Source organism: Streptomyces sp. Y2F8-2, assembly GCF_014905555.1.
Taxonomy (GTDB): Bacteria; Actinomycetota; Actinomycetes; order Streptomycetales; family Streptomycetaceae; genus Streptomyces; species Streptomyces cynarae.
In genome coordinates, this window is the sequence record NZ_BNGS01000001.1 from 227,695 (window position 1) to 342,124 (window position 114,430).

At 70.8% G+C, this 114,430-nt stretch carries 96 protein-coding genes and 2 pseudogenes (2 of these 98 running past the window's edge); 58 read left to right on the plus strand and 40 right to left on the minus strand.

Translation table 11 applies throughout. The annotated features are described in order from the left end of the window. A protein-coding gene (nadA, locus tag SY2F82_RS01060) for a quinolinate synthase NadA (protein WP_200417001.1) crosses the window boundary here: on the plus strand, window positions 1-1,108 show its 3' portion. The gene continues 77 nt to the left of window position 1, outside the view; 1,108 of the gene's 1,185 nt are visible here — the last part of the coding sequence; its start codon lies beyond the left edge, outside the window; it ends in the stop codon at window positions 1,106-1,108. A gap of 64 nt (window positions 1,109-1,172) precedes the next feature. Here the strand turns inward: nadA and SY2F82_RS01065 are convergent, their stop codons facing one another. The 5 genes and pseudogenes from SY2F82_RS01065 to SY2F82_RS01085 form a co-directional block, all read right to left on the minus strand. Then, complete coding sequence (locus tag SY2F82_RS01065) at window positions 1,173-1,598, minus strand: hypothetical protein (protein WP_200417002.1); 426 nt, start codon at window positions 1,596-1,598, stop codon at window positions 1,173-1,175. A gap of 213 nt (window positions 1,599-1,811) precedes the next feature. Then, complete coding sequence (locus tag SY2F82_RS01070) at window positions 1,812-2,336, minus strand: hypothetical protein (RefSeq protein ID WP_200417003.1); 525 nt, start codon at window positions 2,334-2,336, stop codon at window positions 1,812-1,814. Between the two features lie 23 nt (window positions 2,337-2,359). Further along, the gene (locus SY2F82_RS01075; protein ID WP_308437737.1) at window positions 2,360-4,849 is read right to left on the minus strand and encodes a DNA/RNA non-specific endonuclease; all 2,490 of its coding nucleotides are present in this window, start codon (window positions 4,847-4,849) and stop codon (window positions 2,360-2,362) included. 338 nt (window positions 4,850-5,187) lie between these two features. Beyond that, window positions 5,188-5,996 (minus strand): annotated as a pseudogene (locus tag SY2F82_RS01080) (IS5 family transposase). A gap of 229 nt (window positions 5,997-6,225) precedes the next feature. Then, window positions 6,226-6,693, minus strand: a complete 468-nt coding sequence (locus tag SY2F82_RS01085; protein ID WP_200417004.1) for a hypothetical protein — start codon at window positions 6,691-6,693, stop codon at window positions 6,226-6,228. A gap of 247 nt (window positions 6,694-6,940) precedes the next feature. Here SY2F82_RS01085 and SY2F82_RS01090 point away from each other — a divergent pair, with 247 nt between their 5' ends. Beyond that, the gene (locus SY2F82_RS01090; RefSeq protein ID WP_200417005.1) at window positions 6,941-7,387 is read left to right on the plus strand and encodes a hypothetical protein; all 447 of its coding nucleotides are present in this window, start codon (window positions 6,941-6,943) and stop codon (window positions 7,385-7,387) included. Window positions 7,388-7,821: 434 nt separating this feature from the next. Here SY2F82_RS01090 and SY2F82_RS01095 read toward each other — a convergent pair whose 3' ends face one another. Then, on the minus strand, window positions 7,822-8,121 hold the full coding sequence (locus SY2F82_RS01095; RefSeq protein WP_200417006.1) for a hypothetical protein: 300 nt from the start codon (window positions 8,119-8,121) through the stop codon (window positions 7,822-7,824). A gap of 157 nt (window positions 8,122-8,278) precedes the next feature. Between SY2F82_RS01095 and SY2F82_RS01100 the strand changes: the two genes are divergently transcribed. Further along, complete coding sequence (locus tag SY2F82_RS01100) at window positions 8,279-9,124, plus strand: helix-turn-helix transcriptional regulator (protein WP_200417007.1); 846 nt, start codon at window positions 8,279-8,281, stop codon at window positions 9,122-9,124. Then, window positions 9,103-9,300, plus strand: coding sequence for a DUF397 domain-containing protein (locus tag SY2F82_RS01105; protein WP_200417008.1), 198 nt, complete (start codon window positions 9,103-9,105; stop codon window positions 9,298-9,300). Before SY2F82_RS01100 ends, SY2F82_RS01105 begins: the two co-directional genes overlap by 22 nt. A 123-nt stretch (window positions 9,301-9,423) precedes the next feature. On the opposite strand, the gene SY2F82_RS01110 is transcribed toward SY2F82_RS01105, so the two are convergent. The 4 genes from SY2F82_RS01110 to SY2F82_RS01125 all read right to left on the minus strand — a co-directional run bounded on the left by SY2F82_RS01110 (window position 9,424) and on the right by SY2F82_RS01125 (window position 12,578). After that, window positions 9,424-10,101: a response regulator transcription factor gene (locus SY2F82_RS01110; protein ID WP_200417009.1), complete on the minus strand. Its 678-nt coding sequence runs from the start codon at window positions 10,099-10,101 to the stop codon at window positions 9,424-9,426. A 22-nt stretch (window positions 10,102-10,123) separates the two neighbouring features. Then, window positions 10,124-11,353: a sensor histidine kinase gene (locus tag SY2F82_RS01115; RefSeq protein WP_200417010.1), complete on the minus strand. Its 1,230-nt coding sequence runs from the start codon at window positions 11,351-11,353 to the stop codon at window positions 10,124-10,126. A 123-nt stretch (window positions 11,354-11,476) separates the two neighbouring features. Continuing rightward, window positions 11,477-11,755, minus strand: coding sequence for a hypothetical protein (locus tag SY2F82_RS01120; RefSeq protein WP_200417011.1), 279 nt, complete (start codon window positions 11,753-11,755; stop codon window positions 11,477-11,479). A 25-nt stretch (window positions 11,756-11,780) separates the two neighbouring features. Further along, window positions 11,781-12,578 (minus strand): PspA/IM30 family protein, encoded by a 798-nt coding sequence (locus tag SY2F82_RS01125; protein WP_200417012.1) that lies wholly within the window; start codon window positions 12,576-12,578, stop codon window positions 11,781-11,783. Window positions 12,579-12,877: 299 nt separating this feature from the next. Between SY2F82_RS01125 and SY2F82_RS01130 the strand changes: the two genes are divergently transcribed. From SY2F82_RS01130 to SY2F82_RS01140, 3 genes are all read left to right on the plus strand, one after another. After that, a complete protein-coding gene (locus tag SY2F82_RS01130) occupies window positions 12,878-13,507 on the plus strand; it encodes a DUF3043 domain-containing protein (RefSeq protein ID WP_200417013.1) in 630 nt (209 codons plus the stop codon). A gap of 83 nt (window positions 13,508-13,590) precedes the next feature. After that, window positions 13,591-14,328, plus strand: a complete 738-nt coding sequence (locus tag SY2F82_RS01135; RefSeq protein ID WP_200417014.1) for a bifunctional 2-polyprenyl-6-hydroxyphenol methylase/3-demethylubiquinol 3-O-methyltransferase UbiG — start codon at window positions 13,591-13,593, stop codon at window positions 14,326-14,328. A gap of 71 nt (window positions 14,329-14,399) precedes the next feature. After that, window positions 14,400-15,470: a S1C family serine protease gene (locus tag SY2F82_RS01140; RefSeq protein WP_200417015.1), complete on the plus strand. Its 1,071-nt coding sequence runs from the start codon at window positions 14,400-14,402 to the stop codon at window positions 15,468-15,470. A 41-nt stretch (window positions 15,471-15,511) separates the two neighbouring features. On the opposite strand, the gene SY2F82_RS01145 is transcribed toward SY2F82_RS01140, so the two are convergent. After that, window positions 15,512-15,721, minus strand: a complete 210-nt coding sequence (locus SY2F82_RS01145) for a hypothetical protein (RefSeq protein ID WP_200417016.1) — start codon at window positions 15,719-15,721, stop codon at window positions 15,512-15,514. 113 nt (window positions 15,722-15,834) lie between these two features. Here SY2F82_RS01145 and SY2F82_RS01150 point away from each other — a divergent pair, with 113 nt between their 5' ends. The 12 genes from SY2F82_RS01150 to SY2F82_RS01205 all read left to right on the plus strand — a co-directional run bounded on the left by SY2F82_RS01150 (window position 15,835) and on the right by SY2F82_RS01205 (window position 32,499). After that, window positions 15,835-17,034: a bifunctional adenosylcobinamide kinase/adenosylcobinamide-phosphate guanylyltransferase gene (locus SY2F82_RS01150; RefSeq protein WP_200417017.1), complete on the plus strand. Its 1,200-nt coding sequence runs from the start codon at window positions 15,835-15,837 to the stop codon at window positions 17,032-17,034. Window positions 17,035-17,116: 82 nt separating this feature from the next. Next, complete coding sequence (cobT, locus tag SY2F82_RS01155) at window positions 17,117-18,184, plus strand: nicotinate-nucleotide--dimethylbenzimidazole phosphoribosyltransferase (RefSeq protein WP_200417018.1); 1,068 nt, start codon at window positions 17,117-17,119, stop codon at window positions 18,182-18,184. Between the two features lie 66 nt (window positions 18,185-18,250). Beyond that, window positions 18,251-20,032 (plus strand): phosphatidylglycerol lysyltransferase domain-containing protein, encoded by a 1,782-nt coding sequence (locus SY2F82_RS01160; protein ID WP_200417019.1) that lies wholly within the window; start codon window positions 18,251-18,253, stop codon window positions 20,030-20,032. An 82-nt stretch (window positions 20,033-20,114) separates the two neighbouring features. Beyond that, complete coding sequence (locus SY2F82_RS01165; protein ID WP_200417020.1) at window positions 20,115-20,798, plus strand: hypothetical protein; 684 nt, start codon at window positions 20,115-20,117, stop codon at window positions 20,796-20,798. A gap of 40 nt (window positions 20,799-20,838) precedes the next feature. Beyond that, the gene (locus SY2F82_RS01170) at window positions 20,839-21,621 is read left to right on the plus strand and encodes an adenosylcobinamide-GDP ribazoletransferase (RefSeq protein ID WP_200417021.1); all 783 of its coding nucleotides are present in this window, start codon (window positions 20,839-20,841) and stop codon (window positions 21,619-21,621) included. A 253-nt stretch (window positions 21,622-21,874) separates the two neighbouring features. Then, window positions 21,875-23,404, plus strand: coding sequence for a leucyl aminopeptidase (locus SY2F82_RS01175; protein WP_200417022.1), 1,530 nt, complete (start codon window positions 21,875-21,877; stop codon window positions 23,402-23,404). A gap of 302 nt (window positions 23,405-23,706) precedes the next feature. Continuing rightward, window positions 23,707-25,095 carry a dihydrolipoyl dehydrogenase gene (gene lpdA, locus SY2F82_RS01180; RefSeq protein ID WP_200417023.1) on the plus strand — a complete coding sequence of 463 codons (1,389 nt, stop codon included), beginning with the start codon at window positions 23,707-23,709 and terminating at the stop codon, window positions 25,093-25,095. 61 nt (window positions 25,096-25,156) lie between these two features. Then, window positions 25,157-26,986: a 2-oxoglutarate dehydrogenase, E2 component, dihydrolipoamide succinyltransferase gene (sucB, locus tag SY2F82_RS01185; protein ID WP_200417024.1), complete on the plus strand. Its 1,830-nt coding sequence runs from the start codon at window positions 25,157-25,159 to the stop codon at window positions 26,984-26,986. Between the two features lie 193 nt (window positions 26,987-27,179). Next, window positions 27,180-27,803, plus strand: coding sequence for a GntR family transcriptional regulator (locus SY2F82_RS01190; protein WP_200417025.1), 624 nt, complete (start codon window positions 27,180-27,182; stop codon window positions 27,801-27,803). A 297-nt stretch (window positions 27,804-28,100) separates the two neighbouring features. After that, complete coding sequence (aceE, locus tag SY2F82_RS01195; RefSeq protein WP_200417026.1) at window positions 28,101-30,803, plus strand: pyruvate dehydrogenase (acetyl-transferring), homodimeric type; 2,703 nt, start codon at window positions 28,101-28,103, stop codon at window positions 30,801-30,803. Window positions 30,804-30,919: 116 nt separating this feature from the next. Continuing rightward, entirely contained in the window at window positions 30,920-31,924 is a 1,005-nt protein-coding gene (locus SY2F82_RS01200) for a YafY family protein (protein WP_200417027.1), read from the plus strand. Window positions 31,925-31,980: 56 nt separating this feature from the next. Then, a complete protein-coding gene (locus SY2F82_RS01205; protein ID WP_200417755.1) occupies window positions 31,981-32,499 on the plus strand; it encodes a DUF4240 domain-containing protein in 519 nt (172 codons plus the stop codon). A gap of 255 nt (window positions 32,500-32,754) precedes the next feature. Here SY2F82_RS01205 and SY2F82_RS01210 read toward each other — a convergent pair whose 3' ends face one another. Beyond that, entirely contained in the window at window positions 32,755-33,522 is a 768-nt protein-coding gene (locus tag SY2F82_RS01210) for a peptidoglycan recognition protein (protein ID WP_374707108.1), read from the minus strand. A 328-nt stretch (window positions 33,523-33,850) separates the two neighbouring features. On the opposite strand from SY2F82_RS01210, the gene SY2F82_RS01215 reads away from it, so the two are divergent. Further along, entirely contained in the window at window positions 33,851-35,035 is a 1,185-nt protein-coding gene (locus tag SY2F82_RS01215; protein WP_200417029.1) for a MarP family serine protease, read from the plus strand. A gap of 10 nt (window positions 35,036-35,045) precedes the next feature. Here SY2F82_RS01215 and SY2F82_RS01220 read toward each other — a convergent pair whose 3' ends face one another. Continuing rightward, on the minus strand, window positions 35,046-35,534 hold the full coding sequence (locus SY2F82_RS01220; RefSeq protein WP_200417030.1) for a GNAT family N-acetyltransferase: 489 nt from the start codon (window positions 35,532-35,534) through the stop codon (window positions 35,046-35,048). Window positions 35,535-35,605: 71 nt separating this feature from the next. Between SY2F82_RS01220 and SY2F82_RS01225 the strand changes: the two genes are divergently transcribed. Together SY2F82_RS01225 and SY2F82_RS01230 are read left to right on the plus strand one after the other, a co-directional pair. Further along, window positions 35,606-36,508, plus strand: a complete 903-nt coding sequence (locus tag SY2F82_RS01225; RefSeq protein ID WP_200417031.1) for a TIGR01777 family oxidoreductase — start codon at window positions 35,606-35,608, stop codon at window positions 36,506-36,508. A gap of 188 nt (window positions 36,509-36,696) precedes the next feature. Further along, window positions 36,697-38,067: an NAD(P)/FAD-dependent oxidoreductase gene (locus tag SY2F82_RS01230; RefSeq protein WP_200417032.1), complete on the plus strand. Its 1,371-nt coding sequence runs from the start codon at window positions 36,697-36,699 to the stop codon at window positions 38,065-38,067. Between the two features lie 13 nt (window positions 38,068-38,080). Here SY2F82_RS01230 and SY2F82_RS01235 read toward each other — a convergent pair whose 3' ends face one another. Continuing rightward, window positions 38,081-39,556 carry a regulator gene (locus SY2F82_RS01235; RefSeq protein ID WP_200417033.1) on the minus strand — a complete coding sequence of 492 codons (1,476 nt, stop codon included), beginning with the start codon at window positions 39,554-39,556 and terminating at the stop codon, window positions 38,081-38,083. A gap of 231 nt (window positions 39,557-39,787) precedes the next feature. Between SY2F82_RS01235 and lipB the strand changes: the two genes are divergently transcribed. The 4 genes from lipB to SY2F82_RS01255 all read left to right on the plus strand — a co-directional run bounded on the left by lipB (window position 39,788) and on the right by SY2F82_RS01255 (window position 43,248). After that, window positions 39,788-40,585: a lipoyl(octanoyl) transferase LipB gene (gene lipB / locus SY2F82_RS01240; RefSeq protein ID WP_200417034.1), complete on the plus strand. Its 798-nt coding sequence runs from the start codon at window positions 39,788-39,790 to the stop codon at window positions 40,583-40,585. A 296-nt stretch (window positions 40,586-40,881) separates the two neighbouring features. Next, window positions 40,882-41,871 (plus strand): lipoyl synthase, encoded by a 990-nt coding sequence (gene lipA / locus SY2F82_RS01245; protein ID WP_200417035.1) that lies wholly within the window; start codon window positions 40,882-40,884, stop codon window positions 41,869-41,871. Window positions 41,872-42,149: 278 nt separating this feature from the next. Beyond that, window positions 42,150-42,347, plus strand: a complete 198-nt coding sequence (locus SY2F82_RS01250) for a hypothetical protein (protein WP_200417036.1) — start codon at window positions 42,150-42,152, stop codon at window positions 42,345-42,347. Window positions 42,348-42,546: 199 nt separating this feature from the next. Then, the gene (locus tag SY2F82_RS01255; protein ID WP_200417037.1) at window positions 42,547-43,248 is read left to right on the plus strand and encodes a DUF4191 domain-containing protein; all 702 of its coding nucleotides are present in this window, start codon (window positions 42,547-42,549) and stop codon (window positions 43,246-43,248) included. Between the two features lie 104 nt (window positions 43,249-43,352). Here the strand turns inward: SY2F82_RS01255 and SY2F82_RS01260 are convergent, their stop codons facing one another. Next, entirely contained in the window at window positions 43,353-43,820 is a 468-nt protein-coding gene (locus tag SY2F82_RS01260; RefSeq protein WP_200417038.1) for an RDD family protein, read from the minus strand. A gap of 198 nt (window positions 43,821-44,018) precedes the next feature. On the opposite strand from SY2F82_RS01260, the gene glnA (SY2F82_RS01265) reads away from it, so the two are divergent. The 3 genes from glnA (SY2F82_RS01265) (at window position 44,019) to SY2F82_RS01275 (ending at window position 47,153) form a co-directional block, all read left to right on the plus strand. Next, window positions 44,019-45,428: a type I glutamate--ammonia ligase gene (glnA, locus tag SY2F82_RS01265; protein ID WP_103843613.1), complete on the plus strand. Its 1,410-nt coding sequence runs from the start codon at window positions 44,019-44,021 to the stop codon at window positions 45,426-45,428. A 210-nt stretch (window positions 45,429-45,638) separates the two neighbouring features. Beyond that, complete coding sequence (htpX, locus tag SY2F82_RS01270) at window positions 45,639-46,562, plus strand: zinc metalloprotease HtpX (RefSeq protein ID WP_200417756.1); 924 nt, start codon at window positions 45,639-45,641, stop codon at window positions 46,560-46,562. 6 nt (window positions 46,563-46,568) lie between these two features. After that, the gene (locus SY2F82_RS01275) at window positions 46,569-47,153 is read left to right on the plus strand and encodes a hypothetical protein (RefSeq protein ID WP_200417039.1); all 585 of its coding nucleotides are present in this window, start codon (window positions 46,569-46,571) and stop codon (window positions 47,151-47,153) included. Between the two features lie 22 nt (window positions 47,154-47,175). Here the strand turns inward: SY2F82_RS01275 and SY2F82_RS01280 are convergent, their stop codons facing one another. Next, complete coding sequence (locus SY2F82_RS01280; RefSeq protein ID WP_200417040.1) at window positions 47,176-47,439, minus strand: hypothetical protein; 264 nt, start codon at window positions 47,437-47,439, stop codon at window positions 47,176-47,178. A gap of 142 nt (window positions 47,440-47,581) precedes the next feature. Between SY2F82_RS01280 and SY2F82_RS01285 the strand changes: the two genes are divergently transcribed. After that, complete coding sequence (locus SY2F82_RS01285; protein WP_200417041.1) at window positions 47,582-48,793, plus strand: winged helix DNA-binding domain-containing protein; 1,212 nt, start codon at window positions 47,582-47,584, stop codon at window positions 48,791-48,793. Between the two features lie 103 nt (window positions 48,794-48,896). Here the strand turns inward: SY2F82_RS01285 and SY2F82_RS01290 are convergent, their stop codons facing one another. Beyond that, window positions 48,897-49,205, minus strand: a complete 309-nt coding sequence (locus SY2F82_RS01290; RefSeq protein WP_200417042.1) for a hypothetical protein — start codon at window positions 49,203-49,205, stop codon at window positions 48,897-48,899. A gap of 164 nt (window positions 49,206-49,369) precedes the next feature. Here SY2F82_RS01290 and SY2F82_RS01295 point away from each other — a divergent pair, with 164 nt between their 5' ends. From SY2F82_RS01295 to SY2F82_RS01330, 8 genes are all read left to right on the plus strand, one after another. Further along, entirely contained in the window at window positions 49,370-49,729 is a 360-nt protein-coding gene (locus SY2F82_RS01295; protein WP_200417043.1) for an arsenate reductase family protein, read from the plus strand. 136 nt (window positions 49,730-49,865) lie between these two features. After that, window positions 49,866-50,570 (plus strand): hypothetical protein, encoded by a 705-nt coding sequence (locus SY2F82_RS01300; protein WP_200417044.1) that lies wholly within the window; start codon window positions 49,866-49,868, stop codon window positions 50,568-50,570. Between the two features lie 669 nt (window positions 50,571-51,239). Further along, window positions 51,240-52,268, plus strand: coding sequence for a glutamine synthetase (gene glnII / locus SY2F82_RS01305; protein ID WP_103843623.1), 1,029 nt, complete (start codon window positions 51,240-51,242; stop codon window positions 52,266-52,268). 382 nt (window positions 52,269-52,650) lie between these two features. Continuing rightward, window positions 52,651-53,232: a winged helix-turn-helix domain-containing protein gene (locus SY2F82_RS01310; protein ID WP_200417045.1), complete on the plus strand. Its 582-nt coding sequence runs from the start codon at window positions 52,651-52,653 to the stop codon at window positions 53,230-53,232. A gap of 60 nt (window positions 53,233-53,292) precedes the next feature. Beyond that, window positions 53,293-54,315, plus strand: a complete 1,023-nt coding sequence (locus tag SY2F82_RS01315; RefSeq protein ID WP_200417046.1) for an SDR family oxidoreductase — start codon at window positions 53,293-53,295, stop codon at window positions 54,313-54,315. 51 nt (window positions 54,316-54,366) lie between these two features. Then, a complete protein-coding gene (locus SY2F82_RS01320; protein ID WP_200417047.1) occupies window positions 54,367-55,635 on the plus strand; it encodes a sensor histidine kinase in 1,269 nt (422 codons plus the stop codon). Further along, the gene (locus SY2F82_RS01325) at window positions 55,620-56,273 is read left to right on the plus strand and encodes a response regulator transcription factor (protein ID WP_200417048.1); all 654 of its coding nucleotides are present in this window, start codon (window positions 55,620-55,622) and stop codon (window positions 56,271-56,273) included. The genes SY2F82_RS01320 and SY2F82_RS01325 overlap by 16 nt, the downstream gene beginning before the upstream one ends. A gap of 210 nt (window positions 56,274-56,483) precedes the next feature. After that, window positions 56,484-58,010, plus strand: coding sequence for a DUF1996 domain-containing protein (locus SY2F82_RS01330; RefSeq protein WP_200417049.1), 1,527 nt, complete (start codon window positions 56,484-56,486; stop codon window positions 58,008-58,010). Between the two features lie 101 nt (window positions 58,011-58,111). Here SY2F82_RS01330 and SY2F82_RS01335 read toward each other — a convergent pair whose 3' ends face one another. Then, window positions 58,112-58,537: a hypothetical protein gene (locus SY2F82_RS01335; RefSeq protein WP_200417050.1), complete on the minus strand. Its 426-nt coding sequence runs from the start codon at window positions 58,535-58,537 to the stop codon at window positions 58,112-58,114. 143 nt (window positions 58,538-58,680) lie between these two features. On the opposite strand from SY2F82_RS01335, the gene SY2F82_RS01340 reads away from it, so the two are divergent. From SY2F82_RS01340 to SY2F82_RS01350, 3 genes are all read left to right on the plus strand, one after another. Further along, on the plus strand, window positions 58,681-59,184 hold the full coding sequence (locus SY2F82_RS01340; RefSeq protein ID WP_236041034.1) for a tetratricopeptide repeat protein: 504 nt from the start codon (window positions 58,681-58,683) through the stop codon (window positions 59,182-59,184). Window positions 59,185-59,412: 228 nt separating this feature from the next. Further along, window positions 59,413-61,329 carry a hypothetical protein gene (locus tag SY2F82_RS01345; RefSeq protein WP_200417052.1) on the plus strand — a complete coding sequence of 639 codons (1,917 nt, stop codon included), beginning with the start codon at window positions 59,413-59,415 and terminating at the stop codon, window positions 61,327-61,329. 115 nt (window positions 61,330-61,444) lie between these two features. After that, window positions 61,445-62,161, plus strand: coding sequence for a TetR/AcrR family transcriptional regulator (locus SY2F82_RS01350; protein WP_200417053.1), 717 nt, complete (start codon window positions 61,445-61,447; stop codon window positions 62,159-62,161). Window positions 62,162-62,168: 7 nt separating this feature from the next. On the opposite strand, the gene SY2F82_RS01355 is transcribed toward SY2F82_RS01350, so the two are convergent. The 9 genes from SY2F82_RS01355 to SY2F82_RS01395 form a co-directional block, all read right to left on the minus strand. Continuing rightward, entirely contained in the window at window positions 62,169-62,525 is a 357-nt protein-coding gene (locus tag SY2F82_RS01355; protein ID WP_200417054.1) for a 5-carboxymethyl-2-hydroxymuconate Delta-isomerase, read from the minus strand. A gap of 33 nt (window positions 62,526-62,558) precedes the next feature. Then, a complete protein-coding gene (locus SY2F82_RS01360; protein WP_200417055.1) occupies window positions 62,559-64,172 on the minus strand; it encodes a SpoIIE family protein phosphatase in 1,614 nt (537 codons plus the stop codon). A 77-nt stretch (window positions 64,173-64,249) separates the two neighbouring features. Next, window positions 64,250-69,658 (minus strand): pullulanase-type alpha-1,6-glucosidase, encoded by a 5,409-nt coding sequence (gene pulA / locus SY2F82_RS01365; protein ID WP_200417056.1) that lies wholly within the window; start codon window positions 69,656-69,658, stop codon window positions 64,250-64,252. 199 nt (window positions 69,659-69,857) lie between these two features. Continuing rightward, entirely contained in the window at window positions 69,858-71,240 is a 1,383-nt protein-coding gene (locus tag SY2F82_RS01370; protein WP_200417057.1) for an alpha-amylase family protein, read from the minus strand. Window positions 71,241-71,482: 242 nt separating this feature from the next. After that, on the minus strand, window positions 71,483-72,136 hold the full coding sequence (locus SY2F82_RS01375; protein ID WP_200417058.1) for a maleylpyruvate isomerase N-terminal domain-containing protein: 654 nt from the start codon (window positions 72,134-72,136) through the stop codon (window positions 71,483-71,485). Window positions 72,137-72,281: 145 nt separating this feature from the next. Further along, a complete protein-coding gene (locus SY2F82_RS01380) occupies window positions 72,282-73,946 on the minus strand; it encodes a glycoside hydrolase family 13 protein (RefSeq protein WP_200417059.1) in 1,665 nt (554 codons plus the stop codon). Window positions 73,947-74,130: 184 nt separating this feature from the next. After that, complete coding sequence (locus SY2F82_RS01385; RefSeq protein WP_200417060.1) at window positions 74,131-75,039, minus strand: sugar ABC transporter permease; 909 nt, start codon at window positions 75,037-75,039, stop codon at window positions 74,131-74,133. A 13-nt stretch (window positions 75,040-75,052) separates the two neighbouring features. Continuing rightward, window positions 75,053-76,057 carry a carbohydrate ABC transporter permease gene (locus SY2F82_RS01390; protein ID WP_200417061.1) on the minus strand — a complete coding sequence of 335 codons (1,005 nt, stop codon included), beginning with the start codon at window positions 76,055-76,057 and terminating at the stop codon, window positions 75,053-75,055. A 172-nt stretch (window positions 76,058-76,229) separates the two neighbouring features. Beyond that, entirely contained in the window at window positions 76,230-77,504 is a 1,275-nt protein-coding gene (locus SY2F82_RS01395; protein WP_200417062.1) for an extracellular solute-binding protein, read from the minus strand. Between the two features lie 426 nt (window positions 77,505-77,930). Here SY2F82_RS01395 and SY2F82_RS01400 point away from each other — a divergent pair, with 426 nt between their 5' ends. Continuing rightward, a complete protein-coding gene (locus SY2F82_RS01400) occupies window positions 77,931-78,965 on the plus strand; it encodes a LacI family DNA-binding transcriptional regulator (RefSeq protein ID WP_103843642.1) in 1,035 nt (344 codons plus the stop codon). 108 nt (window positions 78,966-79,073) lie between these two features. Next, the gene (locus tag SY2F82_RS01405; protein WP_200417063.1) at window positions 79,074-79,943 is read left to right on the plus strand and encodes a phosphatase PAP2 family protein; all 870 of its coding nucleotides are present in this window, start codon (window positions 79,074-79,076) and stop codon (window positions 79,941-79,943) included. A 22-nt stretch (window positions 79,944-79,965) separates the two neighbouring features. On the opposite strand, the gene SY2F82_RS01410 is transcribed toward SY2F82_RS01405, so the two are convergent. Together SY2F82_RS01410 and SY2F82_RS01415 are read right to left on the minus strand one after the other, a co-directional pair. Then, the gene (locus SY2F82_RS01410; RefSeq protein ID WP_200417064.1) at window positions 79,966-82,965 is read right to left on the minus strand and encodes a bifunctional [glutamine synthetase] adenylyltransferase/[glutamine synthetase]-adenylyl-L-tyrosine phosphorylase; all 3,000 of its coding nucleotides are present in this window, start codon (window positions 82,963-82,965) and stop codon (window positions 79,966-79,968) included. Between the two features lie 460 nt (window positions 82,966-83,425). Beyond that, window positions 83,426-84,361, minus strand: coding sequence for a DUF72 domain-containing protein (locus SY2F82_RS01415; RefSeq protein WP_200417065.1), 936 nt, complete (start codon window positions 84,359-84,361; stop codon window positions 83,426-83,428). Between the two features lie 170 nt (window positions 84,362-84,531). Here SY2F82_RS01415 and SY2F82_RS01420 point away from each other — a divergent pair, with 170 nt between their 5' ends. From SY2F82_RS01420 to SY2F82_RS01430, 3 genes are read left to right on the plus strand one after another with little or no spacing between them, the layout of a single operon-like run. Continuing rightward, window positions 84,532-85,419 (plus strand): alkaline phosphatase family protein, encoded by an 888-nt coding sequence (locus SY2F82_RS01420; protein ID WP_200417066.1) that lies wholly within the window; start codon window positions 84,532-84,534, stop codon window positions 85,417-85,419. Window position 85,420: 1 nt separating this feature from the next. Further along, complete coding sequence (locus SY2F82_RS01425; RefSeq protein ID WP_200417067.1) at window positions 85,421-86,692, plus strand: MFS transporter; 1,272 nt, start codon at window positions 85,421-85,423, stop codon at window positions 86,690-86,692. Next, window positions 86,689-87,726 carry a PD40 domain-containing protein gene (locus tag SY2F82_RS01430; protein WP_200417068.1) on the plus strand — a complete coding sequence of 346 codons (1,038 nt, stop codon included), beginning with the start codon at window positions 86,689-86,691 and terminating at the stop codon, window positions 87,724-87,726. Before SY2F82_RS01425 ends, SY2F82_RS01430 begins: the two co-directional genes overlap by 4 nt. Before the next feature lie 3 nt (window positions 87,727-87,729). Here the strand turns inward: SY2F82_RS01430 and SY2F82_RS01435 are convergent, their stop codons facing one another. Next, a complete protein-coding gene (locus tag SY2F82_RS01435) occupies window positions 87,730-88,413 on the minus strand; it encodes a DUF899 family protein (protein ID WP_200417069.1) in 684 nt (227 codons plus the stop codon). 132 nt (window positions 88,414-88,545) lie between these two features. Continuing rightward, a complete protein-coding gene (glnA, locus tag SY2F82_RS01440; RefSeq protein WP_200417070.1) occupies window positions 88,546-89,907 on the minus strand; it encodes a type I glutamate--ammonia ligase in 1,362 nt (453 codons plus the stop codon). A 318-nt stretch (window positions 89,908-90,225) separates the two neighbouring features. Between glnA (SY2F82_RS01440) and SY2F82_RS01445 the strand changes: the two genes are divergently transcribed. Together SY2F82_RS01445 and SY2F82_RS01450 are read left to right on the plus strand one after the other, a co-directional pair. Continuing rightward, window positions 90,226-91,407, plus strand: coding sequence for a globin domain-containing protein (locus SY2F82_RS01445; RefSeq protein ID WP_200417071.1), 1,182 nt, complete (start codon window positions 90,226-90,228; stop codon window positions 91,405-91,407). A gap of 133 nt (window positions 91,408-91,540) precedes the next feature. Next, the gene (locus SY2F82_RS01450; RefSeq protein ID WP_200417072.1) at window positions 91,541-92,125 is read left to right on the plus strand and encodes a DUF4232 domain-containing protein; all 585 of its coding nucleotides are present in this window, start codon (window positions 91,541-91,543) and stop codon (window positions 92,123-92,125) included. Window positions 92,126-92,474: 349 nt separating this feature from the next. On the opposite strand, the gene SY2F82_RS01455 is transcribed toward SY2F82_RS01450, so the two are convergent. Continuing rightward, window positions 92,475-92,909, minus strand: a complete 435-nt coding sequence (locus SY2F82_RS01455; protein ID WP_200417073.1) for an Rrf2 family transcriptional regulator — start codon at window positions 92,907-92,909, stop codon at window positions 92,475-92,477. Window positions 92,910-93,063: 154 nt separating this feature from the next. On the opposite strand from SY2F82_RS01455, the gene SY2F82_RS01460 reads away from it, so the two are divergent. From SY2F82_RS01460 to SY2F82_RS01475, 4 genes are all read left to right on the plus strand, one after another. Continuing rightward, complete coding sequence (locus SY2F82_RS01460) at window positions 93,064-93,813, plus strand: DUF3105 domain-containing protein (RefSeq protein WP_200417074.1); 750 nt, start codon at window positions 93,064-93,066, stop codon at window positions 93,811-93,813. Then, window positions 93,810-94,439, plus strand: a complete 630-nt coding sequence (locus tag SY2F82_RS01465; protein ID WP_200417075.1) for a DUF305 domain-containing protein — start codon at window positions 93,810-93,812, stop codon at window positions 94,437-94,439. Before SY2F82_RS01460 ends, SY2F82_RS01465 begins: the two co-directional genes overlap by 4 nt. Before the next feature lie 299 nt (window positions 94,440-94,738). Next, the gene (locus tag SY2F82_RS01470) at window positions 94,739-96,679 is read left to right on the plus strand and encodes a protease pro-enzyme activation domain-containing protein (protein ID WP_200417076.1); all 1,941 of its coding nucleotides are present in this window, start codon (window positions 94,739-94,741) and stop codon (window positions 96,677-96,679) included. Window positions 96,680-96,804: 125 nt separating this feature from the next. Beyond that, window positions 96,805-98,853, plus strand: a complete 2,049-nt coding sequence (locus SY2F82_RS01475) for an NAD(+) synthase (RefSeq protein ID WP_236041037.1) — start codon at window positions 96,805-96,807, stop codon at window positions 98,851-98,853. 24 nt (window positions 98,854-98,877) lie between these two features. On the opposite strand, the gene SY2F82_RS01480 is transcribed toward SY2F82_RS01475, so the two are convergent. Together SY2F82_RS01480 and SY2F82_RS01485 are read right to left on the minus strand one after the other, a co-directional pair. Next, on the minus strand, window positions 98,878-99,156 hold the full coding sequence (locus tag SY2F82_RS01480; protein ID WP_200417077.1) for a DUF397 domain-containing protein: 279 nt from the start codon (window positions 99,154-99,156) through the stop codon (window positions 98,878-98,880). After that, window positions 99,128-99,991: a helix-turn-helix transcriptional regulator gene (locus SY2F82_RS01485; RefSeq protein ID WP_236041039.1), complete on the minus strand. Its 864-nt coding sequence runs from the start codon at window positions 99,989-99,991 to the stop codon at window positions 99,128-99,130. The genes SY2F82_RS01480 and SY2F82_RS01485 overlap by 29 nt, the downstream gene beginning before the upstream one ends. A 134-nt stretch (window positions 99,992-100,125) precedes the next feature. Here SY2F82_RS01485 and SY2F82_RS01490 point away from each other — a divergent pair, with 134 nt between their 5' ends. After that, window positions 100,126-100,350: a hypothetical protein gene (locus SY2F82_RS01490; RefSeq protein ID WP_200417078.1), complete on the plus strand. Its 225-nt coding sequence runs from the start codon at window positions 100,126-100,128 to the stop codon at window positions 100,348-100,350. Further along, complete coding sequence (locus tag SY2F82_RS01495; protein ID WP_200417079.1) at window positions 100,347-100,760, plus strand: ATP-binding protein; 414 nt, start codon at window positions 100,347-100,349, stop codon at window positions 100,758-100,760. Before SY2F82_RS01490 ends, SY2F82_RS01495 begins: the two co-directional genes overlap by 4 nt. Window positions 100,761-100,862: 102 nt before the next feature. Here SY2F82_RS01495 and SY2F82_RS38595 read toward each other — a convergent pair. Further along, window positions 100,863-102,240: pseudogene (locus tag SY2F82_RS38595) on the minus strand (hypothetical protein); the annotation flags it as partial. A gap of 327 nt (window positions 102,241-102,567) precedes the next feature. Here SY2F82_RS38595 and SY2F82_RS01500 point away from each other — a divergent pair. Then, window positions 102,568-103,167 (plus strand): hypothetical protein, encoded by a 600-nt coding sequence (locus SY2F82_RS01500; protein WP_200417080.1) that lies wholly within the window; start codon window positions 102,568-102,570, stop codon window positions 103,165-103,167. Between the two features lie 200 nt (window positions 103,168-103,367). Here SY2F82_RS01500 and SY2F82_RS01505 read toward each other — a convergent pair whose 3' ends face one another. The 4 genes from SY2F82_RS01505 to SY2F82_RS01520 all read right to left on the minus strand — a co-directional run bounded on the left by SY2F82_RS01505 (window position 103,368) and on the right by SY2F82_RS01520 (window position 108,234). Further along, on the minus strand, window positions 103,368-104,582 hold the full coding sequence (locus SY2F82_RS01505) for an MFS transporter (protein ID WP_200417081.1): 1,215 nt from the start codon (window positions 104,580-104,582) through the stop codon (window positions 103,368-103,370). Between the two features lie 99 nt (window positions 104,583-104,681). Further along, on the minus strand, window positions 104,682-105,716 hold the full coding sequence (locus SY2F82_RS01510) for an endonuclease/exonuclease/phosphatase family protein (protein WP_200417082.1): 1,035 nt from the start codon (window positions 105,714-105,716) through the stop codon (window positions 104,682-104,684). A gap of 205 nt (window positions 105,717-105,921) precedes the next feature. Continuing rightward, window positions 105,922-106,551, minus strand: a complete 630-nt coding sequence (locus tag SY2F82_RS01515) for a TetR/AcrR family transcriptional regulator (RefSeq protein WP_200417083.1) — start codon at window positions 106,549-106,551, stop codon at window positions 105,922-105,924. A gap of 93 nt (window positions 106,552-106,644) precedes the next feature. Then, window positions 106,645-108,234, minus strand: coding sequence for an MFS transporter (locus SY2F82_RS01520; protein WP_200417084.1), 1,590 nt, complete (start codon window positions 108,232-108,234; stop codon window positions 106,645-106,647). Between the two features lie 286 nt (window positions 108,235-108,520). Between SY2F82_RS01520 and panB the strand changes: the two genes are divergently transcribed. From panB to SY2F82_RS01535, 3 genes are all read left to right on the plus strand, one after another. Beyond that, window positions 108,521-109,408, plus strand: coding sequence for a 3-methyl-2-oxobutanoate hydroxymethyltransferase (gene panB, locus SY2F82_RS01525; protein WP_200417085.1), 888 nt, complete (start codon window positions 108,521-108,523; stop codon window positions 109,406-109,408). Between the two features lie 182 nt (window positions 109,409-109,590). Then, a complete protein-coding gene (locus SY2F82_RS01530; RefSeq protein WP_200417086.1) occupies window positions 109,591-110,616 on the plus strand; it encodes an ATP-binding cassette domain-containing protein in 1,026 nt (341 codons plus the stop codon). Continuing rightward, on the plus strand, window positions 110,613-111,431 hold the full coding sequence (locus tag SY2F82_RS01535) for an ABC transporter permease (RefSeq protein WP_200417087.1): 819 nt from the start codon (window positions 110,613-110,615) through the stop codon (window positions 111,429-111,431). The genes SY2F82_RS01530 and SY2F82_RS01535 overlap by 4 nt, the downstream gene beginning before the upstream one ends. A 28-nt stretch (window positions 111,432-111,459) precedes the next feature. Here SY2F82_RS01535 and SY2F82_RS01540 read toward each other — a convergent pair whose 3' ends face one another. Further along, on the minus strand, window positions 111,460-114,430 hold the 3' portion of the coding sequence (locus tag SY2F82_RS01540) for a BTAD domain-containing putative transcriptional regulator (RefSeq protein ID WP_200417088.1). Its footprint extends 311 nt past the window's final position; 2,971 of the gene's 3,282 nt are visible here — the last part of the coding sequence; its start codon lies off the right edge, out of view; its stop codon occupies window positions 111,460-111,462.

Sequence of the window (114,430 nt, forward strand, 5' to 3'; positions counted from 1 at the left end):
CCCGAAGAGCGAACGGGGCGTCGAGTGTCCCGGCGAGCTTCCCTCGCCGTCCGACCCGGACCTGGTCGAGCGCGCCCGCGCCGCCAAGGAGAAGCTGGGCGACAAGGTGTTCGTGCTCGGGCACCACTACCAGCGCGACGAGGTCATCCAGTTCGCGGACGTCACGGGCGACTCCTTCAAGCTGGCCCGGGACGCCGCGGCCCGGCCGGAGGCCGAGTACATCGTCTTCTGCGGTGTGCACTTCATGGCGGAGTCGGCGGACATCCTGACCTCCGACCACCAGAAGGTGGTCCTGCCCGACCTCGCGGCCGGCTGCTCCATGGCCGACATGGCGACGGCCGAGCAGGTCGCCGAGTGCTGGGACGTGCTGACCGAGGCGGGGATCGCCGAGCAGGTCGTCCCGGTGTCGTACATGAACTCGTCCGCGGACATCAAGGCGTTCACGGGCAAGCACGGCGGCACGATCTGCACGTCGTCGAACGCGAAGCGAGCGCTCGAGTGGGCCTTCCAGCAGGGTGAGAAGGTCCTGTTCCTGCCGGACCAGCACCTGGGCCGCAACACCGCGGTGCGCGACATGGGCATGTCCCTGGACGACTGCGTCGTCTACAACCCGCACAAGCCGAACGGCGGCCTGACGGCCGAGCAGCTGCGCGCCGCGAAGATGATCCTTTGGCGGGGCCACTGCTCGGTGCACGGCCGCTTCAACCTGGACTCGGTGAACGACGTGCGGGAGCGGATCCCCGGCGTGAACGTGCTGGTGCACCCCGAGTGCCGGCACGAGGTGGTGTCGGCGGCGGACTACGTGGGGTCGACCGAGTACATCATCAAGACGCTGGAAGCGGCCCCGGCGGGCTCGAAGTGGGCCATCGGCACGGAGCTCAACCTGGTCCGTCGCCTGGCGAACCGTTTCGCGCCGGAGGGCAAGGAGATCGTCTTCCTCGACAAGACGGTGTGCTTCTGCTCCACGATGAACCGCATCGACCTGCCGCACCTGGTGTGGGCGCTGGAGTCCCTGGCCGAGGGGAACCTGGTCAACCGCATCGAGGTGGACCAGGAGACGGAGGCGTTCGCAAAGCTGGCGCTGGAGCGGATGCTGGCTCTGCCGTAGTGCGGACGTGACCGTGCCCCGGCCACCACGACGGTGGCCGGGGCACGGTCATGTCCTCATAAGGCTACGGTGCGAGATGGTCGCGGCCCTCCGTAACGGCGAGCCCGACCTCGTGACCACAAGCCTTGAAAAGCGCCTCGCCGATCAGCGCGAGGTTCTCCTCCGAGAGCTTTTCACAGGTATAGCGGAGAGAAATCGGGAAATCCCCGTAAAGACTCATGGCCATCAAAAGGATCGCAAGATCCTCACGCCACTCTCCGAGTTCCCCGGAGTCGATCGCTTCTTTTATCCGGCGAACATCGAATCCCGCCCACACTTCATCATTCTCATCGACGCCCCCTTGCGCGAGTTTCCGCAGCTCGGGGCTGTCGAGCCACACGCCATGACGCGTCAGGAGCCAGACGGCCGCGTCAAGGGACCATAGTCCGTCGGCGCCACGGCGAAGGGCAGCCGCGAACTGGTCGGCGGAAAAGGAAGAGAAATCAGGCATGGCAGCAGTGTAGCCGGTCGGGCAGTGTCCGAAGACCCGGCCGACCGGCTACCTGTGGGATTTTACAGCCCTATTTTGTTGTTGTTACTCCGCTTCGCTCACTCCTCCATCCCGAAGAGGAACTGCATGATGCGCCTCCGGGAGGCGTCGGGGAACATTCCCGCCGAGTTGAGCCTCACCCGTTGGGCGGCAGAGATTCCGCCGCCCGCTACATCATTCGTACGTCTCGAAGAACGGACGCTCCACCTTTCCCGCAACGGAGAACGGGCGGAAGTCGCGATCTGTCAGGACGCGGTAGATGAATTCCGTGGTCGAGATGTCGAAACGGTGCCAGTCCTCCAACGGATCGGTTCGGGCCACGATCGGCCATTGCTCGGGGCGTGTTGAAGCGTCGGCGAGCCAGTAGTACTGGTCCTCCGTGAGGGAGTTCCCCCAGAGGATGAGTCCGCTGCCGCCGGCGTCGAACACGTCGTAGGGGTCGAAGAGCGTGCTCAGCTGACCGCTCTCGCGGCGCCGCCGTTGCGACTTCCATCGCCCCAGCAGCCCGTAGGAGTCGATGGCATTCGGGGGCAGCAACTCCAGGTACCCACTGAAAGCGCCGTGACGAAACGCCTCACAGAGCTTCTTGTAGTCCGCCGGGAGTTGCGTCCCGAATTGCTCCTCGATGTCATCCCAGTCCACATCTCGCTGTGACGCCTCCCAGCGAGTGGCGGAGATGATCTCGTCAACTCTGTCCATGGTCTCTCTTCTCTTCCCATCGCCTACTGCCCGGCCACATAGCCCCAGGGATAGACAGCCCCGCCGGATGAGGCGGCCAACCCTTGCAGTGAGGGGACGGTGCTGTCGCCTTGGTAGCTCGCCGAGATTTCGTAGTAGACGGTATTTCCCAGCTCCAACTGGTCGGAGATCGCTTTCTCCCAGTCGCCCATGCTGTCCTGGTTCACATCGCTCGGCAAGGGAACCAGGTTCCTCCGGTCGGTGCCGCTTCCACCGAATTGACGGGCCACCAGGTGCGCCCGGTCGAGGCCCATACCCGGACGCCATCCCTTGGGAGACGCAGCCCAAGCACCCGGAGTGCTCATCGGCCAGATAGTGGTGCTTCCCACCATCTTGGTCGAGTTGTTCGGGTCCTTCAGGTTTCCTTCCTTGTCGGTGTAGTTGATGTCCGACTTGTTGAGGCACGCGATGGCGCCCTGAGCACGCCCCTGGGAGTCGAGCGGCATGTAGTAGATCATGCTCGACCGGCTCTTCTGGCAGTCCTCCTTGGTGAACGGCACCCGGGCGTCACCGGGCTGCCACTCCTTGACGGAGTCCGGCTTGAGGAGGAGCCCCTTGCTGTAGTCCGGCTTGTCACCGGGGTCGGACTCGTATCCGTTCTGGGCGGTCGGAGTGTCCCAGCCCAGTTCTTCCAGGAACACCCAGGCCGCCAGGCCGTATCCGCCCGCCTTGCTGAGCAGGCTGGAACCGCCGCCGGCAACGGTCTCGGCTCCCTCGGCGATCCCTTCCGCCGCGCCTTCTACAGCACCCTCGATGGTGTCGACGGCGGAGTCGATGAATCCGCCGACGTCGAAGTGACCGTCGATCTCGACGTTGCTGATGGGATTGCCGCTGCCGAACGCGTACCGGTTACCGGTGAAGGGGTCGGCTCCGAGGCCCATGTCGGACAGGGCGCCGTTGTACATGTCCCGGGTGGTGAAGCGGTTCAGGCCCGGGTTGTAGTTGCGGAAGCCCATGTCGTACGTACCGGACTGGGCGTCCCAGCGCTTGGCGTTGTAGCGGTACGGGTTGTACGCCTCCTTCGTCGGATCGGCCGCGTCAGGCTTGTCGATGCCTGTGAACTCGGACGCGTCGTCCTTGCCGTAGGCGGTGTAGCCGTACGTCGCCTTCGTGTCGCCGTTGTCGTCCGTGAGGGTTTCGACGTCGGTGTGGCCGTTGTAGCCGTAGTAGCCGTCCTCGGTCGTGCCGTCGCTGTTGTGCTTGACCTGCGACAGACGCTCGCCCCACGGGCTGTACTGGTACGACTTGGTCAGCGTGCCGGCGACCTTCTCGTCCAGGACCTCGGAGGAGAGGCCCAGGTACTCGTAGTCCGTCGTCTTGCCGTCGGCGGTCTCCGAGGCGGTGCGGTCGAGCGGGTCGAAGGTGTACGTGGTGGACTTCATCGCGCCGGTGGCGTCCGCCTTCTGGGACTCCACGACGTGGTCGAAGCCGTCGTACACACTCCGCTCGACGACCTGGCCGCCCGAGGTGACCGACTCCTGGCGGCCAAACGGGTCGTAGTTGTAGCTGGCCGTGGAGCCGCTGGTGGTGGCGGTCAACAGGCGGTTGCGGTCGTAGTTGTAGTCGGTGGTGACGCCGCCGACCGTCTGGCTGATGACGTTGGAGTTGTCGTCGTGGACGTACGTCTCCGTCGTCGCGCCGTTGCCCGTCTTCATCGACTGCTTCAGCCGGTTGGCCGGGTCGTAGGTGTAGTCGGTCGTCGAGTTCAGATACACCGAGTGGCTGTCGGCGTTCATCTTCTTCGCGACGTCCTGCGTCTTGTTCCCGTTGGGGTCGTAGGCGTAGGTGTGCGAGGAGACGAGGGTGCCGTTCGGCTTCTTCTCCCTCGTGGACTTGACCGGGCCGTCCAGGTAGTACGTGTAGTCAACGGTGTTGCCGTTGGCCTTGGTCTCCCGGAGCGTCTGGTCGCGGCCGGTGTACGTGTAGGACGTCAGCTTTGACGAGGCGTCCGTCGGCGTCTTGCCCACCGACACCGTCTTCACCAAGTCACGCAGGTCGTAGGTGTACTTGGAGAACTGATCCGGGTGAGTGATCGTGTCCAGCAGGCTGTTCGCGTCGTACGTGTACGACGTGGACTTCTTCTCCTGACCGGCCAGTGACTCGGTCACCTGCTGGACCTGGTTGAGGCCCGTGTAGGCGATCGTGTACGCGTCGATCTGGGCGCCGGAGGAGTTGTCGTCGATTGACGTCAGGTTGCCGTTCGCGTCGTAGGTGTACGTGAACGTCTTCTGCTCGTTGTCCGTGTCGGCGGAGTTGTCGCGGACCAGCTTCACGCCGTCGGAGACGACCGTGCCGGTGCTGTTCTGGAACAACTGCAGCTTGGCCGCGTTGCCTTGCTTGAAGCTGTACGAGCCAAGCGATACCCAGGTGCCAGCGCCGGTGGTCTGGTCGATCGTCTTGTCGGTCGTTCCGCCGTCGTGGGTCAGGGTGTACTTCGCCGCTGTGGCCGCACCCGACACCTGCGGGAACTTCACGTACGCCGTGTAGGTGCCGTCCGTCGGGATGTTCAGCGTCCAGGTGAAGGAGTCGGTACCCGTACCGGCCGCGTGTGAGACGTAGTTGTAGCCCTGCTCGCCGCTGGTGTCACCCGTTGACCACGTTCCCGTGAAGGAGGTGTTCTGGGCGTAGATGTCGACCAGGACGACGTCCTTGCCGACCGGAACGCCGTCGTCCGAACGGGACTTAAGCTTGCCGTCCGGGTAGTAGACCAGTTCATCGTGCGGTTGGAGGAGCCGCCCGCAGATGTAAGCGTCCGGGCCGTCTGCTGACCCAGGTCGTTGTAGTCGTAGGTGGTGGCGCTTAAGACGTCGTTTCAGTTGGTGAGGCGGCGGTAGCCGATGAGGGCTGCGGCTATGCCGACGAAGGCCAGGAAATGCTCGGCCTTGCGCTCGTAGCGGCGGTGCAGGCGTCGGCATCCGGCAAGCCAGGAAACCGTTCTCTCGACGACCCAACGGTGGCGCCCGAGCCGTGTGGAGGACTCGATGCCCTTGCGGGCGATGCGGTGGGGGATGCCACGCTGGCGAAGCCACCGGCGCAGGTGGTCGTAGTCGTATCCCTTGTCGGCGTGCAGCTTGGCCGGTCGCCGGCGGCGCGGGCCGCGCCGGGAGCGGATCGGCGGGATTCCCCGCACCAGCGGCGTCAGGCCGAGGCTGTCGTGCATGTTGGCGCCGGAGATGCCCAGCGACAGAGGCAGACCGTTCCGGTCCGTGATCAGGTGGATCTTCGATCCACTCTTGCCGCGGTCGGTCGGATTCGGTCCGGTCAGTGGCCCCCTTTTGCGGCCCTGAGGCTGACGGAGTCAATCGCGCACCGCGACCAGTCCAGCTCACCTCTGGCGCCGAGTTCGTCCAGGAGGACGCGGTGGAGCCGGGCCCAGACCCGGGCCTGGCTCCACTGGGCGAAGCGCCGGTAGACCGTCGGCTATGCCGGGCCGAACACCGGGGGCAACTGCCGCCAGGTACACCCCGAGGTGGCCACGAAGATGATCGCCGCCAGGCATTCACGGTCGCCGGCCCGCCGTCGGCCGCCGCCCTGCGGGCGTATGCCCTGCGTTGGCGGGACCACCCGCCGGAACAGCGTCCACAACTCGTCCGGCACCAACCGCTCAACCAGATCCGTCATGCACGGCTCAACGAACGATCACTCCAAAGGAAACGATGTCTTAGCGTCGGCGCGTCAGAGCGGCGGCTGCACACGATCGAGGGGCGGTCTGGGAAAGAGGACACGGCCGTCAATCAGCCCACTACACTCACCCAAACCGCCCCTGAACAGGGAAAACGTCAAAGTGCTGCTGGAGTACTGACTTTGCAACAGCCCTGCACCGGCAGCACCGTCAACACTGCCCGCACGCCTACCGCGCCTTCAGCTCACCGACCATGCCGGCCAGTTTCTGATGGGCCGGGTTTTTCCGGAAGGCCGGATAGCGCCCTGCAATAAATTCCAGGGCCTCCCTCGAGAATCGGGAGGCGGCAGCGAGGAGCTCGGTGACCGTGCAGTGCCCGGGCACGGGGTCCCAGGACCTCGTCACAGTCACCGTTTCACCTTCCGGGGTGAAGTGGATCAGCATGTCGTTCTCCGTGAAGCTGATGCACCCGGGATTCCCGTGCTGCACGTCGTGGGCCGCGAGCAGCACGCAGAACACGAAATCGAGGATCGGGAGCCTCTTGAACGATACTGTTCCGAACTCCTCGGTGGTGAGACTCACACCCATCTCGAAGTATTCGTAACGCAGATCCATCTCGCTTGCGCGTTCCAGCTTGGCGCGCTGCTTCTCGGTGAGGTCCCGCTTGAGCTCCGGAACAAAGGTGATGTCGAACACAAATCTCCCAGGTTTGCCTTGAGAACTTTCACTCGCTCTGCGGTCGGGCTGCCCGCACCGCGTATCGGCTCGGGCAGCCCGTGCAGTCACGGTCGACTACGGAATGGGATGCGCGGTTCTCAAGCTGCCGTCAGGGTTGAGGATTACCCTAATCCCGTATGCCCTGTTGGTGCCAAGCCCCTTGGACTGCATCTCCGCTCAATAAACCTGGCGGAGATCATCACTTCTTCTACAATGAGGGTAATTAATGAACACGCATGAGCAGGCTCTGATCGCAAAAGTGCGGGCGAGTGGTCTGGAAGTGATCGGCATTGCCGGTTATCCGTCAAACCCGTCTGTCGATAGCGCATGGAGGGCGGTTGCGAACTTTGAAGTACGACCGATCGCTACGACACCCTTGAAAGGAGAAGATGTTGCACGACGGTTGAATGCCCTCTGGCTGCACAGTGCCAGGAGTTCGGGAGTGCTGGCCGAAGATGACTCCTTTCTCATCACGGCTGTAAGCACCGGCAGCCGCGATGTCGGCTGGGTGAGCGTGCGCTGGACCCCGGAAGTGGATGTGTCTCGCCTGGTTGACGACCAGGGCCGAGTGGAGTTTATCGCGCGCTCGCTCAGCGGACACCACATTTGTGGCGTAACAGCCGAGGAATACGAGTACTGGATTGTGAGCCTGTCGATAACCGACGACCAATAGCAGTGAGGTATCCTCTGCAGCGCGACGGGGGTAGCAGGCAATGACAAGCTTGCCACCCGCCTCAAGTCTCGTCGACTTTCTATGCATCTCGATCGGGCCAGCATAGGACATGACGATTGGCGTGAACGCAAGGCGGAGATGATCTCGGCCCACCCTCTCATTACGCAAATGAAAAGGGGCAGCAGGGGATATTGGGCAGTGGAGAATCACGGCCGTTATTGAAGGCCAATTAACCCAAGACGCCCGATATGGCGAGAGGAAATGCGCGACGCCCGGGACCTCGGCCGGGCCTCGTGCATGGCGCGCCGGGTCTGAGCACCCGCCATTGCGGCCCGCAGGAGACGAAGCCGACACAACGGGGCCCGCTGCTACGAGTCCTGGCAGGACTTCTCCGCCGACTTCATCCTCGACCGCTGCCTGCAGTTCACCGCCACTCAGCCCTCCCCCAACCGCGCACCCCGACTCGCCGCGATCCGCAGGGCATCCGTCAGGGCCGCGGCGAGTTGTACCGCCGCGAAGCGCAACTCCCGCCTTTCCGTGGCCTCATCGGCCAGCAGCGGCCTGGCCTCGGTCAGGACGAACTCAGCCGAATCGAGCAGATCCGCCTCCAGTTCGTCGGCCAGGCGGGACAGGCGGCTGCCCGGATCGTCCGTGCTCAGGTAGCACGGCGCTCCCTCGGGTGTCGTCCACGGCAGCAATCGCAGCGCCGTCACGTCCCGTCCGTCGCGCACCATCTCGTCACTCCCTCCGGATCCGGCCATTCCGCTGGCAGCGCCGGATCAGCGATCGTTACCTTCTGTGCCGTCATCGTCGCTGTGCGACACGGCGCTTCAACAGGAGCGCCGCGTCCCAGCGTTGAGAACGGGACGATCAGCCAGAGAGGCGAGACCGATGACGTTCAAGCCGCAGACCCTCACCCCCTACCTCTCCGCCCGGCACTACTTCGGCGCCGAGCAGCGCCGCCACCGCGAGGCCGCCAAGCTGTCGCTGCTGCAACTCGCGGACATCCTCAACTCCAGCAAGAGCACGCTGGCACGCATCGAGACGGCGGAGTTGATGCCGCCACCGGACCTACCGGACCGGCTCGACGCCGCGTTCGGGACGGACAGGCACTTCCACGGGCTGTACGAACTGGCCAAGCGCGAGGCGCACCCGGACCAGTACCGGCGGTTCATGGACTTCGAGGCGCAGGCGGAGGTCATCGAGAACTTCGGCGCGCAGGCCCTCCCAGGGCTGTTGCAGACCAAGGAGTACGCCGAAGCCATGCTCAGCCGCCAGGAGGAACTGACCGGGGAGCAGATCGATGAGCGTGTCAACGCTCGCCTGTCCCGGCAGGACCGACTGCGCTCGGCCCAGCCACCCCTGCGCTGGGCGATCATCGACGAGTCTGTGCTCCGGCGAAGGGTCGGCAGCGAAGAGTGCATGTACAAACAACTGGCCCGGCTACTCGAACAGGTGGATACTCCGGACAGCAAGGTCCAGGTGATGCCCTTCAGCGCCGGTCCGCACTCGCTGATGGGCGGAGCGCTGACCCTGCTGACCCTTCCCAACGGCTCCACCGTGGCCTATGAAGAGGGCATCCAGGTCGGTCACCTCTACGAGGACCGGGACTCGGTGAAGAAGTGGCGTCGGCAGTACGAGGTGCTGCGCGCCAACGCCCTCCCACCGACGGCTTCGGCAGAGCTGATCCGAGACGCGATGGAGGACTACAAGCAATGCAGCACACCCCCGAGCTGAACTCCGCCCGGTGGCGCCGGAGCAGCTACAGCAACACCAACGGGGGCGAATGCGTCGAGGTCACTGAGGACTTCCCCGGCGTCGTCCCCGTACGCGACAGCAAGAACCCCCACGGTCCCGTCATCGTCGTCCCAGCCGCCGCCTGGGACGCCTTCGTCAACTCGCTGAGAGCGTAAGGTCCGAGAACGAAGGGGCTCCCCGTGGCTCACGGAGAGCCCCTTCGTCGAACGTACGGCGGTCAGACCTGCGTGGGCTCCGGTTCGCCGGATCCTTTGGTAGACGCGTCGCCCCGGGGCCGCTCAGTCCACCCTCGGGCGCACCAGCCCCGACTCGTAGGCGATGACCACCAGTTGTGCCCGGTCGCGGGCGCCCAGCTTCGCCATGGCCCGGTTGACATGTGTCTTCACCGTCAGTGGGCTGACCTCCAGGCGCTCGGCGATCTCGTCGTTGGAGTGACCGCCGGCGACCTGGACGAGCACCTCGCGCTCCCGGACGGTGAGGGTGCCGAGCCGGTCGGAGTGGGCCGGGTCGCGGCTGTCGTCGTCGCCCTGGGCGAGGAACCGGGCGATGAGCCCTTTGGTGGCGGCGGGCGACAGCAGTGCCTCGCCGCTGTGCGCGACACGGATGGCGTTCAGCAGGTCCTCGGGCTCGGAGCCCTTGCCGAGGAAGCCGGACGCGCCGGCGCGCAGCGACTGCACGACGTAGTCGTCGACCTCGAAGGTCGTCAGTATGACCACCCGGACATCGGCGAGGGCCGGATCGGCGCTGATCAGGCGGGTGGCGGCGAGGCCGTCCGTGCCGGGCATGCGGATGTCCATGAGGACGACGTCGGCGGCGCGCTCCTTGGCCAGCCGTACCGCCTCCGCGCCGTCGGCCGCCTCGCCCACCACCTCCATGTCCGGCTCGGAGTCGACGAGCACCCGAAAGGCGCTGCGGAGCAGCGCCTGGTCGTCGGCGAGCAGGACACGGATGGTCATACGGGCGCTCCCTGGGCGGCGGTCACACGGTCTCCCCGGCTGCGGTCGTCGTGGGGTTCTCGACCGGCAGGATCGCATGGACCCGGAAGCCGCCTCCGTAGCGGGGACCGGTGGTGAGGGAGCCGCCGACGGCGGTGACGCGCTCCCGCATGCCGAGCAGGCCGTGGCCGCCGTGGCCGTCGTCGTCGCCGGGTGCGGTGTCCTCGCCCGGGCCGTCGTCGAGGACCGTGATCTCCACGTCCGGGCCCACGCGGACGACGCTGACCTCTGCCTTGGCGGCGGGCCCGGCGTGCTTGCGCACGTTGGTGAGGGCCTCCTGGATGACGCGGTACGCGGCCAGGTCCACGGCGGCGGGCAGGGACGTGCCGTCGTCGGCGCGGGCGACCTCCACGGGGAGCCCTGCGCTGCGGAAGGTGTCGGCGAGCTCGTCCAGGCGGGCGAGGCCGGGGGCGGGTTCGGTGGGGGCCTCGGGGTCGCCGGACTGGCGGAGCAGGCCGACGGTGGCGCGGAGTTCGTTGAGTGCGGAGCGGCTGGCCTCGCGGACGTGGGCGAGGGCTTCCTTGGCCTGGTCGGGCCGCTTGTCCATGACGTGGGCGGCGACTCCGGCCTGCACGTTGACCAGGGCGATGTGGTGGGCGACGACGTCGTGCAGGTCGCGGGCGATGCGCAGCCGTTCCTCGGCGACGCGGCGACGGGCCTCCTCCTCACGGGTGCGCTCCGCACGCTCGGCGCGCTCCTTGATGGCCTGCACGAAGGCGCGGCGGCTGCGCACGGCGTCGCCGGCCGCGGCCGCCATGCCGGTCCACGCGAAGAGGCCGAGGTTGTCCTGCGCGTACCACGGCAGGGGGCCCGCGAGCATGGCGGCGCCGGTGAGCACGGTCATGGTCAGCAGGCCGACGCGCCAGGTGGTGGGGCGGTCGGTGGTGGAGGCGACGGTGTAGAGGGCGACGACGGCGGACATCGCGACGGGGGCGCGCGGGTCGGCGGTGACCAGCTCCACGAGGGAGAGGGCGACGGTGACGGCGAGGACGGCCATGGGGCGCCGCCTGCGGAGGACCAGCGCTGCCGCGCCGAGCACCATGAGGGCGAGGCTGAGGGCGTCGGGGGTGTGGACGCCCCAGGTGGCGCCTTCGCCGTGGGGGTCGGCGAAGGAGGACGCCAGCATGGCGACCAGCACGCCGAGGGCCAGGACTGCGTCGAGGGCGAGGGGATGGGCGCGGATCTGGCACCGGGTGCGTTCTAGGGTGCTCACGGCTTCACGGTACGGGGCGCCCGCGGCGGGCGGAACCAGGGTCGAGCGTCCCGGCGGTGCACGTACCGTCTGGGGGCTGCCGCCCCCAGATACCCGCCATCGGGCTGAACGGCTTCGTCCTGGTCAGCCCGGGATCAGCCCGTCCCCGCCCAGCATCTCGCGGACCTCCTCCAGGCTCGCGTCCGGCGACGGCAGGATCAGCTCCGACGGTTCCAGGGAGTCGTCCGGAAGCGGAGCGCCCAGACGGCGGACCTCCTCGAGCAGCGCCGTCAGGGTGCGGCGGAAGCCGGCCTCGTCGCCGTGCTCCATCTCCGCGAGCAGCTCGTCGTCCAGCTTGTTCAGCTCGGTGACGTGGGCGTCGTCCAGGCGTACCTGCCCCTCACCCATGATGCGCACGATCATGTCGCCTCCTCGGGCGCGAGACCGGCTACTGCTTGTCGAAGCGCGGGGTGTCCTGCGGCTGGGACTGGTTCTGACCCTGTCCGGTGCCGCCCTCGATCGCCTGCCGCTGGTCGGACGAGCCTCCCGCAAGCTCCGCCTTCATGCGCTGCAGCTCCAGCTCCACGTCCGTGCCGCCGGAGAGCCGGTCCAGCTCGGCCTGGATGTCGTCCTTGGCCATGCCCGAGGGGTCGTCCAGGGCGCCGGAGGCCAGCAGCTCGTCGATCGCGCCGGCGCGGGCCTGGAGCTGGGCCGTCTTGTCCTCGGCGCGCTGGATCGCGAGGCCGACGTCGCCCATCTCCTCGGAGATGCCGGAGAACGCCTCGCCGATCCGGGTCTGCGCCTGGGCCGCCGTGTACGTCGCCTTGATGGTCTCCTTCTTGGTGCGGAAGGCGTCCACCTTCGCCTGCAGCCGCTGGGCCGCCAGCGTGAGCTTCTCCTCCTCGCCCTGCAGGGTCTTGTGCTGGGACTCCAGGTCCGTCACCTGCTGCTGGAGCGCCGCCCGCCGGGACAGCGCCTCGCGGGCGAGGTCCTCGCGGCCGAGCGCGAGCGCCTTGCGGCCCTGGTCCTCCAGCTTCGACGACTGCTGCTGGAGCTGGTTCAGCTGGAGCTCCAGGCGCTTGCGCGAGGTGGCCACGTCGGCCACGCCGCGGCGCACCTTCTGCAGCAGCTCCAGCTGCTTCTGGTACGAGTAATCGAGGGTCTCGCGCGGGTCCTCGGCCCGGTCAAGGGCCTTGTTCGCCTTCGCGCGGAAGATCATCCCCATACGCTTCATGACACCGCTCATGGGCTTCGCGCGCCCCCTTCTGACCGACTCCGGCTCACAGTCCTGCGACAGAACCCACAGTACGGGCCCTGCATCCATTACCGCACTGTTCGGGAACGGATGCGGTCATCCCCAAGGACGACTGCGTACGGTCCCGCTCCGGCGTAGGGAGTAGGTGTCCCCCGGGCTTGCATACGGGGAGACGCCGGGATTCCCTCAGCCACCCTGTGGAAGAACGTCGGCGGTCTTCCTTTTACGGCCGCTCTGTCCCCCTGGAGACGAGCGGTGTTGCCGGATCGTTCCCCACGGGGCTGGGGTCCATGCGGGGGCACCCCGTACCCTTGGGTTTTGTGTTCCGTAGCCGTGCCAAGGAAGAGAAGGCCCCGACCGCCGACAAGGCGCCGGTGACCGACTCCAAGCAGCCCCGTGACCCGCAGGCCCCGAAGGGCAGGCCCACGCCCAAGCGCAGTGAGGCCCAGTCCCAGCGGCGCAGCGTCGCCAACACCTCGATGACGCGCAAGGACGCCGCCAAGCGGCAGCGCGAGGAACGGCGCGCCGCGCTGGAGAGGCAGCGTCAGGCGCTGGCCGGCGGGGACGAGCGGTATCTGCCGGCGCGGGACAAGGGCCCGGTCCGCAAGTTCGCACGCGACCACGTCGACTCCCGGCTCAATGTGGCGGAGTTCTTCCTGCCCATGGCCGTGGTCATCCTCGTGCTGAGCGTGGTGCGGGTGGGCGCGCTGCAGTCGATCGCGCTGCTGCTGTGGCTGATCGTGATCCTGGGGATCGTCGTCGACTCGGTGTTCTCCGCGTTCCGGCTGCGCAAGCGGCTCAGCGAGCGCTTCCCCGACCAGAACAAGCGGGGCGCGGTCGCCTACGCACTGATGCGCTCCCTCCAGATGCGTCGGCTTCGGCTGCCGAAGCCGCAGGTCAAGCGCGGAGAGCGGCCCTGAGCACGACGTCTTTCTCGGGGGGTGCGGCGGACGCCTGGCTGAGCAAGCTGGGGGGGCTGCGTGATGTCGTACGCCAGGAGCTGGTGGCCCGGCAGCTGGACGAGCAGATAGCCGGGCGGTTCCCGGTCGGGCAGCGGCTGCGGGTGCTCGACGTGGGCATGGGCCAGGGGACGCAGGCGCTGCGCCTGGCCCGGGCGGGGCACCAGGTGACCGGGCTCGAGCGCGACGAGAAGATGATCGCCGTCGCCCGTGAGGCCCTGTCCGGTGAGCCGGAGGGCATCCGGGAGCGGATGCGGATCATCGAGGGCGACGGCCGGGACACGGGCGTGCACTTCCTGCCGGGCAGCTTCGACGTGGTGCTGTGCCACGGGGTGCTGATGTACGTCGAGGAGCCGGACGCCCTGCTGGCGGGGATGGCCCGCATGCTGGCGCCCGGTGGGCTGCTCTCCCTGCTGGTGCGGAACGGGGACGCGCTGGCGATGCGGCCGGGCCTGTCCGGCGACTGGGCGGGCGCGCTGGCCGCGTTCGGCACCGTGTCCTATTCCCCCACTCTCGACTCCGCTCGAGCGGGGGGACCCCCATCCCGGCTCGGCCTGGAGGTGCGCGCGGACCGGCTGGCGGCGTTGACCGCGACGCTGGCGGGGATCGGAGCACCGCTGCACGCCTGGTACGGGGTGCGGGTCTTCACCGACACGGCGGCGGACGACGCGGCGGTCCCCGCCGATGTCGAGACGCTGCTGGCGGTGGAGGAGCGGGCCGGACGGACGGACCCGTACCGCGGGGTCGCCGCGCTGCTGCATCTGTGCGGCGTGCGCGGCTGAGAGCCTTGCGGCCGTTCCCGTTCGGGTGAGCATCGGGGGCAGGGCCGTCGGCCCTTGGTGACACTCGGGGCATGGACGCTTCCCGTACCCGTGTCCCGTACCCGCTGCGCGCCCCGCTCCTCGTCTGCTGTCTGGTCCTGCTCGGCGGCTGCACCGGCGGCTCCGGGTCCCCGGCCCGGACGGAGGACCCGGCGAGCGCACGGGCGGCCCCGACCTCGGCGGGGGACGACCTGCAGAGCGAGTACCAGCGGGTCGTCAAGGACGTCCTGCCGTCCGTGGTGCAGATCCGGACGGGCAACGCCCTGGGGTCCGGGGTGGTCTACGACGGCAAGGGGCACATCGTCACCAACGCCCATGTGATCGGGCGCGACCGGGCGTTCGAGGTGACCACCGCCAACAGCGAGCAGCCCCTGACCGCCCGGCTGGTCTCCTCGTACCCGGAGCAGGACCTCGCCGTCATCCGGCTGGACAAGGTGCCGCGCGGGCTGAAGGCGGCCGCCTTCGGGGACTCGGCCAAGGTCGAGGTGGGGCAGATCGTGCTCGCCATGGGCTCCCCGCTCGGGCTCGCGTCGAGCGTGACGCAGGGGATCGTGTCGGCGACCGGACGGACCGTCAGCGAGGGTGGCGACGGGGGTACGGGCGCCACCATCGCGAACATGGTGCAGACCTCGGCTGCGATCAACCCGGGCAACAGCGGGGGTGCGCTGGTCAACCTCGGCAGCCAGGTCATCGGCATCCCCACGCTCGCCGCGGCCGACCCGGAGCTCGGGGGCGGCGCGGCACCCGGCATCGGCTTCGCGATCCCGGCGTCCCTGGTGAAGACGGTCGCCGACCAGATCATCAGGACCGGGCACGTCACCGAATCGGGACGCGCGGCCCTCGAGATCTCGGCCCGCACGGTGGTGAACGACAGCTACCAGCCGGCCGGAGTCGCGGTGGTCGACGTCAAGAGCGGGGGCGCGGCCGACAGGGCGGGGCTCAGGGCCGGAGACATCGTCACCGGACTCGGTGACACGCGCATCACCACGCTGACGTCCCTCGCGGAGGCGCTCGCCGGTGACAAGCCGGGGCAGCGGACGACGGTGACGTTCCTGCGGGACGGTCACCGGAAGACGGTGGACGTCACCCTGGGCGAGCAGTAGGAGGATGGGCGAGGGCCGGGCCCCCGCCCCGCGCCAGTGGACTACTCCTCGGCGTGCAGGCTCATCGGCCCGTAGATCTCCGTGCCGTCCTCGAACAGCCGCACCTGGTCGGCGCCTCCGGCGAGCAGTTCCTTCCAGTGCTCCCCGATCCAGGACTCGGCGTCCCCCTGCGTGGTGAACTCCTCGGGCGCGACCGCGGGCTGGACCTCCGTCCCGTCGGCCTTCTCGAACCGCCACGTCCATGCCACCATGTACGCCTCCACGATGTGAGCACCTGCGAACCAGGGGCCGGATCTTGGTCCGGCTCGTGATCCGAGCGTAGCCGGACGCGCAAGACCTGCGGCGACCCTGGAAAATCGGGTCCGTGGAACTCACTCTGCTCGGTACCGGCGCCCCGCTCGGACTCCCCCGTCCCGCCTGTTCCTGCGCCGCCTGCGCGCGGGCGCTGGGGCCCGAGGCGCGGGCGGCGACCTCCTTGCTCGTGGACGGGGCGCTGCTGCTCGACCTGACGCCGGGCGCGGCGTTCGCGGCCGCGCGTGCCGGGCAGTCGCTGGCGGGCGTACGGCAGGTGCTGCTCACGCATCCGCACGACGGTCCCCCGGTGGAGGTCCCGGCGGGGCTGCCGCAGCCCGGGCGGGTCCCGGACGGGCGGGAGTTGGCGCTGCTGACCGGGCACCGGGTGCGGGCGCTCGCGATGGACGCGCCGGGCACGGGGTACGCGGTGACCGGTCCGGACGGGATGCGGCTGCTGTATCTGCCGCCGGGCGCGGCGCCCGCGGGGCTCGTGGGGCCGGCGGAGCCGTACGACATGGTGGTCGCCGATGTCGTCGGGCGGCCGGACGCGCTGGCGAAGCTGCGGGCGGTGGGGGCGCTCGGGCCGACCACGGACGTCGTCGCCGCCCATCTGGACCATGACGTCCCGCCGGGCGCGGAGCTGGCGCGGCGGCTCGCGGCGGCGGGGGCGCGGGCGGTGCCGGACGGCGCGGTGCTGCCCGTCGGCGCCTATGAGGACGTTCCGGACGTGCCGCGGCGCACCCTCGTGCTGGGCGGGGCCCGGTCGGGCAAGTCGGTGGAGGCGGAGCGGCGCCTGGAGGCCTTTCCTGACGTGCTGTACGTGGCGACGGGCGGGACGCGGGGCGGGGACACGGAGTGGGCGGCGCGGGTGGCCGCGCACCGTGAGCGGCGGCCCGGCTCCTGGCGCACCGCCGAGACCTGCGACCTCGTACCGCTCCTGAAGGAGGACGGGCCGCCGCTGCTGATCGACTGTCTGTCGCTGTGGCTGACGGACGCGATGGACGGGGTGAACGCGTGGGACGACGCCGAGTGGGCGGCCGGCGGCGAGCGGACGCTGCGGGCCCGGGTGGAGGAACTGGCGGCGGCGGTCCGCGAGACCCGGCGGACGGTCGTCGCCGTCTCGAACGAGGTGGGCTCCGGCATCGTCCCGGCGACCGCGTCCGGCCGCCGCTACCGCGACGAACTCGGCCGTCTGAACGCGGCGTTCGCGGCGGAGTGCGAGCATGTGCTGCTGGTGGTGGCCGGTCAGGCGCTGGCGCTGCGCGGATGACGGCCGAAGAGGTGGCCTTCACGGCACACCCTGATCGCGGGTGGCGCCCTGGCGTTCGATCTCTGCCGGTACTGTTCGGCGAATGAGCTCGCTTAATCTCGACGACTTCACCGATCTGATCGAGCGCCCCGACGGCGGGGTGCGCCGCGACGCGGAGGCGCGCCGGGAGCGTCAGATCGTGCCGCCCGGGGCGCTGGGGCGGCTGGACGACCTGGGTGAGTGGCTGGCGGCGGCGCAGTCCGCCGTGCCGGTGCGGCCGATCGAGCGGCCGCGCGCGGTGCTGTTCGCGGGCGACCACGGGGTCGCCTCGCTCGGCGTGTCGGCGCGCCCGGCGGGCGGCGCCGACCAGCTGGTGCGAGCGATCCTGGAGGGCGCCAGCCCGGCGTCGATCCTGGCGCGGCAGCTGAACGTGCCCGTGCGGGTGGTGGACATGGCGCTGGACTGCGACCCCGAGGGGCTTCCGCAGGACGTCGTACGGCACCGGGTGCGGCGCGGCAGCGGACGCATCGACGTGGAGGACGCCCTGACGCTTCAGGAGGCGGAGGCGGCGTTCCGGGCGGGGGTCGCGGTCGCGGACGAGGAGGCGGACGCCGGGACGGACCTGGTCGTCCTCGGTGATGTGAGCGTCGGTGGGACGACGCCGGCGGCGGTGCTGATCGCCGCGCTGTGCGGGACCGACGCCTCCGTGGTGACCGGGCGCGGGGGCCTGGCGATCGACGACCTGGCGTGGATGCGCAAGTGTGCGGCGATCCGGGACGCGCTGCGGCGGGCCCGGCCCGTGCTCGGGGACCAGTTGCAGCTGCTGGCGGCGGTGGGCGGTGCCGATCTGGCCGCGATGACGGGCTTCCTGCTGCAGTGTGCGGTGCGCAAGACGCCGGTGATCCTGGACGGGGTGGTGTCGGCGGCGTGCGCGCTGGTGGCGCAGCGGATCGCGTTCCGCGCGCCGGACTGGTGGCTGGCGGGCCAGAACAGCGGGGAGCCGGCCCAGGCCAAGGCCCTGGACCGGATGGCTCTGGAACCGCTGCTCGACCACGGCGTGACGGTCGGTGAGGGAGCCGGGGCCCTGCTGGCGCTGCCCCTGGTGCAGGCCGCCGCCGCGCTGGCGGCGGAGCTCCCGGAGAAGCCCGGGGAGGCCGAGGACAAGGAATGAACTAGCCGATTTCTGCCTTGAACCGCTCCCCCACCCACCCCCGAGCGCCCCATATCATCGCCCTTCATGGGAGATGCCCGATTTAGTGCGGAACGGGAACGCTCGGTTCGGCCGGGGGGCGGGGGGCGGGCCTCCCGGCGGGCCGCCGCGTTCGCCGTCTGGTACCTGCGGGCCGTCACGTTCGTCAACTTCCTCTCCGCCGTCTGGGTCTCCTTCGGGCAGGACGTGCGACGGCACAACCAGGAGAACCTGTTCACGCCGTACCTGCTGACCGCGGGCTTCGCCTCCGGCGTGTTCACGATGTTCCTCGCCGTCACCATGCGGCGTCGCAAGCGGGCCGCGTGGATCCTCAACCTGGCGCTCAGCGGCCCGTTCCTGCTGCTGTTCGCGTTCGCCATGACCTTCCCGGAGATCCGGCAGTACGCCCAGAACTGGATCTCCCTGGTTCTCACCGCGGCCTTCGCCGGCGCGCTCCTCGTCGGCCGGCGCGAGTTCTACGCCAAGGGCGACCGGTCCAACCCGCGGCTCGCCGCCGCCGTCGCCGCCGGTGGTCTGCTCACCTCCTCGCTGCTCGCCGCGTTCCTGGTGACCGTCACCAACACCGCGCCGGACACCCGTCGTTCGACCTTCCCGGAGCGCTGGCGCTACGGCACCCTGCGCCTGGTCTCGGTCACCGTGGACGACTCGCACTACCCGGGGATCGCCACCCCCAACTGGGTCAACGTCACCATCAACGTGTTCAGCACGCTGCTCGTCCTCGCCGTCCTGTACGCCGCCTTCCGCTCCCGGCGCGCCGTCGACCCGATCACCGAGGACGACGAGAAACGGCTGCGGGCGCTGCTCGAACGGCACGGCGAGCGCGATTCGCTCGGGTACTTCGCACTGCGCCGCGAGAAGAGCGTCATCTGGTCGCCCACCGGCAAGGCGGCCGTCGCCTACCGCGTCCTCGGCGGCGTCTCGCTCGCCTCCGGCGACCCGCTCGGCGACCCGGAGGCCTGGCCCGGCGCCATCGAGCCCTGGCTCGCCGAGGCCCGCGCGCACGGCTGGATCCCGGCCGTGATGGGCGCGAGCGAGGAGGCCGGAACCGTCTACGCGCGGCACGGGCTGGACGCCCTGGAACTCGGCGACGAAGCCATCGTGGACGTCGGCGAGTTCACCCTCGAAGGGCGGGCCATGCGCACCGTCCGCCAGGCCTGCAACCGGGTGCGACGCGCCGGGTACACGGTCCGTGTCCGGCGCCACGCGGACATCCCCGCCGACGAGATGGCGTTCCTGCTGCGCAAGGCCGACGACTGGCGCGACGGAGCCACCGAACGGGGCTTCAGCATGGCGCTGGGCAGGCTCGGCGACCCGGAGGACGGGCAGTGCGTGATGCTGGAGTGCAGGGACGGCGAGGGACGGCTGCGGGCGCTGCTGTCCTTCGTGCCGTGGGGACCGCACGGCCTGTCGCTGGACCTGATGCGGCGCGACCGGGACTCCGACAACGGCCTCATGGAGTTCATGGTCATCGAACTGCTGCGCCGCGCCCGGGAGATCGAGGTCACGCAGGTCTCGCTCAACTTCGCCATGTTCCGCTCCGTCTTCGAACGTGGTGCGCGGCTCGGCGCCGGACCGGTGCTCAGGCTGTGGCGTTCGCTGCTCAGCTTCTTCTCGCGCTGGTGGCAGATCGAGTCGCTGTACCGGGCCAACGCGAAGTACCGGCCCATCTGGGAACCGAGGTTCCTGCTCTTCGAGAAGAGCGCGGACCTGCTGCGCATCGGCATCGCCTCGGCGCGCGCCGAGGGGTTCCTGGAAGCCCCGGGGCTGCCGAAGTGGGTGCACCGCAAGCACCTCCAGTCACACAGGTGAGGAGCACGGGGGAGATGACGAGGGCCGGGGAGCCGAGGAGCGCCGGGGAGACGACGAGCGCCGGGCAGATGGGGACCGCTGGATGAACGCCCTCGTCCGCCTGGTCCGCGCGGAGTGGGGACCCCCGTACGTCACCGTGCGTGAGGCACTCGTCCGGCGCACCTGGCGGGCGCTGCCGATGACGCTCACGGCCGTGTGCCTCACGTCGGTCCTGCAGTTCGTGCAGAACCAGTCGTGGGGCTTTCAGTTCGTGCAGAACATCGGGTCCGTACGGGCCGAGGAGCCGCTGGGGCTGGCCCTGCTGCGCACCCCGCTCTCCCTCTTCGTACCGGCTCTCGACCTGCCGGTGTGGGGGGCGCTGCTGCAGATACTGTTCGTCTTCGGGATCGCCGAGATCTGCCTGGGCTGGTGGCGCACCCTCGTCATCGCCTACGCGGCCACGCTGGCCGGCACCCTGTACGCGCGCGTGGGCATCGGCCTGGGCGCGCACCATCCACTGGGGCTGCCCGCGACGGACGCGCAGGTCGTCGACACCGGGCCGTCGGCGGCGGTGATCGGACTGGCCCTGTTCCTGTGCTGGCGGTACGGCGCGCGCGTCACCGGGAGCGTGGTGATCGCGGCGATGGTCGTGGAGGTGGTCGTGAAGGACAACCTCGCGGGCAAGGAGCACATCGCGGCGATCGGGGCGGTGGTGTTGCTGTGCTCGGTGTCGGAGCTGCGTCAAGGTTCCCCGGACGTCGCGTGGTTGCGTGATACCCGGGGGTGAGGGTCCGGGGCGTGTCGGCTCGGCCAGCTACGCTGCCGCCGTGTCCAGGATCCCGCCCGCGCATGGCCTCCGTTTCGCCTTCGGCACCCTCACCGTGCTTCCCGTCGAGGTCACCCGGTGGGACCGGGACGCCGCGCGCGGAGGCATGTTGTGCGCACCCCTCGCCGGAGTCGTCGTCGGGGGGATCGCCGGGTCGGCCGGGGCGGTGCTGGATCTGCTGGGTGCGGGAGCCCTGCTCGCCGCCGTCGGTTCGGCTGCCGTGCCCGCCGTGCTCACCCGGGGGCTGCATCTGGACGGGCTGGCCGACACCGCCGACGGGCTCGGAAGCGGCAAGCCCGCCGAGGACGCGTTGCGGATCATGAAGCAGTCCGACATCGGGCCGTTCGGTGTGATCACGCTGGTCCTCGTGCTGCTGGCGCAGGTGGCGGCGCTCGCGCAGGCGTACGGCCACTCCTTGGAGCGGGGGGTCCTCGCGACGGTCGTCTCCGCGACGGCGGCCCGGCTGGCCCTCACCCTGGCCGCGCGCGCCGGCATACCGGCCGCCCGGCCCGAGGGGCTGGGGGCCGCGGTCGCGGGCGTGGTGCCGGCGGGCGGTGCGCTGGCGGTGGCCGTCGCCGTCGCCATGGCCGCGGCGGCCGGAGGGGCGCTCCTCGGGGCGTACGACACGGCCCGTACGGCCCTCTCGGTCGTCGTCGCGGTAGCCGTCGCCGAACTGCTGCTGCGGCACTGCGTGCGCCGCTTCGGCGGGGTCACCGGTGACGTCTTCGGCGGGCTCGCCGAGACCGCCGCGACGGCGGCACTCGTCGTGCTGTCCCTGGGCTGAACAGGCTGCGGCCACGCATCAGGTCGTACCGGACGCTGCGCGGGGCGGACTTCGGGGAGTGCACACCCGTCCCCGGCGGTGATCGCCGACGCCGGGCACCACGGAAACCGGCCACCGCGCGTAGGCTCGTGCCGGATGTTTCCCTGCCCAGGTGAAAACCGGATACGGAGCAGGGCCTAGGGTCGGTTCCCGGGCCGGCCGACCCCATCCGTTCGGCCACCTGAAACTCAATCGGAAGCGAGATTTCACCACCGTGACTGCTCTCACTCTCAGCACCGCCGCCGCGGCCGGCCTGCGCGCCGACGCGATCGTGGTCGGTGTCGCGAAGGGCGCTGAGGGCCCGGTCGTCGCACCGGGCGCCGAGGCCGTGGACCAGGCGTACGACGGCAGGCTCGCCGCCATCCTGCAGACCCTGGGCGCCTCGGGCGCCGAGGGCGAGGTGACGAAGCTGCCCGCGCCCTCCGGCTTCAAGGCCCCCGTCGTGGTGGCGGTGGGCCTCGGTGCCGAGCCGGAGAAGGACGAGGCGTTCACCGCCGAGGCGCTGCGCCGCGCCGCCGGATCCGCGGCCCGCGCGCTGACCGGATCCAAGAAGGCCGCTTTCGCGCTGCCGATCACGGACGCCGCCGACGCCGGCGTCATCGGCGAGGGGGCGCTGCTCGGCGCGTACTCCTTCGACACGTACAAGGAGAACGGCAAGAACGGCCGGAACGCCAAGAACGGCAAGGCCCCGCTCGCCGAGGTCGCCCTGCTCGGCGGCAAGCCCCGCGACAAGGCGTACAAGGCGGCCGTGGAGCGCGCCGTCGCCGTCACCGAGGAGCTCAACCGCGCCCGCGACCTGATCAACACCCCGCCGAACGACCTGAACCCGGCGGCCTTCGCGGCCCTCGCGCAGACCGCGGCCAAGGAGCACGGCATCAAGGTGCAGGTGCTCGACGAGAAGGCGCTGGCCAAGGGCGGTTACGGCGGCATCCTCGGCGTCGGCGCGGGCTCCGCCTCCGCCCCGTGCCTGGTGAAGCTGTCGTACACGCACTCCAAGGCGAGCAAGCACCTGGCGTTCGTCGGCAAGGGCATCACCTACGACTCGGGTGGCATCTCGCTGAAGCCGGCCGGCCACAACGAGACCATGAAGTGCGACATGTCCGGCGCGGCGGCGGTGTTCGCCGCGGTCGTGGCGGCCGCCCGCCTCGGTCTCGAGGTGAACGTCACCGGCTGGCTCGCCCTCGCCGAGAACATGCCGTCGGGTTCCGCGACCCGCCCCGGTGACGTGCTGCGCATGTACAGCGGCAAGACCGTCGAGGTCCTCAACACGGACGCCGAGGGCCGGCTGGTCCTCGCGGACGCGCTGTGGGCGGCCTCGGAGGAGAACCCGGACGCGATCGTGGACGTCGCCACCCTGACCGGCGCGATGATGCTGGCGCTCGGCAGCCGCACCTTCGGGATCATGGCGAACGACGACGCGTTCCGCACCGCGGTCCACGAGGCGGCCGAGGAGGTCGGCGAGGACTCCTGGCCGATGCCGCTGCCGGAGCACCTGCGCAAGGGCATGGACTCCCCCACGGCCGACATCGCGAACATGGGCGAGCGGATGGGCGGCGGACTGGTCGCCGGGCTGTTCCTGAGGGAGTTCGTCGGCGAGGGCATCACCTGGGCCCACCTCGACATCGCCGGCCCGGCCTTCAACGAGCAGGGTCCCTTCGGCTACACCCCGAAGGGCGGCACGGGTTCGGCGGTGCGCACGCTGGTCCGGCTCGCGGAGCTGGCGGCCGCCGGCGACCTGGGCTGACCGCGGCCCGTCCGGTGCGGGCGGCCCCCGGACCCGCGCGGTCCGGGGGCGCCCAGGTCCCGGCACCGGGCGTTACGCCCTCGACGAAATCCGTACGGCCCACCGGCGCCGCGACCTTGCGACGTGACGGATCAGACGTCTCACACACCGGCCCGGCGTCTCGGTAGCGGCCGACAAGTGCAAAGATGGGGTCTCGGCAGGACAGGGCCCCACCGAAGGGCCGAAGCATCAAGCGGCCGGACACCAGCCGCCTGCCGGTCACCGACGACCGGCGCACGGCGCACATGCATGGAGGACGTGACGTGGCGAACGACGCCAGCACCGTTTTCGACCTAGTGATCCTCGGCGGCGGTAGCGGTGGTTACGCCGCGGCCCTGCGCGGGGCGCAGCTGGGCCTGGACGTCGCCCTGATCGAGAAGGACAAGGTCGGCGGCACCTGCCTGCACAAGGGTTGCATCCCCACCAAGGCCCTGCTGCACGCGGGCGAGATCGCCGACCAGGCCCGCGAGAGCGAGCAGTTCGGCGTCAAGACCAGCTTCGAGGGCATCGACGTACCGGCCGTCCACAAGTACAAGGACGATGTCATCTCGGGCCTGTACAAGGGTCTGCAGGGCCTGATCGCCTCCCGCAAGGTGACCTACATCGAGGGTGAGGGCTACCTGTCCTCCCCGACCTCCGTCGATGTCAACGGCCAGCGGATCCAGGGCCGCCACGTCCTGCTCGCCACCGGCTCCGTGCCGAAGTCGCTGCCGGGCCTGGAGATCGACGGCAACCGCATCATCTCCTCCGACCACGCCCTCGTCCTGGACCGCGTGCCCAAGTCCGCGATCATCCTGGGTGGCGGCGTCATCGGCGTCGAGTTCGCCTCCGCGTGGAAGTCCTTCGGTTCCGACGTCACGATCATCGAGGGCCTCAAGCACCTCGTCCCGGTCGAGGACGAGAACTCCTCCAAGCTGCTCGAGCGCGCCTTCCGCAAGCGCGGGATCAAGTTCAACCTGGGCACCTTCTTCCAGAAGGCCGAGTACACCCAGGACGGTGTGAAGGTCACCCTCGCCGACGGCAAGGAGTTCGAGGCCGAGATCCTCCTCGTCGCCGTCGGCCGCGGCCCGGTCTCCCAGGGCCTGGGCTACGAGGAGGCCGGGGTCGCCATGGACCGCGGCTACGTCCTCGTCGACGAGTACATGCGCACCAACGTCCCGACCATCTCGGCCGTCGGCGACCTGGTCCCGACGCTGCAGCTCGCCCACGTCGGCTTCGCCGAGGGCATCCTGGTGGCGGAGCGCCTGGCCGGTCTGAAGGTCGTTCCGATCGACTACGACGGTGTCCCGCGGGTGACGTACTGCCACCCGGAGGTCGCCTCCGTCGGCATCACCGAGGCCAAGGCCAAGGAGATCTACGGCGCGGACAAGGTCGTCGCCCTGAAGTACAACCTGGCGGGCAACGGCAGGAGCAAGATCCTGAAGACCGCCGGCGAGATCAAGCTCGTCCAGGTCAAGGACGGTGCCGTGGTCGGCGTCCACATGGTCGGCGACCGCATGGGCGAGCAGGTCGGCGAGGCCCAGCTGATCTACAACTGGGAGGCGCTGCCGGCCGAGGTGGCCCAGCTCATCCACGCCCACCCGACGCAGAACGAGGCGCTCGGCGAGGCCCACCTGGCCCTGGCCGGCAAGCCGCTGCACGCACACGACTGACCCTCGGTCGACGAACGCGACGACACAGACTTCCGCACTTCGTTAAGGAGCAACCGAAACCATGGCGGTTTCCGTAACCCTTCCGGCGCTCGGCGAGAGCGTCACCGAGGGCACCGTCACCCGCTGGCTGAAGGCCGAGGGTGAACGCGTCGAGGCCGACGAGCCGCTGCTCGAGGTCTCGACCGACAAGGTCGACACCGAGATCCCCGCGCCGGCGTCCGGCGTGCTGTCCTCCATCAAGGTCGCCGAGGACGAGACGGTCGAGGTCGGCGCCGAGCTGGCCGTCATCGACGACGGAACCGGTGCCCCGGCCGCCGCCCCGGCCCCGGCCGCCGAGGCCGCTCCCGCCCCGGCCCCGACCCCCACGGCCGCTCCGGCCGCCCAGGCCCCGGCCGCCCCCTCCACCGAGCAGGCCGCCCCGGCCCCGGCCCCGACCGCCGAGGCCGCCGCCGGTGCCGGCACCGCCGAGGGCACCGAGGTGGTCCTGCCCGCGCTCGGCGAGTCCGTCACCGAGGGCACCGTCACCCGCTGGCTGAAGGCCGTCGGCGACACCGTCGAGGCCGACGAGCCGCTGCTCGAGGTCTCCACGGACAAGGTCGACACCGAGATCCCGGCGCCCACCTCCGGTGTGCTGCTCGAGATCGTCGTCGGTGAGGACGAGACCGCCGAGGTCGGCGCCAAGCTCGCCGTCATCGGCGCCCCGGGTGCCGCTCCGGCGGCCGCCCCGGCCCCGGCCGCCCCCGCTCCGGCGCCCGCCGCCGAGGCCCCGGCCGCCCCCGCGGCTCCGGCTGCCCCGGCCGCGCCCGCCGCTCCGGCTCCGGCTCCCGCCGCCCCGGCGGCCCCCGCCGCTGCCGCCCCGGCCCCGGCCCAGCCCGCGGCTCCGGCTCCCGCGCCGGCCGCGCCTGCGCCCACGCCCACGCCTGCCCCGGCCCCGGCTGCTCCGGCCGCCCAGCCGACCGACGAGGGTGCCTACGTCACCCCGCTGGTGCGCAAGCTCGCCGCCGAGAACGGCGTCGACCTGGCCACCGTCAAGGGCACCGGCGTCGGCGGCCGTATCCGCAAGCAGGACGTCATCGCCGCCGCCGAGGCCGCGAAGGCCGCCGCTGCCGCCCCGGCTCCGGCCGCCGCCGCACCGGCCGCCAAGAAGGCCCCGGCGCTCGAGGTCTCCCCGCTGCGCGGCCAGACCATCAAGATGCCGCGGATCCGCAAGGTCATCGGCGACAACATGGTCAAGGCGCTGCACGAGCAGGCCCAGCTGTCCTCGGTGGTCGAGGTCGACGTGACCCGCCTGATGAAGCTGCGCGAGCGTGCGAAGGCCTCGTTCCAGGCGCGTGAGGGCGTCAAGCTCTCCCCGATGCCGTTCTTCGTCAAGGCCGCCGCCCAGGCGCTGAAGGCCCACCCGGTCATCAACGCCCGGATCAACGAGGCCGAGGGGACCATCACCTACTTCGACACCGAGCACGTCGGTATCGCGGTGGACTCCGAGAAGGGCCTGATGACCCCGGTCATCAAGAACGCCGGTGACCTGAACATCGCCGGTATCGCCAAGGCCACCGCCGACCTGGCGGCCAAGGTCCGCGGCAACAAGATCACGCCGGACGAGCTGGCCGGCGCGACCTTCACCATCTCCAACACCGGTTCGCGCGGTGCTCTGTTCGACACGATCATCGTGCCGCCGGGCCAGGTCGCGATCCTCGGCATCGGCGCCACGGTCAAGCGCCCGGCCGTCATCGAGACGGAGGAGGGTACGGTCATCGGCGTCCGCGACATGACCTACCTGACGCTGTCCTACGACCACCGCCTGGTGGACGGCGCCGACGCGGCCCGTTACCTGACGACGGTCAAGGCGATCCTGGAGGCGGGCGAGTTCGAGGTCGAGCTCGGCCTCTGATCCCCTCAGGGATACGGCTGTACGACGCCCCCGTCCGGAGCTCTCCGGGCGGGGGCGTCGCGTTTGCCGGGTGTAAGCCTCGTCTCACCTGCGCAAAAGCGCCGGTATGCGCCCTTCCCCCGGGCGGCGGCGGCCGTATTGTCTAAACGTCAACGCCCCCGGGGGCCACTGGGCCCCTTTCTAAGGAGCCCTCATGACCGCGCCCGTCGTCCACTCGCTGCGCGAACAGATCCGCGAGCACATCGTGGAGGGGATCGTCAGCGGTCGCTGGAAGCCGGGCGAGCGGATCGTGGAGCGGCGGATCGCGACCGAGCTGGAGGTCAGCCAGACGCCCGTGCGCGAGGCGCTGCGGGAGCTGGAGTCGCTGCGACTGATCGAGTCGGCGCCGAACAAGGGCGTACGGGTGCGGAACCTGTCGGCGGCCGACCTGGAGGAGAGCTACCCGGTCCGGGCCGGTCTGGAGGCGATCGCGGCGGAGCTGGCGGCGCAGCGGCTGGCGGAGGACTGCTCGGCGCTGGAACCGCACGTGGCCGCGCTCTACGAGGCGGACCGCAGGTCGGACGGCACGGCGCAGGTACGGCACACGGTGGCCTTCCACCGGGAACTGGTCCGCGCGGCGGGCAACTCGGTGCTGCTGCACACCTGGGAGGGCCTGGGCATCGAGGTCTTCACGGCCCTGTCGATCCGCTGGCTGGGCACGGTCCAGCAGTCGTACGCGGAGGAACACGAGGAACTGGTACAGGCGTTCAAGCGCCGCGACCCGCGGATCGCGGACCTGGTGAAGGCCCACGTGCTCGGCTGCGCGCCGAGGGCGTGACGTCGTTCGACACCCCGCACCCACCCCGAACACCAGAGCGGCCTCGCGCTCAGACGCACTCTCACCTGCGAAAACTCCGCACAATGACGTCACCCGGTGCCACTACTGGAGGCACCCCGTGCCGACTTTCTCGTGATCAAGAGGTTTTGCCCCTCAACCCTTTGATCGATCATCGATCAGGGAGTTAGAGTCCCCGATGGACTCTCACCGGAGCCCACGCCCTGTCCTGCCAAAGACCAAGGGCACCCCCGACCCTTACCGATGAGGGAACCCCCTTCGACTGAGGAAGGCGGCGACATGACCGACCCCCAGGCCATCCAGCCGAGCGAGCTCGACCAGCTCCCGGACCGCGACCCCGAGGAGACCGCCGAATGGCAGGCCTCCCTGGACGCCGTCGCCAAGGCGGCCGGGCCGCACCGTGCCGCGTACCTGATGCGCCGCACGCTGGAACGGGCCGAGGGGAGCGGCATCGCGCTGCCGAAGCTCCTCGAGACCGACTACGTCAACTCCATCCCCACCGCCGCGGAGCCGTCCGTGCCCGGTGACGAGGAGATGGAGGCCCGGATCACCGCCTGGAACCGCTGGAACGCGGCGGCCATGGTGACGCGCGGCAGCAAACACGGCGTCGGCGGCCACATCGCCACCTTCGCCTCCGCCGCCTGGCTCTACGAGACCGGCTTCAACCACTTCTTCAAGGGCAAGGAGGGCGACGGCTCGGGCGACCAGCTCTACATCCAGGGCCACGCCTCCCCCGGCATCTACGCCCGCGCCTTCCTCGACGGCCGTCTGACCGAGCAGCACCTGGACAACTTCCGCCAGGAGGCCGGCGGCAACGGCCTGCCCTCCTACCCGCACCCGCGCCGCCTGCCCTGGCTGTGGGAGTTCCCGACCGTGTCGATGGGCCTCGGCCCGCTCTCCGCGATCTACCAGGCGCGCTTCAACCGCTACCTCACCAGCCGCGGCATCAAGGACGTCTCCGCCTCGCACGTGTGGGCCTTCCTCGGCGACGGCGAGATGGACGAGCCCGAGTCGACGGCGGCCCTCGCGCTCGCCGCCCGTGAGGAGCTGGACAACCTCACCTTCGTCATCAACTGCAACCTGCAGCGCCTCGACGGCCCGGTGCGCGCCAACTTCAAGATCGTGCAGGAGCTGGAGGCCCAGTTCCGCGGCGCCGGCTGGAACGTCGTCAAGACGCTGTGGGGCACCGCCTGGGACGAGCTGTTCGCCCTCGACACCACGGGCGCACTCGTACGCCGTCTGCGCGAGGTGCCGGACGCGCAGGTACAGACGTACCAGACCCGCGACGCCGCCTACATCCGCGAGGACTTCTTCGGCAAGGACCCGGCGCTCGCCGAGATGGCGAAGCTGCTGAGCGACGACAAGATCATCGAGTGCTTCCACTTCTCCCGCGGTGGTCACGAGGCGCGCAAGGTCTACGCCGCCTACAAGGCCGCCCTGGAGCACAAGGGCGCTCCGACGGTGATCCTGGCCCAGACGGTCAAGGGCCACACCCTCGGTGAGGGCTTCGCGTCGAAGAACGCCAACCACCAGATGAAGAAGCTGACGGTGGACGAGTTCAAGGCGATGCGCGACCGCCTCGGCCTGCCGATCAAGGACAGCGACTTCGTCGACGGCGTGGTCCCCTACGGCCACCCGGGCGCCGACTCCCCCGAGGTCCGCTACCTCCAGGAGCGCCGCGCTGCCCTCGGCGGCCCGGCCCCGGCCCGCCGCGTCCACCCGGTGGCCCCGCTGCCCGCGCCCGCCGAGAAGGCGTTCGCCGCCTTCGACAAGGGCTCCGGCTCGCAGAACGTGGCCACGACGATGGCGTTCGTCCGCCTGGTCAAGGACCTGGTCCGCGACAAGGAGACCGGCAGGCGCTGGGTGCCGATCGTCCCGGACGAGGCGCGCACCTTCGGCATGGAGAGCCTCTTCCCCTCCCTCGGCATCTACTCGCCCAAGGGCCAGACGTACGAGCCGGTCGACCGCGACCAGCTGATGTACTACAAGGAGGCCAAGAACGGCCAGATCCTCAACGAGGGGATCACCGAGGCCGGTTCGATGGCCGACTTCATCGCCGCTTCGACGTCGTACGCGACGCACGGCGAGGCGATGATCCCGTTCTACATCTTCTACTCGATGTTCGGCTGGCAGCGCACCGCCGACCAGATGTGGCAGCTCGGCGACCAGCTCGGCCGCGGCTTCCTCGTCGGCGCCACCGCCGGCCGTACGACGCTGACCGGTGAGGGCCTGCAGCACGCGGACGGCCACTCCCCCGTCATCGCCGCGACCAACCCGGCGGCGCTGACGTACGACCCGGCGTTCGCGTACGAGATCGCGGTCATCGTCAAGGACGGTCTGCGCCGTATGTACGGCGAGGCGGCGCCGGGCGAGGACCAGAACGTCTTCTACTACCTGACCGTATACAACGAGCCGCTGCCGCAGCCCGCGAAGCCCGCTGCCCCGGGCATCGACGAGGGCATCGTCAAGGGCCTGTACCGCTTCAACACGGCTGAGTCCGCGGGCCTGGCCCCGGTTGCCAACGCCCCGCGCATCCAGCTGCTGGGCTCCGGCACCGCGATCCACTGGGCGCTGAAGGCGCAGAAGCTGCTCGCCGAGGAGTGGGGCGTGGCCGCGGACGTGTGGTCGGCGACCTCCTGGACCGAGCTGCGGCGCGACGCCCTGGAGGCCGACGCGGCCCTGCTGCGCGGCGAGGAGCGGGTGCCGTACGTGCGCCAGGCGCTCCAGGGTGCCGAGGGCCCGGTGCTGGCCGTCTCCGACTACATGCGGCAGGTCCCGGACCAGATCGCGCAGTGGGTGGAGCAGGACTGGTCCTCGCTGGGCGCCGACGGCTTCGGCCTCTCGGACACCCGTGAGGCCGCCCGCCGCCACTTCGGCGTCGACGCCGAGTCGATCGTGGTCGCGGCCCTCGCCCAGCTCGCGGGGCGCGGCGAGGTCAAGGCGGCGGCCGTGAAGGAGGCCCGGGAGAAGTACGGCCTGTAACGGCTCGAGTCGGGTGAAGGGGTACGGCGCTCTCGCCGTACCCCTTCTCTGCCGCGAGAGAGGCGCCCCGTAGGCGAACGAGCCATAAAATCAGTGGTCCCCGGCATGATGAAGCCATGCGTGCCGCCCGTCTGATCAAAATGGTGCTGCTGCTCCAGGCCCGGCCCTCCATGACGGCCGCCGAGCTGGCGAAGGAGCTGGAGGTGTCCGAGCGGACCGTCACCCGGGACGCTCAGGCGCTGTCGGAGGCGGGGATCCCGGTGTACGCGGACCGGGGGCGGATCGGCGGCTACCGCCTGGTCGGCGGGTACCGCACCCGGCTGACCGGTCTCGCCCGCAGCGAGGCCGAGGCGCTGTTCCTGAGCGGCGTACCGGGCGCGCTGCGCGAGATGGGGCTTCACGACGCGGCCTCGGCGGCCCGTCTGAAGGTGTCGGCGGCCCTCCTCCCCTCGCTGCGCGACGCGCCGCGCACGGCGGCGCAGCGATTCCATCTGGACGCGCCCGACTGGTTCAAGGAGCCCGAGACACCCGCCCTGCTCCCGGCGGTCGCGGACGCCGTGTGGGACGACCGGCCGGTCACCGCGCGCTACCGGCGCGGCGAGGACGTGGTGGAGCGCGAACTGGAGCCCTACGGGCTCGTGCTGAAGGCGGGCGTCTGGTACCTGTGCGCGCGGGTCGGCGAGCCGCAGGGCCGCACCGCGCAGGACGCGGGGCACGGCTCCTTCCGGGTGTACCGCATCGACCGCTTCACCGCTGTGGACGTGGGCGGGGAACGCTTCCCCCGCGACGAGGAGTTCGACCTGCCCGCCTTCTGGGCGGAGCGCGCCGAGCAGTTCGCGCGGTCCATCCTGCGGGCCGAGGTCGTGGTGCGGCTGTCCGAGGACGGCGTGAGAAGACTGCCGTACGCCGTCGGCCACACCGCGGCTCGGGAGGCGCTGCGGGACGTGGACGCCCCGGACGAGCGAGGCTGGGTGAGGGCGACCCTGCCGGTGGAGTCCGAGGAGGTCGCGCACACCCAGCTCACGGCGCTCGGCCCGGAGGTCGAGGTGCTGTCGCCCGAGGGGCTGCGGGCGCGTTTCGCGAGCGACGCTCGGCGGCTCGCGGGGCTCTACGCCTCCTGACGTCCCGGCGCACTCCGCGTGCGCCCGTTGCGCCGAAGGCCGATGCTGGTCCCGTGATGGACGAGATGGAGTTCTGGGAGCTGGTGGACGCCAGCCGCGAGGCCGCCGAGGGCGATCCCGCGGAACAGGCCGACGTGCTCGTCGAGCGGCTGCTTCAGCTGGACCCGGAGTCGGTCGTGGACTTCGCCCGGCACTTCGAGTCCCGGTTCAACCGCTCGTACCGCTGGGACCTGTGGGGTGCCGCCTGGGTGCTGCTCGACGGGGCCAGCGACGACGCGTTCGACTCCTTCCGGTGCTGGCTGATCGGCCAGGGCCGGCACGTGTTCGAGGGCGCCCTGCACGATCCCGACTCGCTCGCCGACCTGCTGGAGGAGTTCGACGAGGAGATCGACGGCGACGGAGAGGAACTCGGCTACGCGGCGGACGAGGCGTACGAGCAGCTCACCGGCACCGAGACGCCCGACCTGGGCATCCCGCCCACGCCCGCGGAGCCGGAGGGCACACCGTTCGACCTGGAGAACGAGTCCGTGCTCGCCGAGCGCTACCCGAGACTGTGGGACCGTTTCCGGGCCTGAGGCCATGCCGCGCGCCGACGGGTGGCCTCCGAGGGCAGGTGGGCCTGCGCCTGGGCGGCGCCCGGGAGGTGGGGGTGCGGCGCCCGGCCCGGGGGCGCCGCGTGGTGGAGCGGCGCCTTGGTGGCCTGGTCGAGGGCGGACGCCGTGGTCGCGGCCGGGCCGAGGACGACCGCCGCGACCGCGCAGAGCACCGTCCACGGGTTGCGCGCGGCCCCCGCCCAGGTGCGAAGCGGGGCACGGGGCCATGACGGGCCCTCATTTCCTGCCCTGGAGGTGGGCCGCCTTCTGTCTGATCGACGGGAGCATGGCGGTGAGGGCCGCGCCGGGGCAGTTGGTCATGTAGCCGTCGTTGTGGCCGGCGAGGGCGGGCAGGAGGGCGGTCTTGCCCTCCTGGTACCGGCTCTGGCCGTTGCTGGAGACCAGCTTGACCTTGCCGCGCGGGTCGACGTCCGCGAGGCCCAGCTTCCATGCGGCCAGGGCGGCGATCGCGTCGGTCATCGCCCGGGGCACGGACACGCCCTGGGAGAAGGTGCCGATGGCGGCGATGCCCGTGGTGCGGTGGTTGAAGCCCTGGGTGTGGGCACCGGTGACGGGGCGTTCGACGCCGCCCGAACGCCCCTCGTAGATCGTGCCGCAGCGGTCGACCAGGAAGTTGTAGCCGATGTCGTCCCAGCGGCGGTTGCCGATCTGGCCCGCGTACAGCGCGCGGATGATGCGGGGTGTGTCGGCGCAGTCGTACCGGTTGGGCGAGGCGGTGTGGTGCACGAAGACGGCGACGACCTTGTCGTCGTAGCGCGGCGCCGGCCGGCTCCCGGCGCCTTCCTCCGGCTGCGCCCAGGCGGACCGCGGCAGGATGCGCGGCCTGGGTGCCGTGTGCAGGACGGCGGAGCGGGCGCCGACCGGCCGCGGGCGCCGTACCTCGACCGGGCTTTCGGCTCTCAACGTCCCGATCAGCAGCGCGGCGCCGGCGGTGAGTCCGGGCGTACAGCCGACCAGCAGCAGGACGACGCCCGAGATCCGCACCGAACGGAGCGAACGGAGCGGGCGTCTTCTCCTGCCCCTTCGTGCTCTTCGGAAGACACGCATGGACCCACTGTCCATCCCCTCCGTCGCGTCCGCGATGTGTGGTGTGCCACCCGGTGGAACCATCGTCCGGGTCCAGGACGTTTTCACCAGTGCGCGTCGCGCGGGCCGCCCGGGCGACCACACGCCGGCCGGCGGTCCGGAGGTTGTCCCCCGGGTGGTGCAGCGCAGGTCGGCGCGCAGAGCCGATTTCCGCGCGCCGCGTGCGTGGGGCTGATCATCGGGACCCCGCCGCGCGTACTAAGGGGTCCAAGAGAAAGGCGGCTTCGTGGACCTGCTCGACATCCTTCTGATGCTGGTCGTCCTGGCCTACGCGGCGTCCGGCTACCGGCGCGGACTGGTGGCCGGCTGTGTCTCCCTGGCCGGTTTCGTGGGCGGTGCCGTCGTCGGCGTGTGGGTCCTGCCCTGGGTGATGCAACTGGTGACGCGGGGGACGACCGCGGCCACGGTGACGGCGGTGTTCACGGTCCTGGTCCCGGCGGCGATCGGCCACGAGCTGGCGGGCCGGCTCGCGCTGAAGCTGCGGCGCGAGCTGGACCACGGGCCGCTCAGGGTGGCCGACGGGATCGGCGGGGCGGCAGCCAACTCGCTGTCGGTGCTGATCGTGGCGTGGGTGGCCGCGAGCGTCCTCGGCGCCTCCTCCTCACCGCTGGTCACGGAGGCGATCCGGGACTCACGGCTGCTTGGCGCCGTGCAGGACGTGATGCCGGACACCACCCCCACCTGGTTCTCGCGCGCCACCTCAGCGCTCACCCAGGCCGGCTTCCCACAGGTCTTCAACCCCTTCGAGAACGAGCCGACGGCGGGGGTGGCCAAGCCCTCCGGGGACAACGTCACACCGAGCGCGACGAACGCGGCGAAGCTCAGCACGGTCAAGATCGAGGGCGCCTCGGGCCTCCAGGGCCGCGAGGGCAGCGGCTTCGTGTACGCGGCGCGGCATGTGATGACCAACGCCCACGTGGTGGCCGGCATCGACCACCCGACCGTGCGCATCGGCGGCGTCGGTCCGGCGTACGCCGCCCGGGTGGTGCTCTTCGACCCCGACCGGGACGTGGCCGTGCTGTACGTGCCGGATCTGCGGGCGCCGGTGCTGCGCTTCGACGACGAAGCCAAGCGCGGTGACGCGGCCGTGGTCGCGGGCTATCCGCAGGACGGCGACCTGACGCTGCGGGCCGCCACGGTCGCGAACAAGATCCAGGCGACGGGTCAGAACATCTACAACACGGACACCGTCACGCGGGAGATCTACTCCGTCCGCTCCACGGTCCTGCCGGGCAACTCCGGCGGCCCGCTGCTCACCACCGACGGCGAGGTGTACGGCGTGGTGTTCGCCCGGTCCACCTCCGATCAGGAGACGGGGTACGTCCTGACGGCGGAGGAGGTGGCGGGCGACGCCCAGCGGGCGGCGAACGCCACGGCACCGGTGGACACGGGCGAGCTCGTCACGTCCTGAGCCGTGGGCGTCACAAGGAGCGGCCCATGAACACGTCGTCGACGTACTCGCCCTCGATCAGGAACTCCTCGGGCAGGACGCCCTCCACCACGAAGCCCTCGGACTCGTAGAGCCCCCGGGCGGGGGTGTTGTGGCCGAGGACGCGCAGGGTGATGCGGCGGGCGCCGCGGCGGCGGGCCTCGTCCTGGGCGGCCCGGAGCAACGCCCGGCCGACGCCGGCGCCGCGCGCCTCCTCGGCGACGGCCAGGCCCTGGATCTGCCGGACGTGGGAGTTGCACGCGAGCGAGGTCGGGAACCCGAGCCGGATGTAGCCGACGAGGGCGCCGCCGAGTTCCGCGACGAGGTGGTCCCGCGGCCCGAACCGCTCGTTGTAGAAGGGCTTGTACGGCGGCTGGGGGCGGGGCTGGACGGCGTGCAGCGGGGACCAGGTCTCCCGGTCGAGCCGGCCGAGCGCGTCCTCGTCGTCGGGGAGGGCGAGCCGTATGTACGCAGCGGGCATGAAGGTCACTGTACGGCGGGGTAGGCATGTCCTGACCGGGGTTTTAGGCGGCGACGGGCAGGATGGATTTCATGGAACTTTCAAGGATCGCCGTGGCCGGTGCGTCCGGTCTCATCGGCAGTGCCCTGGTCCGGTCACTGGTGGCGGAGGGGCACGAGGTGGTGCGCCTGGTGCGTCGCGCCGCCCGGGACGAGGACGAGGTCTGCTGGGATCCGGAGGGGAGTTACGTCGACACGGCCGGGCTGGCCGGGTGCGACGCGGTGGTCAACCTCGCCGGGGCCGGTGTCGGCGACCACCGCTGGACCGACGCGTACAAGAAGACGCTGCGGGACAGCAGGGTGCTCGGTACGTCGGCGCTCGCGGAGGCCGTCGCCTCCCTGCCCGAACCGCCGCGCGTGCTGGTGAACGCGAGCGCGATCGGCTACTACGGCGAGACCGGGGACCGGGTGGTCGACGAGGAGGCCCCGCCCGGGGACGGCTTCCTGTCCCGGATGTGCGTGGAGTGGGAGGAGGCGACGGATCCCGCCCGGGAGGCGGGCGTGCGGACGGTGTTCCTGCGCACGGGACTGGTGGTGGCGCGTGAAGGCGGCGCCTGGGGCCGGCTGTTCCCCCTCTTCCGGGCGGGGCTCGGCGGGCGCATGGGAGACGGGGACCAGTACTGGTCGTTCATCTCGCTGTACGACGAGGTGGCGGCGATCCGTCATCTCCTGGGCGCCGACGGGCTGTCCGGGCCGTTCAATCTGACGGCTCCGGAGCCGCTGACGAACCGTGAGATCACGGCGGCGATGGGGCGGGTGCTGCACCGGCCGACGCTCTTCTCGGTGCCCGCGCCCGCACTGCGGCTCGCGCTCGGCGAGATGGCCGGGGACGTGCTCGGCAGCGCACGGGTGGTGCCCAAGCGGCTGCTGGAGTCGGGGTTCTCGTTCACGTTCCCCGGGATCGAGGACGCGCTGCGGGACGCGCTCCGGCGGTGACCGGACGGCACACCGGCGGACGAAACCTTTCGCGTTCGACCATATGCGACCGCTGTGCGACCGTGCTCTGTTGATGCGCGACTTCACTTGACCGTGCGTGGCCCTACCCTCGAGCAGAACTCGGGTATTCCTGAAGCCGGTCGCGGGCATGACGTCTTCGCCGACCGCGCAACCTCGAGGAGGGGCACGTGTTGAAGCCCGTGTATCAGGCGGACGTCGTCATCGTGGGGGCCGGGGTGGCGGGCCTCGCGGCGGCCCACCGGCTGACCAGCGCAGGAGTGAGTACCACCGTCCTGGAGGCCGCCCATGGTGTGGGCGGCCGGATGTCGACCGAGAAGGTCGACGGCTTCCGGCTCGACCGCGTCGGACAGCTCCTGTCCACGTCGTATCCCGAACTGGGCCTGACTCCCGGGCTCGACGCGCTCGTACTGCGGCCCTTCGCGCCGGGCGTCCTGGTGCACAGCGGCGGCCGCCACCGGCGCGCGGGCGCTCTCCCGATGGCAGGGGGCGCACGGGGAGCGCTCAACGCCGTTCGCGCTCTCGCCGGTGCGCCCCGCTCGGGGATCGGAACGGCCGGCGTGCGGGTCGTCCGGCCCAGGGCGGCGGGATCTCCTGCCCCGCTCGGCGGTGCCGTGGACCAGGCGCGGCTGAACGCGGCACTGGCCCGGATGGCCGTGACCCCCGTGGAACGGCTGCTGGCGCGGCCCGAGTCGACCGCCGGGCGCGCGCTCGCGGCCCGGGGGATGCCCGCCCGTACGGTCGAGGGCTTTCTGCGTCCGCTGCTCGCCGCGCTGTTGTGCGACCCGGAGCTCGGCATGTCGAGCCGCGCCGCCGACCTGGCGCTGCGCGCCTTCGCGAGCGGCCGGCTGTGCCTGCCGGAGGGCGGCGCCGAGGTGCTGCCCGAACTGCTGGCGCAGGCGCTGCCGCCGGGCACGGTGCACACGGGCGTGCGCGCCACCTCGATCTCCACCACTTCGGTCACCACCGCCGAGCACGGCGAATTCCGCTGCCGCGCCGTGCTGTTGGCCACCGATGCGCATGCCGCCGCCGAGTTGCTGCCCGGGCTGCACGTACCCGAGTTCCACCCCGTCACGGTCGTCCACCACACCATGGACGAGCCGCCGCCGACCGGCGCGTCGCTGCTGCTCGACGCGGACCGCGGCGGTCCGGTGGCGCACACGGCGGTGGTCAGCCTGGTGGACCCGTCCCGGGCGCCCGCGGGCCGGCCCCTGGTCTCCTCCACCGTCCTCGGCGCGCCGCCAAAGGACATCGACGGCGCCGTACGCGCCCATCTGACCCGGCTGTACGGCACCTCGACCACGCGCTGGGAGACGCTCGCCGTGCACCACACCGCGCGGGCCGTCCCGGTGATGCGACCTCCGCACGACGTACGCCGGCCGGTGCGGCTGCTGGCCGGTCTGTATGTGTGCGGCGACCACCGGGACACGGGCACGGTGCAGGGGGCACTGCACTCGGGCCACCGGGCCGCCTCCGCGGTCCTGGCGGACCTGGGCACGGCTCCGACCAAGCTGGCGGACCCGCTGCCGACGGCGGCCTGAGCGGCCCCCGGGGTCAGTGCAGGGCGGCGACCTTGTCGCGGTAGCCGCGCACGGGGGCGGCGTCCTTGTACGGCTCCAGGCGGCGCTCGAAGTCCCGTACGTACTCCGTCGCCCGGACCGACCGCATCTCCGCCGCCTGCCCCGCGGCCTCGGCTGCGAGCTGGCACGCCTGGTCCAGCTCGCCCAGGCCGAGCCGGGCCGTGGCCAGCACGACCCGGCAGAACAGCCGGCTGCGGGCGTAGCCGGGCGCGCGCAGCTGCAGCGAGCGCTCGGCGTGCTGGATGGCGGCCCGGTACTGCTGGAGGTCCCGGTGGCAGTGCCCGAACTCGTCGGCGAGCTGCGCCTCGTCGAAGAACCGCGCCCAGTACGGGGCCTCGTCGCCGGGCCGGGCGGACTCCAGCGCACGCTCGGCCCGTACGAGGGAGGACGTACAGGCGCGCACCTCGCCGAGCACGCCGTGCCCGCGCGCCTCCACGGCGTGCAGCAGCGCCTGCACGACGGGCGGCGCCGAGGTGCCGACACCCTGCTGTGCCACGCGCGCGAGCTGCACGGCCTCGCGGCCGTGGCCGAGGTAGACGGCCTGGCGGCTCATCGTGACCAGCACGTACGCCCCGTACATCCGGTCCCCGGCGGCCTGGGCGAGCCGGAGCGCCTGGACGAAGTAGCGCTGGGCGAGGCCGTGCGCGCCGATGTCGTACGACGTCCAGCCGGCGAGCCGGGTCAGATCGGCGGCGGCCGCGAACAGCCGGCGGCCGGTCTGCTCGCCGTAGGTTCCGCGGAGCATCGGCTCGGCCTCGTGCTCCAGGTAGCGCACGAGGGCCTGGCGGGCGTGGCCGCCGCCGTAGGCGTTGTCGAGGGCGCGGAACAGCTCGCCGACCGAGCGGAGGGCGGCGATGTCTCCGCCGGTGACCCTCTGGCCGGGGCCGCGCTCGGACTGGCCGCGCGGCCGGGACGGGGGTCCCCCCTGTTCGAGCGGAGTCGAGAACTTGGGGGAGGCGGGGCGGCCCTGGGCGGGGACGCGGGGGGCGCTCTCGCATCGGGCGACCTTGTCGTCCGGGCGCCCGATCAGCCAGTCCCGGCTGGGGACGACGAGCCCGGCCGGCGTGAACGCGATCTTCCGGAGCTCGGCGTGGCTGCCGGAGTCCTTGCGCCACAGGCCGCTGACGATGTCGACCGCCTCCTCCGGGGTGGCGGCGAACTCCAGCCCCGCGTACACCGGGGCGCAGGCGTCGAGCCCGAGATCCTGGGCGGTGAGCCGGCGTCCGAGCCTGCGGGTGAACACCTCTGCGATCAGCGCCGGGGTGGTGCCGCGCGGCTGCTGCCCGCGCAGCCAGCGCGTCACGGACGTCTTGTCGTATCTCAGATCCAGCCCGTGTTCGAGGCCCAGCTGGTCGACGCGACGGGCGAGACCTGCGTTGGAGAACCCCGCTTCTGCGATGAGCGCGGCGAGCTGTCGGTTGGGGGTGCGCTGCGCGGGTCGTTCCGTCATCTGCGGTGCGGTCTCCATATCGCCTGTGAGCTGCCCTTATGGCCTCGTGAACGGCGTGAATGTAGCGGAGAGTGAGCAGACGATCGCACATTTCCCTCACCATTCATCCGATCGTGTGAGGATTGAGCGGTCGGGCTGACGAACGACCGGGCAGCACCTCTCCCCCGGGCCGGACGTACAGTGGCGTGGGCGCGTTTCGCGCCTTACGAGGCTTCTAGGGAGGCGCTTGCCGTGAGTGAGTTGCGGTTCGTCCGTATGGGGTTCGGGACCGATGCCGTCGACTACCAGAAGGCATGGGACGAGCAGCGCCGGGTGCACGCCGCCCGCTTCGCGGACGAGATCCCGGACACCTGCCTGCTCCTGGAGCACCCCCCGGTCTACACGGCGGGCCGGCGCACGGCACCGGAGGAGCGGCCCCTGGACGGCACGCCGGTCATCGACGTGGACCGCGGCGGCAAGATCACCTGGCACGGCCCGGGCCAGCTGGTGGGCTACCCGATCCAGAAGCTCCCGCGCCCGGTGGACGTGGTGGCCCACGTACGGCGCCTGGAGGAGGCCCTGATCCGCACGTGTGCGGAGTTCGGCCTGGAGACGACGCGGGTGGAGGGCCGGAGCGGGGTGTGGGTCCTCGGGGACCCGGTCGACCAGCGCCCCTCCCTGGGCGGTCTCTCCCTGGACTTCGACCCGCGCCTGCACGACGAGGAGTTCGACCCGCGGCTGAACGGCCCGGAGTACGCGCCGTCCAACGCGGGGCAGCGGCGGGAGGACCGCAAGATCGCGGCGATCGGGATCCGCGTCGCCAAGGGGGTCACGATGCACGGCTTCGCGCTGAACGTGAACCCGGACAACGCGTGGTTCGACAAGATCATCCCGTGCGGGATCCGGGACGCGGGTGTCACGTCCCTGGCGAACGAGCTGGGCCGGGACGTGACGATCGAGGAGGTGCTGCCGGTGGTGGAGCGGCACCTGCGGGACGTGCTGGAGAACGCGGACCTGAAGCCGCGGGAGGTCGAGCGGGCCTCGGCGTGAGGGCGCGCCCGGGCGTGTTTCGCCCCCGCCGCCCCTACCCGTCCCGTCCTCCAGGGGCTCCGCCCCTGAACCCCGCCGGGGGCTCCGCCCCCGCACCCCCGCTCCTCAAACGCCGGAGGGGCTGAATTTCAGCAGCCCCAGGTACGGGACGGGTAGGGGCGGCGGGGGGCGGGACAAACCCCGCGCACCCGGCAGGGAATGCGCCCCAAGGCCCCCAGGTTGGCCTCAACACGGGGGCAGACAACCACGGGCGTACCCTGGTGTACGCCGAAGAATCGAAGCTACAGGGAGCCGACGTGTCCGCAGTCGCACCCGACGGACGCAAGATGCTGCGCCTGGAGGTCCGCAACAGCCAGACCCCCATCGAGCGCAAGCCCGAGTGGATCAAGACCCGGGCGAAAATGGGTCCCGAGTACACGAAGATGCAGAACCTCGTGAAGAGCGAGGGCCTGCACACGGTCTGCCAGGAAGCCGGCTGCCCGAACATCTACGAGTGCTGGGAGGACCGCGAGGCCACCTTCCTCATCGGCGGCGACCAGTGCACCCGCCGCTGCGACTTCTGCCAGATCGACACCGGCAAGCCCGAGGCACTCGACCGCGACGAACCGCGCCGCGTCGGTGAGTCCGTGGTCACCATGGACCTGAACTACGCCACCATCACCGGCGTCGCCCGCGACGACCTGGAGGACGGCGGCGCCTGGCTGTACGCCGAGACCGTGCGGCAGATCCACCGGCAGACGGCGGACCGCGAGGGCGGCCGTACGAAGGTCGAGCTCCTCGCCCCCGACTTCAACGCGGTCCCGGAGCAGCTCGAGGAGGTCTTCTCCTCGCGCCCCGAGGTCTTCGCCCACAACATCGAGACCGTGCCGCGGATCTTCAAGCGCATCCGCCCCGGTTTCCGCTACGAGCGCTCCCTCAAGGTGATCACCGCGGCCCGCGACTTTGGGCTGGTGACGAAGTCGAACCTGATCCTCGGCATGGGCGAGACCCGCGAGGAGGTCAGCGAGGCCCTGCGCCACCTGCACGACGCCGGCTGCGAACTGGTCACCATCACCCAGTACCTGCGCCCGAGCGTCCGCCACCACCCCGTGGAGCGCTGGGTGAAGCCGCAGGAGTTCGTGGAGCTGAAGGAGGAGGCCGAGCAGATCGGTTTCTCCGGCGTCATGTCCGGTCCGCTCGTGCGCTCCTCGTACCGCGCCGGGCGGCTTTACCGGATGGCCGTCGAGCAGCGTCAGGCGGATGCACCGCGGCAGGGCGGCACATACGTCGCCGCACAGGCCGTCTGACCCGGCCGTCACCCTGATGGTGGCACCCCGTGCCAGTTCCCGTGTGTGAATCCGCACACAAGCGGCTACCGTCGGGTAGTGGCCGATTGACGCGGTCCCGACCGTCCCCGCAGCTAGCGGGCACCGCCGGGGCCGCGTTCGGGTTTTCGCGCTGCGCAGCAAGGCTTCATTGGCGTTTGACCGGTCGGTCACGTCCTGGTAACACCGAACAGTGAGCCTGGCTTTACACCCGGTAGCACCCAGGCCACGACCCGCCGACCCGAGGGGGGACCTCCACCATGCAGGCCGCACCCGTACGTGCCAACGCGATCCCGTCGTTCACCGATGCACTCCGTGCCATCGAGTCGCTGCTCATGAGCAGCGGCCAGCGGACCGCCCGTCGCAACGCCTGGAACTCCGTCCTGGAGGACCGCCGCCGCGCCAAGGACCGCGTCGAGGCCGAGCGCGTCCTCGAGGCCGCGGCGTCCCGCTCGTAACAGCCGGTCCAGGCCGCGGCGTCCCGCTCGTAACAGCCGGTCCAGGCCGCGGCGCCATGCCGGCAACGGCCACGCGGTCCCGCTGACGACCGCCACGCGGCGCCTCCCCGGCGCACCGGAGCGTCCCCACCGCTCCGCACCCGCTCCCACCCCCGCACCGCCGTCGTAGCCGCTTCCCGGGCCACGTAGACTGCGTGGCATGGCGAGGAAGGAAACTGCAGCGGACGCTGCGAACGCCGGGCGACTGAAGCAGATCGCCCTGACCTACAAGATGACCCGCAAGGCCGATCCGAAGATCGGTCTTGTACTCGCGGCTGTCGGAATCATCACCTTCGGTGTCTTCCTCGCGATCGGCTTCTTGATCGGCCACCCCATCTATCTCGGCATTCTGGGCCTCCTGCTCGCCTTCCTCGCGATGGCGATCGTCTTCGGACGCCGGGCCGAGCGCGCCGCCTTCGGCCAGATGGAGGGCCAGCCGGGCGCAGCAGCGGCGGTCCTGGACAACATCGGCCGCGGCTGGACCACCACCCCGGCGGTCGCGATGAACCGCAACCAGGACGTGGTGCACCGCGCGGTCGGCAAGGCCGGCATCGTTCTGGTCGCCGAGGGCAACCCGAACCGGGTCAAGAGCCTGCTCGCCGCCGAGAAGAAGAAGATGGCGCGCATCGTCGCGGACGTGCCGGTCCATGACATCGTCGTGGGCACGGGCGAGGGTCAGGTCGAGCTGAAGAAGCTGCGCACGACGATGCTGAAGTTCCCGCGGGTCCTCACCGGTCCCCAGGTGACCGCCACGAACGACCGGCTGCGGGCCCTCGGTGATCTGATGAGCAACATGCCGCTGCCGAAGGGGCCCCTGCCGAAGGGGATGCGGATGCCACGAGGCGGCCCGAAGGGCCGATGAGCCGACAAGCCGAGATCGCGTCGATCGGCCGTCCTGAGACGTCATGTCCCGGACGGCCGATCGGCGTTTTCGGGCCCGGAAGAACCTCGGCCCCGGCAGAAACCTCAGGTCCTGACCTCGACCGTCCCCGCCATCCGGTCGTGCAGCCCCCTGCCGTCCCGGTCCCAGACCAGCGGCGGAACGGCCAGGCACAGCAGGAGCGTGCGGAGCACCGCGCGCAGGGGCGAGACCCGGCCCGTGCCCAGGGCGACCACCCGCAGCCCGAAAAGGCGCTTGCCGGGGGTGAAGCCGACCGTGCCGACCGTGAGGATGCCGAGCAGGAAGAAGACGAGCAGCGCCCAGTTGCTCGTGGCCGGCTCATAGCCATGGGTGATCAAACCGTATGCGATCAAGACGCACAGGCCCCAGTCGACGGCGAGGGCGCCGAGGCGGCGGCCCGGGCGGGCGATCGAGCCCGGCCCCTGCTCCGGCAGACCGAGCTGCTCCCCGCGGTATCCGAGGTCCGCCCCGGCTTCTTCCACGGCCGCGCGGGGACCGGACAGCCACGATCCGATTGCTTGCCTGTTGTCCACCCGTCCACGGTATCGCTCCCGATTTGGCTGGCCGGGGGGCGGGGTCACTCGGGCGGGAGCTGGTTAACCTGGGAGAAACAAATGGGTCACGCCTGAGAAACCGCCCGTCCCTATGGTCGGCTGCAGCGTGTGCCACCGCACTGGCCGCACGAACGAACTACCACCCCGGCACGGACGGTCGGGAGTAGGAGGAGCTGGATGTTCCAGAACGCCGACGAGGCCAAGAAGTTCATCGCGGACGAGGACGTCAAGTTCATCGACGTCCGCTTCTGCGACCTGCCGGGCGTGATGCAGCACTTCACGGTGCCGGTTGAGGCGTTCGACCCGGACGACGAGCTCGCCTTCGACGGATCCTCGATCCGTGGCTTCCAGGCCATTCACGAGTCCGACATGGCGCTGCGCGCCGACCTGTCGACCGCACGCGTCGACCCGTTCCGCCGGGACAAGACGCTCAACATCAACTTCTTCATCCACGACCCGATCACGGGCGAGCAGTACTCCCGTGACCCGCGGAACGTGGCGAAGAAGGCCGAGGCCTACCTCGCCTCCACCGGGATCGCCGACACGGCGTACTTCGGTCCCGAGGCCGAGTTCTACGTCTTCGACAGCGTGCGCTTCGCCACCAGCGCGAACGAGTCCTTCTACCACATCGACTCCGAGGCGGGTGCCTGGAACACCGGCGCCCTCGAGGACAACCGTGGTTACAAGGTCCGCTACAAGGGCGGCTACTTCCCGGTCCCGCCGGTCGACCACTTCGCCGACCTGCGCGCCGAGATCTCCCTGGAGCTGGAGAAGGCCGGCCTGAAGGTCGAGCGCCAGCACCACGAGGTGGGCACCGCCGGCCAGGCCGAGATCAACTACAAGTTCAACACGCTGCTCGCCGCCGCGGACGACCTGCAGCTGTTCAAGTACATCGTGAAGAACGTGGCCTGGCGCAACGGCAAGACCGCGACCTTCATGCCGAAGCCGATCTTCGGTGACAACGGCTCGGGCATGCACGTGCACCAGTCCCTGTGGAGCAACGGCGACCCGCTGTTCTACGACGAGGCCGGTTACGCGGGCCTGTCGGACACCGCCCGCTACTACATCGGCGGCATCCTCAAGCACGCCCCGTCGCTGCTGGCCTTCACCAACCCGACGGTGAACTCGTACCACCGCCTGGTGCCGGGCTTCGAGGCCCCGGTGAACCTGGTGTACTCGCAGCGCAACCGCTCCGCCGCGATGCGCATCCCGATCACCGGCTCGAACCCGAAGGCCAAGCGCGTCGAGTTCCGCGCCCCGGACTCCTCCGGCAACCCGTACCTGGCCTTCTCGGCGCTGCTGCTGGCCGGCCTGGACGGCATCAAGAACAAGATCGAGCCGGCCGAGCCGATCGACAAGGACCTGTACGAGCTGGCTCCCGAGGAGCACGCGAACGTCCCGCAGGTCCCGACCTCGCTGTCGGCCGTCCTCGACTCGCTCGAGGCCGACCACGAGTTCCTCCTCCAGGGCGACGTCTTCACGTCCGACCTGATCGAGACGTGGATCGACTTCAAGCGCACCAACGAGATCGCCCCGCTCCAGCTGCGTCCGCACCCGCACGAGTTCGAGCTCTACTTCGACGTGTGAGCCGGCCGCTGCCGCAGCAGTGACACGGAGCCCCGTCCCCGCCCCCGGGTGGAGACGGGGCTCCGTCGTTCCCGCGGGACCTCCCGGAGCGTTTCCACAGCCACTCTTTGCCTGCCATGGAGCCGTTCGGAACCGGTTCATGGTTCGGGTTGGGCGCACAATGGGGGTGGGACGAGTGCCTTACTACGGGGTACTGCGGGGTGATGCATGATGCGGAGCCGGTTCCAGAGCGATCGGCGGCTGACCGTCCGGATGACGGTCACGCTGTTTCTGCTCGGATTGCTGTACGTGGCGTTCGTCGCCGCGTTGATCGCGTTGCTGAAGTCCTGGGTGCTGGTCGTCGTGATCGCGGCGGCGGCACTGGGCGCGCAGTACTGGTTCTCGGACCGGATCGCGCTGTACGCCATGCACGGGCGGATCGTGGAGCGTGAGGAATATCCGCAGCTGCACGGTGTGGTGGACCGGCTGTGCGCCGTGGCCGACATGCCGAAGCCGCTCGTCGCCGTCTCCGATCTGGACATGCCGAACGCGTTCGCGACCGGCCGCAACCCCGATCACGCCGTGCTGTGCGTGACCACCGGGCTGCTCAGGCGGCTGGAGCCCGAGGAGCTGGAGGGCGTGCTCGCGCACGAGCTGTCGCACGTGGCGCACAAGGACGTCGCCGTCATCACCGTGGCCTCGTTCCTCGGGGTGATCGCCGGGCTGGTGGTCCGGTTCGCGTTCTACTCGGAGCTGTTCGGCGGGCGGGGCCGCAAGGACCAGAACACCATCGCCGTCTTCGGTGCCGTCATGGGGATCTCGGCGCTCGTCTACGCGATCAGCTTCCTGCTGATCCGGGCCCTGTCCCGGTACCGGGAGCTGGCCGCGGACCGCGCCGCCGCGCACCTGACCGGGCGGCCGTCGGCGCTGGCGTCCGCGCTGACCAAGGTCACCGGGGACATCGCCCGCATCCCGACGCAGGACCTGCGGACGGCCCAGGCCTTCAACGCCTTCTACTTCACCCCCGCCTTCGGTTCCGACCCGGGCATCTCGCGTCTGTTCTCCACGCACCCGACGCTGGAGCAACGGCTCGAGCAGCTCGCCCGTATCTCCGCGGAGCTCGGCGAGGCGGCGGCGCCGGGAAAGGCGGGCTGAGCGCCGATGGGGCTCCTGGACATCCTGCTCGGCCGTACGAAGCCGGTGGCACCCGACCTCGACCAGCTGTTCGCCCTGCCGTCGGCGGCGATCACGCTCGAGGCCGCCGCGGGGTTCACCCCGACGGGGACCGGCGCGGTCTGCTTCGCCACGGTGGAGGGTGGCGCCTTCACCCAGGCAAACCGGGAGGTCCAGGCGCTCCTGGACGCCGACACCGACCGCACCGGGCCACCCGTCGAGCTGCAACGGGACGACTACGGCTACTCGTGGCTGGTCTCCCGCCGCACCCCCGACCAGCTGTCCGCCCTGGTCAACGATCTGCACGCGGTGAACAGCGCGATGGAGGTCAACGGCTTCGGACCGCAGCTGCTGTGCTCGGTGGCCGGCTTCCAGGACACGGGCGGGCGCCGGCTCGGGCTGGTCTATCTGTACAAGCGAGGCACCTTCTATCCGTTCGCGCCGCTCGCCGGACAGGGCGAGCGGCGCGACAACGCGCTGGAGCTGCAGATCAAGGCTGCCCTCGGGAACGATCTGCGGATCGAGCAGGACCTCGGACGGTGGTTCCCCCTCTGGGGCGCACCCGGCCTGTGACGCCTGCTCCTCCTCGCGCTTCCTACTTGCCGCCCTCCTGGCGGCGGGCCTCGAAGGGGCGCTCGCGGCGGTAGCGGCGCTCCCACTTGGCCTGCTGGTCACGGCGCGCGCGGTACTCCTGGTAGCTGGCCGCCGAGGTCGGGGCGCCTCCGGTGCCCGCGGTGGACGAGCCGCGACCGTACCGCACGTACAGGACGAACAGCGCTATGGCGGCGAGCCACCAGATGTGGTTGCCGAATCCGAAGAGGACGAGGACGACGGTTCCGGCAAGGATGATGGTGCCCATGACGCCCTCCTTCGCTTGGGTGAGTGGTTGTGCCACGGGGATTCGACGGGGTGCCGGGGATCGGTGACCCCATCGGATGCGTGTCCAGCGTAGGGAGGCGGTCACTGCGGGTGCATCTGCTTTTCGATCCGAGGGAGACGGCATGGGCGACGGAGGACGGCACATCGGGACGGTGGAGCGGCGGGCCCGGCTCGCGGTGCGGCACCGGCTGGGTGCCCGGTCGCGGGCGGTGACGCCCGAGGAGGTCGCCGGGTCGCTGGTCGCGCTGCACGGCACGGATCCGGCCACGGTGTACCTCGCCGTCGGGGCGCGCCTCGCGGACGCGGACAAGACCGTGGCGGAGGTCGAGCGGGCGCTGTACGAGGACCGGACGCTGGTGCGGATGCACGGCATGCGGCACACCGTGTTCGTGTTCCCGACCGAACTCGCCGCCGTGGTGCACGCGTCGACCGGCCTGGTGAACGCGGCGAAGGCCCGCGCCGCGCTGGTCAAGGACATGGTGTCCGGAAGCGGTGGCCGGCTGACGGCTCAGTGGCTCGCGGAGGTCGAGGCGTCGGCGCTGGCCGCTCTGGCCCGGCGCGGTCAGGCGACCGTCAGCGAACTCACCAGGGACGAGCCTCGGTTGAAGGAGCAGTACACCTATGGCGCGGGCAGGAGCTACGAGGCCCCGCACACCGTGTCGTCACAGCTGATGCGCGTCCTCGGTGTCGAGGGCCGGGTCGTCCGGGGGCGCCCGCTGGGTGCGTGGACGTCGTCGCAGTTCCGTTGGGCCGTCGCCCCGCCCCACCCCGAACTCCCGCCCGAAGAGGCCCAGCGGGAGCTGCTGCGACGCTGGCTGGAGGCCTGCGGGCCGGCCACGGAGGGGGACCTGAAGTGGTGGACCGGGTGGAGGGTCACGGAGGTGCGCCGGGCGCTGACGGCGATCGGGGCGGTACCGGTGACGCTGGACGGCGGGGCGACGGGGTACGTGACGCCGGGCGACGAGGAACCGCTGCCGGCCGTCGAACCGTGGGCGGCCCTGCTCCCGGGCCTGGACCCGACGGCGATGGGCTGGCAGGACCGTGACTGGTGCCTGGCCCCCGAGCTGCGCCCGGCCCTGTTCGACGGCAGCGGCAACGTCGGTCCCACGGTGTGGTGGGACGGCCGGGTGGTCGGGGGGTGGGCTCAGCGGGCCGACGGTGAGGTGGTGTGGCGTGTGCTGGACGCGGAGGGGTTGGGCCGGGAGGCGTACGAGGCGATCGAACGGGAGGCGGCCCGTCTGGGGTCGTGGCTGGCCGGCACCCGGGTGACTCCGCGCTTCCGGACACCGCTGGAGAAGGAGCTGTCCAACCGGACCGGCCCGTCCGGCAAGTGAGGACGAGGCGGTTCAGGCCGACCGGGGTTCTGGGGCGGAGCCACCGGGGACGGCCGGCCCCGACGCCGGGTGCCCATATGCGAGAGGGCACCCGGCGTCACGCTCAACGGCTGTAGCGCATCAGCGCCCGCACCATGTGGCACGTCGTGTCCGACGGCGGCCGTATCCCGACCCGCTCCGCCGTGCTCCGTATCGTCTCGTTGTGCGCCTGGTTCGGTACGTACACGCCGGAGTCGAGCAGGGCGATGGCGAGGCGCATCGCCTTCAGGCGCCGGTTGTGCGTGATGTACCAGTCACGCGGCCGCCCCGGCGGGAGCGGTCGCTTGGCCGTCGGTGCGTACGGCAGGTCCATCGGGACCGGTCGCCGCGCCGTCGACCGGGTCGGCTTCGGCTTGGTTGCGGCAGCGGGCACAGGCATCCTCCTGTCGCGGTCAGGGAGGTGCCGGACACCCCGGCGCCTCCCTCGAACACTGCTTCTATTTTACTGCCCCCCACTGACAAAAGCCCCTGGCCACAGGCCATTTGAGCCACGTTGTGACAGGGGTGAGAAGGGGGGTGTCGGCTACCGTGTGAGGCATGGAGATCTGGATCAACCCGGCCTGCTCGAAGTGCCGCAGCGCCCTCACCCTGCTCGACGCCGAGGGCGCCGACTACACCGTGCGCCGCTACCTGGAGGACGTGCCGACTCAGGAGGAGATTCGCGAGGTCCTCGACCGGCTGAACCTCGAACCCTGGGACATCACGCGCACCCAGGAGGCCGACGCCAAGGAACTGGGCATGAAGGAGTGGCCGCGGGACGCCGCGTCGCGCGACCGCTGGGTGCGTGCGCTCGCCGAGCACCCGCGGCTCATCCAGCGGCCGATCATCACCGCGGACGACGGTACGGCCGTGGTCGGGCGTACGGAGGAGGCCGTACGGGACGCCCTGTCCCGCTGACGCCGACTCCCCTGTGACCTACGTTACTTCGCTGACTCCTGTAAACCGCTGAGTAACTCCGTTCGGTATCTCGTACATAGCGGCGTACCTATCGCATCCGGTCGCCGGTGACGGCGGCCGGGGACAGGAGGCGCGCATGTCGCGTAGGAGGACCCTCAGTCCCAAGAAGAAGATCGCGCTGGCGGTCACCGCCGTCGCCGTGGCCGGCAGTGGGGCCTTCGCCCTCGCCGCCACCTCGAACGCGGCGAACGTGCAGAACGCGTCGACCTCGACGGTCTGTCAGGGCCTGGCCACCGCGCTCGGCAACAACGAGTCGTTCATCGCGGCGCAGAAGGCCAACCCGGACGCCCAGTCGGCGGCGCGGATCGCCAACCGCGAGGCCGTGGTCGCCGAGATCAAGCGGAAGCAGGAGGCGTCCGGCTGCCAGGTCGGGGAGTCGATCCAGGCGGGTGGATCGGGATCGGCGCAGTCCGGCGGCGCCGCGCAGGCCGGGGGGTCGGCTCAGGACCCCCAGGCCTCGCAGGCCGCCACCACCGCGCCTGCCACGACCGCACCCGCGGACAACACGGGAGGCGCCGGCACCGCTGCTTCAGGCCAGCAGGTCTGCAAGGGCTCCACGGTGACGCTCTCCGGTGAGGGCGGCGCCCCGGCCGCGTCCAGCAACCAGTTCCCGGCGGGGACGACCCTGAAGGTCACCAACCTGGACAACAACAAGTCCACGACGGTGAAGGTCACCTCCGTCTCCGGCAGTTGTGTGCTCCTCAACAACGCCGCCTTCGAACAGGTCCGCGAACCCGGCAAGTTCCTGATCCGCCGCGCCCTGATCGAGAAGGTGGGGTGAGGCCGGCGCTCCGGTAACTCCAGGAGGCGGCACGTCACGGGGCACGGTCCCGCTGTTCGCGGCCACGAGCAGCAGGACCGGCACGCGGGGCGAGCGCAGCGCGGCGGCGCTCGGACGCGGACCCGTGACCGGTTTCCGGGTCGGGAAGCCGACGGTCGCCTCCTGGAGCCGCGTCCGCTCCGCATGGAGCGGGCCCGAGGTCGGCCACCGTACAGGGGGCGGTGGCCGGCCTCACGTGTGCTGGGCCGAGGCTCGGCTACGGGGCCGATGACGTACTCGCCCGAGGTCGGTGGCGTACTCGCCCGAGGTCGGTGACGTACGCGCCCGAGGTCGGTGACGTACGCGCTCCCGAGGTCGGTGACGTACGCGCCCGAGGTCGGTGACGTACGCGCCCGAGGTCGGTGGCGTACTTGCCTGAGGTCGGTGGCGTACGCGCCGGGGGTCGATGGCGTGCGTGCCGGAAGGGGACGGACCGGTCACCGAGTGAATCCCGGCACGGGAGCCCCCGGTAACACGGGGTTCACACCAGAGCAATGGCCGGGAAATCGCCTGTTGACATGCTGCCGGGCATCACCCGGCGCCCCACTGCCGCAGCGCCGCGCACCCGCACGACCTCTGCGACTGCACTGTCGACCACGCAGTCGAGACCACCCCCGAAGGATGTGGCCCATGGCCTTCAAGGCTGAGTACATCTGGATCGACGGCACCCAGCCGACCGCCAAGCTCCGTTCCAAGACGAAGATCCTGGCCGACGACGCCAAGGGCAAGGAGCTTCCGATCTGGGGCTTCGACGGGTCGTCCACGAACCAGGCCGAGGGCCACTCCTCGGACTGCGTGCTCAAGCCGGTCTTCTCCTGTCCCGACCCGATCCGCGGCGGCGACGACGTCCTGGTGCTGTGCGAGGTCCTCGACACGGACATGACCCCGCACCCGTCCAACACCCGTGCCGCACTGGCCGAGGTGGCCGAGAAGTTCGCCGCCCAGGAGCCGATCTTCGGTATCGAGCAGGAGTACACCTTCTTCGACGGCTCGCGTCCGCTCGGCTTCCCGGAGGGCGGCTTCCCGGCCCCGCAGGGCGGCTACTACTGCGGTGTCGGCGCCGACGAGATCTTCGGCCGTGAGGTCGTCGAGGCGCACCTGGACAACTGCCTGAAGGCGGGCCTCGGCATCTCCGGCATCAATGCCGAGGTCATGCCCGGCCAGTGGGAGTTCCAGGTCGGCCCGCTCTCCCCGCTCGAGGTCGCCGACCAGCTCTGGGTGGCCCGCTGGCTGCTGTACCGCACCGCCGAGGACTTCGGCATCTCCGCGACCCTGGACCCGAAGCCGGTCAAGGGCGACTGGAACGGTGCCGGTGCGCACACCAACTTCTCGACCAAGGCGATGCGCGAGGGCTACGACGCCATCATCACCGCGTGCGAGGCACTCGGTGAGGGCTCCAAGCCGCTCGACCACGTCAAGAACTACGGCGTCGGCGTCGAGGACCGCCTCACCGGTCTGCACGAGACCGCCCCGTGGAACGAGTACTCGTACGGCGTCTCCAACCGCGGCGCCTCGGTCCGCATCCCGTGGCAGGTCGAGAAGGACGGCAAGGGCTACATCGAGGACCGCCGTCCGAACGCCAACGTGGACCCGTACCTGGTGACCCGGCTCATCGTCGACACCTGCTGCACGGCGCTGGAGAAGGCCGGCCAGGTCTGATCGGCTCCACACAGCTCCCGGAAGGGGCGCCCGCCGTGGTGGCGGGCGCCCCTTCCGCGCTTCGGGGGTGCGTGGGCACGCCGGGAAAAAGAGCGTCCAAGCAGTGAGAGGAGGCTCCTGTCACGGGCGTGTGTCTGCTTCAATGAGAACCATGGCCAGCTTCCAGAAGTTCAGTGCGACGGGTCGCCGTGACCTCGAGCCCTTCTGGCCTTCCCGTCAGCACCACGACTTCGACCGGGTGTGTTGTCGCGCGAACACCGCGCGGGCCCTGTAGAGCCGTACACCCGGCAGCCGTACCGGCACAGCCGTCCTTCCGGCCTTCGGCCAGCGCGCACGACGTACGTCCCCCGACGAACTCCTCGCGCGAAAGAGCTGACCTCTCATGGCGACCACTCGTTCTCTCTCCACCGCCGCCCTCACCACCGCCACCCAGCCGAACGGCTCCGCACGGCACCGGCTGCGTGCCGTCGACCGGGACGAGGCCGTCGACGTGGCCGACTTCCTGCCGCCGGGCGCCACCTGGCTGCCGGCGCCCCCGCACACGCTGCCGAGCCTGCCGGGCCGCCCGCCGATGATCGGCTACCTGGTACTCGTCCCGGCCGACCAGCAGTCCCCGTTCCCGCCCGTCGCGGTGCCCGACCAGCCGGACACGGGACAAGCCGTGGGCGCGGACCCGCTCGTCCGCGTCGACACCGGCCGGCGCACCGCCGAGGTGGACGGGCGGCCGCTCGACCTGACCTATCTGGAGTTCGAGCTGCTCGCCCACCTGGTGACGCACCCGCACCGGGTGCACACCCGGGACCAGCTGGTGACCACGGTGTGGGGCTACGGCCATGTGGGCGACGGGCGCACCGTCGACGTCCACATCGCCCGGCTGCGGCGCAAGCTGGGCGCCGAGCACCGCGACACCATCCGGACGGTGCGGCGCGTGGGCTACAAGTACGTGCCGCCGACGGGCCGTTGACCCTCTGCTGACGGCAGATTCCCGTTCCCTCCGGCAGCCCGACCGGGCAGAGTCACCGGCATGAGGCTTCTGGTACTGGGTGGTACGGAGTTCGCGGGACGGGCCGTCGTGGAGGCGGCCCTCGGACGCGGCTGGGACGTGACCGTCTTCAACCGGGGGACGCACCGACCCCCGGCCGGTGTGCGGTCGTCGCAGGGCGACCGCACTGCGCCCGAAGGGCTCGCCGCCCTGGCGGAAGGCGAGTGGGACGCCGTCGTCGACACCTGGTCGGCGGCGCCCCGGGCCGTGCACGAGGCGGCGCGGCTGCTGCGGGGCCGCGCCGGGCGGTACGTGTACGTGTCGAGCTGCTCGGTGTACGCCTGGCCCGCGCCGGCGGGGTACGACGAGAGTGCCCCGCTGGTCGAGGGCGCCGAGCCCGACGCCGGCAAGACCGACTACGCGCGCGACAAGCGGGGCGCCGAGATCGCCGCCGTCGAGGCCTTCGGCGCGGACCGCTCCGTGCTCGTACGGGCCGGGCTGATCCTCGGCCCGTACGAGAACGTCGGCCGGCTGCCGTGGTGGCTGACCCGTATCGCCCGCGGCGGGCCGGTCCTGGCGCCGGGGCCGCGGGAGCTGCCCCTGCAGTACGTCGACGTGCGCGACATGGCCGAGTGGATCCTGGGATCGGTGGAGCAGGAGCTCAGCGGGCCGTACAACATGATCAGCGCGCAGGGGCACGCCACCATGGGCGAGCTGCTCGACGCGTGCGTGGACGTGACCGGTGCGGCGGCGGAACTGCGCTGGACCGGGCCGGAGGCGATCCTCGACGCGGGTATCGAGCCGTGGACGCAGCTGCCGGTGTGGGTCCCGCCGGGCAGCGACATGCACGACTCCCTGCACTCCGCGGACGTCTCGCGGGCGCTGGCGACGGGCCTGAGCTGCCGTCCCGTCGGGGAGACCGTCGCCGACACCTGGGCGTGGCTGCGGGACATCGGCGGCACGGCGCCGATGCGTCCGGACCGCACCTCGAAGGGGCTCGACCCGGAGGTGGAGGCGAGGGTGCTCGCGGGCCTGTCCGGGGGTGTACCCGGCACCACCCCCTGACGGGGGGCTCGACCCCGTGACCTCGCCGCCCTCCCCGGCGAGACTGCTGCCATGAACACCAACACGAAGAGCGGCTCTCTTCCCACGAGGGCCCGGGCCGTCGCACTGGCGGCGGGGCGGGGGTTCGTGCTGGCCCTGGTGATCCTTCCGGGTGCGGTTCTGTGCTCCACGCTGGCCCTCGTGTCCATCTCGCTCATCCCGATCGGCGTCGGGCTGGTCACCACACCGTGGGTGCTGACGCAGGTGCGGGCGTTCGCCGACTGGCGGCGGGTGCTCGCGGCGAAGTGGGGCGGAGTGCAGATCCCCTCGGCGTACCGGCCGGTCCCGGAGGACGCCAACCCCTGGACGCGGACGTACGCGATGCTCGGCGACCCGGCGACCTGGCGGGACCTGCGGTGGTTGCAGGTGGACATGACGGCGGGGTACCTCACCGCGCTGCTGCCGACGGTACTGCTGGTCTACCCGCTGGAGGGGTTCGCGGTCGCGGCCGGGCTGTGGCGGCCGTTGTCCGAGTACGGCGGGTACTGGTACGGCTTCGTGCACGTCACCGACCAGGCCTCCGCGCTCGGCGCCGGTGCTCTGGCCGCCGTCCTCCTCGCCCTCACCCCGCTGGCACCGCGCCTGCTGGCCGTCCACTTCCGGCTGACCCGGGCCCTACTGGGCGCGAGCCAGGGCGAGTTGGCCGAGCGGGTCCGGGTGCTGACCGAGACCCGCCGGGACGCCGTGGACACCGCCGCGGCCGAGCTGCGCCGGATCGAGCGGGACCTGCATGACGGGGCGCAGGCCCGGCTGGTGGCGATGGGCATGGACCTGGGCACCATCGAGATGCTGCTCGACAAGGACCCGGCGAAGGCCAAGGAACTCCTCGCTCAGGCCCGCCGGTCCTCCGTGGAGGCGCTGGCCGAGCTGCGCGAACTCGTCCGCGGCATCCATCCGCCGGTACTGGCCGAGCGTGGACTGGGCGATGCCGTAAGGGCGTTGGCGTTGCGGCTGCCTCTCGCCACCGAGGTGAACGTGGAGCTGGACGGCCGCGCCGACGCGCCGGTCGAGTCGGCCGCCTACTTCGCGGTCAGCGAGGTCCTCACCAACGCGGTCAAGCACTCCGGCGCCGACCGGATCTGGGTCGACCTGCACCACGGCGAGGGCATGCTGCGCATCTCGGTCACCGACAACGGCAAGGGCGGCGCGGTGGCCGGCGGGGGTTCCGGGCTCTTCGGAGTCGAGCGGCGGCTGGGTACATTCGACGGCGTCCTGGCCGTCAGCAGCCCCGCGGGCGGCCCCACCATGGTCACCATGGAGATCCCGTGCGCGTTGTCCTAGCGGAAGACCTCTTCCTGCTGCGCGACGGACTGGTCCGGCTGCTCGAGGCCCACGGCTTCGAGATCGCCGCCGCCGTCGAGTCCGGTCCCGAGCTCGCCCGCGCGCTGGCCGAACTGACCCCCGACGTCGCCGTGGTGGACGTACGCCTGCCGCCCACGCACACCGACGAGGGCCTGCAGTGCGCGCTGCGGGCCCGCCGGGAGCGGCCCGGGCTACCCGTGCTGGTGCTGTCGCAGCACGTGGAGCAGCTGTACGCGCGGGAGCTGCTCGCCGACGGCACCGGCGGGGTGGGCTATCTGCTCAAGGACCGGGTGTTCGACGCGGAGCAGTTCGTGGACGCCGTACGACGGGTCGCGGCGGGCGGCACCGCGATGGACCCGCAGGTGATCCAGCAGCTGCTGACGCGGTGTGCGGCGGACGACCGGCCGCCGGCGCGGCTGACGCCCCGTGAGCTGGAGGTGCTGGAGCTCATGGCGCAGGGCCGCTCGAACGCGGCGATCGCCGACCGGCTGGTCGTCACCGAGCGGGCGATCGCGAAACACACCTCCAACATCTTCGCGAAACTGGGCCTGGAGGTTTCCGACGACGACAATCGGCGGGTTCTGGCCGTGCTCGCCTATTTGGATCACGGCCGCTGAACCGACTGAATCAAATTCAAAAAGGTGAGCTCTACCCGCCTCAACTCCCGTTGAAACAAGGGCTTCTGCACCTCTTGCACCCGAATTGCCCTCAGGAACTTCCAAGTTTTTCTCCGGTCTCTGAACACCCCACCGGCCTCCTGCGTATGGGATGACGCCGCTTCACCCCTGTCGGGCGCCTCCGCCCCGAAAGGAAGTCAGAGGAGTTCCATGGGACGCAACACGAGAAAACGCCGTACGCCGCTGGCCACCAAGGCCATAGCCGCCTCGGCTGCCCTAGCGCTCGGTGGGGGCGGGTTGCTCTGGGCCAACTATTTCGCCTCGGCCCACGAGACGAACAACCAGGCGTGGGGAGGGAATCAGACCAAGGCCGCCGGCGCGCAGGTGGCGACGATCTCCTGCCCGGACGTCGGTCAGAAGCTGACGAACGTGCCGGCCGCGGCTCGCAACGGCGTGGCCGCGGAGCTCGCGAACCTCGACAGGCAGATCACCGAGGCCTACTCCCGGCTCGCCTCCACGCGCCAGGCCCAGGCGAACGACGCGAGCTTCGTGCAGAACGCGATCGTCGGCCCCCTGAAGGAGAAGCGGGCCGCGACGATCGACCGGATCAGGATCGACATCCAGCGGGTCGGCGGGACGTTCAACCAGTCGCTGTCCCAGCTCGCCGCCTGCACCACGCTCACCGCCAACCAGACGAACGCCGGCCAGACGGGCGGCGGTCAGCAGCAGAACGGCGGCCAGCAGCAGGGCGGTCAGCAGCAGAACGGCGGCCAGCAGCAGAACGGCGGCCAGCAGCAGGGCAACGGCGGCCAGGCCGGAAACGGCCCGGTGGCGGCCGACTTCGTCGACATCACGAAGGTCGCGCCGAACGTCCAGGCCAAGCCGCAAAAGACCGGCAACGCCTCGACGGGTCAGTTCGTCACGCGCTGCGGTGTCAACGCCAACAAGAACCACAACACCGACAACGTGATCGTGGCGCCCGGCGTGGCCAACGGCGCACACCACCTGCACGACTACGTCGGCAACCAGAAGGTCGACGCCTTCTCGAGCAACCAGACGTTCCTCCAGGGCGGCACCAGCTGCCAGAACAAGAACGACCTGTCGTCGTACTACTGGCCGGTCGTCCGCATCCAGGACGGCACGCAGGACTTCGACCAGAACAAGGACGGCGGCGGCAAGGAAGGCAACGTCGGCCGGATCCTGACCCCCGTCCAGGCGGAGATCAAGTACGTCGGCAACCCGAGCAGCAAGGTCGTCGCGATGCCGCAGTTCCTGCGCATCATCACCGGTGACGCCAAGACCACCACCAACGGTCTGGCGAACGCCAACGCGCACTGGAGCTGCACCGGCTTCGAGAACAAGGTCCAGCTGACGACGCAGTACCCGATCTGCCCGCAGGGCAGCAACGTGGTCCGCACGTTCGCCTTCCAGAACTGCTGGGACGGCCAGAACATCGACAGCGCCAACCACCGCACGCACGTGGCCTTCGCCGACCCGGCGAGCGGCGTCTGCGGGAACGGCTTCAAGGCGATCCCGCAGCTGACGATGCGCCTCGTGTACAAGATCAACCCGCCGGTCATCCAGAACGGCCAGGTGAAGAACGCCTACGCGGTGGACGGCTTCCCGGACCAGCTCCACAAGGCGGCCACCGACCACGACGACTTCATCAGCGTCACGACCGGCGGCCTGGCGAACAAGATCGCCAACTGCATCAACTCCGGTCAGAGGTGCCAGTGACCCGACTGGGCCGGTGACCCGACTGAGCCGGTGACCCACTGACGAAGGCCGGTGGCGGGATCTCCCGCCACCGGCCTTCGTCGTGTGCCGCCCGGCCCGGCTCAGCCGCTGTGACCGGCGTGGGAGTGGTGGTCGGCGCCCACCTCGACATCGCCGCCGAGCTTGCCGCGCAGCGCCTTGACCACTCCGTCGTCGCCGACGGCGACCCACTTGCGGCCCACGAGGTAGTAACCGCCGTAGTCCTTGGCATCGTTGATCCACTCGCGTTGACCCCGGTCGGTGGCGAAGGTGGCGAGTACGAACTTGCCGTCGGAGTTGGTGCAGATGGCCTGACGGATCTCGTCGGCGTCCGTCTGGATGTTCGGCTTGCAGTTCACGTCCGCCGCCAGATCCTCGAGGCTGCCGGTCGCGGCTGCCGGGACCTGGTCCTGGGCGGCCCCGGAAGACCCGCCCGATCCGCCGCAGCCGGTCAGCACCAGCAGGGCGACGACGGCACCGGCCGCCAGCTTCTCGCGCGTCCACCTCATGTGTTCCTCCGGTCCTTCGGGCCATGCCGCTGGGAGCCCCCGCGAGGGGCCCTGCCCTTCCGTACGGCTGTGGTGCGTCCGGTGCTCAATGGCGGCACATCTGTGCGACAGTGTGCCGTCGGTACTCGTGGCGAGGGGGATGGATGAGCACAGCGGACTGGGAGGAGCGCCTGGCCGCGGCCTGGGCCGCTTTCGACGACTACGCCGAGGGGGGCGCCGAGGACTTCCGTGCGCTGATCGACGCCCTCGTCGCCGAGCTGCCCGACGACAGCCCGCTCGGGCCGTTCGAACGGGCCTGCGCCTGGGACTCGACGGGCCACTCGGACCAGGCGGTGCCGCTGTACCGGGAGGCGCTGGCGCGCGGCCTCGACGGCTACCGCGGTCGCCGGGCCAGGATCCAGCTGGCCAGCTCGCTCAGGAACATCGGGCAGCCGGAGGAGGGCGTCAAGCTGCTGACCCCGGAACTCGACGGGCCGTCGGACGAGTTGGACGACGCGGTACGCGCCACTCTGGCCCTGTGCCTGTCGAGCCTGGGCCGCGACCGTGAGGGCCTCGCCCTGGTCCTCGGCGCGCTCGCCCCCCATCTGCCGCGCTACCAGCGGTCGATGGCGAACTACGCGCGGCTGCTGGTCGAACCCGGGGACTGAGCCCGCCGGGGCGGCCATGCCCCCGCTCGGCGGAGTTCAGCGGGCCTGCTCGTACGCGGCTGATCGCCCTCCTGGCGCGGCAAGCGGATCCGGCCCGGTGCCGACGCGGGTACGGCCATCGCAGGCAGCGGGCGTGCCGCCTCCGCTCACCACCGCGCCGCCGCGGTGGTGAGCAGAGGCGGGCCGGCGTCCCGGTGACCAACCTCTGTCTCGCTCGTTTTGCCGGACGTGCAGCCACAGGATGTCGCCCCGCGCCCCACTCCGACCTCCGGACCGGTCGTCGACGTCGAGCAGGCCGAGGCCGCGCTCGTCGAGCACTACCCCCGGCTCGTGCGGCTCGCCTATCTGGTGCTGCCGCCGGGCCTCGGCCGCACCCGGCGGGTGTTGACCGCGCACGCCCTGGTCCAGCGGGCGTTGCCCCACGGACGTGCCGCCGCGTCGGTGATCCCGGCCCAGGCGACCGGCCGCGACGGCGACCCCGGGTACTCCTTCGTCCGGCTCCGGGTGGTGCGTACGGCACTGGAGGCGGGAGCGCCGCTGCGGCGCGCCGCCTGGCCGAAGCGCTCCCAGCTGCCGCCGCTGCTGCCGCAGGTGTGGGGTCTGAAGCTCTTCCCGCGCTCGGGCGGCGCCGACGAACTCGCCCTGGACCAGCGGCTGTCGGCGCTCTCCGGCCCGGCCCGCGCCGCCTACGTCCTGCGCGTCCTGGAGAAGCTCCCCGACGACGAGGTGCGCAAGGTGCTCGCCGCGGCGGGCGTCACGGACCCGGCGTCCGCGGTCCGGCAGGCGAAGAAGGTGCCCGCGCAGGACGCGCTGCTGGACTCCCCCGAGTTCGACCCGTGCTCCCTTCAGGCCCGGCCCACCGACCTGATGCGCCGCCGCCGGCACGCGAAGGCGGCGCTCGCCGCGGCGGCGGCCGTCGCGGTGTGCGGAGCGCTGCTCGCGCTGCCCGGCGGCGGCTGGGGCGCGGACGACGCGCCCGCCCCCTCGGGCGCGCTGAACCCGGCCGCGCAGGCAGCCCTGGACCCGGCCCGGTTGACGACGGTGCCGCCCGCCGCCTGGAAGACCTCGGCGCGCACCGACTTCTCCGTGTGGCCCGCGCGCGGCGCCCTCACCCGAGACCGGGCGCTGCTGCGGCGCGCGCTCACCGCCTGGGCGCGGCCCCGCGACTCCGTCCGGGTCTCGATGACCCCGGGCACCCCCTCGGGCGCTCCGCCCGGTCCGCCGCGGCTGCTGTACGCGGGGCAGGTCGACGCCGCGCGCGTGGTGGTCTTCTACGACGGTCTGCGCATCGTGCGCTACGCCGAGCCGAAGGACGGCTCCCGCGGGGCCGCGCTCGACTTCGCCCGGGTCGACGGGGCGAGCGGAGCCGAGGCGGACGCGGTGGTGCTGGGCCGAGCCGACGGCAACGTCCGCTATCTGACGGCCCCCTGGGTGACCGGGGCCGGCGAGCGGGACCTGCGCAAGCCGACGGCGGGGACGATGGGCCTCGGCCTGACCGGCGGGGTGACCGCGCCGCTGGCGAGTCCGGCGCAGCAGTCCGGCTCGTGCTCGTCGTGGAACGTGTTGCAGCTGACCGTCGGTTCGGGCACGCGGCTGCTGACCGACCTCGGGGAGCTGGTGCCGGCGCACCTGACCGTGGGCCGGCCGGGCGCGCCCGGGGAGGTTTCCGGGGCGACGGCGCTGCGCGCGTGGGCGCCCTTCGCCTGCTCCCTGGCGGTGGTGCGGTCGCAGGGTGTGAAGTCGGTGAACGCCTGGGAGTACGCGCGGCAGACGCTGCCGGGCGCCTCCGGGGAGGCGAGCTGGGTGTGCACGCGGGCGGACACGTGGCGGGGTGACGGGGCCCAGGTGCAGGCGCAGTTCCACACGCCGGGCGGGGCCTCCGGGGCGGTCGCGGCGCAGGCCGAGGACGTGCCGGCGTGCGGTGCGAAGGATCCCCATGTGCTGGCGGGCGTGCTGTGGAAGTCGGCGAAGGGCGAGTGGTATCTGCTGGCCGCCGGGGCCGAGGACACCAAGTCCATCCGGGCGACGGGCGGGGTGAACGGGTCGGCGGAAGCCCGGCTGCTGACCGTGCGCGCGAAGCAGGGAGCGCAGGCGCGGTTGAAGGGGACGCTGAAGGACGGAAGGACGATCGGCGCGTTGCGGTGACCCGGCACCGGGCCCGTGCGCTGCGCCCGTTCGGTGAGAGACATGTGATTGAGATGTGAACAACTGCTGCCGTTCGGAGCCGTGCGCGGCTGGATTCGATCGGTAAGGTGTTCGCATGACAACCGGGGTACGCCGCAGACTGGGAGTCGAGGAGCGGCGGCAGCAGTTGATCGGCGTCGCGCTGGAACTGTTCAGCCAGCGCTCCCCCGACGAGGTCTCCATCGACGAGATAGCGTCGGCCGCGGGTATCTCGCGGCCGCTGGTCTACCACTACTTCCCCGGCAAACTCAGCCTGTACGAGGCCGCGTTGAAGCGTGCCTCCGAGGATCTGGCGGCCCGGTTCGTGGAACCGCAGGAGGGTCCGCTGGGCGCCCGGCTGCTGCGTGTGATGCGCCGGTTCTTCGACTTCGTCGACGACCACGGCCCCGGTTTCTCCGCGCTGATGCGCGGCGGCCCGGCCGTCCCCGCGGACGGAGTCCGCTCAAGGGATGCCGTGTCCCGCACCAACGCCCTCGTCGACGCGGTGCGGCAGGCCGCCTACGTCCAGATCCTTGCGCACCTGCAGGTGCAGAAACCGTCCGCCCGCCTCGAGCTGGTCATCCGTTCCTGGATCTCGCTCGTCGAGTCCACTGCACTGATCTGGCTCGACGGCCGGCGGATCCCGCGCCGGGAGCTGGAGGCCCAGCTCGTGCGCGACTTCGCGGCGCTCACGGCGGTGAGCGCCGCCTACGACGACGAGATGGGCGCGCTGCTGCGCCGCATGCTCGGCGACGAGCCGGCCGACGGTCCGTTCGGCGACCTCGTCGCCCGGCTGGTCACCCTGGCATCCTGAGGGACTGTCAGCTCTCGAACTTCCGGTACGAGGCGTCCAGGTCCCGCACCTCGGCGGACGCGTGCAGCGCTAGGTCCCCGGCGGGCTTGATGTGCTGCCGCAGCAGCTCCAGCGTCACCTCGGTCAGCCTCGCCTTGGTCTCCTCGGTGCGCCCGGCGAGCAGCCCGAGGGTGACGTGCACGACGGCGTGCCCGTCGGTGTCGGCGCCGACCGTGGTGTCGTCGGTGCGGCGGAACTGCGTCTTGCACGCCTCGATCCGCGCGGCCGCGATGTCGACCACCCGGTCGTGGAGCTCCAGCGCGAACGCACGCCGGTCGAAGGCGTCCTGAAGCGGTGCGGAGTAGTCGACGGTGATCTGCGGCATGGGCACTCCTGTTCTACGGCGGACGTGCTCACCCTAGACGGTGCCGGTGAGCCGCAGCGCCAGCAGCGCGATGTCGTCCTGCCGGTCCCGGCCGAAGCGGCCGAGCAGCGTGTCGCACAGCGAAGCGACGCCGACCGGGGCGTCGGCGGCGGCCCTGCGCAGGTGTTCCATCGACACGGTCAGGTCGGTGCCGCGGTCCTCGATGAGCCCGTCGGTGACCATCAGCAGCCGGTCGGTGGGCCGCAGCACCGTCTCGGTGGACGGGGGACGGTCCAGGCCCAGACCGAGCAACGGCCCCTTCGCGGCGGCGTAGGCGGCGGTGCCGTCGTCGCGCACGACCAGCGGCGGAATGTGCCCGGCGTTCGCGATGCGCGCGCGCCCGCTGCCCGGGTCGACCAGGACCAGGCAGACGGTCGCGGTGACGTCCGCGTGGTAGTGCTGGAGCAGCCGGTCCAGCCGCCGGGCCAGGCTCCGCGGGTCCGGGTCCTCCAGGCAGTAGGCGCGCAGCGCGTGCCGGATCTCGACCATGACGGTGGCCGCGTCCAGCGAATGCCCGGCGACGTCGCCCACCGCGGTGAGCACCCCGCCCGCGGTGGTCAGCGCGGCGTAGAAGTCGCCCCCGATCTCGGTCTGCCGGGACGCGGGCACATAGCGGACGACCGTCTCGACGCCCCGTGTCGGGGGCGCCTTCTGGGGCAGGAAGCTGTGCTGCAGGGTGAGCGCCACATGGCGTTCCACCTGGTACATGAGCAGGGCGTCCGCGGCGAGCGCGGTGGCCTGGGCGAGCCGGGTGACCAGCGGGTCGCCCTCGTCGGCCGGGCCGCGCGCGGGCACGGCGAGGCACACGGCCGGTTTGCCGTCCCGGGTCCGCGCCACCACCACGCGGGCGTCCCCGGCATGTCCGGGCCCGAGGAGCCCGGCCGGCCACAGCGGATACGGCACCACGGTGCCGCGCGCCCCGGTGTGCCGGGTGGCCAGGCCGCGGATCAGCCGGGCCACGGTGTCGTGCGCCTCGGAGCCGGGAGGAACGACGCACGCGCGTGAGCGGGACAGGCCTCCGTGCAGCTCACCGTCCTCGCCGAGCACGAAGACGACCGCGGGGAAACCGGTGAGCCGGGCGGTGCCCTCGGCTGCGGCCCGGACGAGTCCCGTCATGCACCGCGCCGCCTGTACCGAGACGATCGTCTCCGACAGCAGCGTCAGCCGTCGCGCGAGCGCCTCCGCACCGGTGCGCATCCGGGCCCCGCGCACGGCGGCCCGTACGACGGCCTGGATCTCCTCGGGTGCCGCCGGCACCGACAGATAGGCCTCGCCGCCGGAGTCCAGCCCCCGGCAGCGGACACCGGGTCCGGCCGAGGCGGCGGAGAAGTGCACGACCGGCAGGGCGGCGGTGGGCGGTGACGACTTGAGCCTGCGGCACAGTTCGAAGCCGCTCATGTCCGGCAGGCCCACCTCGACCAGGGCGACATCGGGCAGGGTGCCGTCGCGTACCCGTGCGTGGAGTTCGGTCAGCGCCTCACCGCCGCTGGCCACGGGCACGACGTGGTGGCCGGCCCGGGCCAGCACGCTGCCCAGGGCATGGCGGCTGTCCGGCGCGTCGTCGACCACCAGCACGGTGGAGCCCGCGTGTTCGCCGTTGCCGTCCATGAGAGCCGCCCCTCGGCGCTCGGGAAAGAGGATGGGGCGGAGCCGGAGCTTCCGGTCCGCCCCACCACGCTAGTGTCCTAGCGCGTGCCCCGGGTGAAGACCGCGACGGTACGACCCGGAACGGCGAACGTGCCGGATTTCGCCGCGAAGGAGGCCGTCTTGACGGTAGGGTCCGCGCCCGCTGCCTGCACCGGGTGCAGCGCGTAGTGCTCGCCGGCGAGGGCGGCGACCGTCTGCTGCTGCGTCGTCGGTGTCGCGTTGAGGACGACGACCAGGTCACCCAGCTCCATCGTGATCACTCCGGGCGTCTCGTCCTTCCCGGAGAGCGGGAAGGAGAGCCGCGACTGCACCTGGTCGGCGGTGGCGAGGGAGAAGACGGGCTCCGTGGCCCGGATCCTGAGCAGGTCCCGGTGGGCGGCCGAGGCGCCGTGGATCTGCTCGCACCCCACCTTCACCGAGGTGAGCAGGGGCCCCGCGTACGGCCACTTGGACTGGTTGTCGGCCGCCATCGGCAGCCCCCGCCCGAAGCCGTTGCCGTCCCGGCAGTCCCAGTGGATGGCGTTGAACCAGTCACCGCTGTCGTAGGAGTTGCGGTCCAGGGACTTGGACCGCAGCAGGTCGGAGCCGGCCTGGGAGAGGGACGGGCCCTGCGAGAGGGTGGCCGTGGCCATGGCGAGAACCTGCATCCGGGCCCGGTCGGCCGCGGAGGTGTCCTTCGGCAACTTGTAGGCGAGGGCGTCGAACAGCGACTCGTTGTCGTGCGCGTCGGCGTAGGCGAGGGCGTCGCCGGGCGCGTCCGCGTACCCGGCGGGTGAGCCGTTGTAGTCGATCTCGGCGCCGGTGACCTCCTTGCCGGCCGAGTCGGTGAAGCGGTACTTGGCGAGGTTGCCGGTCAGGCCGACCTTGATGAGGTCCTGGTCGTGCAGGAGGCGGGCCTTCTGCTCGGCCGTGGTGCCGTTCGCCGGCGAGGAGTTGGGGTCGGTGTAGAGCCCGGACGCGAAGCCCTGGACCCCGGGGTCGGCATCGAAGGGGCTGCCGCCGCGCACGGCGTCGCGGGCGCGGTCGGAGAAGGTGGCGATGCCGGTTCCGGCCATGTTCTTCTGCGTGGCCTGCACGAAGCGGGCGTCGTCGGCGACCTCGCCGAAGTTCCAGCCCTCCCCGTACAGGATGATCTTCTTGCCGTCGACACCGTCCTTGGCGGGGGTGAGCGCGTCGAGGGCCTTGCGGACCGCCAGGATGTTGGCCTTGGGGTGGTGGCCCATGAGGTCGAAGCGGAACCCGTCGACCTTGTACTCCTTGGCCCAGGTGACGATCGAGTCCACGACCAGCTTGCCCATCATCGCGTTCTCGGGCGCGGTGTTCGCGCAGCAGGTCGAGTTGGCCACCGAGCCGTCGGCGAGGAGCCGCTGGTAGTAGCCGGGCACGATCTGGTCGAGCACGGAGGTGTCGGCCTCACCGCTCGCCGAGGTGTGGTTGTAGACGACGTCCATCACGACCCGGAGGCCGTCCTCGTTGAGCGCCTTGACCATTCTGCGGAACTGGACCGTGCGGGCCGTGCCGTCCGGGTCGGTGGCGTAGGAGCCCTCCGGGACCGTGAAGTGGTACGGGTCGTAGCCCCAGTTGTAGGCGTCCTTCGCGGCGGTCGCGGCGACGCACGCCTGCTGCCGGTCGGAGTCGGGGGCGTAGGAGACGAGGTCGCAGCCGGGGGCGGACTGCTCCGACTTCCTCTCGGGGACCGTAGCGAAGTCGAAGGCGGGCAGCAGGTGGACGTACGAGGTACCCGCCTCGGCCAGCTCACGCAGGTGCTTGGAGCCGTCGCTGTCGTGGTCGGTGAAGGCCAGGTAGGTGCCCCGGTCCTCGGCCGGCACGGTCCTGTCCGCGACCGAGAAGTCGCGGATGTGCAGCTCCTGGATCTGCGCGTCCCTGAGCGGCACGGCCTTCGGCTTCTTCAGAGCCGACCAGCCGCTCGGGGCCAGGGACCTGTCGTCCAGGTCGACGATCAGACTGCGCTTCGAGTCGGCGGTGAGGGCCAGGGAGTAGGGGTCGGTGACCTGGTTGGTGACGACCTTCCGGACGCTGGGCGCCCACACCTTCACAACGTAGCGGTAGGGCTTGTTCCGCCAGGACGCCGGGCCGGTGACGGACCAGACGCCGGTGGTGTCGTCGCGCTTCATGGCGACGGTGGAACCGTCGAGGTCCAGTTTCACCGACTGGGCCGTGGGCGCCCAGACCGAGAGCGTGGGACGGCCGTGGTGGAAGACCGGCCCGAGGTCGGCCTTCGTCGCGTCGTACAGGTCGTCGAGGACTCCGGCGATCTGGACGCCCGTCGCCGCCAGGACCGCGCCGTTCGCGGCCCGCTGCGAGGCCACGATCTGGCCGCCGAGCGCCTCACGCACCCGGTCGCGGTCGCGCGGGTCGACGGACCAGGCCGTGTAGTCCTTCAGGTGCGGGAACCTCGCCTTCTGCGCGTCGGAGAGCGTCGTCCTCGTCAGGCGCAGCCAGCGCTCGTCGTCACTGGTCAGCGTCCCGTCCTTGACGGTGATCGAGCCGTCGTGGGAGTAGACGAGCTGGGTGGACACGGCGCCGTCGACGCCGTTCCAGGCGAGAGTGTCCCGGTCGATCCAGACCGCCTTGGCGGTGGTCGGGTCGAGGGCCGCCGCGCCGCCCGCGGGCTGTGGCAGCAGGTACTTCTCCTGGCCGTTCAGCAGCCACACCTCGTAGCCGTTCGCCTTGAGGTCGAGCGACTGGTCGGCGGGGAGGTCCTTCTCGTCGCCCTTGTGGATGATGTAGCTGAGGCTGGTGGCACCGGCGGCGAGCGGCACCTCGAAGACCGCGCCGTACGCGTCGGTCCGCACCGGCTTCAGCGGGCTGGACCAGTCGGTGGGGTTCGCGGCGCCGGTCCAGACGTGGATGCCCCAGCCGTCGTAGTTCCCGTCGGCGCGGTGGTAGTGGAGGACGGCCTTGGTGGTGTCCTGCGCCGGGTACCCGGGCCTCTGCGTGAGCACCGCCTCCTTGCCCTGCTCGACCCACACCTCGCCGGTCTTGGTGACGTCGATGCTGCGGTCGGCGGAGACGTCCTTGTTGCCGTCCTTGTCGATGACGAGGAAGCCGACACCGGAGGCGCCCGGCTTGAGCTTGACGTAGGCGAAGGCGCCGTACGCGTCACGGCCGACGAAGGGATGGCTGTTCGGCCAGGTCGTCGCCTCGCCGTCGGCGATGTCACCCCAGGCGTACAGGCCCCAGTTCGCGTAGTCGCCGTCGGCGCGCTTGTAGTGGACGATCACGTGGTCGCGCGAGGACGCGGTGGGGACCTGCGGGGCGGGCGGGGTGCCGGTGGTGCTGCCGGCCGTGGCGCTCGCGGTGCGGCCCGCCGAGTCGACGACGACCGCCTTGTAGCGCAGGGCGGTCCCGGCCGGGACGTCCTTGCCGATCGTCTGGGTGACCTTGTACGGGGCGTGGTCGGCGGAGCCCAGCACCTTCCAGGCGCCGTCGCCGACCTGGGCCGCGAAGACGACGCGGTCGAGCTGCCCGCCGGTGACGTCGGCGGAGACCTCCACCGTGCCGGTGGCGCCCGCGTCCGGGGCCTTGAGGGTGAGGGCCGGCTCGGCGGCGGGGGCGCCGAGCGGGCCGGCGGCCTTGAAGACGACCGCCGACCGGGCCGGGACGGTGACGGTGACGTTCTTGTCGGCGTCGCTCGTGAGGGAGGCGTCGGTGCCGTGGATGCCGCGGAAGGTCATGCCCGCCGACCCCGTGGCGAAGGTGGCCGTCCTGCCGTCGTCCGCGTTGTTGAAGGCGACGACGTACTCGGTGCCGTCCGTACCCGTGCGGGAGAAGGCGTAGACACCGGGGCCGTCGGCGGCGTAGCGCTGGGTCTGGACGCCGTCGATGAGCGCGGGGTTGTTCTTGCGCAGCTTGGAGAGAGCGGCGATCTCCTTGTAGAGCGGCGCACCGGTGTCGTACGCGTCACTGGCGTGCGTACGGTCGGTGCCGATCTCGTCGTCGTCCAGGTAGTCCGGGACCTTGGAGGCGAACATGGTCTGGCGGGCGTCCTTGTCGCCGCCGGAGCCGGTGAAGCCCTGCTCGTCGCCGTAGTAGACGACCGGGTTGCCGCGGCTGAGGAACATCACCTCGTTGGCGAACTCGTCCTTGGCGAGCAGCTCGGCGTCGGTCGCCTTCGGGTTGTCCTGCTTCAGGAAGTACCCGATACGCCCCATGTCGTGGTTGCCGAGGAAAGTGACCTGCTCATATGCGTTGGCCCTGTCGGTCGTGTACTTGTAGTCGTCGGCGAAGACGCCCGCGAGCTTCTGTGCGCTGCCGCCCTGGGAGGCGTAGGTGCGGGCCGCGTCCTGGAAGGGGAAGTCGAGCGTGGCGTCGAGACGGCCCTGGGTGACGTACGGCGAGGTGATGGAGGTGTCGGCGGAGTAGACCTCGCCGAACATGAAGAAGTTTCTGCGGCCGTGCGCGGCGGCGTACCGGCCGAGCGCGGTCGCCCACTGCGTCCAGAAGTCCATGTTCACGTGCTTCACGGTGTCGATCCGGAAGCCGTCGACGCCGAAGTCCCGCACCCAGCGCTCGTAGATCTTCTCCATGCCCTTGACCACTTCGGGACGCTCGGTCCACAGGTCGTCCAGGCCGGAGAAGTCGCCGTACGTGGCACTCTCGCCGGCGAAGGTGGAGTCGCCACGGTTGTGGTACATCGTCGGGTCGTTGAGCCAGGACGGGACCTTGATGTTCCGCTTGGCGGCGGGAACGACGGGGGTGCGCGGGAAGGAATCGGCGTCCACCGCCGGGAAGCGCCGGGTGCCGTCGGCGTAGTCGGCGTCGTCGAAGGGCCGGCCGTCCTTGGTCAGGTACGGGAAGGCGCCCTTGGAGAGGTAGTCGTAGGACTTCTCGGCATAGTCGACGACGTCGGCGGTGTGGTTGGTGATGACGTCGAAGAAGACCTTCATGCCCTTGGCGTGCGCCTTGGAGATGAGGGTCTTCAGGTCCTTGTTGGTGCCGAAGTGCGGGTCGACCTGGGTGAAGTCGGTGATCCAGTACCCGTGGTACCCGGCGGAGGCGTTCGATCCCGTGCCCTGAACGGGCTGGTTCTTGAAGATCGGGGCCATCCAGATGGCGGTGGTGCCGAGGCCCTTGATGTAGTCGAGCCGGTCGGTCAGGCCCTTGAGGTCGCCGCCCTGGTAGAAGCCCTTGTCGGTGGGGTCGTAGCCGGTGGTCAGACGTGAGCCGGTGAGACCGCCGCGGTCGTTGGAGGGATCCCCGTTGGCGAAACGGTCCGGCATGACGAAGTAGAACTGCTCGCGGGTGTCACCGTGCCGCGCGGGCTGTGCGGCGAGCTTCGCGTCGGACGGGGGCGCCGGCGGGGGCGCGGCGTGAGCGGCGAGGGGCGGGAGGACGGCGGCGGCGAGCGCGGCGACGACCGTGGCCGCGACCCTTCTCCGGTACGGGGTGCGGCGCGTCGGGGGCGCCGGCCATCTCGGTATCACAGGTGTGAACTCCTTGCGAATACGGCTCAGGTGGGTCCGGCCCCTGCGCCGCGGGACGGCTTCGTCGCCGGACGCCGGCGCGACCGTATCGCTCACGCAAGGTTTACAGCAAGAGACCTGCAAGCAATAGAAAGGAATTGCATCGGCAGGGCCCGTCGCCATGCACACGGCGGGCGGCGGGCCCTCGGGAAGTGCGGGCTCAGCAGCTGGACTTGCCCGCGTAGACGGCGAGCGCCGTGTTCGGGGCGACCGACGCCTGGAACCAGCCGCTGCTGTTCACCGTCACGGTCCTGTTGCCCTGCACATCGCAGTACGTGCCGGGCGGCAGCGACGTCTCGAACCAGCGGTCGGCCGTCGTGCTCTCGTGGTTGATGACCACATAACCCTTGCTGCCGCGGCCGAAGGCGATGAGGTTGTTGCCGTCGTCCCACCACTTGGTGACCGCCTGGCCGCGTGTGGCGTTGCGGAAGGCGACCATCGACTTGATCTCCGGCCACGCGTGCTGGCACTTCCAGCCGTCCTGCCAGCAGGCGTTGACCTGTCCCCCGTTCGGCGGACCGGCGTCCGAGTCGGACCACTCGTAGCCGGAGTTGATGTCGGGTGCGCCGTACGGCCAGGCGAGCATGAAGACGTTCGCCAGCGTGTAGGTGGCGCCGTCCTTGTAGTTGAGGGTCGAGCCGTTGCGCTCGGTGTCGTGGTTGTCCACGAAGACCCCGGCGACCGAGCTGCTCAGGTAGCCCCAGGGCTCGCCGAAGTTGCTCAGGTACGCGAGCTTCTCGCTGTTGAAGACCCGCTTCAGGTCGTAGGCGTAACGGAACTCCTGGACGTCTCCGTTGCCGGTGTACTCGGTGGGCTGGACCGCCTCGCCGGCGCCGTAGATGACCTCCTGCTTCCAGTACACGGACGGGCTGGTCAGCCTGGACTTGATGTTGGCCAGGTCCTCCGCCGGGATGTGCTTGGCGGCGTCGATGCGGAAGCCGTCGACGCCCAGGCCGAGCAGGTCGTTCATGTAGCCGGCGATCGTGCTGCGGACGTGGTCCTCGCCGGTGTCCAGATCGGCGAGGCCCACGAGTTCGCAGTGCTGCACGTTCCAGCGGTCCTGGTAGTTGGTGACCTGGGCGGTGCAGTCGTCGAAGTCGGCGTACGAGTACAGGCCCGGGTAGTCGTACTTCGTGTACGACGAACCTCCCGTGCCGGTTCCGCTGCCGGCCGACATGTGGTTGATGACGGTGTCCACGACGACCTTCACACCTGCCGCATGACAGGTGTTGACCATGTTGCGGAAGGCCGTGCGATCACCGAGACGACCCGCGATCTTGTAACTGACCGGCTGGTACGACGTCCACCACTGGGATCCCTGTATGTGCTCGGCGGGCGGCGAGACCTGGACGTAGCCGTAGCCGGCGGGGCCGAGGGCGTTGGTGCACTCCTTGGCGACCGAGGCGAAGTTCCACTCGAAGAGGACGGCGGTGACGTCCTTCGTGCCGGGCGGTGAGGCGTGGGCGGTCCCGGCGGGGACGGCGAGTGCGACCGACGCGGCCGCCGCGAGGGCGAGAGCGCCGGAGAGCGTTCTGCTGGGCATGTGGGGGTCCTTCTCCGTTGAAGGATCTGCTGAGGGGAGGGCCCGTAGGAGGCACTGAAGCCTCCTGAAGGGAATTGCTGCAAGTTTTCAACCACTTGCAGTGGGGCAGACCGTACGAGCCCCGACCTCTACGGTCAACCCTGCGGACATGTTCCTGTCATATACACGACATGGGGCCGGATCGCGCACGGGTGGAGCTGCCGAACGCCCGGGGCCAGACGCCGGGACTGAGCACGGCCCGCTCAGCCGAGGACGAGCGGGAGCCTCGCGGCGAAGTCGCCCAGCGCGGTCTTCTCCTCGTCGGTCGGCGTGCGACGCCCGGTGCCGATCAGCAGCGCGTCCTTGTCCGGGAACGAGGCGGGAATCGGGGTTCCGGCGATCTTCTCCAGCAACGCGCGCGCCGCCGCGAGTGTCTCGCCGGGCGGCTGGGCGGCCGACGGCAGACACACGATCAGGTCGAGGTGGTGCAGGGTCCATTCGAGCACGTACGCGGACAGGTATTCGCCGACGGTCAGCACCTCGTCGCGCGTGCTGACACGGACGGCCGGATCGGCGAGTTCGGCGGCGCGGCCCGCGGCGGAACCCACGTCGTCGAAGTGGAACTTGAGCCACCGCGGCTCGCCGTATGCGGCCGCCAGCCGGGGGATCAGCGCCTCGAGCGGGTCCTCGCCGGTCGGGGGTTCGACGAGGTTCCAGTAGCCGGCCGCGTCCACGGTCGGTGCTGTTTCAGCGGGCGTCACCAGGGTGATCAGCACGTCCTGGGCACCGATGACCAGGTGGCACACCAGGTCCCGCACGAGCCAGCCGGCACAACCGGACGGCCGCTCGAAGTCCTCGTCCGGGATGTCCGCGACCGCCGCGCGCAACGCCGTCCAGGAGCGTGAGAAGAGATCCACTGCGACACGCTAAGGCCGCCCGGAAGGTTGGACAAGCGAACCGGCTGAGCCTCGACCAGGCCGGGGAAGGTGACGGCACCTGCAAACCGCAGGGCCCGCCGTCCGTGCTGACGGCGGGCCCTACGACGCATGTGGTGCACCGCTGTCAGGACGTCGTCCACCACACCGTCGTGTCCGACGGCAGTTTCGCCTCCGCCTCCGCGACCGTCACCTCCGCGCTCGCGACCAGCACGCGCCCGTATGCCGGGATCGTCACCGCCTCGCCCGTGGTGTTGGCCACGCAGACGAAGTCGCCGCGGCGGAAGGCGAGGACGCCCTCGGGGGCCTTCAGCCACTCCACCGCGTCGCCCGCGCCCAGGTCGCGGTGGGAGCGGCGGGCGGCGAGGGCGGCGCGGTACAGCTCCAGGGTGGAGCCGGGCACGCCCTGCTGGGCCTCCACGCTCAACTCGCCCCAGTTCTGCGGTTGCGGGAGCCAGCTGCCGCCCGTGCCGAAGCCGTACGACGTACCCGTACGCGTCCACGGGATCGGGACCCGGCAGCCGTCGCGGAAGCCGTCCTGGCCGGCGCCCCGGAAGTACGCGGGGTCCTGGCGGACCTCGTCGGGGAGGTCCACTACGTCCGGGAGGCCCAGTTCCTCGCCCTGGTAGACGTACGCCGATCCCGGCAGCGCCAGCATCAGCAGGGTCGCCGCCCTCGCCCGCCTGAGACCCAGTTCGCGGTCGCCCGCCTCGCGGATCTGGGTGCCGAGGGCTGCTTCGTGGGCGAAGCGGGTGGCGTGCCGGGTCACGTCGTGGTTGGACAGGACCCAGGTGGCGGGGGCGCCGACCGGACGCATCGCGTCGAGGGTGCGATCGATGACGTCGCGCAGTTCGGCCGCGTCCCAGTGGGTGCTCAGATACTGGAAGTTGAAGGCCTGGTGCAGTTCGTCCGGGCGGACGTAGTTCGCGGTGCGCTCGATGGTCGGGGTCCAGGCCTCGGCGACGAAGATCCGGTCACCGGTGTACTCGTCGAGGATCCTGCGCCACTCGCGGTAGATCTCGTGCACGCCGTCCTGGTCGAAGAACGGCATGGCATCGTTGCCCAGCAGCTTGAGCTGGTCGTGGGTGCCGAGGTCCGGCAGACCGTCGGCCTTCACCAGGCCGTGGGCGACGTCGATGCGGAAGCCGTCGACGCCCATGTCCAGCCAGAAGCGCAGGATCGACCGGAACTCGTCGCCGACGGCCGGGTGGTTCCAGTTGAAGTCGGGCTGTTCCGGGGCGAAGAGGTGCAGGTACCACTCGCCGTCCGGGACCCTGGTCCAGGCCGGGCCGCCGAAGATGGACTCCCAGTCGTTGGGCGGCAGTTCGCCGTTCTCCCCCTTGCCGGGGCGGAAGTGGTAGCGGTCCCGCAGCGGCGAGCCGGGGCCTTCGGCGACCGCCCGCTTGAACCACTCGTGCTGGTCGGAGGAGTGGTTGGGGACCAGGTCGACGATGATGCGCAGGCCCAGTTCGTGGGCGTCGCGGATCAGCGCGTCCGCGTCCAGCAGGTTGCCGAACATGGGGTCGACGGCACGGTAGTCGGCGACGTCGTAGCCGGCGTCGGCCTGCGGCGAGGCGTAGAAGGGGCTGAGCCACACGGCGTCCACGCCGAGGTCGCGCAGATACGGAAGTCGGGAACGTACGCCCTCCAGATCACCCATGCCGTCGCCGTTGCTGTCGGCGAAGCTGCGCGGATAGACCTGGTAGATCACCGCGTCCCGCCACCAGTCGCGGCGCTTGGCGACGGTGGCGACGGCGGTGCTCGGGGCCGGGTCGGCGGAGTGCTGGCTCATGGCGTCCTTGGTACGTAACGGAGTGCTTCGGGTCATGGGCATGGGTACGGCGGGCAGGTTGACGAGGCGGCCGCGGTGTCAGCGGGGTCTGGTGGCACCCCCTGCTCGAAGAGCTTGGGGGAGGCACCGCGGCCGCCACCCGCGCGGACAGGCGCGCGGGAGCCGTTGTTCGCAAGGCGGGGGCTCAGCCCTTCGTGCCGCCCGCGGTGAGACCGGTCACCAGGTTCTTCTGCACCAGGTAGAAGAACGCGGACACGGGTATCGCGATCAGCACCGCGGTGGCGGCCATCAGGTTGCGCTGGGCGTCGTGCTCGCTGATGAAGCTCTGAAGGCCGACGGCGAGCGTGTACTTGTTGTCGTCCAGCATGAAGGTGGTGGCGAAGGCGACCTCGCCGAAAGCGGTGATGAAGCTGTAGAAGGCGGCGACCGCGAGGCCCGGCTTGGCGAGCGGCAGGATCAGCCGTGCGAACGTGCCGAAGGGGGTCAGCCCGTCGACGCGTCCCGCCTCGTCGATCTCGAACGGGATGGTGTCGAAGTAGCCCTTCAGCAGCCAGGCGCAGTACGGCACCGCCGTCGAGCAGTACACCAGGATCAGGCCGAAGTAGTTGTCGATGAGCTGCAGGTCGGCCAGGATCTGGTACATCGGCACCATGAGAACGGCAACCGGGAACATCTGGGTGACCAGGAGCACCCACATGAACTTCCGGTAGCCCGGGAAGCGCATGCGGGAGACCGCGTATCCGGTGGTGGCGGCGACCAGGACGCCGAGCACCGTGGTGCCGAGCGAGACGATCAGGGAGCTCTTCAGCCAGTCGAAGAAGCCCGTGTGCTGGAGGACGAACGAGTAGTTGTCGAACGTCATCTTCTTCCAGATGCCGCCCGGGTGCAGGTAGTCGTCCTTGTCCGGACCGAGGGACAGGAACACCAGCCAGGCGACCGGGAAGAGCGCCACGACGCTCCCGAGGATCAGGATGCCGTGGGAGGCGAGGGACGCGACGAGGCTGCGCTCACCACGGGAGCGGGGTGTGCGGGCGGCGCCCGCCGGACCGGCCTCGGTCACCGCGACGGAGGTCTCGACGGTGGTCGTACTCATGGGGACTCCTGCCTCAGATCGCGAGCTGCTGCTCGTTGCGGTTCAGCCAGCGGCGGTAGAACGAGGTGAAGACGATCAGGATGGCCAGCAGCAGGATGCCGTAGGCCGCCGACTGCGCGAAGTCACGCGGCTGCTGTCCGAAGCCCAGGTAGTACGCCCAGGTGACGAGGATCTGGGCGTCGGGCGCGGTGGTGCCGAACAGCAGGAAGATGACGGCGAACTGGTTGAAGGTCCAGATGATGCCGAGCAGGACGACGGTGGAGCTGACGGACCTCAGACCCGGAAGGGTGACGTACCGGAACCGCTGCCATGCGTTCGCGCCGTCCATCTCGGCGGCTTCGTACAGGGAGGTGTCGATGGACTGCAGGCCGCCGAGCAGCGAGACCATCATGAACGGCACACCGCACCAGGTGTTGACCATGATCGCGGCGAACCGCTGCCAGAAGGTGTCCTCCAGCCACTGCGGCTGGGGCAGATGGAGGGTGTGCAGGGCGGCGTTGATGATGCCGCTGTCGGCGAGCATGAACCGCCAGCCGAAGACGGTGACGAAGGTGGGCACGGCCCACGGCAGGATCAGCGTCAGCCGGTAGAAGGTCCGCCCCCGCAGCTTCTGGTTGAGCAGCAGGGCCAGTCCGAGCCCGATCGTGTAGTGGAGCGCCACGCACAGCGCGGTCCACGCGATCGTCCAGATGAAGTGCGACCAGAAGCGGTCGTAGGAGGTCGGGCCGAACAGGATGTCCTTGTAGTTGTCGAGCCCGATGAACTTGTACGTGGCGTCGATGTGGTTGACGCCGATCGTGCGGGCCGTGTTGAGGCTGTTGGCGTCGGTGAGCGTGAGGTAGAGGCCGTACACCAACGGATACAGCACGAGGACGCCGAGCACGATCGCCACCGGTGCGATCATCGCGTAGGCGTACCAGTGCCTCTGGTAGCCGTTCTTGATGCGCCGGCCCAGGCCGGGGCGCGGTCCCGGCTCACCGCGCCGCTTGCCGGTCGCTCGGTCGATGGCGACTGTCATGGTTCGACAACCTTCTCGGAGGTCTGCGGATCAAGGGGGGCCCAGGGGCTTTCGTTTCGATCAGGCCGGATCAGCGAACCCTGCATGATCCACATGATCCAAACGAGAGGCCCTGGCACAGGCCGGTGGCCGCCGGATCCCTCCCCCAGGGGGACCCGGCGGCCACGGCGGCTCACTTGCTGAAGTCGGGGACCAGCTTGGCGATCGCGAGTTCCACGTTGCTCAGGCCCTTGTCCAGCGTTTCCTTACCGCCCGCGATCTTGGGCAGCTCGGTGTCGAGCGGGCCCCACAGCGAGCTGTACTCCGGCAGCGCCGGGCGCGGCTGGGCGGCGGGCAGGACCGACTGGTAGCCGGCGATGCCGGGGTCGGCCTTGACCTGCGCGGTGTACGCGTCGTCGCGGGTGGGCAGCGTGGAGTTCTTCAGGGCGATGGTCTCCTGGGACTTCGCCGAGGTCATGAAGCCCACGAACTTCAGCGCCGCTTCCTGGTGGGCCTTGTCGGAGCCGGCGTAGACGGAGAGGTTGTGGCCGCCGGTCGGGGCGCCCGCCTTGCCGGTGGAGCCGGCCGGGACGGTGGCGATGCCGAGGTTGGACTTGTCGCTGAAGGCGGAGCCCTTGTAGAAGTTCGTGATCTCCCACGGGCCCTGGATGATCGCGGCGACCTTGCCGCCCACGAACGCGTCCTGGATGTGGGCGTAGGCGTCGGCGGTGGTGTCGGCCTTGTGCAGGCCCTTGCCGGAGAACGTGCTCAGCCAGGTGCCGTACGCCTTCTTCGCGGCGGCCGAGTTCACGGTGATCTTCTTGGCGCCGGCGTCGACGGTGTCGGTGCCCTCGCCGTAGAGGAAGGTCTGGGCGTAGTAGGCCTGGGTGGAGCCCCAGTAGCCGTCGGCGCCGGTCTTGTCCTTGACCTTGGCGGCGTCGGACTTCAGCTCGTCCCAGGTCTTGGGGGCCTCGGTGATGCCGGCCTTCTTGAACAGGGCCTTGTTGTAGACCAGGGCGAGGGTGTCGGTGACCAGCGGCACGCCGTAGGTCTTGCCGTCGTACTGGGCCTGCTTGATCAGGCTGGGCTGGAACTTGCTCTGGTCGGCGAGGGCCGCGGTGCCGTCCAGCGGCAGGAAGTAGCCCTTCTTGGCGAAGGCGGGGGTCCAGCCGACCTCGGAGCGCAGCACATCGGGGGCGCCCTTGGAGCCTGCGGCGGTGTCGAACTTGTTCTGCGCCTGGTCGAAGGGGACGTTGACGTAGTTGACCTTGATGGTCGGGTTGGCCTTCTCGAAGTCCTTGACCAGCGCCTGGTACGTCGGCGCCTCATTGGTGGCGTTGGAGGTGTCCCACCAGGTGATGGTGACCGGGCCGTCGGACTTGCCGCTGCCGCCGTCACTTCCGCCGCAGGCCGTCGCCGCGAGGGCGACGGACGCCACCAGCGCGGTGGCCGCTATGCCACGCCGCATGAGTTCTCCTTGAGGGTGAAAGCCCGAGTGCTACAGGTGGCGGCCCCGTCTGCCGCCCCTGCCGACTGCCGACTGCTTCCTTGCGGCCGCCGGGCGACGGTGAACGTAACAGCGATGCAATCGCCGCGAAAGACCTTGCAGCAAAAAAATGAAAGAAGCGACAATGGTTACCGCGCCGTGACCTCGCCGTGAGGGCCCGTAGACCCGCGTTTGCGGCTGATCTGCGGGACGACGGACAGTTGTGCAAGACTCTGCAAGCTCTTGCCATACGTCACCGTCGCGGGAATCATCCCGTTGCGGACCGGACGCCGAAACAGAACACGAGGGAGCGCGATGACGCAGCAACCCCCAGCGGGGCGTTCAGCCGCCCGGGCCCGGCGTCCCTTTGGTGGGCAAGCGGAGACGCGGCCGGTACAGTCCAGTGCCGTGACCACACGGCTTGCCGACATCGCGGCGCAGGCGGGGGTCAGCGAGGCGACCGTGAGCCGTGTCCTGAACGGAAAGCCGGGCGTCGCGGCGACCACCCGCCAGTCCGTGCTGGCCGCTCTCGACGTGCTCGGCTACGAGCGCCCGGTCCGGCTGCGGCAGCGCAGCGAGGGGCTGGTGGGCCTGATCACCCCGGAGCTGGAGAACCCGATATTCCCCGCCCTCGCCCAGGTCATCGGCCAGGCCCTGACCCGGCAGGGGTACACGCCGGTGCTGGCGACGCAGACGCCGGGCGGATCCACCGAGGACGAGCTGACGGAGATGCTCGTGGACCGCGGGGTCGCCGGGATCATCTACGTCTCCGGGCTGCACGCGGACACCACCGCCGACATGCAGCGCTACGAGCGGCTGCGCGCCCAGGGCGTGCCGTACGTGCTGGTGGACGGCTTCTCCCCGAAAGTGCAGGCGCCGTTCATCTCCCCCGACGACCGGGCCGCGATGGCCCTCGCGGTGACGCACCTGGTGTCCCTCGGACACACCCGGATCGGACTCGCGCTCGGGCCCAAGCGGTTCGTGCCGGTGCAGCGCAAGATCGAGGGCTTCGTGCGCACCATGCAGGAGCAGCTCGGGCTGACCGTCGAGGACATCGAGTCCCGGCTGATCCAGCACTCGCTGTACACCCTGGAGGGTGGTCAGGCGGCGGCGTCCGCGCTGATCGACCGGGACTGCACGGCGGTGGTGTGCGCGAGCGACATGATGGCGCTCGGGGCGATACGGGCGGCGCGGCAGCGGGGCCTGGAAGTCCCCACGGACATCTCGGTGGTGGGTTTCGACGACTCGCCGCTCATCGCGTTCACGGACCCGCCGCTGACGACGATCCGCAAGCCGGTCCCGGCGATGGGGCAGGCGGCGGTACGCACGTTGCTCGAGGAGATCGGCGGGACGCCCGCTCCCCACAGTGAATTCGTGTTCATGCCGGAGCTGGTGGTGCGCGGGTCGACTGCTTCGGCACCTGGGGACCGGAGTCGTCCCTAGGCAGTACTTCCGGCGCTTCGTACCAGTACGCCGGTTGGAGAAAAGGTGGCGGGAACCCTGCCAGGGGATGATCGGTGGGGGAACCCTTTTCTGGCAGACTCTGTAGCTATGGGTGAAAGGACCGTGGCGGCGGTGGGGGGCCAGGAGCAGGCCGCTCCCCGGCCCGTCACGGACGATGCGCGGGACGGCGCGTTCCACGGCGCCCTGCGCCGGATCCGCACCCCCCGCCGCCCGCGCTTCTGGTTCGAAATCCTCCTGATCGCGCTGAGTTACTGGACCTACTCGCTGATCCGCAACGCCGTGCCGGAGCAGAAGGCCGAGGCGCTGAGCAACGCGGACTGGGTGTGGCGGCTGGAGATCCACCTGGGGATCGCCGTCGAGGACTCGGTCAACCACGCCGTGAACTCGGTGACATGGCTGATCATCGGGATGAACTACTACTACGCCACACTGCACTTCGTGGTGACGCTGGGTGTGCTGGTGTGGCTGTACCGCAGCCATCCGGGACGGTACGCGGCCGCCCGCCTCGCCCTGTTCGCCACGACCGGCGTGGCACTGCTCGGCTACTACTTCTTCCCGCTGGCGCCGCCACGCCTGATGAACGGCGGGCACTTCGTCGACACGGTGGTGGTGCACCACACGTGGGGTTCGATGGCGTCGGGCGACCTGAAGGACATGTCGAACCAGTACGCGGCGATGCCGTCGATGCACATCGGCTGGTCGCTGTGGTGCGGTCTGACCATCTTCGCGCTGTCGACGGTGCCGTGGGCGCGGGTCCTGGGCCTGCTGTACCCGGCGACGACACTGGTCGTGATCGTCGCCACCGCCAACCACTTCTGGCTGGACGCGGTGGGCGGCACGCTCTGCCTGGCGTTCGGCTTCACCGTGGTGCGGGTCTGGTACGGCGCGCTGCCGTACGCACTGCCGCGACGGGTGGCGACGGCCGGCGAGCCCGCGCTGGTGCCGGTACGGGTGTGACCTGACCCCCGCCGCCGGCGCGTCAGGACCCGTAGAACAGCTTCTCCACCACGGCGCGTGCCCTGCGCGTCGTACGCCGGTAGTCGTCCAGCATGTCCCCGACGTGGCCCGGGCCGTACCCCAGGTAGCGGCCCACGGCGGCCAGCTCACGGGTCTCGGAGGGGAACGTGTCGCCCGCGCGGCCCCGGACCAGCATCACCGCGTTGCGCACCCGGGTGGCGAGGACCCAGGCCTCGTCCAGGATCGCGGCGTCCTCGTCGGAGATGAGGCCCGCGGCGCAGGCGGCGGCGAGGGCGGCGCGGGTGCGGGTGGTGCGCAGGCCCGGCTCCGACCGGCCGTGCTGGAGCTGCAGCAGCTGGACCGTCCACTCCACGTCCGACAAGCCGCCGCGGCCCAGCTTGGTGTGCAGGGTCTTGTCGGCGCCCCGCGGCAGCCGCTCGGACTCCATACGGGCCTTCAGGCGCCGGATCTCGCGCACGGCGTCGTCGCCGAGCCCCTGCGCCGGGTAGCGCAGCGGGTCGACCAGTTCGATGAAACGGCGGCCCAGGTCCTCGTCGCCGGCGACCGGCTCGGCCCGCAGCAGCGCGTGCGCCTCCCACACCAGGGACCACCGGCGGTAGTAGGCCGCGTACGACGTCAGGGTGCGCACGAGCGGTCCCGACTTGCCCTCGGGGCGCAGGTCGGCGTCGATCAGCAGGGGCGGGTCGGTGCTCGGGATCTGCAGCAGCCGTCGCATCTCCGACACGACCTTGTTCGCGGCCTCGGCAGCCTCCCGTTCGTCCACGCCGTCCTGCGGCTCGTGCACGAAGATCACGTCCGCGTCGGAGCCGTAGCCCAGTTCGTGCCCGCCGAAGCGGCCCATGCCGATGACGGCGAACCGGGTGGGCAGGGTGTCGCCCCAGCCGTCACGGACCACGGCCCGCAGGGTGCCCGCCAGGGTCGCCGCCGTCAGGTCCGAGACCGCGCCGCCGACGAGGTCCACCAGGGCACCCTGGTCCGGGCGGGCGGGGATCTCCTCGGTGCCGTAGGAGCCGACGATGTCCGTGGCGGCCGTACGGAACAGCTCCCGGCGCCGTACACCGCGCGCCACCGTGACCGCCTGCTCGGCGTTCTCGGCGCGGCCGACGGCGGCCAGGATCTCCTGCTCGAGGTGGGCGCGGGAGCGGGGTTCGAGTCCGCCGCCGTCCCCGTCGCCGAGCAGGGCCACCGCCTCGGGGGCCCGCATCAGCAGGTCGGGGGCGAGCCGGCCGGCGGACAGCACGCGGGCGAGGTTCTCGGCGGCGGCGCCCTCGTCCCGCAGCAGCCGCAGGTACCAGGGGGTCTTGCCGAGCGCGTCGGACACCTTGCGGAAGTTGAGCAGGCCCGCGTCCGGGTCGGCGGAGTCGGCGAACCAGCCGAGCAGCACGGGCAGCAGGGTGCGCTGGATGGCGGCCTTGCGGGTGACGCCGGACGCCAGCGCCTCCAGGTGGCGCAGGGCGGCGGCCGGGTCCGCGTAGCCGAGGGCCACGAGCCGTTCCCGGGCCGCGTCGGGGCTCAACCGGGCCTCGCCCGGGGCGAGTTGGGCGACGGCATCGAGCAGCGGGCGGTAGAACAGCTTCTCGTGCAGCCGGCGTACGACGCCGGTGTGCCGCTTCCACTCGCGGTTCAGCTCGCCGACGGGGTCGGTGCGCAGACCCAGGGAGCGGCCCAGGCGCCGCTGGTCTGCCTCGTCCTCGGGGACGAGGTGGGTGCGGCGCAGCCGGTAGAGCTGGATGCGGTGCTCCATGGAGCGCAGGAAGCGGTAGGCGTCGTCGAGCTGTGCGGCGTCGGCGCGGCCGACGTAGCCGCCGGCGGCGAGGGCCTTGAGCGCGTCGAGGGTGGTGCCGCTGCGCAGCGAGGCGTCGGACCGCCCGTGCACCAACTGCAGTAGCTGGACGGCGAATTCGACGTCCCGCAGGCCGCCCGGACCGAGCTTCAGCTCACGCTCGACCTCCCCCACGGGGATGTTCTCGACGACCCGGCGGCGCATCTTCTGGACGTCGGCGACGAAGTTCTCCCGCTCGGCCGCCTGCCAGACCAGCGGGGCCAGGGTGGCGACGTACTCCTCGCCGAGGTCGAGGTCACCGGCCACCGGGCGCGCCTTGAGCAGGGCCTGGAACTCCCAGGTCTTGGCCCACCGCTGGTAGTAGGCGAGGTGACTGGCCAGGGTGCGCACCAGCGGACCGTTTCTGCCCTCGGGACGCAGATTGGCGTCCACCGGCCAGATGCTTCCCTCGACGGTCGTCTCGGAGCAGATCCGCATCATGTGCGAGGCGAGCCGGGTGGCGGCCTGGAGGGCCTTGCGCTCGTCGGCGCCGCTCACGGCCTCGCCGACGAAGATGACGTCGACGTCGGAGACGTAGTTCAGCTCGTGGCCGCCGCACTTGCCCATGCCGATCACCGCGAGCCGGCACAGCGCCGCGTCGTCGGGGGCGGCGGCGCGGGCGATGCCGAGGGCGGCACGCAGGGTGGCGGTGGCCAGGTCGGCCAGTTCGGCGGCGGCCTGGGCGACGTCGGTGGTGCCGCAGACGTCACGGGCGGCGATGGACAGCAGGCAGCGGCGGTAGGCGACGCGCAGCGAGACGGGGTCCGTGGCCTCGGCGAGCTGCCGCTCGAACTCCGCCACGCCGGGGTGCAGGTCGTGCGGCTCGTAGTTGACGAGGGCGTGCCAGTCGCCGGGGTGGCGGGCGAGGTGGTCGGCGAGCGCCGCGGAGGCGCCGAGGACACCGAGCAGCCGGTCGCGCAGGGGCTTGGCCGAGATCAGCGTGTCGAGGAGCTCTCGGCGGGCGGTGGGCGCGGGCTGCGCCTCCAGCAGCCGGACGAGGCCGCCCAGCGCGAGATCGGGGTCGGCGGTGGCGCCCAGGGCGTCCAGCAGGACGGGGTCGGACCTGACCGGCGCCAGCTCGACGCTCTCCAGCAGCCGCTCGGCCGCGGAGGGGTCGGTGAAACCGTGTCGCAGCAGTCGCGTGAAGGTGCTGCTTCTGCGCCCCTGGGGCACGGTCATCCCTCGGCCTCCCGAGCATCGAGATCAAGGTCCTGCGGCTTTGAGCGTAACCGGAGACGGGGACGGGAGCGCCGGGGTGGTGGCCCATGGGGCGCAGGCCTGGGGGTACGGGGCCGTGCGGGTGCGTAGGCGGGGGTACGCGGATGCGGGCGCGGCGGGTGCGGGTGGCGGTGGTTGCGGGGGCGCGGGCGGGGGTGCGGTGGTTGCGGGAGCGACCGGTGCGGGTGGCGGTGGTTACGGGCGCGCAGGCGCGGGTGCGGTGGTTGCAGGCACGAGTCGGGGGCGCGGGCGCGGTGGTTACGGGCGCGCGGGCGCGGGTGCGGTGGTTACGGGCGCGCACGGCCCGGGTCGTGGTGCTCCTGCGGTGGCGCAGGCGCGCGTGGCGGCGCCGTGCGGGCAGGCAGGCGCTCGTGGCGGTGATCTGCGGGCGTGCAGGCCGCGGATGGCGGAGCCACGGGCGTCAGTCCTCCGGCCACAGCCCCGGCAGCGGCGTGAAGGCGTGCCGCACCTGGTGCGGTACCTGCTCCCCCAGCAGGCGGCGCATCGCCTCCGCCGCGCGGACCGCCGCGTCGGCGCAGCAGTTGTTGAACAGGACGTGCACCTGTTCCGTCCGCTCGGCCAGGCCCCGCACCCGCGGCACCCACTCCGCCAGCTCCCCCTCGGTGTACGTGTGGCGGTAGGCGTCCTCCTTGGACCCGGTGCCCCAGTGCGGGCTGCGCCCGTGGAAGCGGACGACGGCCAGCCGCCGTGTCGTGACCGGCGCGAAGGGCGGCATCGAGGTCGGCAGGTCCCGCGCCGTGTCCACGGCGACCGCGGTGGCGTCCAGATCCGCGAGCAGTGCCGCGGTGGCCGTCTCCCGGTCGCCCCGCCACCAGTCCGGGTGCCGGAACTCGACGGCGAACGGCCAGCCGCGGGCCCGCTCACGGCAGGCGCGTACGAACGCCTCCGACCGTGGGCCGGGAGTGAGCGAGGGAGGGAACTGGAACAGCACCGTCCCGAGCCGTCCGGCCCGCCGCAGCGGCGCCAGCGCTTCGGTGAAGCGCGCCCATAACTCGTCGAGCAGGCCCGCGTCGCCGCCGCCCGGATCCGGGGCGCGCCGTCGGGCCAGGGCCGGCCGCAGGTCGGCGGGCAGCGCGTCCGGCCGCGTCGGATGTCCCGTCAGCAGTGAGAAAGCCTTGACGTCGAAGACGAAGCCGTCCGGTGTCCGCTCCACCCACAGGCGACTGGTGCGTTCGCTGGGCAGCGCGTAGTACGAGGAGTCCGCCTCGACCACGGGAAACCGCTCGGCATAGAACCTCAGCCGCCCCTCCGCGTCGCGCCGCCCCCGCGGATACCAGCCGCTCGCCACCAGCGCCCGGTCCGTCCAGGAACACGTCCCCACCAGGATGTCGCCCATGGGCCCCGTGTTACCCGGGGACGTCCGGCCATGTCCGGCCGGTGCGGCACGCCGGCAATTCACCGGCTCTTCATCCGCCGGGTCGCGGGGCGTGGGGCGAGGGCACCTTGGCGTGAGCATGCTCTGGCAGCGCTGCCCCCCGTAGCCCCTCCCCTCACCGGAGGTTGATTGTGTCCGGCAGTTCCCTGTACCGCCGCACCCGTGCCACCGTGGCGTCCGCGGCGGCCTTCGCCGCAGCAGCGATCGGGCTGTGGACCGGGCTCGGCGGTGAGTCCGCGCACGCCGCGGGCTCCGTCCCCAGCCCGGACCACGTGGTCGTCGTGGTCATGGAGAATCACGCGTACAGCCAGATCATCGGCTCCTCCAGCGCCCCGTACATCAACTCGCTGAAGTCCGGTGGCGCCAACCTCACCCAGTCGTACGCCATCACCCACCCCAGCCAGCCCAACTACCTCGCGATGTTCTCGGGTTCCACCCAGGGCATCACGGACGACAGCTGCTACACCCCCGGCTTCTCCTCCGCCGCCAACCTGGCCTCCGAGCAGCTCGCCGCGGGCCGCACCTGGGCCAGCTACAACGAGTCGCTGCCCAGCCAGGGCTCCACCACGTGCAGCAGCGGCAACTACGCCCGCAAGCACAACCCGTGGTTCGCCTTCAGCAACGTGCCGACGTCGAGCGCCAAGACCTTCGCGCAGTTCCCCACCGACTACACGACGCTGCCTCAACTGTCCTTCGTCGTCCCCAACCTGTGCAGCGACATGCACGACTGCTCGATCTCGACCGGTGACACCTGGCTGAAGAACAACCTGGGCGCCTACGCCACCTGGGCCAAGACCCACAACAGCCTTCTCGTCGTCACCTTCGACGAGGACAACAGGCTCAGCGGCAACCGCATCCCGACGGTGCTGTACGGCCAGCCGGTGACCCCGGGGTCCAGCACCTCCACCACCTACAACCACTACGACCTGCTGCGCACCCTGGAGGACACCCAGGGCCTGACGACGCACGCGGGCAACGCCGCCTCCGCCAAGGACATCACCGGCATCTGGGCGCCGTGACATGTATGTAGCGGACAGCCGCGCCGGTACCCCGGCGCGGGCGTCCGCGGACGGCGCCGCCCGGCCCAGCGCCGGGCGGCGCCTCACCGCGGTCGCCCCCACCGTGCTCGCACTCGGCACGGTCAGCCTCATCACCGACGTCTCCTCCGAGATGGTCACGGCGGTGCTCCCGCTGTACCTTGTCACGCGCCTCGGCCTGTCCCCGCTGGGCTTCGGCCTGCTGGACGGCGTCTACAACGGCTTCTCCGCGCTCGTACGGCTCGCCGGAGGCCATCTCGCCGACCGGGGCGGAGGCCGTCACAAGTGGGTGGCGGGCCTCGGCTACGGCATCTCGGCCCTGTGCAAACCCCTTCTGCTGGTGGCCCATGCCCTCACCCCCGTCGGCCTCGTCCTGGCCGCCGACCGCACCGGCAAGGGCCTGCGCACGGCCCCCCGGGATGCGCTGATCTCGCTCTCCAGCACCCCCGAGACCCGTGGCCGCGCCTTCGGCGTGCACCGCGCGATGGACACCGCGGGCGCGCTGCTCGGCCCGCTCGTGGCGTTCCTGATCCTGCGGGCGACGGTGGACGGCTACGACGCGGTGTTCACGGTGAGCTTCTGCGTGGCCGTGACGGGCGTCCTGGTCCTGGTGCTGTTCGTGCCGGGCGGCCGCGCACACGCCCCGGCGGCCGGCGACGGCCCCCGGCCGACCCTCCGCGCCGCCCTCGCCCTGCTGCACCGCCGCGACCTGCGCCGCCTCACGGTCTGCGCGCTGCTGCTGGGCCTCGCCACGGTCAGCGACTCGTTCGTCTACCTGCTGCTGCAACACCGCCTCGGCGTCCCCGACCGCTGGTTCGCGCTGCTGCCGCTGGGCACGGCGGCCGCGTTCCTGCTGCTGGCGATGCCGCTCGGGCGGCTCGCGGACGAGGTGGGCCGCTGGCGGATCTTCCTGGCGGGCCACGCAGCGCTGCTCCTGGCCTACGCCCTGCTGCTCACGTCCTGGCACACGGCGGCCCTGCCGTACGCCGTGCTCGCCCTGCACGGCGGCTTCTACGCGGCCACCGACGGCGTGCTGATGGCGGCGGCCTCCGGCAGCGTCCCCGAGGAACTGCGCTCCTCCGGTCTCGCCCTGGTGCAGACGGGCCAGGCGCTCGCCCGGTTCGCCTGCTCGCTGGGGTTCGGTGCGGTCTGGACGGTGTGGGGCGACCGTACGGCGCTGACGGCCTCCGCGGTCGCGCTCGCGGTGTGCGCGGCCTTCTCCCTGACGACGCTCCGCCCGAAAGGCACGGCATGACGGTACGCTCCCGCATCCTGGTCCTGCTCTCGGCCCTCCTGGTCCTGGCGGGGGTCGGCACGGCCTCGGTCCTGCACGCGTCGGCGCGGGCGGAGCGCAGGGACCAGGCCCAGGCCGGCGGCCCTCGGATCACCTCGGGCAAGGTCACGCTCACCGAGCCCGGCCGCATGGTGTTCCGCAACATGGCGTGGGGCCCGCACCGCGACGAACTCACGACGGTCCCGGCGTCGGACCCCTCCGGCCCGCGCACCGCCTCGGGGGTGAAGTGCCTGCGCTTCTACGCCGCCGCGGGCACCGGAGTCTGCCTCCAGGCCGTGCACGGGCCGGTCTCGGACACCTACCGCGCGCTGATCCTCGACGCGTCCCTGCACATCAGGGCGCACTACGACGTCCCGGGCATCCCGTCCCGCGCCCGGGTCTCCCCCAGCGGCCACTACGCGGCGTGGACGGCGTTCGTGGGCGGCGACTCGTACGCGGGAACGAACTTCTCGACCCGTGCGGCGATCGTGGACACCCGCACGGGCGCGCTGATCCCGTCCCTGGAGGCGTACCGCATCGTCAAGGACGGCAGGACGTACCACGCGTCGGACGCGAACTTCTGGGGCGTGACGTTCGCGTCCGACGACCGCACGTTCTACGCGACCCTGGCGACGAAGGGAACGACGTACCTGGTCCGGGGCGACCTGCGCGCCCGCACGGTCACCACCCTCCACCCGAACGTCGAGTGCCCGTCCCTGTCCCCCGACGGCACGCGGATCGCGTACAAGAAACGGGTGAAGGGCCTGCCCAAGGACGCCCCCTGGCACCTGTACGTGCTGGACCTGCGCACGATGCGCGAGACCCCGCTCGCGGAGTCCCGCAGCGTGGACGACCAGGCTGTCTGGCGTGACGAACGCACGGTGGTGTACGCACTGCCGGGCGACTTCGGAGCGGACCTGTACGAGGTCCCGGCGGACGGCACGGGCGCCCCGCGCCGGATCGACAGCGCGGCGGTGTCCCCGGCGTTCGTCGGCGGGACGGGGCCGGCGTCCTGATCGTCAGTAGTCCAGCCCCGCGAACCAGTCGCCGCGACCGCCCGGGGTCAGGTCGAGGAGGTGCCAGACGGGGTTGAGCAGGTCGATGCCGCGCTGGTCGATGTCGTCGGCCATGCGCGGGTGGGCCGAGTAGAAGTGGCGGACCGTGCCGTCGCCGTCCCGGGTGAAGACGGAGACGGTGGAGTCCTGCGCACCGTCCTCGTCCTCGCTGCCGAGGTCGTACTTGAAGGTGCTGTCGCCGCAGCTCAGCAGGCGCAGCCGGGACCAGCCGCGGTTGCGGGCGTGCTGCCGCAGGGTGGGCGGGTCGGCCGCGGCGGCGACGGCGAAGTCGGCTCTCTGGGCGATGTGGTGGGCGACGCCGTTGAAGCCGTCGATCCACAGGGTGCACATCGGGCAGGGGTCGATCTGCACCTTGCCGTACATGAAGTGGTAGACGATCAGCGGCCGGTCCGGGGCCGTGAACAGCCCGCTGAGGGTGACCTCGCGGACGGGGGTGTCACCCTCGTCGAGGTCCGCCGGGCCTTCGAGGAAGACGTAGTCGTCGACGGCAGGGCCCTGAGGGAGCGCCCGGCGCCGGGAAGCGACTTCCTCCCGGTGGCGCATCAGCTCGATCTCGGCGAGGCGGAGCTCTTCGCGGGCGGCGAGGTAGTCGGCGGACTCGCCGGGCAGTCGGGTGTGCCGCACCATCACGACCTCCTGGGTGGGGGAGCCCCGAGGCCATTCGAGTCTAGGGCGACATGCCCGGCGACGCCGGGACGCGGCGGGGGCCGACGGTCCGCGACCGTCGGCCCCCGTCCAGCAGACCACCGAAACCTGCGCCTACAGCACCGGCAGGTTCTTCCGCAGCTCGAACGCCGTGACCTCGCTGCGGTACTCCTCCCACTCCTGCTTCTTGTTGCGCAGGAAGAAGTCGAACACGTGCTCGCCCAGCGTCTCGGCGATCAGGTCGCTGCGCTGCATCAGCGCGAGCGCCTCGCCCAGGTTCTGCGGCAGCGGCTCGATGCCCATCGCGCGGCGCTCGGAGTCCGTCAGCGCCCACACGTCGTCCTCGGCGCCGGGAGGCAGCTCGTAGCCCTCCTCGATGCCCTTCAGGCCGGCGGCGAGCAGGACGGCGTAGGCCAGGTACGGGTTCGCGCCGGCGTCCAGCGAGCGGACCTCGACACGGGCCGAGCCCGTCTTGCCCGGCTTGTACATCGGGACCCGGACCAGGGCCGAGCGGTTGTTGTGCCCCCAGCAGATGTACGACGGCGCCTCGCCGCCGGCGCCCGCGGTGCGCTCGGTGCCGCCCCAGATGCGCTTGTAGGAGTTCACCCACTGGTTGGTGATCGCCGAGGTCTCCCCGGCGTGCCGCAGCAGGCCGGCGATGAAGGAGCGGCCCACCTTGGACAGCTGGTACTCCGCGCCGGACTCGTAGAACGCGTTCCGGTCACCCTCGAACAGGGACAGGTGCGTGTGCATACCGGAGCCGGGGTGCTCGGAGAACGGCTTCGGCATGAAGGTCGCCTGCACGCCCTGCTCCAGCGCGACCTGCTTCATGACCAGGCGGAACGTCATGATGTTGTCGGCGGTGGACAGCGCGTCGGCGTACCGCAGGTCGATCTCCTGCTGGCCCGGGGCGCCCTCGTGGTGGGAGAACTCGACCGAGATGCCCATCGACTCCAGCATGGTGATCGCCTGGCGGCGGAAGTCCATGCCGACGTTCTGCGGGGTGTGGTCGAAGTAGCCGGAGTTGTCGGCCGGCGTCGGGCGGCTGCCGTCGAGCGGCCGGTCCTTCAGCAGGAAGAACTCGATCTCGGGGTGGGTGTAGAAGGTGAAGCCCAGGTCGGAGGCGCGGGCCAGGGCGCGCTTGAGGACGTACCGGGGGTCGGCGAAGGACGGCGAGCCGTCCGGCATCAGGATGTCGCAGAACATACGGGCCGTGCCGGGGGCCTCCGCGCGCCAGGGCAGGACCTGGAAGGTCGACGGGTCCGGCTTGGCGATCATGTCGGACTCGTAGACGCGGGCGAAGCCCTCGATGGCGGAGCCGTCGAAGCCGATGCCCTCGTCGAACGCCTGCTCAAGCTCGGCAGGGGCCACGGCCACGGACTTGAGGAAGCCCAGCACGTCCGTGAACCACAGGCGTACGAACCGGATGTCGCGCTCCTCCAAGGTCCGGAGCACGAACTCCTGCTGCTTGTCCATCTTCCGCTTCCCCATCCTTGCTGGTCAGGCCGCCTGTCTCCCGCACCACGGGAGGCGGTCGGGCACCTGAGCATCCCACCACAACAGCATTTCATGCGCGTTGCGGACCTTGATCGGCCGCCCGACCTCGGGCTGAACGCCTCGCATACGGCAGGTGTCCTGCTCTGACGCCCATCTTGCCTGTTCGGCGGCCCATGCGTAATGGCCGATCTCGTCCCTCCCCCTTCTCCTTAATTTTGCATCTCAGATGCAAGTTTTATTACGGTGCCGACGGCCGAGCGAGCCGAAGCCCACCCTTCCTTCACAAAAGGAGTCCCGATGCTCTCCGAGCAGTCCGCCGCCACCGTGCGCGCGACCCTCCCCGCCGTCGGCGCCTCACTGGCCGAGATCACCGAGCGCTTCTACGACGGACTGTTCGCCGCCCACCCGGAGCTGTTGCGCGACCTGTTCAACCGCGGCAACCAGGCGGCCGGCACCCAGCGGCAGGCGCTGGCGGGCTCGATCGCCGCCTTCGCCACCCACCTGCTGGAGCACCCGGACGAACGCCCCGACGTGATGCTGGGCCGTATCGCCCACAAGCACGCCTCGCTGGGCGTCACGCCCGAGCAGTACAAGGTCGTCCACCAGCACCTCTTCGCGGCCATCGCCGAGGTCCTCGGCGACGCGGTCACCCCCGAGGTGGCCGCCGCCTGGGACGAGGTCTACTGGCTGATGGCGAACGCGCTGATCGCGATCGAGAAGCGGCTGTACGCGGCGAGCGGGCAGACCGGCTGGCGGCAGTGGCGGGTCGTCGGACGCACGGAGGAGACGGCGGACGTCGCCACCTTCCAGCTCAGCCCGGCCGACGACGGCCCGGTGCCCGACTTCCGCCCCGGCCAGTACGTCTCCGTCCGCGTGGAACTCCCGGACGGCGCCCGGCAGATCCGCCAGTACAGCCTGTCCGCCGCGCCGGGCTCCCCGGTGCGCCAGATCGGTGTCAAGCGCGTCCACGGCGGCGACACGCCGGACGGCGAGGTCTCCGGTCACCTCCACGCGCGCGTGCGCGAGGGCGACACCCTGGAGCTGTCCGCCCCGTACGGCGACCTGGTCCTGGACGCCACCGACGCGCCCCTGCTGCTCGCCTCCGCCGGCATCGGCGTGACCCCGATGATCGCCATGCTGGAGCAGCTCGCCCGCACCGGCCACCGCGCCCCGGTCACCGTGGTGCACGCCGACCGCTCCGCCGCCACGCACGCGCTGCGCAGCGACCACGAGGGCTTCGCGGCCAAGCTGCCGGACGCCGCCGTGCACTTCTGGTACGAGCAGGAGGCACCCGAGTCCGCACACAAGGGCCTCGTGGACCTGTCCGCCGTGCCGGTCGCGTCGGGCACGCGCGCGTACCTGTGCGGTCCGCTGCCCTTCATGCGCGCGGTGCGCGCCCAGCTGATCGAGAAGGGTGTGCGCCCCGCCGACATCCACTACGAGGTGTTCGGGCCGGACCTCTGGCTCGCTCGGGACTGATCCCGCCGCGGCTGCCCGGCTGGCCGGTGAGGGGTCCTGGTGCGACGGTGGTGTGGTGAGGCTTGTGAGGCAGAAGAGACCTTCGAGGGTGTGAGGTCGAGCCACCCACCATTCAAAGCGGAGGACGGCGCTCATGGCACGCACAACGAGGAAACGCGTGGGGACGCTCTTGTCCGCGGCCGCGGCCGGAGCTGTCGCGGCAGGCCTGTCGGCCGCTGCCCCTGCTGCTGCCACCGCTGCCGGCGTCGGCGCCGGCACTGCGATGGCGGACGGGGCCACGTCGCCGCAGGTGACGGTCGCCCCGTGCACGAGCGCGCAGCTCATCGCGAGCAGCGCGCACCGTCTGGCGTCGGGCCAGGTGGTGGTGACGGTCGTCAACCAGGGCCCTCGACCGTGTGTGCTCAAGGGCTATCCCACCGTCGCCCTCGCCGGTCTGGGCTCGCCCGGCAGGAACAAACCTCTCCAGGTCGTCCACCAGGGCGCCTCGGGACCGGTGACGCTGACAGTCGGCGGCCGGGCGTCGACGCAGCTCAGCTTCACGCCCGTCCTCGGCGAGGCGAGCGGGTACTGCGCGTCCGGCGCCGTGCCCTCCGTCGCACCCTCGATCGTGGTGGGCGTCGCGGGCGGGGGCCAGCAACTGGCCCCGGACGACGGCGGCGACTTCGCGCTCTGCGGGACCAGTGTGCGCGCCACCGCCTTCCGCGCCACGGGCGCCTGAGCCGGGCGGACGCGGAACCGCCTCCCGCGCGCCGTCCGAGTGCGCCGTCCTCGGCCTGCTCAGGAGCGCGGACACCTTCCACGCCGGGCGGTACACGGTGGTGATGTCCCCGTCGTGCCACGGGACGGCGACGTCGCCGGTGCCCTGCGGCAGCGGGAGCCGTTGACCGTGGCGATGCGAGACGACTTCGCCCGGGCGTCGGCGCAGACGGGGAAGCCTGTCCCGCCGGGCGCGGCGGGGCAGGAGAGCGGCGACCGTACCGCTCGGAGGCGGTCGAGTCCGGCGACGCTTGCATCGTGTGCGGCAGTCCACAGGCACGGGACGAGGTCGAGACCCCGGCCATTCGCCGTCACAGCGCTGAGGGCATACCGAGAAGCAGCGGCCCCGTCGGCGCCGCCACCACGTCCTCGACCGTCACCGGGTCCAGCGAGGCGAAGAAGGCCTCCTGGGCCCGGCGCAGCGCGCCCCGCAGCCGGCAGCCGGTGTGCAGGGGGCAGGGCGCGGCGCCCTCGCAGTCGACGACGTCGCCGTCCCCCTCGAAGCGGCGCACGACCGCGCCGACCGACGCCGTCCGCCCGGCCTCGGTGAGCGTGAGCCCGCCGCCCCGGCCGCGGCGGGCCTCGAGGAGCCCCATGTGCGTCAGTTCGGCCACGACCTTCGCGGTGTGGGTGTACGGCACGTCCATGGCCCCCGCGACCTCGCGGGTCGTGGGGCTGGAGTCGCCCGCGACGGCGAGCCGCATCAGGACCCGCAGCGCCAGGTCGGTGGAGCGCAACAACCGCATGCCGTCAGCGTAGATAATGCGCATCTGGGCTTCAAATTATTCGGCGGGAAGGCCGCCCCCTCGGCCATTCGGGTGGTCCGGCCTAGGTCCAGGGACTGGCGCCCCACTACGATCAGCCGTCCCGAAGGTCCCTTTTCCCCTCGAAGGACGCGCCATGGGCTCCGCCCCCACCCCTGGTTCCGCCGAGCGCAAGGCCCGCATGGAGCAGATGCGCCGTGCGGAACGCGCACGTGAGCGCCGCAACCGCATCCTGACGATCGCGGCGAGCGTGGTCGTCGTCGCCGGTCTCGTCGTCGGCGGGGTGGTCCTCATCGACTCGCAGTCCGGGAGCAAGGCGTCCGCGGCGAGCGGCTCGAAGGACTCGGCCGGCGGCTCCAAGGGCTCGGCGAGCGGTTCCAAGGGCTCGGCGAGCGGCTCCAAGGGCTCCGCGAAGAGCGCGGAGGACTCCGGCCACTTCGTCACCGGCAAGGACGGCGTGCGGATCTGGACGGGCAGGCTGTCCCGCAACCACGTCACCACGAACGTGCCCTACCCGATGCGCCCGCCCGTCGGCGGCGACCACAACCCGGTCTGGCTGAACTGCAACGGCGACGTCTACACCGAGCCTGTCAGGGACGAGAACGCCGTGCACTCGCTGGAGCACGGCGCGGTGTGGGTGACGTACTCGAGCAAGGCGTCGAAGGCCGACGTCGCCGCGCTCGCGGCGAAGGTGAGGAAGACCCCGTACACGCTGATGAGCCCCTACGAGAACCAGGCGAGCCCGATCATGCTCACGGCCTGGGGCCATCAGCTCTCCGTGCAGAGCGCCGGCGACCCGGGCGTCGATCGGTTCCTCGCGACCTACGTCCAGGGCGAGCAGACGCCGGAGCCGGGTGCCTCGTGCACCGGCGGGACGATGCGGTGAACCGGCACATCGGCTGGATCGCCGGGGCCGCGGCGGCGGCGCTCGTCGCGACGGGCGCGATCACGTACGCCGTCGCCGAGGACGGCGGGACGGGGAGCGTCCGGGTGCCCGCCGCGGACTCGGCGGACGCCGGCTTCGCTCGGGACATGGCGGTCCACCATCAGCAGGCCGTCGAGATGTCGTACATCGTGCGCGACCGCACCGGGAACGAGGAGGTGCGCCGCCTCGCGTACGACATCGCGCAGACACAGGCCAACCAGCGCGGCATGCTGCTGGGCTGGCTCGACCTGTGGGGGCTGCCGAAGGTGTCCTCCGAGCCGCCGATGACGTGGATGGGCATGGGCGGCATGGCCTCCGGCGAGGACGGCGCGCTGATGCCGGGCATGGCGACCGACACGGAGCTGAGGAAGCTGGGCGAACTCAGCGGCAAGCAGGCGGAGATCCTCTACCTGCAACTGATGACCGACCACCACAAGGGCGGCATCCACATGGCCGAGGGCTGTGTCGCCAAGTGCACGGTGGCCGTGGAGAAGAGGCTCGCGCAGGGCATGGTCGACGCACAGCGGTCGGAGATCGACCTGATGACGACGATGCTCGAGGAACGCGGCGCCGAGCCACGCACCTGACGCCACCGATCTGCATACAAGTCGACAAAGCGGCATCGAACGGAGTCCACCGCAAGGGCATCCCGGGAATCGCAACCTTTCCGCAACATACGGGGAACACCCAAATCCACCCAAACCCCAAGTGGCCGCGACCACTTGGGGTTTCCTTGGCCTTTTCATTCCCCTGGCATGAATCGTTCATCGACAGAGTGACCCCCATCGTGTGATCCATACGGTCGGCCGAACCGCCGCGGGCCGGCACGCGGACCGCATGACGTATCGACCACTACATGCATGCGAACCGCATCGCAGGGGGTTCTATGAGATCCAACCGCGCCAAGATGCGCGCTGTGAGCATGGCAGCAACACTGCCCATGATCGCCGGCGCGCTGGCGCTGGGCATACCCGCGGCGCACGCCGCGGGCAGCCCCGCTCGTGACGTACTGCAGGGCACCAAGCCCGCGTGGGCGACGGCCACGGCGGACAAGGGCGCGACCTCCGACAGCGCCCAGGTCTCCGCCCGGGTCTACCTCGCCGGCCGTGACGCGCGCGGCCTGGCCGCCTACGCGAAGGCCGTCTCCGACCCGCACTCGCCGTTGTACGGCAAGTACCTGAGCGCCAAGCAGACGCAGGCGCGCTTCGGCGCGACCAAGGAGCAGGTGGCCGCGGTGAAGTCGTGGCTGAAGGCGTCGGGCCTGACGGTCACCGCCGTCACGCAGCACTACGTCGCCGTGACCGGTGACGTGGCCGCCGCCGAGAAGGCGTTCGGCACGCAGCTGCACAACTACGCCAAGGGCGGCAAGACCTACCGTGCGCCCTCGAAGGCGGCCACCGCTCCGGAGAGCCTGAAGGGCGCCGTCCTGACCGTCACCGGCCTGGACAACGCCCCGCACAAGGCGAACCACGACGACCAGCTGCCGCCGCCGGAGACCGTCTTCCGCAACTCCGGGCCGTTCTCCTCCTACTACGGCTCGAACACCGCGACGACGCTGCCGGAGGCGTACGGCCACGAGATCCCGTACGCCGTCAAGGGCTACACGGGCAAGCAGCTGCGGGCCGCGTACGGCGCGGGCACCCGCACGGGCAAGGGGGTGCGTATCGCCATCACCGACGCGTACGCCTCCCCGACCATCGCCTTCGACGCGGCCACCTACGCGAAGAAGCACGGCGACGCCGCCTGGACCACCGGCCAGCTGCACCAGGTGCTGCCGAACCAGTACACCAAGACCAAGGAGTGCTCGGCCGCGGGCTGGTACGGCGAGGAGACGCTCGACGTCGAGGCCGTGCACGCGGTCGCCCCGGCCGCGAACGTCACCTACGTCGGCGCCGCCTCCTGCTACGACGACGACCTGCTCGACTCGCTCAGCAAGGTCGTCGACAACCACCTGGCCGACATCGTCTCCAACTCCTGGGGCGACATCGAGGCCAACCAGACCCCGGACCTCGCGGCCGCCTACGACCAGGTCTTCCAGTTCGGCGCGGTCGAGGGCATCGGCTTCTACTTCTCCTCCGGCGACAACGGCGACGAGGTCGCCAACACCGGTACGAAGCAGGTCGACACCCCGGCCAACTCCGCCTGGGTGACCGCGGTCGGCGGAACCTCGCTGGCGGTCGGCAAGAACGACACGTACAAGTGGGAGACCGGCTGGGGCACCGAGAAGGCTCTGCTGTCGAGCGACGGCAAGAGCTGGGCGGGCTTCCCCGGCGCGTTCACCTCGGGCGCGGGCGGCGGCACCAGCAAGACCGTGGCGGAGCCCGACTACCAGAAGGGCGTCGTCCCGGACGCGCTGGCGAACGCCAACAACGCGACCGGCAACCGCGTCGTCCCGGACATCGCGGCGATCGCCGACCCCAACACCGGTTTCCTGGTCGGCCAGACGCAGACCCTGCCCGACGGCAAGACGCAGGCGTACGACGAGTACCGCATCGGCGGCACCTCGCTCGCCGCGCCGGTGATCGCCGCCGTCCAGGCGCTGGCCCAGGAGGCCCGCGGCGGCCAGCCGATCGGCTTCGCCAACCCGGAGATCTACGCCAGGTACGGCTCGAAGGTGTACCACGACGTCACGGACAACCCGACGGGCTCCGGTCTCGCCGTGGCGCGCGTCGACTTCGTCAACGGCTACGACGCCACGGGCGGCATCGCCACCTCGGTCCGCAGCCTCGGCAAGGACAGCTCGCTGAGCGCGGTGAAGGGCTATGACGACGTGACCGGCGTGGGCTCGCCCGCTCCCGGCTACGTCGAGTCGTACAAGCGCCGCTGAGGTACCGCCGGTAACGGCACCTTGAGGGGGCGCGGGGTGGGTCCACCCCGCGCCCCTTCGCCGTGCGTGAGGTGGCACACACCCCGCACCACCCATCGCGTCGCTCTGACGATTACACTGGGCCCGTGCCTCCCTTGAACTTCTGGTCGATCTATCAGCACGGCTTCGCACGCGTCGCCGCGTGCACGGGTCACACCGTCATCGCGGACCCGCAGGCCAACGCCGAAGCGGTCCTGCGCCACGCGCGCCGGTGCGCCGGGGAGGGGGTCGCCGTCGCCGTCTTCCCGGAGATGGTGCTGAGCGGCTACTCGATCGAGGACCTGCTGCTCCAGGACGCGCTGCTCGACCAGGTCGAGGAAGCGCTTCAGGAGGTGGTGACCGGGTCGGCGGATCTGCTGCCGGTCCTGGTCGTCGGTGCCCCGCTGCGCCACCGCAACCGGGTCTACAACTGCGCGGTCATCGTGCACCGCGGCCGCGTCCTCGGTGTCGTGCCCAAGTCGTACCCGCCGAACTACCGGGAGTTCTACGAGCGCCGGCAGATCGGCGACGGCGCCGACGAGCGCGGCGGGTCGATCCGGGTCGGCGGCGAGACCGTGCCGTTCGGTGTGGATCTGCTGTTCGCGGCCGAGGACGTCCCGGGTCTCGTGCTGCACGCGGAGATCTGCGAGGACATGTGGGTGCCGGTGCCGCCCAGCGCGGAGGCGGCCCTCGCCGGTGCGACCGTCCTGGTCAACCTCTCGGGCAGCCCGATCACGGTCGGGCGGGCCGAGGACCGCAAGCTGCTGTGCCGCTCGGCGTCCTCCCGCTGCCTCGCGGCGTACGTCTACGCGGCGGCCGGCCTCGGTGAGTCGACCACCGACCTGTCCTGGGACGGACAGACCATGATCTACGAGAACGGCGTGCTGCTGGCCGAGACGGAGCGGTTCCCGCTCGGCGACAGTTACGCGGTGGCCGACGTGGACCTCGACCTGCTGCGGCAGGAGCGGCAGCGCATGGGCACGTTCGACGACAACCGCCGTACGCACCGCGCGCGGACCGGCGACTTCCGGACGGTCACGTTCGAGCTCGAGCCGCCGCTCACCGACCTGGGGCTGCGCCGCCGCCTGGAGCGCTTCCCGTTCGTGCCGGCCGACCCCGAGCGCCTCGCCCTGGACTGCTACGAGGCGTACAACATCCAGGTCGAGGGCCTACAGCAGCGGCTCGCGGCGATCGGCGGCCCGAAGGTCGTCATCGGGGTGTCCGGGGGCCTGGACTCCACGCACGCGCTGATCGTCGCGGCGCGCGCCATGGACCGCGCCGGCCGCCCGCGCAGCGACATCCTGGCCTTCACGCTGCCCGGTTTCGCCACCAGCGACCACACCAAGGACAACGCCCACAAGCTGATGAACTCGCTCGGCGTGACCGCGGCCGAGCTGGACATCACGCCCACCGCGCGGCTGATGCTGAAGGAGATGGGCCACCCGTTCGCCTCCGGCGAGCCGGTGTACGACGTCACCTTCGAGAACGTGCAGGCGGGCCTGCGCACGGACTATCTCTTCCGGCTCGCCAACCAGCGCGGCGGCATCGTGCTGGGCACCGGCGACCTGTCGGAGCTGGCGCTCGGCTGGTCCACGTACGGCGTGGGCGACCAGATGAGCCACTACAACGTCAACGGCGGGGTGCCGAAGACGCTGATCCAGCACCTGATCCGCTGGGTCATCAGCAGCGGCCAGTTCGACGAGGAGACCGGCAAGACGCTCGCCGCGATCCTCGACACCGAGATCAGCCCGGAGCTGGTGCCGGGCGAGGAGATGCAGTCCACCGAGTCCAAGATCGGCCCGTACGCGCTGCACGACTTCACGCTCTTCCACGTGCTGCGCTACGGCTTCCGGCCGTCGAAGATCGCCTTCCTGGCCTGGCACGCCTGGCACGATGCCGAGGCCGGCGCCTGGCCGCCGAACTTCCCCGAGGCCAAGCGGGTGGCGTACGACCTGCCGGAGATCCGGCACTGGCTGGAGGTCTTCTGCCGTCGTTTCTTCGCGTTCGCGCAGTTCAAGCGGTCCGCCATGCCGAACGGGCCGAAGGTCTCGGCCGGCGGTTCGCTCTCCCCGCGCGGCGACTGGCGAGCGCCGTCCGACAGCAACGCGCGGGCCTGGCTGCGGGACCTCGCCCGCCTCGACGCCCCGGAGAAGTGACGGTGACGGCCCCTGGGCCCCGGTTCACCTCTTCAGCGACGCGATGAAGGGGGCCCAGGCGGCGGCGGTGAGGACGAGGACGGGCCCGTCGGGCACCTTGGAGTCACGGACGGGGACGAGGCCGGGGATGTTGTCGGCTACCTCGACACAGTTGCCGCCGTCACCATTGCTGTAGCTCGACTTGCGCCAGAGGGCGGCGCCGGGGAAGTCGCTGGCGACTTCTACGCATTCCCCGCCGTCACCGTTGCTGTGGCTGCTCTTGAACCAGAGCGCATCACTCAAGTCGACCGGGTTGCTTGCCATTTCGGTAATCCTCTGCGGCGGCCTTGATCATGGCGAGGGACGTGTCTGGTGACAGCGCGACGGCCCTGAGCCGATCGTATGCCTTGCGGTACTGCTTCACGAGGGCCGGATCATCGATGGTGTCGCCGCTGTAGGACGCCTCGGTGTAGATCAGAGGCGGAGCGTCCGGGAACGTCATGACCATGATGGAGGCGGCCATCAAGGGGTACGCGCCGCACGTCCGCGGAACGATCTGCGGAGTGATCCGCCGCCGCTCGGCCAACTCCACGATCCGCTCGAGCTGTTCAGCCGTCTCGGGCGGCGAGAGGATCGGGTCCGCGATCAACGACTCGTGCAGGATCGCCCAGTACTCCGGGGTGGAGTGATCATCCTCGAAGAGACGGGCGCGCGCGAGTCGGGCGGTCACCTTCTCCTCGACCCACTCGTCGGAGGCCGCCGGGTGGGCCGACCGGACCAGCGTCCGAGCGTACGGGGCGGTCTGGAGCAGCCCGGGGAAGATGATGGGGGACCACAGCTCGATGGAGTCCGCGTACTTCTCCGCCTCCAGGGCCTTCTCGAAGTACGCGGCATGCGGCCCTCGCCGCGCCTTCCGCACATCCTCGCAATGCCGCTCGAAGAACCCGTCGGTCTTCAGTACCCGGTCCGCATGCCGGGCCAAGTCCAACGGCATCCGCCGCTCCCCGCGCTCGATGTCGCTGAGGTAGGTCTTGCCGTAGAAGCTGCCTTCGAGGAACGCTTCGAGCGACAGCCCCGCCGCCTCCCTCTTCCACCGCAACTCCTTGCCGTAGAAGGTGGGGACGCTCATCGAGCCGTCGATGTCCCTACGCCGTGCCACGTGCTCACCGCCATAACTCACCGCGCCGTTTCCGCTGTTCGCGTCGCGGACGCGAACGCCCTTCCACGCTAGTAAGCAGGGCGACACTCTGTGAGGTGTTCGTCACACATCGCACAGAAGGCTGCCATCTCCCCATGCCCGACCCCTCCCCCACAGCCCACGACGTCACCCTCTGCGTCGAGGACCTCCGCGCCGCCCTCGCCCTGCACGGCATCACGCTGCCTTCCCTGGGCGTCGACCTGCCGAGCTTCGCGAGCACGTACGCACCGCCCGCCGGCCTCGTAGCGCTCGGGAACTGCAACACGGACACGGCCCACGCGCTCGCCACCGCCCTCCGGAAGACGGCGGCCGAGCGATGACCTTCGAACTCGACCTGCTCGCCACCCCCAAGGCCGTACCCGAACTGCGCCACCACCTTCGTGCGCTCGACTTCGAAGTGCGCCTGTGCGTCACGGAGTTGCTGACCAACGTCATCGACCACCTCGGCGAGGGCACCCCGGTGACCGTCCGCGTCACCGGCACGCCCCACGGCCACACCCGCGTCGAGGTCACCGATCCGGACCCACGCGCACTGCCAACGCTCCTGTCCGCCACCGGAACAGCCGAGTCCGGCCGCGGTCTGACCCTGGTCGACCAGCTCTCCCAGCGCTGGGGCGTGGATCAGGGAGCGGACCGCAAGACGGTCTGGTGCGAGCTGGCCGAACCGGAGCAGCGGCCTGTCACCGGGAACGGGAGAGCTGTTCGCGCACCCATGCGGGATCGCGGTTGACGTGCGGCCGGCCGGCACAAGACTCGCGATGCCTCCCTCAACCCGAGCGAAACCATGTCTGACCAGCAGAAACAAGGGATCACGTTCGGTTGGGATCGGCTTCTTACGTTCATACACTGTCACCCTGCGGCCGCGGATCTGTTCGTCAGCCACCGGGGTGAAGTACTGGCGCAGGATTGTGGTCTTCATTTTGTCGCGGTCGGCTGTCACCGGGCGAGCCACCCGAGATGCGTCCGTCACCAGGAGGACTCGGTGCTCGGCGAGGATCGCGGCGCGTATGCGATGTGGGGCCGACTCAATGCCTTTCAACGTGCCGGATGCTTCCGGTGTCTCCGCGAGGGCTATGTCCCTCAAGCCCGCGAAGGCCTCCGGGCAGACGGACTTGGTGTCGCGGCGGGCTGAGGGGACAAAGAGCACCGCATCCCCGGTCTGCCTCAAGTGCCTTACGTCCGACGCAACAGCCAGGACGTCGTCCACCCGGCTAGCCGGGGACCGCTTGGCCAGTGACTGCGGCAGCAGGGCCGGCATTGCCAGCGCGAGCACTGCGGGAAGCACCCATTTCGCTGCTGCCGGGAGGCGGAGTTCGACCGCCTGTACCGCGGAGCCGACGGCCGTACCGATCAGCAGTGCCAACCCCAGCATGCTGTAGAGGATGTAGCGGTCCAGGAAGATCGGTTGAATCAGGGACAGCGCGATGAGGCCCAGTTGCGGCACCGCCAGCAGCGGCAACCCCACGGCCGCCGACGACAAGCGACCCGCCCGAGAGCGATCCAGCAGTGCGCCGGCACCGCCGATCGCCAGCAGTACCCCCGGGCCGATCAGCATGTGCCACGACAGCGGTGGGATCCAGGACAGCTGCGCGGACTGGCTCCGGCTGAACACGATCAACGGCAACACACCGACGCTGGCGCACCCGGCTGCCACCGCCCAGCGGGCGAGGACTCCACGCTCGGCACGGGTCCAAAGCAAGGTAGCCAGGTGTGCCGCGAGGATCATGAGGGAGAGCCAGTTCAGCAGGCTCACGAGAAGCACGGCCGCGCCGTAGCCGGCCCAGTGGCGCGTCCTGACCGGCCGTTGGAGGGCTGTTATGAGGAACAGCGTCGAAACCCCGGCTCCGGCCGCCACCAGCGCGTATGACCGACCTTCCTGGAGATAGAACTGCACGGTCGGCAGCAGCGGCAAAGCCATTCCGCCGGCTAGGTCCGCCCGCCACCCGGCGGCCGATGACGGCCACACAGGCCGCTGCCACAGCCGTGGCCAGCACTGACGGCAGACGGAGGGTCGTGGTGCTGGGGCCGAAGCACTCGAACAGTAGATGCATCAGCAGGTAGTAGAACCCATGGACCACGTCGACGTTCGCCAGCATGTGCCAGATCTGCACTGTCGAGCGTTGGGCCACCTGCCAAGTCGCGGCCTCGTCCCGCCACACACTGTCCTGCCGTGACAACCCCCACAGGCCGAGGGCGAACGTCCACAGCATCGGCAGCAGCCACACGAGACCGGCGTGGTGCGAGCGGGTCGGTATTGCAGGCGGACTTACGAACCAGGGAAAGCGGAACGCCGTCTCTAACTTTTGGCCGGTCGGCATGGAGAAGGGCTCCCGAAGCGGTAGTCGATGAGGGCTGGCCGCCAGGAGTTACCTACCGGCCGTGGACCGTACGGACCCGGCCCCGGCCCCGGCGTGATCGCTACCCTGACGGGTCCGTGAAGGTGGCAACGCGTACTACATCAAGCTCATGCGAGCCAAAGGACACCCGGACGGCTTCTACGTACAGACTTGCCATCCGAAGTGAGGAGACAGGACACGATGCCACGCTTCACGGAGTTCGACTTCGGCGTGTCCTGGGTGATGCACTTCTTCCACCAGGACTGGACCTACGAAGGGGACACCGCTGCCGACGTCGTCGCCAAGCACCTTGCGGAATCGGCCGACGAAGACTCCCTGGCAGTACGCCGTGACGCGCTGATTCTCGGCAACCTTCCGTCCCCGACGCTGGAGGTCTTGTGGGAAGCCGGATCACAGTACATGCCGAGCTTCGAGCGCCTGGGAGGCGGAGCTGAGTGGACGCGGACGGTCGTCGATCTGTGTGACGCCCGACTGTCCGCGAACGCGGAGGTGTGCCCCCTCACGGGGGCGAACACCGAGGACGGCACGGCCTACCTCGACGCGGTCCTCGCCGAGATCGAGGGCGCACCGTTCCTGGCGGCCGAGGTGCGTGCGGCGCTCACCGACTGCGCGCGCCGCTGCACCCCGGACGTGGCGTTCCGGACGCTGCTGAGAGCGATCAGCTGTGCTCCCGACGCCTCACTCTCCGTCGAGCAGTACACAAGGCTGGAAGCCATCGGATCGGCGCTCCAGTACGGCGAATACGTCGTCGACTACGTCAGGTACCTGGTCGAACAGTAGGAGCAGAACGAACGGCGTTCCTCTCCAGGACCACATCGAGGAGGAACGCCGTCCGGCTCCGGCGGGGCCTCCGTCCGCAGACGGCAAGCCCACGTGACGCACCCCGCCCCCACCACCCCGCCGCTCCCTTGCTCCCGCAGCGGATCCAGTCGGTTCGAGCCCCGAGTCAGATCGGGGACCCGGTGGCGGAGCTCCCTGGGTCAGGGATGCAGGGCGCCGGACTGCTCGGGTACGTGGGTGGCGACCACCCGGCCCACCCGGACAACCTCCCGCCGCCGGTCCACCGCGTAAGCCACCCCGGCCACCGCCAGCCCCAGCACCGCGAGCCCCGCGCCGGCCACCGCCGGAGACGTCACGCCGAAGCCCGCGGCCAGCGCGAGGCCGCCGATCCACGCTCCGCCCGCGTTCGCCAGGTTGAACGCCGCCTGGTTCGCCGAGGAGGCCAGCGACGGCGCCGCCGACGCCTTCTCCATGACCATGAGCTGGAGCGGCGACCCGGTGACGAACGCCGCCATGCCCAGCAGGGTGACCGCCAGGGCCGCGCTCCACTCGGCGCTCATCAGGAGCGGGAAGAGGGACAGGACCGCCGCCAGCGACGTCAGGCCGCCGAACAGCGTGCCCCGCAGCGAGTGGTCCGCCAGCCGGCCGCCCACCAGGTTGCCGATCGTCGCGCCCACGCCGAACAGGGCCAGCAGGAGCGTCACGCTCGAGTCGGCGTAGCCCGCCGCGTCCGTCAGCATCGGCGTGACATAGCTGTACGCCGAGAACAGCGCGCCGAAGCCCGCCACCGTCGTCCCCAGCGCCAGCCACACCGGCAGCGAGCGCAGGGCGGCCAGTTCGCCGCGCAGGCCGCCGGCCGCGGCGTGGGTGTGGTCGTGCGGGATCAGCAGGAAGAGGGAGGCGATCGCGGCCAGGCCGATCGCGCTCACGCCCAGGAACGTGGCGCGCCACCCCAGGTGCTGGCCCATCAGCGTGGCCACCGGCACACCCGCGACGTTCGCGACCGTCAGGCCCAGGAACATCAGCGAGACCGAGCGGGCCTTGCGCTCGGGCGCCACCAGGTTCGTGGCGACGACCGCGCCGACGCCGAAGAACGCCCCGTGCGGCAGCCCGCTCAGGAAGCGGGCGGCCAGCAGCCAGTCGTAGCCGGGCGCCAGCGCCGAGAGGGCGTTGCCCAGCACGAACAGGGCCATCAGGCCGATCAGGACCGTGCGCCTGGACATGCGTGCCGTGACCGCGGCGAGCAGTGGCGCGCCGATCACCACGCCCAGGGCGTACGCCGAGACCAGGTGCCCGGCGGTGGGGATGGATATGTGCAGGTCGTCCGCGACATTGGGCAGGAGGCCCATCATCACGAACTCGGTTGTTCCGATGCCGAAGGCGCCCACGGCGAGGGCGAGCAGGGCCAGGGGCATGAAGTGCCTGTGCCTTTCCAAAACGGGGTTCCGTACGTCGTCTGCGATTCGTATGTTCACGTACGGAACAAAGTCTGGCAGGCCCAGTATTCCGCGGGGTTAAGACGTGGTGACGTTCACACGTGCCGCCACCGGCAGATGGTCGCTCCCCGTCCTCGGCAGCGTCCAGGAACTCACCGGCTCGATGCCCTTGACCATGATCTGATCGATCCGCGCCATCGGGAACGACGCCGGCCAGCTGAACCCGAAACCGCTGCCGGCCGCGCCCTGCGTGGAACGCATCTGGGAGGTGACGGCGTTGAGCGCCCGGTCGTTCATGGTGCCGTTCAGGTCGCCGAGCAGGATCACCTTGCTCAGCTTCTCCTCCGCGATGGCCTCCCCGAGCGCGTCCGCGCTGGTGTCCCGCTGCCGCGCCGTGAACCCGGCCGCCAGCTTCACCCGCACGGAGGGCATGTGGGCGACGTAGACGGCGACCTCGCCCTGCGGCGTGTCCACGGTGGCCCGCATCGCCCGCGTCCAGCCCAGTTTGATGTCCACGGGCTCGACCCCGCTCAGCGGGTACTTGCTCCACAGCCCGACCGTGCCCTGCACCGAGTGGTACCGGTACGTCGACGCCAGCGCCCGCTCGTACACCGGCACGGCGGACGCCTTCAGCTCCTCCAGCGCCAGCACGTCGGCCCCGGACGCGGCCACGTCCCGGGCGGTGCCGGACGGGTCGGGGTTGTCGGCGTTCACGTTGTGCGTGGCGACGGTCAGGTCGCCGCCGCTGCCGCTCTTGTCGCCGAGCAGCCCGCCGAAGAGGTTCAGCCAGACCGTCACGGGCACCAGCACCGCGATCAGTGCCGTCGCCGACTTCCGCAGCAGCGCGAGGATCAGCAGCAGCGGCACGCCCACGATCCCGAGCCACGGCAGGAACGTCTCCGTCAGGGAGCCGAGGTTTCCGACCCTGTTGGGGATCCGCGCGTGCAGCAGCATCACCAGTGCGAGGACCACCGCGAGCGCGGCCAGGACGATGCCGCGGCGCCAGATGCCGCGGTCACCGCGCAGAGCGTCGTACAGGCGCCGGAGCCGGGATCCTCTGCGGCCCGGCCCCGTGCCGCCGCCACCCGTCTCCGTCATGTACGCCTGCGCCATACCGTCGCCTCACACCTTGCCGTGCACACCGTCGTCCCCCCGCGCTAACGACCCTAGGGGATGATCGGCTCCGTCCCTGCCGCCCCATGGCGGCCGTACGCGCACGAGGACGAACGAGGCGGCGTCCGAAGTTCCGAACGGGGGTTCCTGAGGGGCCTTCTGTGACGAAACGCGCACATACGCGCGGGAAATCGGCACGGGGGCGTTACGATCTGACGGGTCGTAGGCCTTCCAGGGTCGTGTCGACGATCCGCTCGCTCAGGCCCTCCTCGAGCGGTGCCTCGGGGCGCAGCAGGGAGCGTACGAGCATGGGGGCGACCAGCATGTCGTTCATCAGATCGATGTCCACGTCCGTGCGCAGCTCGCCGTTCCGCTGTCCACGGCGCAGGATGTCGAGGCCGAGCCGGCGCCGGGGTGCTATGACGGTCGCGTGATAGGCGGCCCAGATCTTGGGGCTGGACTTCATCTGCGCCTGCACGTTGCGCAGGATTGCCGAGGAGCGGCTGGCGAGGGCGCGCTGCCGCAGCCACTCCAGCAGCACGACCAGGTCGTCGCGCATCGAGGTGCCCGGCAGTTCGGGGTCCTCGGGGTCGGCGGCGCGCAGGACGTCGACGAAGAGGTCCTCCTTGTTGTTCCACCGCCGGTAGATGGTGGCCTTGCCGACGCCCGCGGTGCGGGCGATGCGCTCTATGGAAAGGTCGGCGAGGGACACGCCGTCCTCCATGAGCTTCATCACCCCTTCGATGATGGCCCGTTCGACGGCCTCGCTGCGCGGACGTCCGCGTACGGGCCACTCCTGCTGCTGGGTCCGGGGCCTGCTCTCGGCGAGGCTCACGTTCGACTCCGTCCTTGGCCGGCGGTGGGATCTTCCCCCGCTGTCTGTCGTCAACGGGCACCCGGCTGTCCGAGTGCCCGTCTTGACGCACCGTCAGTGATCGGCCGCGACCAGTTCCGGCTCCTCCGTGCCGGTCCGCGCGGCCGCCTTCCCGGGCAGGAACAGCGCGACCACCACGGCGCCGAGCACCGCCACGCCCGCGCCCCACAGCGCGGTGACGTGCATGGCGTGCAGGAAGGCGTCGTTGGCCGGGGAGACGAGCGCCCTGCCCTTCGGGCCGAGCTTCGAGGCGACGCCGAGGGTCGCCTCGATGGACTCGCCCGCGGTGTGGCGTACGCCTGCCGGCAGGAACGTCAGCTTGTCCTGGATGCCGTCGCGGTACGACGTCGACAGGACCGAGCCGAGCACCGCGATGCCGAGCGCGCCGCCCACCTGACGGAAGGTGTTGCTGAGCGCGGACGCGGAGCCGGCCTTCTCGCGGGGAAGGGCCTGCATTATGACGACGCTGGTCGGGGTCATGATGTGCGCCATCCCGGTGCCCATCAGGAAGAACAGGACCTCGAGGATCCAGATGGGCGTGTCCGCCGTCAGGGCGGCGAACGCGGCGAGCATCGCGGCGATGATGAGCATGCCCGCGGTGGTGGTGGCCTTGTTGCCGAACCGGTCGACCAGCAGCCGGGCACGCGGCGCGAAGATCAGCTGTGCGGCGGCCAGCGGCAGCAACAGCAGACCGGCCTGCAGCGGCGAGTAACCGCGCACGCTCTGGGTGTAGAAGACGGAGAAGAAGGTCACGCCCATCAGCGCGAAGAAGACCAGGGAGATCGCGGTGACGGCCGAGGAGAAGGCCTTGTTCTTGAAGTAGCCGACGTCGATGGACGGGTGGTCGCTGCGCTTCTCGAACACGACGAAGAGCGCGAGGACGGCGAGGCCGGCCAGTATGGTCCCGATCACCTTGGTGTCGGTGAAGTCGGCGAGCTGGCCGCCCTTGATGATGCCGTAGACGAGCAGGACCAGGCCGACGACGGACAGCACGACGCCGATGGGGTCGAGGCGCCCGGGGTTGGGGTCGCGGGAGTCGGGGACCAGCCAGATCATCAGGGCGAGCGCCAGGATCACGATCGGCACGTTGATCAGGAAGACGGAGCCCCACCAGAAGTGGTCGAGCAGCACGCCGCCGGTGATCGGCCCTATGGCGATGGCGAGGCCGACGCCGCCGGCCCAGATGCCGATGGCCTTGGGCTGCTCGTCGCGCTCGAAGACGTTCATGAGGACGGCGAGCGTGGCCGGCATCACGAAGGCCGCGCCGAGGGCCATGAGGGCGCGGAACGCAATCAGCTGATCGGGTGAACCGGACTCCGCGGCGAGCGCCGACCCCGCGCCGAACACCACGAGACCGGCCAGCAGCGCCTTCTTCCGGCCCAGACGGTCGCCCAGCAGCCCCGCGGTGAACAGCAGCCCGGCGAAGACGAGCGTGTAGGCGTTGATGGCCCACTCCAGCTCGCTCTGGGTGGCGCCGAGGCCGATCGGCGCGGGGGTGGAGATCGTCTTGATGGCGACGTTCAGGATGGAGTTGTCGAGCACCACGATCAGCAGGCTGAGCATCAGCGTGCCGAGGATGGCCCACCGGCGCCGGTGCACGGCATCGGGCACCCGCCGTTCGACAGGGGCAGCAGGGGTAGTCATATGAGCGAGCCTAGGCGACTTCCGATACGGAACCGTCTCGTATCGGAAGTCTTTACGGACTCCTTAAGAAGAGACCTGTGTCACGTGTCAAACGGCCCAATCCGGGAGATGCGGGCTCGGCCCCGAGGTCGAGCGGCCACCTGTCCCCCGGCCCGGGCCGAGCTCGGCCCCCGGCCCGGGCCGAGCCCCGCTCCCTGCCCTAGCCGCGCGTGGCACGAGGTGCCACCATGGGGGTGGTCCGGGGACGCCGTCAGGGCGCCTCGAGATGACAGAAGGAGCCGTTGCGATGACGCAGCTTCCGGCTGCCCAGGGGCAGCACGCTCAGGGCACGCTCAGGTCCTCCGACAGCAGCAAGGCGCTGTACGGGGGGAAGAGCACCCGCCGCATCACCGTCCGCGACCTCACCGCCGCCAAGGAGCGCGGCGAGAAGTGGCCCATGCTCACCGCCTACGACGCGATGACCGCGTCCGTGTTCGACGAGGCCGGCATCCCGGTCATGCTCGTCGGCGACTCGGCGGGCAACTGCCACCTCGGGTACGAGACGACCGTGCCCGTCACCCTCGACGAGATGACCATGCTCTCCGCGGCGGTCGTACGGGGCACCAGGCGCGCCCTGATCGTCGGCGACCTGCCCTTCGGCTCGTACCAGGAGGGTCCGGTGCAAGCGCTGCGCTCGGCCACCCGGCTGGTGAAGGAGGCCGGGGTCGGCGCGGTGAAGCTGGAGGGCGGCGAGCGCTCGCACCGCCAGATCGAGCTGCTGGTGGAGTCCGGCATCCCGGTCATGGCGCACATCGGCCTCACCCCGCAGTCCGTGAACGCCATGGGGTACCGCGTGCAGGGCCGCGGCGAGGAGGCGGCCGCGCAGCTGCTGCGGGACGCCAAGGCGGTGCAGGACGCGGGTGCGTTCGCGGTGGTCCTGGAGCTGGTGCCGGCGGAGCTGGCGGCCGAGGTGACGCGGGTGCTGCACATTCCGACGGTCGGCATCGGCGCCGGTCCGGACACGGACGCGCAGGTGCTCGTGTGGACGGACATGCTCGGACTGACCGGGGGCCGGGTGCCGAAGTTCGTGAAGAAGTACGCGGATCTGCGCCAGGTGATGGGCGACGCGGCGAAGGCGTTCGCCGAGGACGTGGTGGGCGGGACGTTCCCGCTCGAGGAGCACTCGGTCCACTGACGTCCGCCGGCCGTCCACACGGCGAAGCCCCATAAGGCCACCGCCCCGCGCCCCTTCAGGTGGCGCGCAGCAGCCCGCCGATCTTCCCCCGTCGGCGGGCTGTTCGCCGTCTGTCGGCACCCTGTCGGCGGCTGTAGGTGCGCTGTCGGTCGTTTGTCGGTGGGGGCTGACACCTTCGTGGCATGACGCGAATCGACAACACCCCGAAAGACGCCGCACCGGACGCGGCCGTCACCGTGCGGGGGCTGGTCAAGCACTACGGTGAGACCAAGGCGCTGGACGGCGTCGACCTCGATGTGCGCGAGGGCACCGTCCTCGGCGTGCTGGGGCCGAACGGTGCCGGCAAGACCACCCTCGTGCGCTGCCTGTCCACCCTCATCACCCCGGACGCCGGCCACGCCGTGGTCGCCGGCTACGACGTCGTACGGCAGCCGCGGCAGACGCGCCGCGTGATAGGCCTCACCGGCCAGTACGCCTCCGTGGACGAGAAGCTGTCCGGTTTCGAGAACCTCTACATGATCGGCCGGCTCCTCGACCTGTCCCGCAAGGAGGCCCGCGCCCGGGCCGACGGGCTGCTGGAGCGGTTCTCGCTCACCGAGGCCGCGAAGCGCCCGGCGTCCACGTACTCCGGCGGTATGCGCCGGCGCCTGGACCTCGCCGCCTCGATGATCGGGCACCCGGCGGTGCTCTACCTGGACGAGCCGACCACCGGCCTCGACCCCCGCACCCGGAACGAGGTGTGGACCGAGGTCAAGCGGATGGTCGCCGAGGGCGCGACCGTGCTGCTCACCACCCAGTACATGGAGGAGGCCGAGCAGCTCGCCTCCGAGCTGACCGTCATCGACCGCGGCAAGGTCATCGCGGGCGGCGGCATCGACGAACTGAAGGCCAAGGTCGGCGGCCGTACGCTGCGCGTCCGTCCGGCCGACCCGGCGGAGCTGCGCCCGACGGCCGCGGCACTCGACGAGTTCGGCCTCACCGGTCCCGGCGGCGCGACCTTGGACACCGAGACCGGCACCGTCCTCGTGCCGATCCTCAGCGACGAGCAGCTGACCGCCGTGGTCGGCGCGCTCACCGCCCGCGGCATCACGCTGGCCGGCATCTCCACCGAACTGCCCAGCCTGGACGAGGTGTTCCTGTCCCTCACCGGCCACAAGGCCGGAACCCCGCAGAACGCGTCCCCCGCCCGTGAGGAGGTCGCCGCATGAGCGCCACCACCCTGACCGCACCTGCCGCCCCGGTCTCCGAAGGCCGTATCGGACTGCGCGCCAACCTGCGCCACATCGGCGCGCTGGTCCGCCGGAACCTGCTGTGGATCCGGCAGGACCCGGAGTCGATGTTCGACGCGATCCTGTTCCCCGTCATCTTCTGCCTGCTGTTCGTGTTCGTCTTCGGCGGCGCGATCGCGGGCACCCACAACCGGCACGCGTACGTCAACTACGTGGTCCCCGGCCTGATGGCGATGATGGGCATGAACATCGCGCAGGGCGTGGGCACCGGGTTCAACGAGGACTTCCACAAGGGCGTGATGGACCGCTTCCGGTCCCTGCCGATCAGTCGCGCCTCCGTCCTGGTCGCGAAGATCACGGTGGAGCTCGGGCGGATGCTGTTCGCCACTGCGGTTCTGCTCACGGTGGGCTTCATGCTCGGACTGTCGGTGTCGAACGTCCCGGGCCTGTTCGCGGCGATCGGCCTGTCGGTGCTCTTCGGGTTCGGGATCATGTGGATCTTCCTGACCCTGGGCGTGGTGCTGAAGAGCGCCCAGGCCGTCCAAGGGATGGGGTTTCTCGTGCTGATGCCGCTGCAGTTCGGTTCGTCGATCTTCGCCCCGACCAGCACCATGCCGGGCTGGCTGCAGGCGTTCACCGACTACAACCCGCTGTCGACGCTCGCGGACGCCGCCCGGGGTCTGATGAACGGGGGTCCGGTCGCCCACAGCGTGCTGATGACCCTCGCCTGGTCGGCCGTCCTCACGCTGGTCATGGCGCCGATCGCCATCCGCAAGTTCAACAACAAGAGCTGACGCCGGGCACGGGCACAGCCGGTCCGCGTCACACGAGGGCGGCGGCCTCCTCCAGAGTGAGGCCGCCGCCCTCCGCGTACGCGGACTCGTAGGCAGTGTCGCCCAGCGCGGCCCGGGCACCCGCCTCCGCCCTGGCGCGTGCCTCGAGCTCCGCGGGTGCCCGGACGTGGCCGGGCGGCAGCAGCCCGTCTGCGGCGGCCACGCACCGGGCCGCGTCCGCGGCGCGACGCCCGCCGTCCACGCCGGCGAGCGCGATCGCCGCGGTCACCAGATGCACGGAGGCCATGTGCGGAGCGATCACCAGGCTCACCCGGTCCGCCGCGCGTGCGAGTGCCGTGCGCACCTTGACGAGCGCCTCCTCGTACCGCTCCTCGACGGCGTCCAGCCAGGCGTCCAGGCCGGTCATCATCCCGTCGAAGACCGCGAAGGACGCGGCGCCGAACTCCTCGCGGACCACCTGGAGTTGCTCGCGCGCCTCGGCGACGCGGTCCGTCCGGCCGAGCCACATCACCAGGAAGATCCGGGCGAACGGCATCGCGTCCATCGCGCCGTGGCGTTCCTCGATCACCTGGCGCAGCAGCCGCTCACCCCGCTCGGCCTCCCCCGCGTCCAGCAGGGCGCTGCCGAGGCGGGCGCCGAGCACGGCCATCTGGGAGAGGGCACCGAGCTGTTCGGCCTGACGCTGCGCGGCTTCGTAGTCGGCGGCGGCGAGCAGGTAGTCACCGCGGCGTTCGTTCGCCTCACCGCGGGCTGACAGGGCCTCGGCCGCGCCCCAGGCGTCGCCGAGGCGGCGGAAGATCTCCAGCGCCTCGTCCGCGTCCCGGGTCGCGTCGCCCGCCCAGTCGCCGCGGTTGGCGAAGATGTTGGCGCGCAACTGCAGGGTCTGGGCCAGCTCCCAGGTGTAGCCGAGCTCGCGGCAGGTGCGGACCGACTCGTCGAGGACCGTGCGCACACGCTCCATGTCCGTGGTGAGCAGAACGGCGAAGAACCACAGGAACCCGGGCACCCGGCAGGTCTGCGGCTGCCCGGGGCGGTAGGTCCGGCTGATGACGCTCAGCTTCTCCTTGGCCTCGGGCGTCTCCCACGCCTGGATGTCCACGTCCATGCAGGAGAGGTGGACGAGATGCGCGTCGCGGCGGGCCTCGTCGAGGACCTCGGGGCGCATCGGCGGCGGGGTGTCGGTGGGCCGGTCGAGCAGGTCCGGCACCGCACGCGCGGGCGAGGTGAACGGGTCGGGGCCGAGCGCCATGACCGCGGTCGACCAGGCGCGGGCCTCCGTGCGCAGGTCCCGCATCTGCCAGTACCAGCACAGCGAGAGCAGCAGGCACAGCGCCTCCTGCTCGTCGCGGGCGGCGACTGCGTGGCGCAGGGCGGTACGCAGGTTCTCGTACTCGAGCTGGAGGCGCTCGACCGCCGACCGTTGCTGCGAGGAGCGCAGCAACGGGTCGGTGGTGCGGGCCAGTTCACGGTAGTAGGTGAGGTGCGCGCGTTCGGTGTCGGACCGCTCGCCCGACTCGTCGAGCCGCTCCCCCGCGTACTCGGCGACCGTCTCGAGAAGCCGGTAGCGCATCTCGCCGTCGCCCGAAGGGGCGGCCACGACGAGGGACTTGTCGACGAGCGAGCCGAGTGCCTCCAGGGCGGCGGGTCCGCACACGGCCTCGGCGGCGGTCAGGTCGCATCCGCCGGAGAAGACGGACAGCCGGCGCAGCACCGCGCGTTCGTCCTCGTCGAGGAGGTCCCAGGACCAGTCGACGACGGCCCGCAGCGTCTGCTGGCGGGGCAGCACGGTGCGGCTGCCGGAAGTCAGCAGCCGGAAGCGGTCGTCGAGCCGGTCGGCGATCTGGCGCGGGGTGAGCATGCGGAGGCGGGCGGCCGCCAGTTCGATGGCGAGGGGCAGCCCGTCGAGGCGGCGGCAGATCTCGGCGGCGGCCTCGGGGTCGTCCTCGACGCGGAAGCCGGGCCGGGCGGCGGCGCCGCGGTCGGCGAGCAGTTCCAGGGCGTACGGCTGCGGCAGCGGCTCGACGGGGCGCAGTACCTCTCCGGGGACGCCGAGGGGTTCCCGGCTGGTGGCGAGGACCGTCAGGCCGGGGCAGCGTTCGAGCAGGTGCGCGACGAGGTGGGCGGCGGCGTCCACGACGTGCTCGCAGTTGTCGAGGATGAGCAGCATGCGGCGCCGGGCGCAGTGCTCGGCGAGCCGGACGAGGGGGTCGTCGTGCCGGTCGGCGACGGCGCGCATCTCCTCGGCGCCGGCGCCGCGCAGCACGGTCTCGCGCGCGCCGACGGCGGTGAGCACGGCCTCGGGCACGGCCTCGGGGTCGTCGACGGGCGCGAGTTCGGCCAGCCACACGCCGTCCCGCAGTTCGTGCGCCACGGTCTCGGCGGCCTCCTGGGACAGCCGCGTCTTTCCGGCGCCACCGGGCCCGAGCAGGGTGACGAGCCGGGAGTGGGCGAGATCACCGCGAAGGGCGTCGATGTCGGCGTCGCGCCCGACGAAGGAGGTGAGCCGGGCGCGGAGGTTTCCGGGAGGCGGGGGTGCGGCGGGGGTGCCGCCGTGGGACGGGCGCGTGGTGGGCGCGGCGCCGGGGACACGCAGCAACTCCTCGTGGAGCGCGCGCAGTTCGGGTCCGGGGTCGGAGCCCAGCCGGTCAGCCAGCAACTGCCGTACGTCCTCGTAGGCGGCCAGGGCCTGAGCCGGGCGGCCCGCGTCCCGCAGGGCGCGCAGGCGCAGCGCCTGGAGGGGCTCGTCCAGGGGGTGGAGGTCGCACAGGGCGGTCAGCTCGGGCAGGTGCTGCTCGCCGTGGCCGAGGGCGAGCCCCGCGGTGAGGCGGGCGCGGAGCGCGTCGAGGCGGCGGGTCTCCCAGCGGGCGGCCTCGGCGGTGCGGTCGGGCAGGTCGGCGAGGGCGGGGCCGCGCCACAGGGCGAGGGCGTCGTCCAGCACGACCGCCGCCTTCGCGGGGTCGCCGTCGGCCAGTGCGCGCAGGCCCTCCCCGGCCAGCCGC

Bases quoted from the DNA above. Each gene is read 5' to 3' on its own strand.
- SY2F82_RS01470 (WP_200417076.1), top strand. From the start codon at position 94,739: ATGAGATCCAACCGCGCCAAGATGCGCGCTGTGAGCATGGCAGCAACA.
- SY2F82_RS01490 (WP_200417078.1), top strand. From the start codon at position 100,126: ATGCCCGACCCCTCCCCCACAGCCCACGACGTCACCCTCTGCGTCGAG.
- SY2F82_RS01070 (WP_200417003.1), bottom strand. From the start codon at position 2,336: ATGGACAGAGTTGACGAGATCATCTCCGCCACTCGCTGGGAGGCGTCA.
- SY2F82_RS01455 (WP_200417073.1), bottom strand. From the start codon at position 92,909: ATGCGGTTGTTGCGCTCCACCGACCTGGCGCTGCGGGTCCTGATGCGG.
- SY2F82_RS01340 (WP_236041034.1), top strand. From the start codon at position 58,681: ATGAGCACAGCGGACTGGGAGGAGCGCCTGGCCGCGGCCTGGGCCGCT.
- SY2F82_RS01355 (WP_200417054.1), bottom strand. From the start codon at position 62,525: ATGCCGCAGATCACCGTCGACTACTCCGCACCGCTTCAGGACGCCTTC.
- SY2F82_RS01315 (WP_200417046.1), top strand. From the start codon at position 53,293: ATGAGGCTTCTGGTACTGGGTGGTACGGAGTTCGCGGGACGGGCCGTC.
- SY2F82_RS01125 (WP_200417012.1), bottom strand. From the start codon at position 12,578: ATGAGCGGTGTCATGAAGCGTATGGGGATGATCTTCCGCGCGAAGGCG.
- SY2F82_RS01295 (WP_200417043.1), top strand. From the start codon at position 49,370: ATGGAGATCTGGATCAACCCGGCCTGCTCGAAGTGCCGCAGCGCCCTC.
- SY2F82_RS01415 (WP_200417065.1), bottom strand. From the start codon at position 84,361: ATGGGCGACATCCTGGTGGGGACGTGTTCCTGGACGGACCGGGCGCTG.
- SY2F82_RS01385 (WP_200417060.1), bottom strand. From the start codon at position 75,039: ATGAGTACGACCACCGTCGAGACCTCCGTCGCGGTGACCGAGGCCGGT.
- SY2F82_RS01275 (WP_200417039.1), top strand. From the start codon at position 46,569: ATGGGGCTCCTGGACATCCTGCTCGGCCGTACGAAGCCGGTGGCACCC.
- SY2F82_RS01255 (WP_200417037.1), top strand. From the start codon at position 42,547: ATGGCGAGGAAGGAAACTGCAGCGGACGCTGCGAACGCCGGGCGACTG.
- SY2F82_RS01105 (WP_200417008.1), top strand. From the start codon at position 9,103: ATGCAGCACACCCCCGAGCTGAACTCCGCCCGGTGGCGCCGGAGCAGC.
- SY2F82_RS01495 (WP_200417079.1), top strand. From the start codon at position 100,347: ATGACCTTCGAACTCGACCTGCTCGCCACCCCCAAGGCCGTACCCGAA.
- SY2F82_RS01430 (WP_200417068.1), top strand. From the start codon at position 86,689: ATGACGGTACGCTCCCGCATCCTGGTCCTGCTCTCGGCCCTCCTGGTC.
- cobT (WP_200417018.1), top strand. From the start codon at position 17,117: ATGAGCTCGCTTAATCTCGACGACTTCACCGATCTGATCGAGCGCCCC.
- SY2F82_RS01505 (WP_200417081.1), bottom strand. From the start codon at position 104,582: ATGCCCCTGGCCCTGCTCGCCCTCGCCGTGGGCGCCTTCGGCATCGGA.
- SY2F82_RS01350 (WP_200417053.1), top strand. From the start codon at position 61,445: ATGACAACCGGGGTACGCCGCAGACTGGGAGTCGAGGAGCGGCGGCAG.
- SY2F82_RS01285 (WP_200417041.1), top strand. From the start codon at position 47,582: ATGGGCGACGGAGGACGGCACATCGGGACGGTGGAGCGGCGGGCCCGG.
- SY2F82_RS01330 (WP_200417049.1), top strand. From the start codon at position 56,484: ATGGGACGCAACACGAGAAAACGCCGTACGCCGCTGGCCACCAAGGCC.
- SY2F82_RS01165 (WP_200417020.1), top strand. From the start codon at position 20,115: ATGAACGCCCTCGTCCGCCTGGTCCGCGCGGAGTGGGGACCCCCGTAC.
- SY2F82_RS01280 (WP_200417040.1), bottom strand. From the start codon at position 47,439: ATGGGCACCATCATCCTTGCCGGAACCGTCGTCCTCGTCCTCTTCGGA.
- SY2F82_RS01065 (WP_200417002.1), bottom strand. From the start codon at position 1,598: ATGCCTGATTTCTCTTCCTTTTCCGCCGACCAGTTCGCGGCTGCCCTT.
- glnA (WP_200417070.1), bottom strand. From the start codon at position 89,907: ATGGACAAGCAGCAGGAGTTCGTGCTCCGGACCTTGGAGGAGCGCGAC.
- SY2F82_RS01220 (WP_200417030.1), bottom strand. From the start codon at position 35,534: ATGCCCGCTGCGTACATACGGCTCGCCCTCCCCGACGACGAGGACGCG.
- SY2F82_RS01370 (WP_200417057.1), bottom strand. From the start codon at position 71,240: ATGCCCAGCAGAACGCTCTCCGGCGCTCTCGCCCTCGCGGCGGCCGCG.
- SY2F82_RS01435 (WP_200417069.1), bottom strand. From the start codon at position 88,413: ATGGTGCGGCACACCCGACTGCCCGGCGAGTCCGCCGACTACCTCGCC.
- SY2F82_RS01390 (WP_200417061.1), bottom strand. From the start codon at position 76,057: ATGACAGTCGCCATCGACCGAGCGACCGGCAAGCGGCGCGGTGAGCCG.
- SY2F82_RS01145 (WP_200417016.1), bottom strand. From the start codon at position 15,721: ATGGTGGCATGGACGTGGCGGTTCGAGAAGGCCGACGGGACGGAGGTC.
- glnII (WP_103843623.1), top strand. From the start codon at position 51,240: ATGGCCTTCAAGGCTGAGTACATCTGGATCGACGGCACCCAGCCGACC.
- SY2F82_RS01445 (WP_200417071.1), top strand. From the start codon at position 90,226: ATGCTCTCCGAGCAGTCCGCCGCCACCGTGCGCGCGACCCTCCCCGCC.
- SY2F82_RS01320 (WP_200417047.1), top strand. From the start codon at position 54,367: ATGAACACCAACACGAAGAGCGGCTCTCTTCCCACGAGGGCCCGGGCC.
- glnA (WP_103843613.1), top strand. From the start codon at position 44,019: ATGTTCCAGAACGCCGACGAGGCCAAGAAGTTCATCGCGGACGAGGAC.
- SY2F82_RS01225 (WP_200417031.1), top strand. From the start codon at position 35,606: ATGGAACTTTCAAGGATCGCCGTGGCCGGTGCGTCCGGTCTCATCGGC.
- htpX (WP_200417756.1), top strand. From the start codon at position 45,639: ATGCGGAGCCGGTTCCAGAGCGATCGGCGGCTGACCGTCCGGATGACG.
- panB (WP_200417085.1), top strand. From the start codon at position 108,521: ATGACGCAGCTTCCGGCTGCCCAGGGGCAGCACGCTCAGGGCACGCTC.
- SY2F82_RS01120 (WP_200417011.1), bottom strand. From the start codon at position 11,755: ATGATCGTGCGCATCATGGGTGAGGGGCAGGTACGCCTGGACGACGCC.
- SY2F82_RS01405 (WP_200417063.1), top strand. From the start codon at position 79,074: ATGGGTGAAAGGACCGTGGCGGCGGTGGGGGGCCAGGAGCAGGCCGCT.
- SY2F82_RS01090 (WP_200417005.1), top strand. From the start codon at position 6,941: ATGAACACGCATGAGCAGGCTCTGATCGCAAAAGTGCGGGCGAGTGGT.
- SY2F82_RS01300 (WP_200417044.1), top strand. From the start codon at position 49,866: ATGTCGCGTAGGAGGACCCTCAGTCCCAAGAAGAAGATCGCGCTGGCG.
- SY2F82_RS01335 (WP_200417050.1), bottom strand. From the start codon at position 58,537: ATGAGGTGGACGCGCGAGAAGCTGGCGGCCGGTGCCGTCGTCGCCCTG.
- SY2F82_RS01510 (WP_200417082.1), bottom strand. From the start codon at position 105,716: ATGGCGCAGGCGTACATGACGGAGACGGGTGGCGGCGGCACGGGGCCG.
- SY2F82_RS01535 (WP_200417087.1), top strand. From the start codon at position 110,613: ATGAGCGCCACCACCCTGACCGCACCTGCCGCCCCGGTCTCCGAAGGC.
- SY2F82_RS01530 (WP_200417086.1), top strand. From the start codon at position 109,591: ATGACGCGAATCGACAACACCCCGAAAGACGCCGCACCGGACGCGGCC.
- SY2F82_RS01395 (WP_200417062.1), bottom strand. From the start codon at position 77,504: ATGCGGCGTGGCATAGCGGCCACCGCGCTGGTGGCGTCCGTCGCCCTC.
- SY2F82_RS01205 (WP_200417755.1), top strand. From the start codon at position 31,981: ATGGACGAGATGGAGTTCTGGGAGCTGGTGGACGCCAGCCGCGAGGCC.
- SY2F82_RS01100 (WP_200417007.1), top strand. From the start codon at position 8,279: ATGACGTTCAAGCCGCAGACCCTCACCCCCTACCTCTCCGCCCGGCAC.
- SY2F82_RS01095 (WP_200417006.1), bottom strand. From the start codon at position 8,121: ATGGTGCGCGACGGACGGGACGTGACGGCGCTGCGATTGCTGCCGTGG.
- SY2F82_RS01140 (WP_200417015.1), top strand. From the start codon at position 14,400: ATGGACGCTTCCCGTACCCGTGTCCCGTACCCGCTGCGCGCCCCGCTC.
- SY2F82_RS01380 (WP_200417059.1), bottom strand. From the start codon at position 73,946: ATGAGCCAGCACTCCGCCGACCCGGCCCCGAGCACCGCCGTCGCCACC.
- SY2F82_RS01310 (WP_200417045.1), top strand. From the start codon at position 52,651: ATGGCGACCACTCGTTCTCTCTCCACCGCCGCCCTCACCACCGCCACC.
- SY2F82_RS01235 (WP_200417033.1), bottom strand. From the start codon at position 39,556: ATGACGGAACGACCCGCGCAGCGCACCCCCAACCGACAGCTCGCCGCG.
- SY2F82_RS01190 (WP_200417025.1), top strand. From the start codon at position 27,180: ATGACCGCGCCCGTCGTCCACTCGCTGCGCGAACAGATCCGCGAGCAC.
- SY2F82_RS01200 (WP_200417027.1), top strand. From the start codon at position 30,920: ATGCGTGCCGCCCGTCTGATCAAAATGGTGCTGCTGCTCCAGGCCCGG.
- SY2F82_RS01460 (WP_200417074.1), top strand. From the start codon at position 93,064: ATGGGCTCCGCCCCCACCCCTGGTTCCGCCGAGCGCAAGGCCCGCATG.
- SY2F82_RS01450 (WP_200417072.1), top strand. From the start codon at position 91,541: ATGGCACGCACAACGAGGAAACGCGTGGGGACGCTCTTGTCCGCGGCC.
- SY2F82_RS01520 (WP_200417084.1), bottom strand. From the start codon at position 108,234: ATGACTACCCCTGCTGCCCCTGTCGAACGGCGGGTGCCCGATGCCGTG.
- SY2F82_RS01410 (WP_200417064.1), bottom strand. From the start codon at position 82,965: ATGACCGTGCCCCAGGGGCGCAGAAGCAGCACCTTCACGCGACTGCTG.
- SY2F82_RS01500 (WP_200417080.1), top strand. From the start codon at position 102,568: ATGCCACGCTTCACGGAGTTCGACTTCGGCGTGTCCTGGGTGATGCAC.
- SY2F82_RS01250 (WP_200417036.1), top strand. From the start codon at position 42,150: ATGCAGGCCGCACCCGTACGTGCCAACGCGATCCCGTCGTTCACCGAT.
- aceE (WP_200417026.1), top strand. From the start codon at position 28,101: ATGACCGACCCCCAGGCCATCCAGCCGAGCGAGCTCGACCAGCTCCCG.
- SY2F82_RS01160 (WP_200417019.1), top strand. From the start codon at position 18,251: ATGGGAGATGCCCGATTTAGTGCGGAACGGGAACGCTCGGTTCGGCCG.
- SY2F82_RS01480 (WP_200417077.1), bottom strand. From the start codon at position 99,156: ATGGCAAGCAACCCGGTCGACTTGAGTGATGCGCTCTGGTTCAAGAGC.
- SY2F82_RS01425 (WP_200417067.1), top strand. From the start codon at position 85,421: ATGTATGTAGCGGACAGCCGCGCCGGTACCCCGGCGCGGGCGTCCGCG.
- SY2F82_RS01130 (WP_200417013.1), top strand. From the start codon at position 12,878: ATGCGGGGGCACCCCGTACCCTTGGGTTTTGTGTTCCGTAGCCGTGCC.
- SY2F82_RS01360 (WP_200417055.1), bottom strand. From the start codon at position 64,172: ATGGACGGCAACGGCGAACACGCGGGCTCCACCGTGCTGGTGGTCGAC.
- sucB (WP_200417024.1), top strand. From the start codon at position 25,157: ATGGCGGTTTCCGTAACCCTTCCGGCGCTCGGCGAGAGCGTCACCGAG.
- SY2F82_RS01110 (WP_200417009.1), bottom strand. From the start codon at position 10,101: ATGACCATCCGTGTCCTGCTCGCCGACGACCAGGCGCTGCTCCGCAGC.